The organism is Dermatophilus sp. B7861-1 (assembly GCF_058996045.1).
In genome coordinates this window covers 287,925-403,267 of the sequence record NZ_CM180082.1, presented here as the reverse complement: position 1 = coordinate 403,267, position 115,343 = coordinate 287,925, and the positions used below count along the sequence as shown (strand labels likewise).

At 59.6% G+C, this 115,343-nt stretch carries 106 protein-coding genes, 1 tRNA gene and 3 pseudogenes (2 of these 110 cut by a window edge); 54 read left to right on the top strand and 56 right to left on the bottom strand.

Annotated features, from left to right (window positions below):
* Nucleotides 1-1,248, top strand: the 3' portion of a protein-coding gene (locus tag AC2T9U_RS01725; protein WP_493696438.1) for an MFS transporter. 282 nt of this gene lie to the left of the window's left edge; the window shows 1,248 of its 1,530 coding nt (coding positions 283-1,530); the start codon falls outside the window, past its left edge; it ends in the stop codon at nucleotides 1,246-1,248.
* A gap of 79 nt (nucleotides 1,249-1,327) precedes the next feature.
* On the top strand, nucleotides 1,328-1,825 hold the full coding sequence (locus tag AC2T9U_RS01720; RefSeq protein ID WP_493696437.1) for a DUF4112 domain-containing protein: 498 nt from the start codon (nucleotides 1,328-1,330) through the stop codon (nucleotides 1,823-1,825).
* A gap of 91 nt (nucleotides 1,826-1,916) precedes the next feature.
* Here the strand turns inward: AC2T9U_RS01720 and AC2T9U_RS01715 are convergent, their stop codons facing one another.
* The 5 genes from AC2T9U_RS01715 to AC2T9U_RS01695 all read right to left on the bottom strand — a co-directional run bounded on the left by AC2T9U_RS01715 (nucleotide 1,917) and on the right by AC2T9U_RS01695 (nucleotide 4,874).
* Nucleotides 1,917-2,090, bottom strand: coding sequence for a hypothetical protein (locus tag AC2T9U_RS01715; RefSeq protein WP_493696436.1), 174 nt, complete (start codon nucleotides 2,088-2,090; stop codon nucleotides 1,917-1,919).
* A gap of 31 nt (nucleotides 2,091-2,121) precedes the next feature.
* On the bottom strand, nucleotides 2,122-2,685 hold the full coding sequence (locus AC2T9U_RS01710; RefSeq protein ID WP_493696435.1) for a trypsin-like serine peptidase: 564 nt from the start codon (nucleotides 2,683-2,685) through the stop codon (nucleotides 2,122-2,124).
* Nucleotides 2,686-2,897: 212 nt separating this feature from the next.
* Nucleotides 2,898-3,119 (bottom strand): hypothetical protein, encoded by a 222-nt coding sequence (locus AC2T9U_RS01705; protein WP_493696434.1) that lies wholly within the window; start codon nucleotides 3,117-3,119, stop codon nucleotides 2,898-2,900.
* A gap of 332 nt (nucleotides 3,120-3,451) precedes the next feature.
* Nucleotides 3,452-4,285 (bottom strand): hypothetical protein, encoded by an 834-nt coding sequence (locus AC2T9U_RS01700; RefSeq protein WP_493696433.1) that lies wholly within the window; start codon nucleotides 4,283-4,285, stop codon nucleotides 3,452-3,454.
* Between the two features lies 1 nt (nucleotide 4,286).
* Nucleotides 4,287-4,874, bottom strand: coding sequence for a papain-like cysteine protease family protein (locus tag AC2T9U_RS01695; RefSeq protein ID WP_493696432.1), 588 nt, complete (start codon nucleotides 4,872-4,874; stop codon nucleotides 4,287-4,289).
* 616 nt (nucleotides 4,875-5,490) lie between these two features.
* Between AC2T9U_RS01695 and AC2T9U_RS01690 the strand changes: the two genes are divergently transcribed.
* Complete coding sequence (locus tag AC2T9U_RS01690) at nucleotides 5,491-5,940, top strand: hypothetical protein (protein ID WP_493696431.1); 450 nt, start codon at nucleotides 5,491-5,493, stop codon at nucleotides 5,938-5,940.
* Between the two features lie 24 nt (nucleotides 5,941-5,964).
* On the opposite strand, the gene AC2T9U_RS01685 is transcribed toward AC2T9U_RS01690, so the two are convergent.
* On the bottom strand, nucleotides 5,965-6,510 hold the full coding sequence (locus AC2T9U_RS01685) for a YceI family protein (protein WP_493696430.1): 546 nt from the start codon (nucleotides 6,508-6,510) through the stop codon (nucleotides 5,965-5,967).
* Between the two features lie 161 nt (nucleotides 6,511-6,671).
* Between AC2T9U_RS01685 and AC2T9U_RS01680 the strand changes: the two genes are divergently transcribed.
* Both AC2T9U_RS01680 and AC2T9U_RS01675 read left to right on the top strand, forming a co-directional pair.
* Entirely contained in the window at nucleotides 6,672-7,340 is a 669-nt protein-coding gene (locus tag AC2T9U_RS01680; RefSeq protein WP_493696429.1) for a 5-formyltetrahydrofolate cyclo-ligase, read from the top strand.
* A gap of 72 nt (nucleotides 7,341-7,412) precedes the next feature.
* On the top strand, nucleotides 7,413-8,357 hold the full coding sequence (locus AC2T9U_RS01675) for an NUDIX domain-containing protein (protein ID WP_493696428.1): 945 nt from the start codon (nucleotides 7,413-7,415) through the stop codon (nucleotides 8,355-8,357).
* A 105-nt stretch (nucleotides 8,358-8,462) separates the two neighbouring features.
* Here AC2T9U_RS01675 and AC2T9U_RS01670 read toward each other — a convergent pair whose 3' ends face one another.
* Nucleotides 8,463-9,419, bottom strand: a complete 957-nt coding sequence (locus AC2T9U_RS01670) for a 1-phosphofructokinase family hexose kinase (protein WP_493696427.1) — start codon at nucleotides 9,417-9,419, stop codon at nucleotides 8,463-8,465.
* Nucleotides 9,420-9,576: 157 nt separating this feature from the next.
* On the opposite strand from AC2T9U_RS01670, the gene AC2T9U_RS01665 reads away from it, so the two are divergent.
* A complete protein-coding gene (locus AC2T9U_RS01665) occupies nucleotides 9,577-10,509 on the top strand; it encodes a patatin-like phospholipase family protein (protein WP_493696426.1) in 933 nt (310 codons plus the stop codon).
* Between the two features lie 333 nt (nucleotides 10,510-10,842).
* A complete protein-coding gene (locus AC2T9U_RS01660) occupies nucleotides 10,843-11,454 on the top strand; it encodes a superoxide dismutase (RefSeq protein ID WP_115031425.1) in 612 nt (203 codons plus the stop codon).
* An 81-nt stretch (nucleotides 11,455-11,535) separates the two neighbouring features.
* On the opposite strand, the gene manA is transcribed toward AC2T9U_RS01660, so the two are convergent.
* Nucleotides 11,536-12,831: a mannose-6-phosphate isomerase, class I gene (gene manA, locus AC2T9U_RS01655; protein ID WP_493696425.1), complete on the bottom strand. Its 1,296-nt coding sequence runs from the start codon at nucleotides 12,829-12,831 to the stop codon at nucleotides 11,536-11,538.
* A 236-nt stretch (nucleotides 12,832-13,067) separates the two neighbouring features.
* Complete coding sequence (locus AC2T9U_RS01650; RefSeq protein ID WP_493696424.1) at nucleotides 13,068-13,961, bottom strand: oxidoreductase; 894 nt, start codon at nucleotides 13,959-13,961, stop codon at nucleotides 13,068-13,070.
* A 98-nt stretch (nucleotides 13,962-14,059) separates the two neighbouring features.
* Here AC2T9U_RS01650 and AC2T9U_RS01645 point away from each other — a divergent pair, with 98 nt between their 5' ends.
* Complete coding sequence (locus AC2T9U_RS01645) at nucleotides 14,060-15,433, top strand: serine hydrolase (protein ID WP_493696423.1); 1,374 nt, start codon at nucleotides 14,060-14,062, stop codon at nucleotides 15,431-15,433.
* 79 nt (nucleotides 15,434-15,512) lie between these two features.
* Here the strand turns inward: AC2T9U_RS01645 and AC2T9U_RS01640 are convergent, their stop codons facing one another.
* The 3 genes from AC2T9U_RS01640 to AC2T9U_RS01630 form a co-directional block, all read right to left on the bottom strand.
* Entirely contained in the window at nucleotides 15,513-15,911 is a 399-nt protein-coding gene (locus AC2T9U_RS01640) for a hypothetical protein (protein ID WP_028326853.1), read from the bottom strand.
* A gap of 177 nt (nucleotides 15,912-16,088) precedes the next feature.
* Nucleotides 16,089-17,204, bottom strand: coding sequence for a MinD/ParA family ATP-binding protein (locus tag AC2T9U_RS01635; protein ID WP_493696422.1), 1,116 nt, complete (start codon nucleotides 17,202-17,204; stop codon nucleotides 16,089-16,091).
* Nucleotides 17,205-17,218: 14 nt separating this feature from the next.
* Nucleotides 17,219-17,677 (bottom strand): WhiB family transcriptional regulator, encoded by a 459-nt coding sequence (locus tag AC2T9U_RS01630; RefSeq protein ID WP_157728059.1) that lies wholly within the window; start codon nucleotides 17,675-17,677, stop codon nucleotides 17,219-17,221.
* A 554-nt stretch (nucleotides 17,678-18,231) separates the two neighbouring features.
* Between AC2T9U_RS01630 and AC2T9U_RS01625 the strand changes: the two genes are divergently transcribed.
* Nucleotides 18,232-18,723: a hypothetical protein gene (locus AC2T9U_RS01625; protein WP_115031429.1), complete on the top strand. Its 492-nt coding sequence runs from the start codon at nucleotides 18,232-18,234 to the stop codon at nucleotides 18,721-18,723.
* Between the two features lie 750 nt (nucleotides 18,724-19,473).
* Here AC2T9U_RS01625 and AC2T9U_RS01620 read toward each other — a convergent pair.
* The gene (locus AC2T9U_RS01620; RefSeq protein ID WP_493696421.1) at nucleotides 19,474-19,617 is read right to left on the bottom strand and encodes a hypothetical protein; all 144 of its coding nucleotides are present in this window, start codon (nucleotides 19,615-19,617) and stop codon (nucleotides 19,474-19,476) included.
* Nucleotides 19,618-19,771: 154 nt separating this feature from the next.
* Here AC2T9U_RS01620 and AC2T9U_RS01615 point away from each other — a divergent pair, with 154 nt between their 5' ends.
* Together AC2T9U_RS01615 and AC2T9U_RS01610 are read left to right on the top strand one after the other, a co-directional pair.
* Complete coding sequence (locus AC2T9U_RS01615) at nucleotides 19,772-21,265, top strand: hypothetical protein (protein ID WP_493696420.1); 1,494 nt, start codon at nucleotides 19,772-19,774, stop codon at nucleotides 21,263-21,265.
* Nucleotides 21,262-23,247 carry a hypothetical protein gene (locus AC2T9U_RS01610; RefSeq protein WP_493696419.1) on the top strand — a complete coding sequence of 662 codons (1,986 nt, stop codon included), beginning with the start codon at nucleotides 21,262-21,264 and terminating at the stop codon, nucleotides 23,245-23,247. The genes AC2T9U_RS01615 and AC2T9U_RS01610 overlap by 4 nt, the downstream gene beginning before the upstream one ends.
* Here AC2T9U_RS01610 and AC2T9U_RS01605 read toward each other — a convergent pair.
* Nucleotides 23,244-24,446 (bottom strand): MFS transporter, encoded by a 1,203-nt coding sequence (locus tag AC2T9U_RS01605; RefSeq protein WP_493696418.1) that lies wholly within the window; start codon nucleotides 24,444-24,446, stop codon nucleotides 23,244-23,246. The two genes, AC2T9U_RS01610 and AC2T9U_RS01605, sit on opposite strands and share 4 nt — an antisense overlap.
* 193 nt (nucleotides 24,447-24,639) lie before the next feature.
* On the opposite strand from AC2T9U_RS01605, the gene AC2T9U_RS01600 reads away from it, so the two are divergent.
* From AC2T9U_RS01600 to AC2T9U_RS01585, 4 genes and pseudogenes are all read left to right on the top strand, one after another.
* A complete protein-coding gene (locus AC2T9U_RS01600; protein ID WP_028326859.1) occupies nucleotides 24,640-25,032 on the top strand; it encodes a hypothetical protein in 393 nt (130 codons plus the stop codon).
* Between the two features lie 59 nt (nucleotides 25,033-25,091).
* Nucleotides 25,092-25,636, top strand: a pseudogene (locus AC2T9U_RS01595) (DUF4921 family protein).
* Nucleotides 25,566-25,829 (top strand): annotated as a pseudogene (locus tag AC2T9U_RS01590) (DUF4921 family protein); the annotation flags it as partial. The pseudogenes AC2T9U_RS01595 and AC2T9U_RS01590, both read left to right, overlap by 71 nt.
* Nucleotides 25,830-25,902: 73 nt before the next feature.
* A complete protein-coding gene (locus AC2T9U_RS01585) occupies nucleotides 25,903-26,037 on the top strand; it encodes a DUF4921 family protein (RefSeq protein ID WP_493696417.1) in 135 nt (44 codons plus the stop codon).
* Nucleotides 26,038-26,042: 5 nt separating this feature from the next.
* Here AC2T9U_RS01585 and AC2T9U_RS01580 read toward each other — a convergent pair whose 3' ends face one another.
* Nucleotides 26,043-26,912 (bottom strand): CPBP family intramembrane glutamic endopeptidase, encoded by an 870-nt coding sequence (locus AC2T9U_RS01580; protein ID WP_493696416.1) that lies wholly within the window; start codon nucleotides 26,910-26,912, stop codon nucleotides 26,043-26,045.
* On the opposite strand from AC2T9U_RS01580, the gene AC2T9U_RS01575 reads away from it, so the two are divergent.
* The 6 genes from AC2T9U_RS01575 (at nucleotide 26,913) to AC2T9U_RS01550 (ending at nucleotide 32,463) form a co-directional block, all read left to right on the top strand.
* On the top strand, nucleotides 26,913-27,737 hold the full coding sequence (locus AC2T9U_RS01575) for a CPBP family glutamic-type intramembrane protease (RefSeq protein WP_493696415.1): 825 nt from the start codon (nucleotides 26,913-26,915) through the stop codon (nucleotides 27,735-27,737).
* A gap of 299 nt (nucleotides 27,738-28,036) precedes the next feature.
* The gene (locus tag AC2T9U_RS01570) at nucleotides 28,037-28,900 is read left to right on the top strand and encodes a PhzF family phenazine biosynthesis protein (protein WP_115031438.1); all 864 of its coding nucleotides are present in this window, start codon (nucleotides 28,037-28,039) and stop codon (nucleotides 28,898-28,900) included.
* Between the two features lie 70 nt (nucleotides 28,901-28,970).
* Nucleotides 28,971-29,246 (top strand): DUF4235 domain-containing protein, encoded by a 276-nt coding sequence (locus tag AC2T9U_RS01565; RefSeq protein ID WP_051277295.1) that lies wholly within the window; start codon nucleotides 28,971-28,973, stop codon nucleotides 29,244-29,246.
* A gap of 112 nt (nucleotides 29,247-29,358) precedes the next feature.
* A complete protein-coding gene (locus tag AC2T9U_RS01560; protein WP_493696414.1) occupies nucleotides 29,359-30,075 on the top strand; it encodes a Type 1 glutamine amidotransferase-like domain-containing protein in 717 nt (238 codons plus the stop codon).
* A 100-nt stretch (nucleotides 30,076-30,175) separates the two neighbouring features.
* Nucleotides 30,176-30,958: a polysaccharide deacetylase family protein gene (locus AC2T9U_RS01555; RefSeq protein ID WP_493696413.1), complete on the top strand. Its 783-nt coding sequence runs from the start codon at nucleotides 30,176-30,178 to the stop codon at nucleotides 30,956-30,958.
* Nucleotides 30,959-31,200: 242 nt separating this feature from the next.
* Entirely contained in the window at nucleotides 31,201-32,463 is a 1,263-nt protein-coding gene (locus tag AC2T9U_RS01550) for an AI-2E family transporter (protein ID WP_493696412.1), read from the top strand.
* Nucleotides 32,464-32,487: 24 nt separating this feature from the next.
* On the opposite strand, the gene AC2T9U_RS01545 is transcribed toward AC2T9U_RS01550, so the two are convergent.
* On the bottom strand, nucleotides 32,488-33,498 hold the full coding sequence (locus AC2T9U_RS01545; RefSeq protein WP_493696411.1) for an NAD-dependent epimerase/dehydratase family protein: 1,011 nt from the start codon (nucleotides 33,496-33,498) through the stop codon (nucleotides 32,488-32,490).
* A gap of 188 nt (nucleotides 33,499-33,686) precedes the next feature.
* Here AC2T9U_RS01545 and AC2T9U_RS01540 point away from each other — a divergent pair, with 188 nt between their 5' ends.
* Nucleotides 33,687-33,908, top strand: a complete 222-nt coding sequence (locus AC2T9U_RS01540; RefSeq protein WP_493696410.1) for a hypothetical protein — start codon at nucleotides 33,687-33,689, stop codon at nucleotides 33,906-33,908.
* A 29-nt stretch (nucleotides 33,909-33,937) separates the two neighbouring features.
* On the opposite strand, the gene AC2T9U_RS01535 is transcribed toward AC2T9U_RS01540, so the two are convergent.
* A complete protein-coding gene (locus tag AC2T9U_RS01535; RefSeq protein ID WP_493696409.1) occupies nucleotides 33,938-35,185 on the bottom strand; it encodes a TIGR04053 family radical SAM/SPASM domain-containing protein in 1,248 nt (415 codons plus the stop codon).
* A gap of 252 nt (nucleotides 35,186-35,437) precedes the next feature.
* On the opposite strand from AC2T9U_RS01535, the gene AC2T9U_RS01530 reads away from it, so the two are divergent.
* From AC2T9U_RS01530 to AC2T9U_RS01520, 3 genes are read left to right on the top strand one after another with little or no spacing between them, the layout of a single operon-like run.
* The gene (locus AC2T9U_RS01530) at nucleotides 35,438-35,995 is read left to right on the top strand and encodes a hypothetical protein (protein ID WP_493696408.1); all 558 of its coding nucleotides are present in this window, start codon (nucleotides 35,438-35,440) and stop codon (nucleotides 35,993-35,995) included.
* Nucleotides 35,992-36,624 (top strand): molybdenum cofactor guanylyltransferase, encoded by a 633-nt coding sequence (gene mobA / locus AC2T9U_RS01525; RefSeq protein ID WP_493696407.1) that lies wholly within the window; start codon nucleotides 35,992-35,994, stop codon nucleotides 36,622-36,624. Before AC2T9U_RS01530 ends, mobA begins: the two co-directional genes overlap by 4 nt.
* Before the next feature lie 49 nt (nucleotides 36,625-36,673).
* Nucleotides 36,674-37,666, top strand: coding sequence for an NAD(P)H-quinone oxidoreductase (locus AC2T9U_RS01520; protein WP_493696406.1), 993 nt, complete (start codon nucleotides 36,674-36,676; stop codon nucleotides 37,664-37,666).
* 110 nt (nucleotides 37,667-37,776) lie between these two features.
* Here AC2T9U_RS01520 and AC2T9U_RS01515 read toward each other — a convergent pair whose 3' ends face one another.
* The 9 genes from AC2T9U_RS01515 to AC2T9U_RS01475 form a co-directional block, all read right to left on the bottom strand.
* Nucleotides 37,777-37,995, bottom strand: a complete 219-nt coding sequence (locus AC2T9U_RS01515; protein WP_493696405.1) for a hypothetical protein — start codon at nucleotides 37,993-37,995, stop codon at nucleotides 37,777-37,779.
* 120 nt (nucleotides 37,996-38,115) lie between these two features.
* A complete protein-coding gene (locus tag AC2T9U_RS01510) occupies nucleotides 38,116-38,820 on the bottom strand; it encodes an ABC transporter permease (RefSeq protein WP_493696404.1) in 705 nt (234 codons plus the stop codon).
* Nucleotides 38,817-39,731 carry an ABC transporter ATP-binding protein gene (locus AC2T9U_RS01505; protein WP_493696403.1) on the bottom strand — a complete coding sequence of 305 codons (915 nt, stop codon included), beginning with the start codon at nucleotides 39,729-39,731 and terminating at the stop codon, nucleotides 38,817-38,819. Before AC2T9U_RS01505 ends, AC2T9U_RS01510 begins: the two co-directional genes overlap by 4 nt.
* Entirely contained in the window at nucleotides 39,728-40,618 is an 891-nt protein-coding gene (locus tag AC2T9U_RS01500) for a hypothetical protein (RefSeq protein ID WP_493696402.1), read from the bottom strand. The genes AC2T9U_RS01505 and AC2T9U_RS01500 overlap by 4 nt, the downstream gene beginning before the upstream one ends.
* Nucleotides 40,615-41,604, bottom strand: coding sequence for an ABC transporter ATP-binding protein (locus tag AC2T9U_RS01495; RefSeq protein WP_493696401.1), 990 nt, complete (start codon nucleotides 41,602-41,604; stop codon nucleotides 40,615-40,617). Before AC2T9U_RS01495 ends, AC2T9U_RS01500 begins: the two co-directional genes overlap by 4 nt.
* 185 nt (nucleotides 41,605-41,789) lie before the next feature.
* Nucleotides 41,790-44,477 (bottom strand): pyruvate, phosphate dikinase, encoded by a 2,688-nt coding sequence (ppdK, locus tag AC2T9U_RS01490; RefSeq protein ID WP_115031456.1) that lies wholly within the window; start codon nucleotides 44,475-44,477, stop codon nucleotides 41,790-41,792.
* Between the two features lie 250 nt (nucleotides 44,478-44,727).
* A complete protein-coding gene (locus AC2T9U_RS01485; protein ID WP_493696400.1) occupies nucleotides 44,728-46,116 on the bottom strand; it encodes a M18 family aminopeptidase in 1,389 nt (462 codons plus the stop codon).
* A 43-nt stretch (nucleotides 46,117-46,159) separates the two neighbouring features.
* Nucleotides 46,160-47,110, bottom strand: a complete 951-nt coding sequence (locus tag AC2T9U_RS01480; protein ID WP_243888775.1) for a hypothetical protein — start codon at nucleotides 47,108-47,110, stop codon at nucleotides 46,160-46,162.
* Between the two features lie 164 nt (nucleotides 47,111-47,274).
* Nucleotides 47,275-47,655, bottom strand: a complete 381-nt coding sequence (locus AC2T9U_RS01475; protein ID WP_493696399.1) for a DUF2249 domain-containing protein — start codon at nucleotides 47,653-47,655, stop codon at nucleotides 47,275-47,277.
* Nucleotides 47,656-48,286: 631 nt separating this feature from the next.
* Here AC2T9U_RS01475 and AC2T9U_RS01470 point away from each other — a divergent pair.
* The gene (locus AC2T9U_RS01470; protein WP_115031465.1) at nucleotides 48,287-48,895 is read left to right on the top strand and encodes a CBS domain-containing protein; all 609 of its coding nucleotides are present in this window, start codon (nucleotides 48,287-48,289) and stop codon (nucleotides 48,893-48,895) included.
* Nucleotides 48,896-48,927: 32 nt separating this feature from the next.
* Here AC2T9U_RS01470 and AC2T9U_RS01465 read toward each other — a convergent pair whose 3' ends face one another.
* The 4 genes from AC2T9U_RS01465 to AC2T9U_RS01450 all read right to left on the bottom strand — a co-directional run bounded on the left by AC2T9U_RS01465 (nucleotide 48,928) and on the right by AC2T9U_RS01450 (nucleotide 53,304).
* The gene (locus AC2T9U_RS01465) at nucleotides 48,928-50,148 is read right to left on the bottom strand and encodes an AI-2E family transporter (RefSeq protein WP_493696398.1); all 1,221 of its coding nucleotides are present in this window, start codon (nucleotides 50,146-50,148) and stop codon (nucleotides 48,928-48,930) included.
* A 290-nt stretch (nucleotides 50,149-50,438) separates the two neighbouring features.
* Nucleotides 50,439-50,999, bottom strand: coding sequence for a NifU family protein (locus tag AC2T9U_RS01460; protein ID WP_115031469.1), 561 nt, complete (start codon nucleotides 50,997-50,999; stop codon nucleotides 50,439-50,441).
* Nucleotides 50,996-52,957, bottom strand: coding sequence for a ferrous iron transporter B (gene feoB, locus AC2T9U_RS01455; protein WP_493696397.1), 1,962 nt, complete (start codon nucleotides 52,955-52,957; stop codon nucleotides 50,996-50,998). Before feoB ends, AC2T9U_RS01460 begins: the two co-directional genes overlap by 4 nt.
* Nucleotides 52,954-53,304, bottom strand: coding sequence for a FeoA family protein (locus AC2T9U_RS01450; protein ID WP_493696396.1), 351 nt, complete (start codon nucleotides 53,302-53,304; stop codon nucleotides 52,954-52,956). Before AC2T9U_RS01450 ends, feoB begins: the two co-directional genes overlap by 4 nt.
* Nucleotides 53,305-53,573: 269 nt before the next feature.
* On the opposite strand from AC2T9U_RS01450, the gene argE reads away from it, so the two are divergent.
* Nucleotides 53,574-54,800 (top strand): acetylornithine deacetylase, encoded by a 1,227-nt coding sequence (gene argE, locus AC2T9U_RS01445; RefSeq protein WP_115031472.1) that lies wholly within the window; start codon nucleotides 53,574-53,576, stop codon nucleotides 54,798-54,800.
* A 7-nt stretch (nucleotides 54,801-54,807) separates the two neighbouring features.
* Here argE and AC2T9U_RS01440 read toward each other — a convergent pair whose 3' ends face one another.
* From AC2T9U_RS01440 to AC2T9U_RS01410, 7 genes are all read right to left on the bottom strand, one after another.
* Nucleotides 54,808-55,935, bottom strand: coding sequence for an ABC transporter ATP-binding protein (locus tag AC2T9U_RS01440; protein ID WP_208303952.1), 1,128 nt, complete (start codon nucleotides 55,933-55,935; stop codon nucleotides 54,808-54,810).
* Nucleotides 55,932-57,491, bottom strand: coding sequence for a hypothetical protein (locus AC2T9U_RS01435; protein WP_493696395.1), 1,560 nt, complete (start codon nucleotides 57,489-57,491; stop codon nucleotides 55,932-55,934). The genes AC2T9U_RS01440 and AC2T9U_RS01435 overlap by 4 nt, the downstream gene beginning before the upstream one ends.
* Nucleotides 57,488-58,585 carry an extracellular solute-binding protein gene (locus tag AC2T9U_RS01430; protein WP_493696394.1) on the bottom strand — a complete coding sequence of 366 codons (1,098 nt, stop codon included), beginning with the start codon at nucleotides 58,583-58,585 and terminating at the stop codon, nucleotides 57,488-57,490. Before AC2T9U_RS01430 ends, AC2T9U_RS01435 begins: the two co-directional genes overlap by 4 nt.
* 25 nt (nucleotides 58,586-58,610) lie before the next feature.
* Nucleotides 58,611-59,984, bottom strand: a complete 1,374-nt coding sequence (locus AC2T9U_RS01425) for an MFS transporter (protein ID WP_493696393.1) — start codon at nucleotides 59,982-59,984, stop codon at nucleotides 58,611-58,613.
* A 97-nt stretch (nucleotides 59,985-60,081) separates the two neighbouring features.
* Complete coding sequence (locus AC2T9U_RS01420) at nucleotides 60,082-60,810, bottom strand: response regulator transcription factor (RefSeq protein WP_493696392.1); 729 nt, start codon at nucleotides 60,808-60,810, stop codon at nucleotides 60,082-60,084.
* Nucleotides 60,807-61,574, bottom strand: coding sequence for a sensor histidine kinase (locus AC2T9U_RS01415; protein ID WP_493696391.1), 768 nt, complete (start codon nucleotides 61,572-61,574; stop codon nucleotides 60,807-60,809). The genes AC2T9U_RS01420 and AC2T9U_RS01415 overlap by 4 nt, the downstream gene beginning before the upstream one ends.
* 220 nt (nucleotides 61,575-61,794) lie before the next feature.
* On the bottom strand, nucleotides 61,795-62,208 hold the full coding sequence (locus AC2T9U_RS01410) for a hypothetical protein (RefSeq protein ID WP_493696390.1): 414 nt from the start codon (nucleotides 62,206-62,208) through the stop codon (nucleotides 61,795-61,797).
* Between the two features lie 387 nt (nucleotides 62,209-62,595).
* Here AC2T9U_RS01410 and AC2T9U_RS01405 point away from each other — a divergent pair, with 387 nt between their 5' ends.
* The 13 genes from AC2T9U_RS01405 (at nucleotide 62,596) to cydC (ending at nucleotide 79,596) form a co-directional block, all read left to right on the top strand.
* Nucleotides 62,596-63,810: a toxic anion resistance protein gene (locus tag AC2T9U_RS01405; RefSeq protein ID WP_115031507.1), complete on the top strand. Its 1,215-nt coding sequence runs from the start codon at nucleotides 62,596-62,598 to the stop codon at nucleotides 63,808-63,810.
* A gap of 56 nt (nucleotides 63,811-63,866) precedes the next feature.
* Nucleotides 63,867-64,433, top strand: coding sequence for a hypothetical protein (locus AC2T9U_RS01400; RefSeq protein ID WP_493696389.1), 567 nt, complete (start codon nucleotides 63,867-63,869; stop codon nucleotides 64,431-64,433).
* A 3-nt stretch (nucleotides 64,434-64,436) separates the two neighbouring features.
* On the top strand, nucleotides 64,437-65,849 hold the full coding sequence (locus AC2T9U_RS01395) for an AAA family ATPase (protein WP_493696388.1): 1,413 nt from the start codon (nucleotides 64,437-64,439) through the stop codon (nucleotides 65,847-65,849).
* The gene (locus AC2T9U_RS01390) at nucleotides 65,846-66,685 is read left to right on the top strand and encodes a hypothetical protein (RefSeq protein WP_493696387.1); all 840 of its coding nucleotides are present in this window, start codon (nucleotides 65,846-65,848) and stop codon (nucleotides 66,683-66,685) included. The genes AC2T9U_RS01395 and AC2T9U_RS01390 overlap by 4 nt, the downstream gene beginning before the upstream one ends.
* On the top strand, nucleotides 66,682-67,824 hold the full coding sequence (locus AC2T9U_RS01385; RefSeq protein WP_493696386.1) for a hypothetical protein: 1,143 nt from the start codon (nucleotides 66,682-66,684) through the stop codon (nucleotides 67,822-67,824). The genes AC2T9U_RS01390 and AC2T9U_RS01385 overlap by 4 nt, the downstream gene beginning before the upstream one ends.
* The gene (locus AC2T9U_RS01380) at nucleotides 67,821-70,004 is read left to right on the top strand and encodes a serine/threonine-protein kinase (protein ID WP_493696385.1); all 2,184 of its coding nucleotides are present in this window, start codon (nucleotides 67,821-67,823) and stop codon (nucleotides 70,002-70,004) included. Before AC2T9U_RS01385 ends, AC2T9U_RS01380 begins: the two co-directional genes overlap by 4 nt.
* Nucleotides 69,989-71,038 carry a PP2C family protein-serine/threonine phosphatase gene (locus AC2T9U_RS01375; protein ID WP_493696384.1) on the top strand — a complete coding sequence of 350 codons (1,050 nt, stop codon included), beginning with the start codon at nucleotides 69,989-69,991 and terminating at the stop codon, nucleotides 71,036-71,038. The genes AC2T9U_RS01380 and AC2T9U_RS01375 overlap by 16 nt, the downstream gene beginning before the upstream one ends.
* Nucleotides 71,039-71,108: 70 nt before the next feature.
* The gene (locus AC2T9U_RS01370; RefSeq protein ID WP_493696383.1) at nucleotides 71,109-72,386 is read left to right on the top strand and encodes a VWA domain-containing protein; all 1,278 of its coding nucleotides are present in this window, start codon (nucleotides 71,109-71,111) and stop codon (nucleotides 72,384-72,386) included.
* A gap of 590 nt (nucleotides 72,387-72,976) precedes the next feature.
* The gene (locus tag AC2T9U_RS01365; RefSeq protein ID WP_493696382.1) at nucleotides 72,977-73,270 is read left to right on the top strand and encodes an FHA domain-containing protein; all 294 of its coding nucleotides are present in this window, start codon (nucleotides 72,977-72,979) and stop codon (nucleotides 73,268-73,270) included.
* A 417-nt stretch (nucleotides 73,271-73,687) separates the two neighbouring features.
* Nucleotides 73,688-75,142: a cytochrome ubiquinol oxidase subunit I gene (locus AC2T9U_RS01360; RefSeq protein WP_493696381.1), complete on the top strand. Its 1,455-nt coding sequence runs from the start codon at nucleotides 73,688-73,690 to the stop codon at nucleotides 75,140-75,142.
* 19 nt (nucleotides 75,143-75,161) lie between these two features.
* Nucleotides 75,162-76,190: a cytochrome d ubiquinol oxidase subunit II gene (cydB, locus tag AC2T9U_RS01355; RefSeq protein ID WP_115031519.1), complete on the top strand. Its 1,029-nt coding sequence runs from the start codon at nucleotides 75,162-75,164 to the stop codon at nucleotides 76,188-76,190.
* Nucleotides 76,191-76,330: 140 nt separating this feature from the next.
* Entirely contained in the window at nucleotides 76,331-77,926 is a 1,596-nt protein-coding gene (gene cydD / locus AC2T9U_RS01350) for a thiol reductant ABC exporter subunit CydD (protein ID WP_493696380.1), read from the top strand.
* The gene (cydC, locus tag AC2T9U_RS01345; protein ID WP_493696379.1) at nucleotides 77,923-79,596 is read left to right on the top strand and encodes a thiol reductant ABC exporter subunit CydC; all 1,674 of its coding nucleotides are present in this window, start codon (nucleotides 77,923-77,925) and stop codon (nucleotides 79,594-79,596) included. The genes cydD and cydC overlap by 4 nt, the downstream gene beginning before the upstream one ends.
* A gap of 145 nt (nucleotides 79,597-79,741) precedes the next feature.
* Here cydC and AC2T9U_RS01340 read toward each other — a convergent pair.
* A pseudogene (locus AC2T9U_RS01340) lies at nucleotides 79,742-81,241 on the bottom strand (alpha/beta fold hydrolase); the annotation flags it as partial.
* A gap of 164 nt (nucleotides 81,242-81,405) precedes the next feature.
* On the opposite strand from AC2T9U_RS01340, the gene AC2T9U_RS01335 reads away from it, so the two are divergent.
* The 4 genes from AC2T9U_RS01335 to AC2T9U_RS01320 all read left to right on the top strand — a co-directional run bounded on the left by AC2T9U_RS01335 (nucleotide 81,406) and on the right by AC2T9U_RS01320 (nucleotide 86,361).
* Nucleotides 81,406-82,122, top strand: a complete 717-nt coding sequence (locus AC2T9U_RS01335; protein ID WP_493696378.1) for a DUF4282 domain-containing protein — start codon at nucleotides 81,406-81,408, stop codon at nucleotides 82,120-82,122.
* 59 nt (nucleotides 82,123-82,181) lie between these two features.
* Nucleotides 82,182-83,603 carry an adenylosuccinate lyase gene (purB, locus tag AC2T9U_RS01330; RefSeq protein WP_493696377.1) on the top strand — a complete coding sequence of 474 codons (1,422 nt, stop codon included), beginning with the start codon at nucleotides 82,182-82,184 and terminating at the stop codon, nucleotides 83,601-83,603.
* 160 nt (nucleotides 83,604-83,763) lie between these two features.
* Nucleotides 83,764-83,982 (top strand): heavy-metal-associated domain-containing protein, encoded by a 219-nt coding sequence (locus AC2T9U_RS01325; protein ID WP_115031531.1) that lies wholly within the window; start codon nucleotides 83,764-83,766, stop codon nucleotides 83,980-83,982.
* Nucleotides 83,983-84,081: 99 nt separating this feature from the next.
* Nucleotides 84,082-86,361, top strand: coding sequence for a heavy metal translocating P-type ATPase (locus tag AC2T9U_RS01320; RefSeq protein ID WP_493696376.1), 2,280 nt, complete (start codon nucleotides 84,082-84,084; stop codon nucleotides 86,359-86,361).
* Between the two features lie 21 nt (nucleotides 86,362-86,382).
* On the opposite strand, the gene AC2T9U_RS01315 is transcribed toward AC2T9U_RS01320, so the two are convergent.
* From AC2T9U_RS01315 to AC2T9U_RS01275, 9 genes are all read right to left on the bottom strand, one after another.
* A complete protein-coding gene (locus AC2T9U_RS01315; protein WP_115031533.1) occupies nucleotides 86,383-86,700 on the bottom strand; it encodes a hypothetical protein in 318 nt (105 codons plus the stop codon).
* Between the two features lie 116 nt (nucleotides 86,701-86,816).
* Nucleotides 86,817-87,623: a TrmH family RNA methyltransferase gene (locus AC2T9U_RS01310; RefSeq protein ID WP_208303968.1), complete on the bottom strand. Its 807-nt coding sequence runs from the start codon at nucleotides 87,621-87,623 to the stop codon at nucleotides 86,817-86,819.
* Nucleotides 87,624-87,682: 59 nt separating this feature from the next.
* Nucleotides 87,683-87,934 carry a hypothetical protein gene (locus tag AC2T9U_RS01305; RefSeq protein WP_493696375.1) on the bottom strand — a complete coding sequence of 84 codons (252 nt, stop codon included), beginning with the start codon at nucleotides 87,932-87,934 and terminating at the stop codon, nucleotides 87,683-87,685.
* Nucleotides 87,935-88,200: 266 nt separating this feature from the next.
* Nucleotides 88,201-89,061, bottom strand: coding sequence for a Cof-type HAD-IIB family hydrolase (locus AC2T9U_RS01300; protein WP_493696374.1), 861 nt, complete (start codon nucleotides 89,059-89,061; stop codon nucleotides 88,201-88,203).
* A 255-nt stretch (nucleotides 89,062-89,316) separates the two neighbouring features.
* Nucleotides 89,317-90,507: an ABC transporter permease gene (locus AC2T9U_RS01295; protein WP_493696373.1), complete on the bottom strand. Its 1,191-nt coding sequence runs from the start codon at nucleotides 90,505-90,507 to the stop codon at nucleotides 89,317-89,319.
* Nucleotides 90,504-91,421 carry an ABC transporter ATP-binding protein gene (locus AC2T9U_RS01290; protein ID WP_493696372.1) on the bottom strand — a complete coding sequence of 306 codons (918 nt, stop codon included), beginning with the start codon at nucleotides 91,419-91,421 and terminating at the stop codon, nucleotides 90,504-90,506. Before AC2T9U_RS01290 ends, AC2T9U_RS01295 begins: the two co-directional genes overlap by 4 nt.
* 231 nt (nucleotides 91,422-91,652) lie before the next feature.
* Nucleotides 91,653-92,117: an NUDIX hydrolase gene (locus tag AC2T9U_RS01285; protein ID WP_493696371.1), complete on the bottom strand. Its 465-nt coding sequence runs from the start codon at nucleotides 92,115-92,117 to the stop codon at nucleotides 91,653-91,655.
* Nucleotides 92,118-92,153: 36 nt separating this feature from the next.
* Nucleotides 92,154-92,909 (bottom strand): response regulator, encoded by a 756-nt coding sequence (locus tag AC2T9U_RS01280; RefSeq protein ID WP_493696370.1) that lies wholly within the window; start codon nucleotides 92,907-92,909, stop codon nucleotides 92,154-92,156.
* A 33-nt stretch (nucleotides 92,910-92,942) separates the two neighbouring features.
* The gene (locus AC2T9U_RS01275) at nucleotides 92,943-94,427 is read right to left on the bottom strand and encodes a sensor histidine kinase (protein WP_493696369.1); all 1,485 of its coding nucleotides are present in this window, start codon (nucleotides 94,425-94,427) and stop codon (nucleotides 92,943-92,945) included.
* Nucleotides 94,428-94,482: 55 nt separating this feature from the next.
* Between AC2T9U_RS01275 and AC2T9U_RS01270 the strand changes: the two genes are divergently transcribed.
* Entirely contained in the window at nucleotides 94,483-95,241 is a 759-nt protein-coding gene (locus AC2T9U_RS01270; protein WP_208303974.1) for an AzlC family ABC transporter permease, read from the top strand.
* Entirely contained in the window at nucleotides 95,238-95,546 is a 309-nt protein-coding gene (locus AC2T9U_RS01265) for an AzlD domain-containing protein (protein WP_493696368.1), read from the top strand. Before AC2T9U_RS01270 ends, AC2T9U_RS01265 begins: the two co-directional genes overlap by 4 nt.
* 103 nt (nucleotides 95,547-95,649) lie before the next feature.
* Here the strand turns inward: AC2T9U_RS01265 and serS are convergent, their stop codons facing one another.
* The 5 genes from serS to AC2T9U_RS01240 all read right to left on the bottom strand — a co-directional run bounded on the left by serS (nucleotide 95,650) and on the right by AC2T9U_RS01240 (nucleotide 101,184).
* Complete coding sequence (serS, locus tag AC2T9U_RS01260) at nucleotides 95,650-96,972, bottom strand: serine--tRNA ligase (RefSeq protein ID WP_493696367.1); 1,323 nt, start codon at nucleotides 96,970-96,972, stop codon at nucleotides 95,650-95,652.
* A 106-nt stretch (nucleotides 96,973-97,078) separates the two neighbouring features.
* Entirely contained in the window at nucleotides 97,079-97,921 is an 843-nt protein-coding gene (gene fdhD / locus AC2T9U_RS01255) for a formate dehydrogenase accessory sulfurtransferase FdhD (protein ID WP_493696366.1), read from the bottom strand.
* Entirely contained in the window at nucleotides 97,918-99,720 is a 1,803-nt protein-coding gene (selB, locus tag AC2T9U_RS01250; RefSeq protein WP_493696365.1) for a selenocysteine-specific translation elongation factor, read from the bottom strand. The genes fdhD and selB overlap by 4 nt, the downstream gene beginning before the upstream one ends.
* The gene (gene selA / locus AC2T9U_RS01245) at nucleotides 99,711-101,063 is read right to left on the bottom strand and encodes an L-seryl-tRNA(Sec) selenium transferase (RefSeq protein WP_493696364.1); all 1,353 of its coding nucleotides are present in this window, start codon (nucleotides 101,061-101,063) and stop codon (nucleotides 99,711-99,713) included. Before selA ends, selB begins: the two co-directional genes overlap by 10 nt.
* 25 nt (nucleotides 101,064-101,088) lie before the next feature.
* Nucleotides 101,089-101,184: transfer RNA gene (locus AC2T9U_RS01240), tRNA-Sec, on the bottom strand.
* 204 nt (nucleotides 101,185-101,388) lie between these two features.
* On the opposite strand from AC2T9U_RS01240, the gene AC2T9U_RS01235 reads away from it, so the two are divergent.
* Nucleotides 101,389-103,050, top strand: a complete 1,662-nt coding sequence (locus tag AC2T9U_RS01235) for a methyl-accepting chemotaxis protein (protein WP_493696363.1) — start codon at nucleotides 101,389-101,391, stop codon at nucleotides 103,048-103,050.
* Between the two features lie 77 nt (nucleotides 103,051-103,127).
* Here AC2T9U_RS01235 and AC2T9U_RS01230 read toward each other — a convergent pair whose 3' ends face one another.
* Entirely contained in the window at nucleotides 103,128-104,078 is a 951-nt protein-coding gene (locus tag AC2T9U_RS01230) for a pseudouridine synthase (RefSeq protein WP_493696362.1), read from the bottom strand.
* A gap of 130 nt (nucleotides 104,079-104,208) precedes the next feature.
* Here AC2T9U_RS01230 and AC2T9U_RS01225 point away from each other — a divergent pair, with 130 nt between their 5' ends.
* The 5 genes from AC2T9U_RS01225 (at nucleotide 104,209) to AC2T9U_RS01205 (ending at nucleotide 109,018) form a co-directional block, all read left to right on the top strand.
* Entirely contained in the window at nucleotides 104,209-104,856 is a 648-nt protein-coding gene (locus tag AC2T9U_RS01225; RefSeq protein ID WP_493696361.1) for a VOC family protein, read from the top strand.
* Between the two features lie 131 nt (nucleotides 104,857-104,987).
* Entirely contained in the window at nucleotides 104,988-105,914 is a 927-nt protein-coding gene (locus tag AC2T9U_RS01220; protein WP_493696360.1) for an ABC transporter ATP-binding protein, read from the top strand.
* A gap of 154 nt (nucleotides 105,915-106,068) precedes the next feature.
* On the top strand, nucleotides 106,069-106,917 hold the full coding sequence (locus AC2T9U_RS01215) for an ABC transporter permease (RefSeq protein WP_493696359.1): 849 nt from the start codon (nucleotides 106,069-106,071) through the stop codon (nucleotides 106,915-106,917).
* A gap of 249 nt (nucleotides 106,918-107,166) precedes the next feature.
* The gene (locus AC2T9U_RS01210) at nucleotides 107,167-108,303 is read left to right on the top strand and encodes a sensor histidine kinase (RefSeq protein ID WP_493696358.1); all 1,137 of its coding nucleotides are present in this window, start codon (nucleotides 107,167-107,169) and stop codon (nucleotides 108,301-108,303) included.
* A gap of 109 nt (nucleotides 108,304-108,412) precedes the next feature.
* Nucleotides 108,413-109,018: a response regulator transcription factor gene (locus AC2T9U_RS01205; protein ID WP_208303984.1), complete on the top strand. Its 606-nt coding sequence runs from the start codon at nucleotides 108,413-108,415 to the stop codon at nucleotides 109,016-109,018.
* Between the two features lie 21 nt (nucleotides 109,019-109,039).
* Here the strand turns inward: AC2T9U_RS01205 and AC2T9U_RS01200 are convergent, their stop codons facing one another.
* The 3 genes from AC2T9U_RS01200 to AC2T9U_RS01190 all read right to left on the bottom strand — a co-directional run bounded on the left by AC2T9U_RS01200 (nucleotide 109,040) and on the right by AC2T9U_RS01190 (nucleotide 113,873).
* Nucleotides 109,040-110,803 carry an ABC transporter ATP-binding protein gene (locus tag AC2T9U_RS01200; RefSeq protein ID WP_493696357.1) on the bottom strand — a complete coding sequence of 588 codons (1,764 nt, stop codon included), beginning with the start codon at nucleotides 110,801-110,803 and terminating at the stop codon, nucleotides 109,040-109,042.
* Between the two features lie 200 nt (nucleotides 110,804-111,003).
* Complete coding sequence (locus tag AC2T9U_RS01195; RefSeq protein WP_493696356.1) at nucleotides 111,004-112,206, bottom strand: NnrS family protein; 1,203 nt, start codon at nucleotides 112,204-112,206, stop codon at nucleotides 111,004-111,006.
* Nucleotides 112,207-112,331: 125 nt separating this feature from the next.
* Entirely contained in the window at nucleotides 112,332-113,873 is a 1,542-nt protein-coding gene (locus tag AC2T9U_RS01190) for an ATP-dependent DNA ligase (protein WP_493696966.1), read from the bottom strand.
* A 187-nt stretch (nucleotides 113,874-114,060) separates the two neighbouring features.
* On the opposite strand from AC2T9U_RS01190, the gene selD reads away from it, so the two are divergent.
* Complete coding sequence (gene selD, locus AC2T9U_RS01185; protein WP_493696355.1) at nucleotides 114,061-115,053, top strand: selenide, water dikinase SelD; 993 nt, start codon at nucleotides 114,061-114,063, stop codon at nucleotides 115,051-115,053.
* A 97-nt stretch (nucleotides 115,054-115,150) separates the two neighbouring features.
* Nucleotides 115,151-115,343 carry the 5' portion of a hypothetical protein gene (locus tag AC2T9U_RS01180; protein WP_115031576.1) on the top strand. 218 nt of this gene lie beyond the right edge of the window, so only the first 193 of its 411 coding nucleotides appear in the window; its start codon is at nucleotides 115,151-115,153; its stop codon lies off the right edge, out of view.

The window sequence follows — 115,343 nt, the reverse complement described above, 5'->3', positions numbered from 1 at the left end:
GCCGCGTTCAGTGACAGTGCCCTTGAGCTAATTTTCGCTCGTGCGTTAGTTGGTGTTTTTGGCGCAACTTTACTTCCTTCCACTTTGTCGCTCATGCGAAATATCTTCCACGATGAAGGCCAGCGACGTTTGGCTATCGCAATTTGGAGCGCTAGTTTCGCCGGGGGTGGCGCTCTGGGCCCCATTGTTGGAGGGTGGCTTTTAGGGCATTTTTGGTGGGGAGCTATCTTCCTTCTCCCTGTCCCTTTAAACATATTGATGCTTGCAACAATGTTTTTCTTGGTTCCCGAATCTCGTAATGAAAACTCTGAAAGCATTGACGCACTATCGGTTTTACTTTCAATTGGGGCTATGGTTCCAACGGCGTATGGGTTGAAGCATGCTGCAGCAACGGGGTTGGATGCTTTTTCTATCTTGCCGCTGGTATTTGGTATTGCCTGCGGTTTTTTCTTTACGCGCCGCCAGCTTGGGATGGAGCATCCTCTTTTGGATGTGCGGTTGTTTAAAAACCGTGTGCTCACAACTGCCGCCATCGGTAACTTTTCTTCGGTTTTTGTTTTCGCAGGTGTCCAGTTTTATGTTTCGCAACACATTCAGCTAATCCAGGGGCTTGATCCGGTGACAGCGGGGTGGTGGCTTCTTCCTGGGGCGGCAGCTTCTGTGGCCGTGGGAGTGTTGATTGTCTATCTGACTCGGACTTTTCCTCGTTGGTTGCTTATCGGTGCCGGAACTCTTCTTATGGCTGCGGGCGCAGGGTTGAGTGTTTTTATTGATGTGAAAACGGGCATCTGGCTGCCGGTTCTTATGTATGTAGCTCTTGGGGTTGGGGCCTCTGCGGCTCAGGCTTTGAATACTGATGCGTTGATTTCGGCAGCACCACCGGAGCGGGCTGGAGCTGCGTCAGGCTTGTCGGAAACAGCTTTTGAACTGGGTACTTCTCTTGGTGTGGCGGTGTTGGGGAGTGTGCTTACCACTTTTTACGGTCGCGCTCTTTCTCTTCCCGAGGGTTTATCTGCAAGCGACTACCACGCCGTGGTTTCTACATTGGGGGCTGCGGAAGAAGTCGCCGCTAAACTTTCCCCGGAGGCTGGTTATCTTCTCCACACCGCTGCACAGCAGGCTTTTATTCACGCTGAGCGGGTAACAGGTTTTACCGCGTGTCTAGGGCTTGCTGCGGCAGGAATTCTCATTGCTCGGTCGCTTCGCAAAGGCGGGCTGGGTCGCGTTTCTTCTCCTTCGAATTCCTAGTTTTCCAGGGACGGAAGCAACTACCGAGTGATCTACGTGCGGTCATACATCCGCGTGGCCACTGATTTTTGAGGACTTTATGACTTCTATGCCGAAACGTCCTTCCGATAGCAGCTCGACCCCTGAGCTTGATTTATTGGCTTGGCTGCTTGATGACCTTATCCGTATCCCTGGTATTCGGATGAGGATTGGTGCAGATGCTCTCATTGGCCTTATACCTGGGGTCGGAGATGTTCTAGGAACAGCTCTTGGTGGGGCTGTTCTTATTGGCGCAGTTCGGCAACGCGTTCCCATGTCTACCCTTCTCCGTATGGGATGGAACCTTTTCATTGACCAAATACTTGGCCTTATCCCTGGCGTTGGTGACATCGCAGACTTTGCTCATCGCGCTAATTCGAAGAATGTTCAGCTGTTGCGCCGTGATATCACTGAAGGGCGCACTGTGAGCACTGATACTCGGGGCTACTTGATCCGTGCTGCGTTTTTAGTTGGCGTGATTTTGTGTGTGCTGATTGTGTTCACTGGGGTTGCTTTGTGGTTCTTGTGGCGGTTGGTTTCTACCCTGTTGGGCTTGTAAGGCTGCCGCGTTTTTATGATGCCTTCGCAAGGCATAGCATCGGGCCCCACCGGTAATTACCGGTGGGGCCCGATGCTGAGAGGAATTCTGCTCAGGAGGGCGGCAGTTCCGAAGTGTCTTCAGGTTTTTCTTTGATCGGTTTCTCAGAAGAGTCCAAGATCATCCGTCGTGGTGCAGCTGCTGTCATCTTTTCCGGTGAGAAGTAGGTGAGAGCCTCTTCTGGGTCCGGGAAAGTATGCTCATCGACGATGTGATCTTCACTCATTTTCTGCCGCTTTCCTGTCAAGAGTGATGTGTTAGCGACCGCTGGCGCTGGAAGCCTTGTTGTACGTCTTCTGTACAACGCTTCCCCAGTATGGGCCAAACATGTAGTCCGGGATCTCATCGCGCCCATAGGAGTTAACCGAGTTCTGCACGGATGAAGTGCCGGTGTATTTACCTCCCATAAACCAGGGGCCGCCGGAGGATCCGCCGGTCATGTCACAGGGGATGCCCTGTGCCTGACTTTCAGGCTCGAGCTTGTCGGGGACTGCCGTTCCGGTACATGACCAGAGAGTTTCACCATCGTACGGTTCGCCGGCAGGGTAGCCGAATGCTTTGTATTTCAAACCACGCTGCTGGTTGAAGGCGACGCCCGTTGCTCCGACAGTATCGGAGAGGGTTTGACCTTTGTTTTTACCGACGACAACGAAAGCAGTGTCAACTTCCATGTCTTCGGACCTGATCCAGTCCGAAGGCGCGAAAGCGTTGACTGCCGTCCATTTGCCATAGGGCGCATCGCCGTTTTCATACGCTGGAACAAAGATGAAACGGCTGGCGTACCGTCCTCTTTCATTGACGCAGTGAGCAGCGGTGGACACCGTGGAACCATTTTGGGAATTCACAGAGTTAGCGGAGCAGACATAGTCTTTTCCATTAACCGTGAAGAAGACTTTCCCAATGGTCGGCTGAGGCTTTTCCCGTACTGCTTTTGCAGAAGCTTTGGTGAGTGGAGAAGTGGATTTTGCGGCAGCTTTGAGCGGTTGCTTTCCAGGAATAACCTCGGGCGGTAACTTTTCTTGCTGCTTCTTGCTTACAACTTTTCCACTTTTCTTTTTGTGAGGTCTTGAGCTTTTTGCATGCGTTCTTTGGTCCAGTAAGAGGGCGCTTCTTGCTGGCCTTCGAATTGATGCATCACGACCTTGTCCTCGCCGGGTTCAGCCGGAGTGGCCTGGGCCGTGACGGGGAGCAAAGAGCCGGTCAGTGCCACCAGGGAGACGACGGCGAATACGGAACGCCTGTTGACTGTGCTCATAGGATGCCTTTCGATTTCAGTGAATCAAGTTTCCTTCATTCACTTATTTCAGGATTCCAGCATCGATTCAGATACGAAGCTGCATCCATCGCGACTGTTTCTCAATCGCGTACCGGCGAGTACACAGGAAAATTTGACGCCTCACCATGTCTACGAGGTAAGGGTTTTCCATGTATTTAGTCAAATTTCAGTAAAATATATTTAACAATTAAACCTAAATGGGTCACGAAATTGACCGTTTGAGTGTTTCCAGCTGTGGTACGTATATGGTCGACGATCGCCGACCATATACGTGTTAAGTGTTTCCGCAGATCAGGGTTCTACAGAAGCACTCAGTGGGTGGTGTGGCGGCGAGCGATCAACGTACCCACGATCGCCATAACTCCCAACGCACCTACACCCCCCAATGCCAACGTCGTGGCCGAAATCCCCACGCCACTGCTCGCACTGGTTGCGGCAGCAGCCGGAGCTGCACTGGTCTCGAAACCACCAGCCGCACCACTCTTGTCATAGTCACTACCAGGCAACTTGTTCGCGTACTTACCGTGCACAATCTCCTGGTAACGCTTCAACGACACACCCTCACCAACATTGGCGCGGGCCTCATCATTCAGCGGCAATACCCGATCTCCTTTAACCGAGTACCACGCGTTAACCTGCGGCTCATGCAACACCTGACCACCCTGGGCACGGCTGTTGTACTGCGCCTCTAAATCACCAGAAGCGGCATTCACAGCCTTCCAGCCCGAGCCACCCTTGTCCTTAACGCTCCACACACTGGTGACCTGATCCCCCACACGCACCGTGTTCGCCACATAACCCAACGCACCCACCGGGCCACGTCCAGAAGTAACGAACTCAGGCTGCAACACATTCACCTGCGTCGTCGTACCCGACACCAACGACGGCCCCGGTTCATCTGCAGCAGCGCCGCCAGCAGCATTGGAACGCCCCTGCGCGGAGGAGTCTTGCCCCTTATTTTTTTCTGCCACACGGGCAGCGAGTTCAAGACCGGATTCACTGGCGGCAGCTTGCGTGGCGGCAACCCGTTCCGCGCCGGTCAATGGCGGTGGGGCGATCGCGTCGGCGGCGTTACCGATTCCAGGGTTGGCACACAGCAACATTCCTGCACCAGCCACTGCGGCGAGCATGCGCTTAGTAGTCATGTCAGCCTCCGATCTGAGATAGGGAGTGCGTCCAGGCGAACTCGTGGTTGTTGACGTAGAAGTCGTATTTACCGACGTTCATTCGCTTATTGGAGGGCCAGGGGTCGTACCATTCGATGCTTTGATCACTGGCGCTGAAGCCACTGATCACCATCATGTGACCACCACCGGCCTTCCAACCGATGCGGGTGAGGATGGGGCGGTCAGCGTTGATGTCTTTCTGCACTCCCGTGTAGCTAACCGGCCTGGAACTTACTTGCCCAGGGGGAACGCCAAGTGCCCTAAAAGCCTTTTGGTCGTTTTCCAGGGTGGCTTGCTGGTTAGGGCATTCTGAGGTCCTCGGGCGCCCAAATGCGAGGTTACAGAATTCGTTTTGAGATACGTTGACGCCTTTGTAGTTGGCAATGGTTGTACCGGTTGCTGACCAGCACCATTGATCGCGTTCTTGGGCTTGAGCCCTGATCGGAAGACGAACTTCATCATCGGCGCGATGGATAGGGGCAGCCATAGCTGAAGGCGCAGTGAGCATCACTGCCGCAAAGAGGCCCGAAACCCCGGCCGCCTTGCGAATTGTGTTGTTTCGGAACAAAACTCCTCCTCATCGAGGAATGTCGGTGCGGACAACACGAAAGTAGGACTACCCCAAGCACCTTTCTTGTTTTGACGCCCCCAGCGCGTCACATCGTGAATAGTCTTCACAGCCGCTACGACCGTTTTCACGGATCGACGTCCCTTTTCTCGTGAACGTTCACACACAGGATTAGCGGGGAGAAAACATGTTGACGAGCCCGCACACCTCTTTCGGTGAAGCTTTACATGAGGCTGTCCGCCGGCGCGGGTTGCCGCTTGCACGTGTGCAAGCCCACCTAGAACAGGCAGGTTTCCATGTGGCACTCAGCACAATCAGTCAGTGGCAGCACGGACACCGTCTACCGCGTTCTCCGCGCTCACTGGCCGTTGTCGATGAGCTAGAGCGAATCTTGGGAACTCCACCTGGAGCTTTACGAACTGCAGCTATTGGCACGCCTCAGTCCCATAGAAGTGACCTGCATATTGTCGACTATGCCGAGCGCCTTGAGGCTCTGACCGCCGACCTAGGCGCGTTGCCCAGCGCTGCATTTGCAACGCTGGGCAACCATGATCAAGTCACCATCGGCCCGCGAGGAGGTTTGATCCGACGGCGCTCACTCACTGTCATGCGAGTTATGGAATCCACGGATCGCCTTGTTGTTACTCATGTCGGAGAAAACAACAGTGACATCAGCCAGGCGAGCATTCGCCCCGTTCGCGGCACCCGTCTTGGCCGGGTGCTACGCGACACGGAGACAAATCTGATTGCCGCTCAGCTTCTTTTCGATCGCACTCTCGACCGTGGGGAACTCATTGTTCATGAGGTTGAGTTCGACTTACCTGGGGATACTTTGGCTCGGGACTATTTTCATTGGGTGACCCATGAAGTCACTCTTTTAACCGTGGAAGTGACGTTCGATCGGACATATCGCCCGAGCACAACTACTTCCTTTTTCCGTCCACGCTCTCAAGCTCCCGACACCTGTTGCCACGAGCTGCGCCTTGATCACGGTGACCGTGCAGTTTTAGTGCAGCAACCAGCATCTGCAGGCATTCACGGGATTCGCTGGGAGTGGCCAGGATGATCTTCGCGGAGAAGATTGGGCCGATCAGGCCTGCTTCACAGCGGAGATGTCGAAGGAAAGGGTGACTTCTTCAGAAACAAGCAGGCCACCTGCTTCGAGGACAGCATTCCAGGTTAGGCCGAAGTCTTTACGGTTCACCTTGATTGAGCCTTCGAATCCAGCGCGCTCAGCTCCAGTGTGATCGTTTGCGGTGCCTGCGAAAAGGAAGTCGATGGTGATGGTGCGAGTGATGTCACGAATAGTGAGGTCACCAGTGACGCGCAGAATGTCGGCGCCACCAGAAGCGACATGCGTGGATCGGAATGTGATGTGGGGGTACTTTTCGACGTCGAAGAATTCAGCCGAGCGCAGGTGGTTGTCCCGGTCACCGTTTCGAGTGTCAATGCTGCTGGCATCGATGGTTAGCTCAATAGCCCCATTAGTGAGGTTGGGTTCAATGCTGGCCGTACCTTCGAAGGCATCAAAGGAACCCCGCACCTTAGTGACCATGGCGTGACGAGCAACGAAGCCAATCTCACTGTGAGCCGGGTCGATCGAGTAGGTGCCGTGAAGCGATTCGAGCGTAGTCATGATGCCTCCTTGAGTGATGCGCCCCTGGGTGGTGTCGTTGTACTGACGAGAACAGGTAGGTGCGTAGGGTCCTGTATATATCCAACCAATATGGTTGAAGGTTCATCTTCACCATAGATTCACTTACTTGACACGTCAACGCGAAAAGAATGGAAGATGCCATGACCTCAACCCCACGCCCCACTCCTCTCACCGCAGCCGCGGATGCCTTGGACGCCGCCAAAAAACGAGAACGCCGCCTACGACTAGCCATCCGACGCCAAAATCACGGCCCAGATAGCTCCGGCCGCACTCAAGAAGCAGAAGCTCTCGCCACAGCAGCTCTAGCCCTGGCTCGCAACTATGCCCCCGAGGCAGGACGCATTGCCTCCTTTATCTCCACCGACGATGAGCCCCCCACTCACACCCTCAACGCCACCCTGGCTGCAGCCGGATATGACGTCATCATTCCCGTCACCAATGACGACATGACCCTCAACTGGCTCCCTTATGACCCCAGCACCCCCCCAGCTGTACACACCCGTGACCTCACCGACACCCAACGCGCAGCACTTTTAGGCCAGGAGGCGATTACAAGCGCTCCTCTCCTACTCATCCCCGGCATCGCAGTGGACATCAAAGGCAACCGACTCGGACACGGCGGTGGCTGCTACGACCGCGCCCTGACCACAAAACACCCAGAGGCAACCACCATCGTCATCCTCCACGAAGGCGAAATAAGCACTACCCCACTACCCCACGGCCGCTTCGACCAGCCCGTCAACGGCATCCTTACCGCATCCGGGCACCAATTTGTCCCCCTCACCGCAGAAGAACCCCCCTTGCCCTGAAACGAGGACACCCCACCCACACTTCTGTATTTACAGTCGCGCGCAGGCGGGAAGCGATGAAACTATATTGACGTGGCCAACGAAACCGGAAGTGTCTCCAACCCACGCCGCCCAAACGGACCCCGCAACCCCGCCGACCAATGGGCTGAAGGCCCAGCCGGACGATTCTGGGGCACCAACGGCGCCGCCGGGCTCCTTGCACATGACCCACCCCGCGGGGTCCTCCTCCAACACCGTGCCGCATGGAGCGACCACGGCAGCACATGGGGTCTGCCCGGCGGAGCCCGCCACAGCAACGAAAAACCCATACCCGGCGCACTACGTGAAGCAACCGAAGAAGCAGGCGTTCCCCACGAAAACCTCCTTATCGCCAGTACCTACACATACGACGTCAATTACTGGAGCTACACCACTGTCATCGCCCAAGTAACCACCCCATTCGAAGCTGTCATCAACGACACCGAAAGCGAAGAACTGCGCTGGGTTCCCATCGATGATGTCGATTCCCTGCCCCTACACCCCGGCTTGGCCGCCTTATGGCCCCAACTGCGTTACGCCCTCACTGCCCAGCCGCACCTTCTCATCGACATTGCAAACGTCATGGGGTCCCGCCCCGACGGCTGGTGGAAAGACCGTGTTGGAGCTGCCCAGCGACTCCTGTCACAACTCGAAACACTCACCTACCACGGCATCCCCGGCCCTTTTCTCGGACATCCCAAAGAGTGGCACTTCTGGCCAGAAATCGAGGCTGTCGTCGAAGGACAAGTAGCCCGCACAGACAACCTCTTCACCACCGCGCCGCCCCCTGAACAAACCACGCCAAGCACAGGCGAACTCCTCATCACCCGAGCAAGCGCCGACGGCGACAGCACCATCCTCGAACGCCTTGCTACCTTCCCCGCCAGTACCGACGTAACCGTCGTCACCTCAGACCGACCACTACGCACCAGCGCCGAAAACCTCGGCGCACGCGTCGTCGGCTCCGGCTCGCTTCTCTCCTTACTCCCCCACACTTAATCCAGCCCAGCACGCCAGACACCCCTGAAAGCACGCGCATGGACGCCACCACTCCTGGCGTCCATAGCCGAACTATTCCCACCTACCTCACAACACCCCTCAACATCACAACGCTACAACCTCAACATCCTCAGGACGAGCCTGGTCAGGAGTGGGCACCCCCGAGCCTTCCAAACCCACCGCAGCACTCCCATACGCCACTGCATGCCGCAAACATCCCACCTGATCCTGCCCCTGCATCTGGGCCAATAAATACCCGGCAATCGTTGAATCCCCCGCAGCAACCTGACTACGCACCGTCACTTCCCGCGCCTGCGCCAACCACGCCCCCTGCGCATCAACAAGCACCCCACCAGCACTACCCATTGTTGCCAACACCGTGTCAATCCCCCGCTCCACCAGTAAACGACCAGCCTGCGCAATCACTTCCCAATCCCCAGCGGCCACAGCCTCACGCAACACCCGCACCTTAAAACCACTTGCCTGCGCAAGCTCAGAAGCATTCGGCTTGAAAAAATTCGGCGCAGCCAGCTGCAACGCACGCGCCACCGCAGCCAATGGCGCATCCGAAGCATCCAGCGTGACCTTCACCTGCATCTGCCGCAACGTGCGAATGAGATCCACATAAAAATCATGCGGAACGCCTGGCTGAAGCGATCCCGACAACACCACCCAGTCCGCCCGCTCAGCTGCGATAAGTAACGCACTGCGCAAAGCGTTCACCTCCTGCGGAGAAATCTCCCCACCAGGCTCATTAAATTTCGTTGTCGTTCCGTCAGCCTCTGTCAGCGTCAAATTGGTCCGCACTCCCGCAGCGACATCAATCGCAGAAAAAGGAACACCCCTCATCTCCAATAACGTCAACAACTGCTCCCGCGGCGAGGCAGGCAGAACAGCAACTACAGGCTTACCTGCCAACTGCAACGCACGCGCCACGTTCACGCCCTTGCCACCAGGCTCAATCACCACATCACCTAAACGGTGCATCAACCCCCGCTCCAACCCACTTCGCAGGTGCGCAGACCGATCAACACTGGGATTCGTGGTCAGGGTGACAATCATGGCGCTGACTCATCCGTTCTGTCGGGGAACACCTCTGCCCCCATCATCTCTCACCAACGAAAACAGCAATCAAGACACCCGCACATAGCACCCAACGCACCAGCAACGAAGCGTGGCTCCACAGAAGTACTCAGAACCCGGTAGTAGCGTGAAAGGCGTGCAGCTCACATCGAATATCACTGACACGGCCCTCGTCTTTGAAGGAGGTGGACTCCGAGCGAGCTACACCTCTGGCCTCGTCGTCTCCCTGCTTGAAGCTGGTTTGTACTTCAACTGGGTAGGCGGAATTTCAGCCGGATCGAGCCATACAGCCAACTACCTCTCGCGCGATGTGTGGCGAGCCCGAGCCTCCTTTACCGACTTCGCCGACGACCCCCAGTTCGGCGGCTGGTCCACTTTTGTACGCGGCCAAGGTCTCTTCAACGCGAAATACATCTACCAAGAAGCAGGTCAGCCCGGCGCCAACCTCCCCTTCGACGACGAAACATTCCAAGCCAACCCGGCCCAGATGAGCGTGGGGGCCTTCAACGCATCCACAGGCGAGTCCACCTACTGGGGCCGCTCCGATATCGATACCGTCGGCGACCTGATGATCCGAGTCCAAGCCAGTTCGACAATGCCGATCGTCATGCCCCGCGTCATCATCAACGACCACGTGTTCCTCGATGGCGCCCTAGGAGAAACCGCAGGAATCCCCCTCCTGCCAGCACAACGCGCCGGATACGAACGTTTCCTCATTGTTCTTTCTCGCCCCCGCGACTACATCAAAGAACCTTTCCGGCACACGCGTCTGGTCAACCGCTGGTTCCACGGGCTACCCGCTGTATCTGAAGCACTCGCCTCGCGGCCAAAGCGATACAACGCTCTGCGCGAAGAGATTTTCTCTCTCGCCGAGGAGGGAAAGGCCTACGTCTTCGTCCCTGAAACCATGCCGATCTCTACTAACCGATCCACAACAGCCCAGCTCAACGCCTCCTACGAGGCTGGATACGCCCAAGCCCAGAAAGAACTCCCAGCCATTATCGAATTCCTTGGCGATCCCCAAGGCACAAGCAAAAACACCGATACGCAAGCACAGACGCTTACCTAAGATTCCTGAGACGACACCCACCATGTATCGTTCGGCTGGAAAAACCTACCGCGGTAATGAAGACCGAGAGCTGCACCTTATGTGCCCACAGGGCACTCTTGGCCACAGCAGGAGCGGCAATCCAGTGACATGCGTCACCGCCACGCCTAGGATGACCGTTGATCAGGAAAGCCCCGCCAATGCACCCGGCGGTGCGGCGCATCGTCCCTGAGCGTGGACAAGCGCCCGGCAAGAATCCGTGACACGCCCAGCATCCGCTCGCGGCACCATTCCACGGAGGACCTGGGCCGGATACCCCCAACCGGCATCACAGCGAATGAGGAGCAAAACACCATGAGCAAGTACGTCCTGCCAGACCTTTCTTACGACTACGCAGCCCTCGAACCGCATATCAGCGGCGAAATCATGGAGCTCCACCACTCCAAGCACCACGCCACGTACGTTAAAGGCGCAAACGACGCTGTCGAGCAGCTGCAGGAAGCCAGCGCCGCAGGCGACACCAGCAAGATCAACCAGATCACCAAAAACCTCGCCTTCAACCTCGGCGGGCACATCAACCACTCGATCTTCTGGCAGAATCTTTCCCCCGAAGGCGGCGACAAGCCTGTCGGCGAAACCGCTGAAATGCTCGACCAGTTCTTCGGTGGCTTCGACAAGTTCCACACCATCTGGTCGGCTGCCGCTGCTGGCATCCAGGGAGCAGGATGGACGATCCTGGCCTACGACACCCTCGGCCAGCGCCCCATCATTGCCCAGCTGAAAGACCAGGAAAGCCAGCTTCCCGCCACGCAGGTGCCGCTGCTCATGCTCGACATGTGGGAGCACGCTTACTACCTGCAGTACAAGAACGTGAAGGTTGACTACGTCAAGGCTTGGTGGAACGTCATCAACTGGAGCGACGTCGAACAGCGCCTCGTGACTGCCAAAGGCCTCAAGCTGGTCTGATCTGCAAACCGCTGCAGAACCCCACTGAATTGTGTGTGGCCCCCACCCTGACCAGGGTGGGGGCCACACACAATTCACACATCAGTGAGGGCACACAACACCAACAGGATGTGGGCCAGTTCCTGAGCGAGCATGCCCTGACTCACTCAGCAATGCCGACGACATCTCATCAGCGTGATTACGGGCAGCGGCTGTAGTGTCCGCTCCGGCAGTTGCCACGAAGATCCGAGCACCCTGTGCAGACCAAGCTCGTGCTCCCTGCGTCGCAGCAGACAGATACGCCGACTCACCACGACGAACCTGCAAAACCTCACCCGTCTCATCCTGTAAGCACACGTCACCTTCCACGGCAAGCAAGATCCGTGGACCGGACCCAGGAAGGTCAATCTCTTGCTCAACCACATCAACGGCATATAGAGCAAACTCAGGAACGGGAACGATATACGCCCAGACCCCATACTCATCAGGTTGCGGACGCAACACCGGTACTGAGACATCTGGATCCAAAGTTCGCATAACTTCAGGGATATCAATGTGCTTAAGCGTCAACCCTGCTCGTAGAACATTGTCTGAGTTACCCATCACTTCCACACCCGCACCGTGCAAATAAGCATGCGGACCGGCTGCGGCCATGAACAGTCCCTCCCCCGGAGCGAGAACAAGGTGCTGGAGCAACAACGATGCGATGACACCGTGGTCACCTGGGTGCTCTTTCTCCATTCGAGCCACTGCAGCGAATGCAGCAGCGTCATCTCCACCAGAGGCAGCTAGCTGTTCAGCCGCTGCAGCAACTTGGGCTGCAAGCACCTCAGTCTGCTCTTGTGGCATCTCTAACAACGCACCAAAAGCACGCAGTCGCGCTTCATCTCCGCTTTGCTCCAAATCGGCGGCGATAGGCTCCAACGCAGCGGCACCCGTCATACGCAGCAACCGCGCAGAGTCACAGGCCGGGCGAAAACCCGCCAATACTTCAAAATCTGTCAGTGCAACGAGAACCTCGGGCTTAGGCCACGTGTCTACGTAATTACGTGCCGGATCCTCCAACGGGATGCCCGCTTCCTCTTCAGCAGCAAATCCACGCTCAGCTTGCGCTCGGTCAGGGTGCACCTGGATGGATAGTGCTTGGTCAGCAGCTAAAACCTTCAACATGAAAGGCAACCGGTCGCCATAACGAGCCACGATATCTGCACCCAACTCAGTGACTGGGTCCTGGGAAATAATGCTGTCAAGACCGCGCATCGCCCCCTCACGAACGCAGCCTGCAGGTCCGGCAGGGTGTGCCCCCATCCAGAGTTCAGCCTCGGGGCCTTCTGTCGGGACAGGCCGTCCCTGCAGTTCCGCGATGACGTGACGCGACCCCCATGCGTACGTCTTCACACACGGCGAAATTATTTCCATAACACTGCCCAGGCTAGGTCACCCATCACAGAGCTGATAGGCCGTGGGACCAACCTAAGTGTCTATATAGACTCCTGACCTTTGATTTTACTAAGCAACCGAGATGGAACAGGCACGCTAAACACCCAAACAGGCCCCGATCTCCAACACTCAGCCCACACCTGCCCCCAACAACAACGACCCCATAACAACCACGCACATGCAGCGCACAACCATCAACGCGTAGTCAGCGACTCACACACCTGCCACAACTGCCGCCCAGCAGCCACGTCATAACTACGCCTAATTGACCTCTCTACCCTAGGAGCCCCCACTACACCAGCAAACCCACCTGGACCTACATAACTCCCACCCGCCAAATGCGGAACCGTCGCAGCAAACAACTCCGGCAGTGCTCCTTCCTCAGGACTTTGACTGCACCGCAACGTCGACAACACCGCACCCATCAACCAGTTCGCATCACGTTTACCCACATGCGAACGAAACAAATCTGTCGAAGCTATCCCCGGATGAGCTGCCATCGCACGCCGAGAATCCCCCACCTGCAATAAACGACGCTGCTGCTCATAGGCCAACAACACACACGCCATCTTGCTGTCCGCATACGCCTGCCACGACGAATACCGACGCGAACGCCAATCCACGTCCGTCAGGTCCGGACGCCCCATCCGATGCGCAATCGATCCCAACCACACAGTCCGATCCGTCACCAGACCCCATAACCGCTGCATCAACGCAAAATGCCCAAGAACATTCGTACCAAACTGCAGCTCATGCCCCTGCGCCGTCCGGCGCAGCGGCGTATTCATCACGCCAGCATTGTTAATCACCACCGAAATAGGCCGGTCCCCCCACCCATCTGCAAACCGATGCACCGACTCCAAATCAGCTAAATCTAAATGACGCACCTGGCTACGTTCATCACCCCCCGGCATCACTTCAGCACGAACTCTCTGCCCCTTCTCCACATCTCGGCACGCCATCACAACGAAAGCACCCTTAGCCGCCAACTCACGCGAAGCCACCAAACCCAAACCTGAATTCGCACCAGTCACAACAAACACCCGACCTGACTGATCCGGAATATCACTACTGCTCCAACTAGTCATGCCACCTATCCTCACGCCATAAACCATCGACGTCACTTCGAATCAGCCAGACGCGACATCCGTTTGCACACACCCCACCAGCCCGATAAGCATGAATAATGCGCGCTTTACTCGCCCCCGCTGCTGGTCTCCTCGCCCTTACCCTCGCTGCTTGCACCACCGGAAGCGACCCCACACCCCAAAACACTCCCACTGCCACGCCCACCGCCACTGCCACCTACCCCAACGACACCATCGGCCAGGCAATGCAATGGTTCGTCGGCCAAATGAGCACGGACAAAACTGATTCCAACCTCGCCCAGCGTCTCTCCTCCGAATTCACAAAACACATCACCCCTCAACAACTGCTTGTCTTCTTCGGTGAACTGCGCCCCCAAGGCCCCTGGATCACCGAAAACACCACCACCAATGGCAATAACGGCACTGCAACGCTCATGAACAAATACGGGCAGCGCTTCACCCTCACCATGCACGTTGACGACAATGGCAAAATTGCTGGCGCGCTTGTGGATTCAGCCCCTAAAGGAAGCACTGCCACCACCTGGAACGACGTCACCAAACGCGCCCAACTGGGAATCAAAGACGTCTCCATCCTTGCCGCCAACATCGATGACAATGACAAACTCACCGATGTCCACGCCCACGATGCTGACACCCCACACCCCGTCGCTTCCGCCTCCAAGCTCTACATCCTCGCTGCCATCGCCGAAAAAATCGCTGACGAGGAACTCAGCTGGGACCAAGAACTCACCCTCACCGAAGAAGACAAAACCCTCCCCTCCGGAACACTCCAAAACAGCGCCGCCGGAACCCGAGTCAGCGTCCTCGACGCTGCCACCGCCATGATCTCCACCAGCGACAACACCGCAACCGACCTTCTACACCGTACTGTCGGCGAAGAAGCCATCCTTACTGCCGCTAAAAATGCCGGTAACGATCACCTCGAAGGAATCACCCCGTTCCTAACACCCAAACAAATGTTCTGGCTCGCCTACGGCCCTTCCGAAGAGGCCCAAAAAGCCCGCTCCTCATGGAAGAGCTCCTCCCCTCAGCAGCGCAGAGAACTGCTCAAAAACCTCCCCATGCCTGGCCCTGGGCCACAAATCCCCAACAATGCAACCACCGCACAATGGCCCAAAGAGATCGAATGGTTCGTCTCCGCACGCGACCTCGCCGACGTCCATCTGCACCTGCAGAAACTTGCTGACTCTCCCACTGGAAAACCCTTAACCCATATCCTCACTAAAAACGCAGGCATCAAAACCCCCGCCTGGGCTTCCACTGCCTTCAAAGGAGGAAGCAACACTGGCGTGCTCTCTTTTTCTTTCGCCGCAACCACCGCGAAAAAGAGCCGACAAATCCTCATCGTCACAGGCCGTAGCACCGAACCTGTTGATCAAAACACTGTCATCGCAGCCACTACCGACGCCGCCAACCTCCTTGCCACCAAACACGACCCTGCTAAGGAGTAACCCCTCCCCCAAATAAAAGGGGCTCCGTCGACTTATCAAAAGTCAACAGAGCCCCAGAAGAGTCAGTTCAGCTATACCGTCACCGGCGCTGCCACTTGATGTCTTTACGAGTCAAACGCGCTTCCACATCCTGCGGCGACTGCGGAGCTGATGTCGCATAGTCACGCAGCATCTCCTCGATCACCGTTGTCAGCGGCACACGCTCCAACTCTGCGCGGGCATGCGCGAACGCCATAGTGCGCTCAGGAAGACGAAATACCGATGCTTTCTTTGGGCCTACTGCCGGAGGCAACTCTTCAGGAACCCCCGCGCGCTTCCCACGCGACTTCGGTACCCCAGCCAGCTCAACCCTACGTCGACGCCGCAGTACACCGAGCGCCTCGCCATCCGTAATGGGCCCACGCCCCTCATACCAATCGAGCGGCTTCAACTCTCCGGGCAACGCCTCATCCCTGCGCGGCTCGCGCACGTTCGACATGTTTCCTCCCGATCCCCTGTATGGGCACACCGCCCCTACTGACACCCGACTGGTCGAGTGTCCAACTTTCTGTCGCTGACTCTAAGGGAAAGGCCATGACCACTGCATTCACAGTCACTGCCCCCATGCCCCATCACCAACGAAGAAACTAAGCAAAAACGCTGGCAGACAAGACAATCAAGCCATAAATCGGCTGGTTATAGCCGCTGCAATATCCAGATAGGCTTCTTGCGTAGGACGCTGCAATTTTTCCCACGACATCTGCGCACCATCTGCCACATGCGGATCAGCTGGAACCACAATCAAATCAGCCGCCTTGCGCAGGTGATGCAACACAGCTCCACGATCAACCTGCCCGCTTACCAAGTCTTTGGCCGTCAAGACCACGATGCTCGAACCAGCTAGACGAGTGAATCCATTGGCCCGCAACCAAGCGATCGTTTCCGCTGCTCGCCTGGCACCAGTAATCGACCATGCCGCCGGGATAACTGCCGTATCGGTGTGTTCAAGAATCCCACTCATTAGCGGGTGAGTAACCCCCGTACCGCAGTCAACCTGCACTAACGAGTAATAAGTCCCCACCACATCAAGAATGCGCTTGAAGTCCTGCGCCCGCAGCGAATCCCCTAATACCGGGTTGGGCTCACCTGGCAACATAGTCAACCGACCAGTTGTCACTGTGTATTTCGACAGCGCTTCCAAACTATGGATGGAATCGATATCGCGAGCTAACGCCGAAATTCCAGCATGAGACTCACCAACAAGACGCTCAGCCAGATCACCCGCATCTGGATTCGCATCGATGGCAAACACTGGATCAGGACGCAGATCCGACAAAGCCAACGATGTGGCCGCCGTAGTTGACGTTTTACTGATGCCTCCCTTGAGACAAAAAAACGCTGTTACGTGACGTCGGTCCAGACGCCGGGCAATGAGCGACTCACGCTCACGCACTTTTAATTCATGCACCGACGGCCCTGGGTTCCATCTACCTGATGTGATGTCATACGCCAAGGCACGCCACCCCGCACGAGGACGAGGCGAGGCCTGCGAAAGCATTGGACGTTCCACCGCAGCCGCGGCCGAATCTGGTGGACCAGCAGGTGCAGTACCCGCAGCCGAGCTCAAGCTCTGGTCAGTCGGCGTTATTTCTTCAACTGGGAGCAGATCATTTTTTGCTGGAGGCACCGTCACTAACGACGGTGCACCCTCGACCTCGGCCGCAGGAATCAATGGATTGGGCCGCCCCCGCGCAAGCTGCGCGGCAGGGTCCCATGACTCAGCAGCACTCACATTAATCACTCCGCTCAGGAGGCGGCAGCGCGTGCGCGCTCACGACGACGAGCGGCGGCATTGTGCCCCCGGCACTCGTCACACCGGCACCCACGCCGGTACGTGTTAAGTGAACCAGCACCCTTGGCATGGGTGGGAGTGCGATCACGGTCAGATCCACCGCGACGAATTGGCACAGATACTGAACGTGCACTGGGACGAGCCGCAGCAATCAACTCAGGGAAGCGCTCCCTACGCTGACGCGTGGTCATCGAAGCGCGATATCCGATGTCATCCATGCGCAGCGCTGCAACCAGGCAGGCTTCCCATAACGGACATGAATCACAAATGGCCCGAAGGTGCCGAGGCATGCGGTCTTCCTCGTACTCCGGAGTCCAGTCATTGGCGGAAATACCTGTCGCCGTAGAGCGGCAAGCGGCAGATCCATCCAAACGGAGCTCATCGGCTTCTACTTTGACCCTCAAAGACGCCATGGAGAGACCACTCCCGGCAGTCGAATCGGCCATAGGTGCCGTTCGTACGTCTGTCATCGTGCGCATTTGTCCCCCGTGAACATGCGTCTGTGGTGCGGCGTGAACGATTTAGAGTTTGGAGATCTTGCGCTGCTGTCGTCAATACGCGTTTCCATACAACCGTCCAGGTTTCGTGTACTCGTGAAGGCTTATTTGCCTTCGCGTGCCGTCCGACACTGCGCAACCGAACCCCCGAGAGGCAATTTCGACAAACAGTGAAGAGTGGCCGTCAAGCCGACCGAATCATCTTGTTGGACAGTTGATCAAGACGATAGTTTGGTTTGCGGTTCTTGTGTTGACACTTTGGACGAGATCAACCACTCGGGATGTATGGACACTTGCGTTTCATGGGGAGATGACACATATCGCCCCCCGGCGATGTGATTTAAATCACATAGAAATTCTCGCATCGTGGACATCTCCCCCACCTCCCGAAGGCCCTCTCGACCATCCCCGAACCCGAACCACACCTCGAAGACGAGAAACCCCCGGAACCGAAAGCGAGATACGCGGGCATGACCACGACCCCCACTCCCCCCCACATCAGCAACGGGTCGACCTCCACAAATCCCCAGGCCAACAAACTCCCTGACGGCTACATGACCGCCGAGATGATCGCCGAGTCACTCGCCCGCATCACCGGCAAAAAGTCCATTCCCGCCTCCACTATCCGCGGAATGGCTAGCCGCGATCAGATGCCTGCCCCTACCGGCCTCAAATGGGGTCGTCGAATTCTGTGGGACGCCGATGAGGTCAGCGAGTGGCTCAAAAAACGAGAGGCTCGCCACGTTCCCCGCGCACTCGTTCGACAGATCCAACGCAACCTTGCCGCCCTCGATGAACAAGCTCGCGCCACTGGAAACGACGCGCGACTTAAACAGGGCGTCCGAAACGCCTATCGCCGAGGCCTATCCTTCCAACAAATCGCGGACGCCATCCTCGTTAAAAACGGCGACCATCACCCCACCCGAGAAGCCGTCCGCAGCCGATTTGGTCCCTACATCTGATCACCTGTCACAGTCGGAAAATAAACAAACGATCAATGTGATTGTTCGTTTACATCACCAGACATCGACACAGTGGCGCCCCTCAGGGCGCCACTGGCGCATCCCGACAGGCCCCATGTGGGTAATAAATTTTTATTTACCCAACCAACCCCAGTTTCCTCGAAAATCAATATCATTGAATGCATACATGCAGGTCAAAGGCCTTGAAACTTTGGGGTGAGTGACACGCACCACCCCGAAATCAAACTAATTTGCGTTGGAAACACCCGTCCATCACAGATGAGGTAATGACGTGTCACCGACGCCTTCCCAGAACCGCCGCCCCTACATACTGACCGCAGGGGCAGCACTAGCCCTCTGGCTCTGCGCTGACCCCAGTGCGTACGCGCAAAGCGACTCCCCCACCGTCGAAGGCACCCAGCGCTCCGATATCACCACTGCAACTCCACGACGGGTAACACCGGCAGCAACACAGACACGACAGCAAGCGCTCCGCAAGACACACACATCACAACCCGCAACAACTTCAACGCCCCAGCACAAAGCTGCAGCCTCCGCCCCAGCTACAACCCAGCCCCAGAAAAACACAACCTCTCCAGCCCCTCAGGAACCAGCCAGCACTACCCCAAGTCCTAGCAGCGCCACAGCCACAGCCACAAAAGCACCTCAACGCACAACAGCGACAGCGCAAACCACCTCTAAAGCCACGCCTACCCCTACCCAACGAAAAGCCCCTAGTAGGAACGCCACTCAGAGCAGCACCCCCAAACCAGCACCAGCACCAGCACCAGCACCAGCAGAAAAGAAACCGACGAAGCCCGCGCAGGGCAACACCACCCCGTCTGCACCTTCCTCACGGACGTCTACGTCTTCACCACGCACGCAAACTTCCACCGAAAGCACGGTTCGCAGAACTGCTGAACCGACAAACAACCGTGCAAACACCTTTACCGGCAAAACAGATGACAGCGCACAAAAATCTTCTGCCGCTACTGAGCAATCTCACCAGGCCGCTGTTATCTCTCCTTCTGAGAACCACCCCACGAATGTGGCCCCAGCACCGCAGATAGAAACGCCGACCAACTCGGCGTCGCCAACGTCGCCGACGCTGAGTGAATCAGAAGATCAGCAAGACGAAGTCACCAGTCGTCAAAAGCAGCGCGAAGCCCAGCGCGAGCAAATCATTCGCGACACGGAACAGGCTGCAGCGGATCGTCAAGCACGCCGTGAAGCACGTCGTGCAGAACGTGAAGCACGCCGAGCAGAACGTCAGGCCCAGATCAACCTATGGCGTGAACAGCGACATGAACGCCAAGAAGCACGGCGCCAGCAACACGAAGCCGCACGCCAAGCCATCCGTGAACAGATCTCTGAAGCCGTAGAGAAGGTTTCTGAGCCTGCAATGTCTCGGCCTTTCTGGAAGAGTGCTGAAGCCGCAGCACAGGAGCAAGAAGGGCAGCAGACTGAAGAACCTTTCACCCCGGCAGAAGAAGAAACCCACGTACCTGCTGAGCAGGTCACTTCCACCGACACTGCCAGCCCTGCACCATTGATGGCGGTTGCCCCAGCCGCAGGACCCTCAGGTCATCGCCACGAAAACAACAGCGGCAGCCAAGAGATGGCGGGACCATTCCGCGCTGCAGGGAGCACTCCAACACCCTCACCTCAACGCTCTGCCGCCTCGGCAACTACTCAACAAAAATCTGCGACCACAACGACAAATGCATATCCCATCATCGCTTCTAGTACTTCGCGTCCTTCATGGGCGCGGGGAGTTGCTCCCATCGCGGACAACCCTGAAGAGGTAGCCCACGCTGCCACAGTGGCCAAACAGAGCGCGATGGCCCCTGACGTAGCTAGCATGAGTATCTCTTTTGGTAAGTGGAGCGACCTGCCCCAGGCTGCGGCTGCAGCACCTCGTGGCGCGAAACACACCGTGCTTTCTTTACCGGCGTTGCCTGATAGTCACGGTTCTTTAACCGCTTGCGGCAAAGGTGAGTACCGCAAAATGTGGGAATCTTTCGCGCAGGCACTACAGAAAGCGCATATCGATAACCCCATTCTTGATATCAGCGCACCTACAAAAGAAATGAATCCGCAGGCGTACGCATCGTGTTATCGCCAGGTGGCAGAAGCAGTTAAAGGTGTACTTCCCCGCGCCACTATGCAGTGGACGGTAACGCACGGCACCGATGGTCCTTACGACGCGGTTGCTGCGTGGCCAGGTGACGGAGTGGTCGACATTGTGGCCCTGGATGCTCTGGATACCGGTGGCAACTGGTCCAAGGCTGTAAACGGGGATCGCGGACTCAACTGGTGGGTGACTTTCGCGCAGCGCCGTGGAGCGAAAATTGCTGTGTCTGCGTGGGGGCCAGTGCCAGGATCAGATGCCTCATCAAATAACGCTCCATACGTGCAAAACATGCACGATTGGCTGTGGCGAGTAGCCCAGAAGAATGCTTTGGTCTACGACCTATACACCGAAGGCAGCAAGGCGACCGGTGGTCGTGCTGCACAGGCTTACCGGGCATTGTTTCGATGAGGAGCGATGAATTCGCCAGGCGGCATCCGGAAGTCGCGCCTGAACCGATCGTGCAGGTGACTTTCGATGTGGACAGTGATGGCACTGAGGTTGCGCTCGTCGATGGTCACGTTGTCGTGCCTCACAACGGTGAAGATGTTTTAGATGCGGCAGTTAGACAGATCGCTGCAATGGTGCCGGTTTTCGCTGGTATTGATGACGATGGTCACCCATATACGGGGCTGAAAGCGACCCTGGTCGGGGATGATTTGTCTCGCTTTGTTGTGGTGTATCGCGATGGCAGGTTGTTTGTTCCGGCACAGTCGGATGCTGGGCAGGAGCAGGCGCTTCCCGATGGCGTGATTCCGTTTCCGGGTGGAGTAGGTGCATCCGTAGCGGAATTGGATCTGCAGGACTCTTCTGGGGATTCCTCTTTGCAGCGTCAATTAGAAGATGAGTTCGCAGCTCATTTAATTGCCCCCTCTGTTGTGGTTTCGATGGACGGTGTGGAAATTGGTGGCGCTGAAGCCGAGGCTGAGGAGCTGTTGGTAGAAGATGAGGGTTCTTGGTCGCAGGAACCTGAGTCTGAGATTAAGGTCGCGAGGCTGATACCACCTGGCACACCGACTGGGGGTTCTTTTTCGGCTGGTCTTGCTACTGCAGCTGACTCGTTACTTGTGACGGGTCAGACAGTTTCGGCTGCGGGTGAAGAAACTGCGGCGATATCGGCGCCGAAATCCTCGGTAGGTGTGCTGGATCACGATGAGATAGATGCAGACATTGAGCGCCCGATGTACATCGAGGATGTTAAAGCTGTTGGGTTACGTCGCTGGTCATGGGGGCGTGTCAGTCATCGGTTGGCATTAGGTGCTGCTGGTGGTGTGTGCGCGCTGGCGGTAGCTGGGGTTTTGGTGAGTCCGGTTGTGCGGGGGGCTGGCGATGGGAGCAGCTCACCGGCGCCGGTGGTTTCGGCGCCTCCTGGAAGCACAGTTGAAGGTTCGTGGTCGACGGGGCCTTTGACTTCAGCAGCGGGGCCGGTGGTTTCTGTAGGGGATTCTCTGGGGTACGTGAAGTCTGATGGCACGGTGGCGTTGGTCGATGCTGCCACGGGGCGTTCTCGTTGGGAACAAAAGATTGTCCCAGCTCAAGTGCGTGGTCATTTGTCGAGGACACGGATCCGGTCAGTGGATTCATTGGCGATTCATGTAGGGAATCGGTTAGTGGCGTGGTCGTTGGCGGATGGTTCTGCAGTAGCTGCGGTGGATTTGCCGGAGGGCGCGCAGGTTTCCTATTTGGGCGCTTCTCCTTTGGTGGGAACGGGCAGTTCGACGGTTTCGGTGCTTGGGGAGGAGGGGTTGTTGCAGGTGGCGGTTCCTGCGGGTGCATATGCGCTGGCAGCGCGGGATGACCGGAGTGTGACTGCGGTGTCGTCGCAAGGCTGGTGGCGTTTGCGTTCAGGAGTTCCTGCAGGTGCGGTGCGTCCGTTTGAAAGTGCTACGCCAGATGCGTTGCCTAAGGATGTTCGGCCGCGGGTGGTGGGCTATGTGGGTGAGTCGGTTGTGTTGGAGTATCCGGCTTTTGGGAATCGTCGTGCGGAGTTGGTTGTGCATAGCGATACGGGGCCGCAGTTGCAGGTGGCTTTTCGGGGAGTTGCTCCGCCGAAGACGGGTAAGGAGGAGAGGCTGATTGGTTCTCCAGCACGGACGTGGGGCGTGTATGGGCGTGCGCTTGTGGATGCTGCGGGGGGTTCGGTCTCTGATTTGGGGCAGTGGCGTTCTAGTCATGTGACGGATAGGCATGTGTATGGGGTGAGTGCGGGGCGTGCTTCAGTTGCTGGTCCTGGGCAGGGTGTTACGGCGTTGCCTTCTGGGGCTGATGTGCCGGAGGCGGAGTCAGATTCGGTGTTGGCGGTGCGTGTGGCTGGTCCAGCGCGTTCGCGTGATGGGGGTCAAGCTTTGGCAGAGGGGCAGCAGGGGGTGGTGGTGTTGCTGCGCAAGGGTTAGTGCTGTGGTGTGCGGGTTTCTTTGACGGGTAGCCAGGCCAGGGCGGCCAGGCTGGTGAGGATGCCAGTAATGGTGAAAGCCAGGCAGTAGCCCTGTTGGGGGCTGGTGGTGAGCGTGACGGTCCATCCTGTGATGACTGGCCCCAGGATTGTTCCTGCGTCCATCATCATCTGGAAGCTGGAGAGAACTTTTCCGCCGTTGCGGTTGGGGCCGATGATGTCGGCTATGGCTGCTTGTTGGGCTGGGTGGATGAGGCCTGCTCCTAGGCCTGCGATGAATGAGGCGGTTAGGAAGAGGGGTAGGGCTTCGGAGAGGGCGAGTGCTGCAGTGGCAGCACCGTTTGTGATGAGTCCGATGATGATGAAAGGGCGTCGTCCGTAGCGATCGGTTGCGTTACCTGCGGTGGTCAAGGCGAGGGCGTTGCCGATGGCGAAGGTGGTCAGCGCGATGCCTGCCCAGCGGATTCCGAGGGTGGGCATGGCTGCTGCGTAGAGGGGGATGAGTGCGACGCGTACGCCGAAGTTGGCCCAGCCATGGCTGAAGGCGGTCAGGAGAACTGCGCGGTAGGCGGGGTGGTGGAGGGCTTGGCCGGTGGTGATAGTGGGGCGATTGGTGTGGGGGCCGGTGGTGGTTGGTGCTGGTTCGGTGAGGAAAGTAGCGACGACGGCGGTGGCGGTGAGGAGCATTGTTGCGTACACGATGAAGGGGATGCGGTATCCGGCTTCAGCGGTGAGGCCACCGACGATGGGGCCGGCTATGTTTCCGATGAGGAAGGCTGCGCCGAGGGCAGAGGAGCAGCGTCCGCGGATGTTGGCTGGGGATAGGCGCACCATGAGGGCGGAGGAGGATACGACGAACATGGCTGAGCCGATTCCGCCGAGGGTGCGGTAGGTCAGCAGTTGGGTGTAGTTGGTGGCTAGGGCGCATGCTCCGGTGGATAGAGCGACGATGAGTAGGCCACTCATGTAGATGCGTCGTTCGCCGAGTTTGTCGACGAGGGCGCCGCTGGCTGGGGCGGCTGCGAAGCGGGCGAAAGCGAATGCGCTGATGATGGCGCTGGCTGCTTGGACGCCGACGTTGAAGCTGGCGGCGTATTGGGGCAGTACGGGCGCGACGAGTCCAAAGCCGATGGAAACGCAGAAGGCTGCGCTGACGAGGATCCAGATTTCGCGGGGTATGGGGGTGCGGGTTGTGGGCATCGTGGCAAGTATGACGTGGGGCGGGTGGTTGGGTTGGGTGGTTGGGGCGTGTTGGTGGGTGAGTATGCGTTGTGGGTAAAAGGTTTCACTTTTGGGTGGTGGTGGCCGATGTGGGGTGAAGGACAGGAAGTCCGTACTGATATTCCCCTCTCGGTGTTTGCGCCGAACCGTCCGTACAGACCGGAGCCTTACTATGCGCACCACGTATTCGTCCACTGCTCGTTCGACTAAGCATCAGCCGCGTCGGGCTGAAACTGATGCGAGGTTGGCGCGGCCTACGCGCCGTTATTCAGTGTTGAATGATTTTCGGTATTTGACTGCTGATGATGTGGAGTTATTGCGAGCGGCTACGGGTGAGGCTGCTGATCGTGAGGATCCGAAAAGTCAGTTTGCTCAGCAGTTGGCGTTGGATCGGCGTCGTGGTGATTTGGAGCGGGATGCGCCAGTGACGGCGACGTATTTGCGGGACGCGTCGGTGCGTATTGAGCGTGAGAACGCTGGTCGAGTGGCGTTTCGTAATCCGTATGCGGGTAAGGCGTATGAGCGTGCGGTGAATTGGTTGGTTAAGCGCGGTTTGGTGGGGTGAGGGGTGTGGGGTGGGTGCCCTTTTAGTCTGAGTTGATAGGTGCCTCTTCGTTATCGCGGATGGATGGTCCTGTTGAGCCTGTGCGTTGTTTGGCGGATGGGACTGTGAAGCAGGTGAATCCGTTTAGTGGGACGCAGGTGTGGACGGTTACGGGCAGGGCGTTGCGTCCGGTGGGTTCGGGGGCGGCGTCGGTGGGGGTAGTTTCGGCTTCTCAGGCACGGTCATTGTGTGCGTTTTGTGAGGGGCAGCGGTTGTCGACTCCGCCGGAGCGGGAGCGGGTGGTGTGGGAAGGGGACAGTGGGTTTTTCGTGAGGGGCTGAGTGCTGGTGAGGTGGCTGAGCAGAGTGCGGAGTTTCGGCGGGTGCCGAATTTGTTTGTGATTTTGGATTGGCTGTATTGGCGGGACAACCATGGGTTAGATGCTTCGGGTGAGGTATTGGCTCGGCGGGATGCGTATTTAGCGGATTCGGCGGGGCGGGAGCATGTGGTGGCGGTGTTGCGGGCTAAGGCTGCGGCGATGGGGTGTTTGGTAGATGGGGTTCCTGCTGAGGGTGAGCGGGAGGTTTTTGCGCAGGCGGCTACGGGTTTTTGTTGGTGGCTATGAGGTGGTGATTGGGCGGCGTCATGTGACGAGTGCTGGTAAGGGTGTGCTGGCTGGGTCTGGGACGTTGTCTGCACAGGAGCATGCGGCTTTTATGGAGTTGACGGTGCATGGGGTGTGGGGTATGCGGTCAGGCGGGGTGGATGTGCCGGTGAATGAGGAGTGGCATTATCGTCTGCCGGGGTTGGGGGTGCCGATGCCGTGGCGGGTGGTGGTGAAGTGGCGTATTAGCAATGTGGCTGGGTTTGAGGGGTGGGACGAAAATTTATGTGAACACGATCGATCCGTGGGGTGTGCGCGATCGGGTAGTTGCGGGGTTGGTTCAGTTGCGTGCTTCAGGTGGGTTGGCTGATGGGGTGGCGGTGGGGCAGGAGTGTTGGGCGGGGGCGTTGCGGTATGTGTGAGGTGCTTATATCCAGGCGATATGGCCGGCGAGAAGCGTGTATCCGATGAAGGCCACGATGTCGATGAGGGCGTGGGCGATGACGATGGGTAGGACGCGGTGGGTGCGTGCGTAGACGGTGCCGAGAATCAGTCCCATACAGATATTGCCGATGAATCCGCCGAATCCTTGGTAGAGGTGGTAGGTACCGCGCAGGAGTGCGGACAGGAGGAGGATAGGCAGGACCGCGCGGGTGGCGGGGATCCACTCGTTGGATGGGGTGGGTGGGATTTTTCCTTTGGCGAGGCGGTCGGCGTTGCGGGCTTGTTCCCATCGGGTGAAGAGGTATCCGATGAGGATAATCTCTTCGCAGATGGCGTTGGCGAGAGAGGCGAGAATGAGAATGGGGATGCTCCACCAGTGGTCGCCGAGGCTGGCGGCGGAGACGGTGGTGTTGATGTTGAGTGCTTTAGCGCCGAGGTAGAGGCCGAGGCCGGGGATGCCAATGCAGGTGGCCAGGACTGTTCCGAGTGCGAGGTCATTTGCTGGGGTGTGCAGGTGCCATCCGATGCGGTGGTCGGTGGTGGTGTCGTCGCGGCGCATGAGGTGCAGGGCTAGGAGTGCGGGAATGATGAGCAGGATGATGCGCAGCAGCTGGTAGGCGAGGTCGAGCCAGGGGCGGTCGGGGGTGATGGGGGTGTTGAGTGTGCTGGTTTGGGCGGAGAGGGCGATGTCACGGGTGAGTCGGTCGGTGATAGCAAGGATGGCGCGTAGGGCGGAGGCGCCGATGCTGACTCCGAGGACGAGACACATTTCGGTGCGGAGGGTTTTACTGGGTAGGTGTGATGCGGGTAGTCCGATGTAGGGTCGTTCAGGCAGAGGGTTGGGGGTGTGCACTTGTCTAGGCTAGTTGCTGCTGGGCGTGCGGTTTTGAGGCGGTGGCGCCGGTTTTCGCAGCGACGTGTTTCTGGTGAGGTTAGGTCGCTGCGGTGGTGGGATGTAGCTGTGGTGGGGGTGGTGTTGTTTGGGTTACCTGTGTATTCGTCGACGGTTGCGTTTGTTGCGTCTCGGCGTGAATCGGCTGATAGCGGGGTTTCTGTCTTTGATGATGGGGTGGATTTTGGGCCGCAAGAGAACATTGCAGCGCTTGTGCAGCAGGCTGCTCTTTTGGTGGCGGGGGCGGGGTATCTGGGGGTTCGTGGGGTTGGTTCTGGGGGGTGGAGTTTGCGCCCGACGGTGCGGGGGTCTGCGCTTGGTGTAGGGATGTTTGTGGCTGTTGGGCTTGTTTATGACGTGCTGTCTTGGCTTTACTCAGGTGTGTTTGCGCAGGAGGAGAGCATTTCGGAAGACGCTGTGGTGGGTGCGCAGGGCGATGAGGTGTCTTGGTGGCGGGCCCAGTTCGGTCATATCGATGGGTCTTTGTTGCTGTATTCGGTGCTGAATGGTTTTTATGAGGAGTTCTTTTTCCTCGGTATGTGCGCGGCGGTGGAGCCGGAGTTCCGGCGTCCTGTGTTTTTTTCTTCGCTAGCACTGCGGGGGTCTATCCACACATATCAAGGTTTTTTTGTTTCTGCTTTTTTCAGCATGGTATTAGGGCCAGCTTTCTATGGCATATATACCCGAGAAGATAAACGTGATTTGTACCCTCTTATGTTTGCTCATGTGTTAGCTGATATTTTTGGGGTAAGCGCTTTATGTCTATTTTTTCCGGAATCTGACTAGGAATGCTTTTTGGGGAGGTTCTTGGAGTAAGAGATTTCTCTTTGAACTTTGAAGATGTGCTCATATCCGGTTCTATCGATCCGATTGAGGCACTTGTTCCCTGTGAGCATCGATTCGGTCCTGGAAGTTGCGTCCGGAAACTTTGCATGTGTGTGATGATCTAAACCCTCAGCAAGTCAATGGAACCCCAAGCCACCGGATGCCTTCCTCCTCTAGCAGATGAGGCGACACGCCGAACGTTTCCAACAAGTCCTGGCAGGTCGCCTCACCTCAACCCACGTGACGGCTACGCTGACGGAATGGAGATCACCTACCGCCTCGTCAACGTCTTTACGGACGGTGACGATCCTTTTTCGGGCAATGCTGTAGCCATCTTCGAGGATGGTTCTGAACTCTCGACCTATCAGATGCAGGCGCTCTCGCAAGAGCTGAACCAAGAAGCGGTGTTCATCTTTCCCAACGATGATCCCGCAAACGCACAAGTACGTTTCTTCTCTCCTCACCAGAAGAAGGGTTTCGCTGGTAGCGCATCGCTGGCCACGGCTCACGTGGTGCGGGACATGATGGGCAGCACCGGAGACGTGACGCTGCACGAGGCACAGTACGGCAACTACCACGTCCAGCACGTCGCCGACAGCGAAAACAAATGGATGTTCCAAGGCAGCCAGCGCCAAACCCGCGAGCTGAAAGCCTCACCGCAGATCCTTGCTTCTCTGGTTGGTTTATCGCTAGATGCCATCGCGGCGGCCCCGGCCACCGTCTCCTCAACCAGCGGTACCGGCGGAATCATTTTGCCTGTTCGCACGATTGACGATGTTCGGGAAACTCGCCTGGACGCACGACTACTGCACTCGTACGCGATGCTGCTCAACACGGTCCCGTCGGTGTACGTATGGGCTGAGAGCGACGAAGACGAGGTCATCCACTCACGTATGTTCTACGGCCCTCGTGGCGGTGTCTTGGAGGTAGCCGCAACCGGCTCCGGTGCAGCTAACCTCGGCGCCTGGTTCGCTTCTCAGGGGCGCGGCCCAATCAGTCGACACATTCGCCAAGGCCGCCCATTGGGTCGTGGCAGCCACGTCGACCTTACGGTTGATGAATCTGGCGATATCTTCGTGGGTGGACGCACTCTCGAGGTGTCGCGCGGAACGTTCCACATCTGACCGATCACGTCCTGCCGCAATGTAATTGCTGACGGAAAGTCGTCGGTTCGGTGTCATCCTGAGGAGAGGTATGAACGAGAAAATCTTCGACCTAGTCGGTACGGGCGTTGCGCTCGCTGCTGGCGCCGTCGCGAACAAGCTGGTGGGTTTGGTGTGGCGCGGTGTCGTCGGCGAACCACCGGAAAATCCTGATGACCCGGAAGAAACTTCCTTCGCGGAGGCGATGGGTTTTGCGATTTTGTCGGCTGTGTTTATGGCGACATTCAAGCTCGTAGCGAGCCGTAAGTTGCACGCTTACTACAACGACTCGAAGAAGCCACTCGGCGCGCCTGCGGAAAATAGCTAAACCGTTACCGGCCCCGATGTGGTGTGGCCCACCCCCAATATTGGGGGTGGGCCACACCACATCGGGGCTCATCTTCGCCGAAACAGCCAGATAGCGCAGCTACGGTGCTGATATGAGCACTCACATCGTCGTGACAGGTGGCGGAGGCTTCTCCATGTCTGCAGACCACCGCGCCAGCGCAGCAGACCGGTTCATCCTGTCCCTGACTGACAGACCCAACCCGCTCGTGTGCTTTGTCCCCACCGCCTCAGGCGACAATGGGCTGTATATCTCACAGTTTTTCAACGCCTACAGTGGGCTGGGCGTACGAACTTGCGTATTAACGCTGTGGACAGGCGCAGCGGACTCTATCGCGCGCATGGACGAAGCAGACGTGTTCATCATCGGTGGCGGAAACACCGTGAATCTATTGGCACTCTGGTCCGCGCACGGAGTAAGCGACAAACTACGCAGCTACACCCAAGATCAGGGACGCGACATCGTCATTGCGGGCAACGCCGCTGGCGCAGCCGCACTCTACGAAGCTTGCGCCACAGACGGATTCGGTAACGGCATCTCCGCCCTGCCTTTCGGGCTGGGGCTGCTACCTGGAAGCTTCTGCCCGCACTACAACTCAGAACCCGACCGCGCACCGCGATACCAACAGCTCGTGGACACCTCCGCCCTACCGGCTGGATACGCCGTCGACGATGCTGCAGGCATTCACTACTTAGACGGCCAAGTCCAGTCGTTCTGGGCTGAGCGCACCGGCGCCGGAGTGTATCGAGTAGAGCCAGCAGAGAACGGCGCTCGCATTAGTGCCGAAACAATGCATCCCCTCCCTTCCTAAAAGGAGGGGAAAAACTTACGGAGACAACACTTTTTCGGAAAAAGAATCTTCTTAAGTGGCTCCTACGATGTGCCGATGAGCGCATCGAGGAGGTGGCCACATGTCACATTCACGGCTTTCCCTGCTGGTTATGTCATCGGCAGCGGTGGCTTTATTGACGATCCCTGCGCTGGATCGGGCGTTTTCCGAAGGCAACAGCACACTCTTCGGCCACCCCACGGCCACCCCCTCCCCCACCGTCACTGTGACAGTGCCACCTACCTCAACCCCCACACCAAGTCGGCCCCACCCAACTCCAGCACATACCCCCGTCACAAAATCACCTGAGGGAAAACGCAAAATCGTCTACCTCACCCTCGATGACGGCCCGAGCCCCTACACCACGAAAGCACTGGAAATTCTTTCTCGTCACAATGTGCCTGCCACCTTTTTCATGATCGGCGAAGAAGCCGCACAATACCCAGAGACTGTGGCTAAAGTTCGCGCAGCTGGACATGCCATCGGAAATCACACCTACACGCACCCATGGCTCACACATCTCAGCACACCCGAAATACGTAAACAACTACAGAAAACCGACGACATTCTCGGAAAAACTACGTGCATGCGACCTCCAGGCGGTCTCATCAACAAAACCGTCATCGCGCAAGCAAACAAACTAGATAAAAGTGTCATCAACTGGGATGTTGATACTCGCGACTGGCAGCGCCCCGGAACAGTAAATATACGCTCTACTGCACTGCGACTCACCACCCCAGGATCGATCATCCTCATGCATGACGGAGGCGGAAACCGCACCCAATCCATCGGAGCACTTGATGGAATCATCAGCACTCTCAAGAGCCGCGGATACACTTTCGCAACTCTTCCACAGTGCCGCTGAACCCGCGCAATTTTATTTACTCAGATAGATCAGGGGTTTCTCTTACTTCAAGTAAGAGAAACCCCTGATCTATCTGAGTATCCAGAGATTCAACCGAAACGCCCTATCACTGAGCAGACCCGAATTCGGCCATCCCCTATGCCACACTCAAAGTTCATGCGCTGCCCTCCCACATTCTTGACGGAGAGCCCATTCAACACATCACAATTCACACACCAACGCGTACCCTGCGAGGTCTTCTGATGCCTTTCTTCCGCCCCTCTCCCACCGAAAACCCTCCGGAAGAACCACCCGTAGTACACGTGGTCAACGCCGACAAAAACATTTCCCAAGAACTGCGCATTGCAGGAGAAATCGCGTGGCGATTCATCGCCATCATCGCTGCGCTCTACCTCGTCGGTCGCGGAGTGCAGATCACCTCCTCCGTCACCCTCCCGGTAGCCGTGGCGCTGCTGTTCACCGCCCTGGGACAGCCCCTAGTCAACCGCCTGCACCGCCATGCCCACATCCCCACCTACGGCGGGGCAGCCATCGCCATCATCCTTGGCATCATCCTCATCACCGGCACACTGGCCATTGCAGGCGGCCAACTCATCACCGGCGTCGCCCAACTTATCGATCGCGTCTCCGGCGCCATGACTCAAATCCAAACCTGGCTAGCCACCGGACCTCTACAAATCGGTGGCGACCAAATCAACGAAGCCATCACTCACTCCCGTGAATGGCTCTCAGCCAACGCCAGCACCCTCACCAGCGGCGCAGTAACCGTGGGCAGCCAAGCCACCAGCCTGGTCGCAGGACTGGTCATCGCCCTCATCGTTACTTTCTTTTTCCTCGGCGATGGCCCCAACATTTGGGGATGGTTGGTGCGCCTCATGCCGCGCGGCGTACGCACTGACGTCCACAACGCCGCCCGCCGAGGCTGGACCACTGTCGGAGCCTACGTACGCACCCAAATCCTCGTCGCAGCTATCGATGCTGTCGGTATCTGCATCGGGGCGTTCTTCCTCAACCTGCCACTGGTTGTCCCCCTAGGACTCATCGTCTTCCTTTCCTCCTTCATCCCCATGGTTGGAGCTTTCGCATCCGGAGCTCTTGCCGTACTTCTGGCCCTGGTCACTCAGGGTCCGGTACCGGCGCTCATCATGATGCTGGTCGTCTTGGCGGTGCAGCAGCTCGAAGGAAACGTGCTCCAGCCCGTACTCATGAGCCGATCCGTGTCAATCCACCCTCTAGCCACCTTGCTCGGCGTTGCAGTCGGCTCATTCCTTTTCGGCATCGTTGGTGCGGTATTCGCCGTGCCAGCCATGGCCTTCACAAACGTGGTTGTGCTGTACCTCAAGGGTTACGACAAATTCCCCGAACTCGGAGTACAAAGCGTTCCCGGAGGCACTTTCACCGGCGAACGCATAGCCCGCGCAGCAACCAACGGAGATGAAGAAGCCGAGAACACCCAGCGCTCCACACACCACCGGGACACCCCAGATAGCCCAACACAGGCCTAACCCAACCGCCCCTTGCAGATCTCGCTAACGCCGGCGCCCCGCAAACTGGGGCACCGGCCGCGGCGACTCAATCGGCAACCCATAGGCATCCAACGATTCATCCCTAATCGCTTGAGGCACCCCTCCAGGGCGGTAACGCAACAACTCTCGACTCCACGTCGCGTCAACATAAATGTGACTACACAGAAAATCGTCGAGCACATGCTCAGCACTCAGCCCCCGCAGCTGGCCATGCCGCTGCAATCGACGAATCACTCGCACACAGATTGGCTGCGCAACCCACCGCGGCACTCCCATAATGGGGCTGCGCTGGCCCAGCGCATCCATCACTACAGAAATCATTTCCCGCCACGTTAAATCCATATCAGTGAGCGGATAGCGCGCCGCATGTTCCCCCCGCTGGAGCGCACTCATCACTGCATCAACCAACTGCTGCGTTGTGATCACCGATGTGCCGCCAGTGGGAAACAACACCACTGGCCCCCGCAGCCGATCTAACAAAATCTCCCGCCAGTGATGCCTCTCCCCCGAACCAGCACCAAATACATACGGAATCTCCAGCACACACACCCGCATACCTAGCTCAGTACCTACCTCGATGGCGAAATCCGCCTCAGCGATCCGAGCACGCACATACGGGTGACGATCCGCAATCCCCAGACCGGGGTTCGCTCGCTCCCATGCAGCCAAATACGACCCGATTACCACTACCTGCTCTACCCCAGCTGCGGCAGCCGCTCGAAACGTGCGTCCGACCACTTCACGCACCCATTCAACGGCATCCCCACCTTCAACCGGCCCCACGTCGGAAACGCCCACGCCGTAAACAAGTGCATCCACGCCGTGCAAAACCTGCGTGATCACAGCCTCGTCATCGGTGACATCGACTGCCGAATATGTCACTCCTCGATACGGTGAAGCCACACTGCCCTGCCTGCGAGGACGCACCGAGACAACCTCATGCCCGGCTGCGACCAAAGATTCGCACAACCGGTGGCCAAACAGCCCTTTCCCTCCGAGAACGGCAGTTTTCACGATCAAATCGTGACACACAGACCCCTCTCAACCGAGGACCCTGCTTTAGCTACCGATCCATGTCGCCATAAGAACGACTACTTAAACACAGCCGTCAAACTTACTACGCATCTGAAGTTTTCTACCCATAGCCTTATTAGACTCTGCTAAAAAGCAACCAACACGCAACCACGAAGAAAGGTAGGAAAATGACACCAAAAGACCTTAAAAAGAAATATGAATATTTTTCATTCATTATTTCTGGACTATGCATTATGATTTCAAGCAAATACATGATTCAGGCACAAGAAGGCGAAATTATTCACCTCATTGGGTACGCTGCGATCATCCTTGGTGCCACTTCTTTCACAGCAGGCGCATTCTTAACCTACAAACTACATAGGAATAAAACTAACCAACAGCACTTGTAAAATACGTCAAACACCTGGGGATGGGCGACCTACTTATCCCCAACCATCTTCTCCCACCGTGGGGGCACATAAGCACAAAACGGCTCAGACTCAAACGGATCACCTGTCACCGCGAACGCACGGGCACGAGAGCCGCCACACATTCCTTTGTAATTACACACTCCACACTTGCCCTTAAGCTTGCTCCGATCACGCAACCCCCGAAACAGCTCCGAACGCTGATAAATATCAATGACATCCGCGTCACGAATATTCCCGGCCTTCACCGGGAGAAAGCCACTAGGAAACACATCCCCTGTGTGACTGATAAATAAAAATCCATCCCCATCATTCACGTTACGCGCTCGGCCGATACCATCCGAATCCGAATGATGCTTCCCTGAAGTCAACACATCAATCTGAATAGGTCCCGCATTCGCCACCCGTGGGACTGCCGCATTCTCCGCACGCTTATGCTGAACCACTACCCGACTGTATTGAGGAGCCGCTGTCGCTTTGATGTCATACGGCACCTCCTTACTCATCTCGTACATAAGGTCAAAAACCCGCTCGAACTCGGCTGCGCTTGCTACATCCTCAGGCCTGGCCCTACCCATCGGCACCAGAAAAAACACTTCCCAAAACACGATTCCCAGCTGGGCGTTCAACTCCGCCATCGCCCGCATGTCATTAATGTTGTCGCGCCGCACAACCGTATTCACCTGCGTCGACATCCCCACCTCACGAGCCTGCCGCAAAATACGCAACCCGTGATCAAAAGAGCCCTCAACCCGGCGGAATGTGTCATGAATCCCGGCATTCGACCCATCCAAACTCACCGCCAGACGGACCAAACCCGCTTCCTTCAACTCACGCAGCTTCTCTTTGGACGTCAACGGAGTCGTTGCCGGAGTAGCCGCCATCCTCATTCCCAGATCTGCGCCGTACTTCACCAACTCCACAATGTCCGGGCGCTTCATACAGTCCCCACCAGAAAACACAAACACCACCGGCCCAAACTCACGCAGCCGTTTCATCATCGTCTTAGCCTCACCCGTGGTGAGCTCATCCGGATGACGTAACGGCTGCGCTTGAGCACGACAGTGTTTACACGCAAGATCACACGATTGCGTTGTCTCCCAAATCACCACAAAAGGGGCCTTATCGAAGTCCATCGGGGCATGCCCCCCACGCATCCGCCGATGCCCGGCCCCCGCTCCACCGGCAACGCCACGACCATGCCCACCCTTGTGCTGAGAACAGCCCGACGAGTAAACACCTGCAGATGCATCAACCATGCGACCACGCTAAAACCACCCCTACTCCGCCGCTGCCGGTCACACATATGAGATACACAACATCGCCGCTGTTCACAGGGCTTTTCGACTACTCCCGCATCCCCATCACTGACGAAAAACCATTCACAGACGATTCCCAGCAACACAACCGGAACAACACAGGCCCCCGATGCTGTCCTAATGAATGAGGCACCCGCGTAAAGGCGCCACAACCGCCCCTACACGCACGCGCCCCTCTCTCACATGCCCGTGATGTATCGAAAGGCCCTGATGTCCACCCCCAACAACCCATTCAGCAACCCCAACAACCCACGTTCAGCTGCATCAGAGGAAGTGCTCTGCGGCGAAGTCATCTCAGAGAGCAATACCAGCAGCCAGGCCCCCTCGGGAGGCCCAACCTCCAGCGAAGGCCCCCGCTACATCAAGTCCGAACCACTGAGCAACAACCCCTTCTCACGCGGCTTCTTCAACCCACCAGGAGCCTCCAGCGCCTACCAAGCCGCCAGTTCAGAACTGGGCGTAGACACCTCCAAACTCAAAATGAAAAACCCTGTCATCGCCGCAGCACTGGGACTCTTCTTCGGCCCCATCGGCCTGATTTACTCAAACCTGCTCTGGGCCATCTTCCTGGGCATACTTGTCGCTGCCCTCCTCAAAGCACACGTCATCCTGTGGATCTTTGTCCCCCCGATCTTCATCCTCTGCGCCCTCATCGGCTTCGCCTCAGCAATGCGCACCAACTGGAAACGCATCGTCGCCCTGGTCAACGAAATCGACAACTCCGACCTGACCATCCAGAAAAACCCGTGAGCACCTACCTCGGCACAATCGTGCTGTGCGGTGGCACATCTACCCGTATGTGTGTTCCCGACAAAACAGCACTGCCTTTTGGGACAGCCACGCTCCTGGACTCCGCGCTCCTTGGGCTCCCATCAGGTCCCGTGGTGTGTGTAGGCCCCCCACGCCCACTGCTGCGTGATGGCGTGACCTGGACACGTGAAACCCCACCCGGAGGTGGCCCGCTAGACGGTATCCGCGCTGGACTTAACCAGCTCACGAATATGGCAGCCACCCCTGAGTACGATGCAGGCATACTCGCTGTCATTGCCGGTGACCAACCTTTCGCTGGGCGCGCAATCCCCCACCTGCTCAAAGCACTCGAAGCCGCAGCCGCATCCACACACGCAGTCGCTGCAAGCTCTGACAACAGCGATCCCTCTGCAAGACCTGCACTTCTTTTAGCTGCCTACCGCGTGCATACCCTCGCCCACGCTGTTCGCGGTGACACCCGCAACCAAGGCGTCTATCGCGCTTTGAAAGATCTACACGTCAAGACTGTGCCACTACCCCTTGAACACATCTCAGCGGCATTGGATGTCGACACTCCAGAAGACCTTGACCTGGCACAACAGCACATCAACCGGACACGCACCAATTAACCTTCGCCCCGCCCTGTGCCAGCAGCGGCCACATCGCTAGGGTGATTCCATGAAGGCCGTCACGATTCCCGAATTCGGCGACGCGGACGCTCTCGTCCTCAACGATGTAGAACCCCCCACCGCTGGCCCTGGAGAAGTACTCATCGACGTCGTGGCCGCAGGCGTGAACCGTGCCGACGTCATGCAACGCCTGGGGTACTACCCGCCCCCAACGGGCATCACCGACATTCCCGGACTAGAAGTCGCCGGTCGCATAGCGGCTTTTGGTGAAGGGGTCGACCCAGATTCCAGCGGATACCACATCGGTGAGGAGGTGGTAGCACTACTCTCCGGCGGTGGGTACGCAGAGCAAGTGGCAGTGCCCATCGGACAACTCATACCCCGACCGAGCAAGCTATCACTCACCGAAGCTGCCGGCTTCATCGAAACCGCGGCAACAGTATGGTCAAACCTTTTCATGACCGCCCATCTCGTCAAAGGCGAAACAGTTCTATTACACGGCGGTTCCAGCGGTATCGGCACCACAGGCATCCAGATCGCTAAAGCCAAAGGTGCGAAGGTGGCAGTGACAGCAGGATCTGAAGCCAAACTTGAAGCCTGTGCGCAGCTGGGCGCAGACATCCTCATCAACTATCGCGAGCAGGACTTCGTAGAAGAAGTAAAGAAAGCGACCAACTCCCATGGCGCTGACGTAATCCTCGATGTCATCGGAGCGAAATATCTCAAACGCAACGTAGATGCACTAGCCACAGATGGGCGCATCGTCACGATTGGTCTGCTCGGCGGCCGCAAAGGCGAGCTCGATCTGGGGAAACTACTGAATAAGCGGGGCACTCTAGCGGCCACATCACTGCGATCACGATCTGTAGAAGGCAAATCTGACATCGTGCGCCAGGTGCGAGAGAACGTGGTCCCGTTGGTGGAAACCGGACACATAAAACCTGTCCTACACGCGACTTTCCCGCTAGCTCAGGCACCCGCTGCACACCGAGTTCTCGAAGAGTCCAGTCACATCGGCAAGGTTGTATTGGAGGTGCAGTGATGAACCGGATCCGCTTGGTGGTGCGGGTCTTACCCCGTGACAGCGGTTCAAAAACAGAAAAAGAACCGGTGGAAACAGTCGATGCTGTGTTCATGCGGTCAGGGCTTTTCTCAGTTGTGGCACCTCGTGTCGGTGAGTTTCTTGAATGTCGCGCATTCGGCGAGCACGTAGCGAAATATTTTCCTCGCGCGGTTCCCGTCGTCGCCCTTGAACACCGGATCACAGACATGCGAGAAGACGATCCGCGCGTCTACGTAGTTGTAGACCTGCACGGTGTAGAGGTGAGCCCCTCCATGGTTACGGACTTCAAAGCAGATGGTTTCCAGCACGCCAACCCTTCAGTGAAGTGCAGCAGATAAACACCCACTCCCCCGCCTATGTAGTGGTGCCCTCTCCCGATCGGGAGAGGGCACCACTACATAGGCATCAGCACATGAGCGCAGTCAGACTCACTCACCTTTCAAAGTGAAAGAACGCAACCGGTCACCGGCGAACCACAATCCCACTACGACCACGACAATCGCAGCACCGATCGCATAGGCCATGGAAATGTTCGGCTCGGTAATAGCACCATCAAAATGCGACCCGACCCGCTCACCCCACTTACGAATAGATACCCAGCTGACTCCCTGCAAGAAACCACCAAGAGTGCCTTCCCACATCAGCACGTAGAGCACACCTGCACTTACTGCATGCCGTGTATACGCAGACGCGGCAATGAACAGTGCAGTGTAAGCGGTGCCCGCCAGCACACCTGCAACGGCCCAACCCACCGCAATGTCTTTAAAGTCCAAGCTGAGCGTGATGGCCGCCAATGGCAGCGGCAGCACACCGACAATCATCGTGACTATCCACGCGACAAAAAACTTGCTCACCACCACGCCATGCCGGTTCACCGGCTTAGACAGCAAGTAGACAACCGAGCCGTCTTCTACCTCCGGACCAATCGTGGAGTTCGCGGCAAGCAACGCAACCAAAGGCAACATCAACGGGTACGCGATATTCGACAGCAAGGAAAGGCTCGTGTCACCGCTGCCCACAAGGCGAATAATCCCGGCAATAGCGAACAACACCAGCGGAAAAGCCACTAAAGCCCAGATACGTTTCTGACCGACGATAGACGCGGCCGCAAGCCGAATAATTGTGCGATTCATGAGGCCACCAAGTAGGAGAAGACGGATTCAAGAGACTCATCAGTGGGCGTGAGTTGACGCAAAGTAATACCTAGTTCACGCGCCCAGCCCGGCAAACCTGCAGCGAAAGCACCCAGATCACAGACACGTACGTCCAGACCGCCCTCGGGGGCAATCGCAACACCGACAACACTGGGACGGTCAATGAGCGCCGACGCCAATGCTCGATCATCACTGCTGGTGATGTAGTAGTGAACGGGCCGGTCGGTCATCAGACGCCGGATCGCTCCGAAATCTCCAGAAGCGGCGTGACGCCCCGCAACCATGACTTCGATATGACGGGCCAGTGCCTCTACTTCTTCGAGGATGTGCGAGCTGAACACAACAGTGCGGCCTTCTGCTCCCCGCTCGCGTAAAAGACGCATAAGTTGTGCGCGCTGGCGGGGGTCAACGCCGTTAAAAGGCTCATCAAGCAGAATGATTTCAGGATCGTGGACGAGCCCGGCAGCGAGTTTGATGCGTTGACGCATCCCTTTGGAATAGGTGCCGATTTTACGGTCGGCTGCATCAGTGAGATCCACCGTAGCCAGAACGCGTTCGGTTGCTGCACCGGGATCAGTTAGGCCATGCAGGTCCGCACAAGCGCGAACGAAAGCTCTGCCGGTGAGGTACCCGAAGGACAATTCGCGTTCAGGTACTAAGCCGATGTGGCGGTAAAGGTCAGTGTTCCTCCAGGCAGGCTTACCAGCGACAGTGACCGTTCCGGATGAGGGTTGAAGGAATCCACTGATCATGCCGATGAGTGTGGTTTTTCCGGCGCCGTTGGGGCCTAGAAGCCCGGTGACACCAGGGGCGAAAGTGAGGGTGACGTCGTTGACTGCCACGACATGGCCATACCAACGGGATACGTCTCGTAACTCGATGGTGCTCATCGGTTTCCTCCTCGGGTGATGCGGTTTCCGATGAGCCAGACGCCCAGAGCAGGTCCGATGATGCACACGACCCAGTAGAGAGCGTGTACGGCAGCGCTGCTGGGGGCAAGGATCATGGCGGTGGTGGGTTCGAATGCGTGGATGGCGCCGTTAGCGGCTGCGTACGGAGAGAAAATGCCGAGCATCTCAGCGGCCATGCTTGCTTTGCCCGTGACCTGAAGAATCGCTTGAAGCATGGCGACGATTCCGTTGCCTAGCACGAACACGGCAAGAGAAAAGACGATGGCTAGGCCAGGACGCAGGGTCCAGCTACTAATAATCCCGGCGATGCTGCTGGTGCCCAGGGAGATGAGGAAACACACACCTAATGCAGGGGCTACCTGTCGGGTCAGTTCAGCGGCGTTGAGATTAGCTAGCAAGCCCCCGAGGAACAACAGAACAAGAGGTGCCAGCAGGAACAAGAAAACAGCCACGGTCATGGATGCCCAGCGTGTAAGGGCGTAGATACGCGCTGACAAAGGCCTGGCCATGTACAGAACGATGGAGCGGTGCCGCAGGTCGCGTCCAAAAATGGCGGGTGCCTGGGTTGCGACAAAGATGCTGGGCAGGATGGCGCTACTGGATGGGTAGTTGTAGAGCTTGGTGGGTAGTTCGTTGAGCAAGCCGAAACTGAGAACACCAACCGTGATGAACGCCGGGAGGATGTACATGATGAGCAAGACAAAAGGGATCCATTTTGCGCGGCCAGTGCGGCCGATTCCGTAGGCGCCACCAAGCCCGTTGAAGAAAAGAGCACGAGCGATAGCCGCGTCGGTGTGGCGGGGTCCGTCGTAATGGCGGTAGCCGAGGTCGTGGATCACTCCCGCCGAAGGTGAAGTGTTGCTCATGCGGGCTTCTCCTCGAAGATGTCCTGTAGGTGGCGTTGGTCATTGTCGATGCGCACCAGGCCCAGGCCAAGCTGGTCTGCGGTGTCGCGGACGAGATCGTGGGTGCTGAAGTCGGTAGCGGCGTCGTCGATGCGCACGCATCGGCCTTCGGGGTAGGCGGTGAGGCCAGCTGCGGCCAGAGCTTCGCCCATTTGGTCGCGTTCAGTGGTTCCGCCGAGCACTTCGATCAGTAGGGCTCCGGTAGCTTGGGTGAAGTCGGCGGTGGATGATGCCTTCAACAAGGTGCCGCCGTCGAGGATGACTGCATGGTCGCTGACTCGTTCGAGTTCGCCTAGAAGGTGGCTGGTGACGATGACGGAGATGCCGAATTCGGTACCGATGCGGCGGATGAGGCGGAGCATGTCGGTGCGTCCGGCGGGATCAAGGCCGTTGGTAGGTTCGTCGAGGAACACCAGTTTCGGGTCATGGACAAGGGCTTGAGCGAGTTTGACGCGTTGTTTCATGCCGGTGGAGTAGTTGCCCATGGGGCGGTATCGCTCTTCAGCAAGGCCGACGTGGCGCAAGATGTCGGCGGCGCGTTCACGTGCTGTGGCTTTGGGTAGGCCCGACATGATGCCCATGTGGACGACGAAGGAGCTAGCGCTGACGTCAGGTGGTAGACAGTCGTGTTCGGGCATGTACCCGACTGTGCGGCGGATCTGGGCGCTGTCGGTGGCGGTGTCCAGGCCAAGAACAGCGGCGGTTCCGCTGGTGGGGCGCAGTAGTCCGAGCAGGATTTTGATGAGGGTGGATTTTCCGGCGCCGTTGGCTCCGACGAGACCGGTGACGCCAGCGGGGATGGCGAGGTCTACGTGGTCCAGGGCGATCACTCTGCCGAAGTCCATCGTGATGCCCGTGGTGGTGACGACCGGAGTTGGTGTGGATGTGGCGGTGGGGTGGGGGCTATGTCTGCTGTGTGCAGTGTCTCGTTGAGGGTTGGTACTCACTGGGCCCACGTTAGGGAAGGGGCTAACGGATAGCTACCTCATGCCGAGATTGTGTCTGGTTCGCATAGAGCTGGTGGTCATGGGTATTGACGCAGAACAGGCAGTGGATGAACACAGCGATCTGCCGTGTTCATCCACTGCCTGTTCTGTCCTTAGCCGGTATTACGGCTGGTCTGGCTTAGTGATCACCAACCGCGCCATGCTGCCCGGCCAGCTTCGAGTCGAGAAACCGGTACCCGGAATGGGGAACAAGAGACGTAGTCCAAACCGATCTTGTGGAAGAAGTGCACCGACTCCGGATCGCCGCCGTGCTCACCACAGACACCTAGGTGCAGGTCTGGGTTCGCAGCGCGGCCAGTGTCAGCTGCGAGCTTCACCAATGCGCCAACGCCTTGCTGGTCCAGAGTTTCGAAGGGGGAGACACCGAAGATGCCGCGCTCGAGGTAGTTCTTGAAGAAGGTGCCTTCGACGTCATCTCGGGAGAATCCCCACGTGGTCTGGGTGAGGTCATTCGTTCCGAAGGAGAAGAATTCGGCGCATTGACCGATTTCTCCGGCAGTCATTGCTGCACGCGGCAACTCGATCATCGTGCCGATCGGGGTCTTGGTTAGGTCAATCCCGGTCTCTTCGCTGACATCTGCGGCGACCTGCTGAATCGCTTCCTTCATGATTTCAAGCTCTTGCACCGCCGAGACCAGCGGAATCATGATCTCTGGGCGTGGATCTTTGCCCGCTTTACGCAGCTCAGCTGTGGCTTCGAGGATCGCGCGTGCCTGCATCTCAAACAAGCCTGGGATGACAATCCCCAACCGGACACCACGCAGACCAAGCATTGGGTTCTGCTCGTGCATTCGTTCCACGGCAGCCATGATCTTTTTCTGGTCTTCTTCAAGGTCATATCCCTTGACCTTGGCGATAGCGCGCTGTGCGATGAGTTCTGCCTGGGCTGGGAGGAACTCGTGCAGCGGCGGGTCAAGCAAACGGACGGTGACCTCGTAGCCATCCATCGCTTCGAGGATTTCCAAAAAGTCACCCTTTTGTAGTGGCGCCAGGGCAGCAAGGGCGCTTTCTCGCTCGTCGTCTGTTTCGGCGACGATGAGTTTCTCTACTAGCGGGCGGCGGTCACCGAGGAACATGTGCTCGGTGCGGCACAGGCCGATACCTTGTGCACCGAACCGGCGGGCACGGGCAGCGTCTTCGCCGGTGTCAGCGTTGGCGCGTACCTTCATCCGGCGCCGAGCGTCAGCGATGCCCATGATGTAGTCCACGGCGTGCACGAGCTCGTCTGCGGCGATTTCTTCCTCGGAAAGCTGGCCTTCGAAGTACTTCACCACTGGCGGATCTACGACTGGGACTTCACCGACGAAAACGTCACCGGTGGTGCCGTCGATCGAAACCACGTCGCCTTCACGAAGGATGGTGCCATCTGGCAGGGTCAGCGTGCCAGCGTTGACATCAATCTTCAGCTCTTCGGCGCCACAAACGCAGGTCTTGCCCATGCCGCGCGCCACGACAGCCGCGTGCGAGGTTTTTCCGCCCCGGCTGGTCAAAATACCCCGGGCAGCGATCATGCCGACCAGGTCGTCGGGGTTAGTTTCCCGGCGAGCCAAGATCACATTCTTGCCTGCGTCAGCCAGCTCAGCTGCGCGCTCGGAAGAGAACACCAACCCACCCACTGCTGCGCCCGGCGAGGCGGCCATGCCTTTGCCGACCTTGGTGCGGGGTGCGTTTTCATCGAATCGGGGGAACATCAGCTGCACCAGTTGTTCACCGTTGACGCGTTGCAGCGCATCGCCTCGCTCGATGAGACCCTCATCGACTAGCTGGACTGCAACTTTGAACGCTGCTGCCGCGGTGCGCTTACCCACTCGGGTCTGCAGCATCCACAGCTTGCCCTTTTCGACCGTGAACTCGATGTCACACAAGTCTTTGTAGTGGTTTTCGAGCTTGGCCATGATATCCATCAGCTCGTCGTAGGACTTTTTGTCCACCTTTTCCATGTCAGCCAGGCACATGGTGTTGCGGATACCGGCTACGACATCCTCACCCTGAGCATTGACGAGGTAGTCACCGTAAACACCTTGGTGTCCCGAGGCGGGGTCTCGGGTGAATGCCACACCAGTACCAGAAGTCTCCCCCATGTTTCCGAACACCATGGAGCACACATTTACTGCGGTGCCCAGGTCACCGGGGATGCGCTCACGGCGGCGGTACAACACAGCGCGTGGAGAGTTCCAAGAACGGAACACAGCCCGCATCGCTTCAAGCAGCTGTTCCTTTGGTTCTTGCGGGAACGGCGAGCCAGTCTGATCCGCGATGATCTTTTTAAACTCCTCGACGATGCGTTTGAAATCTTGTGCATCGAGGTCGAGGTCGTTCTTGGTGCCCTTAGCGTCTTTTTCTCGATCGAGGACGTCTTCGAATAGCTCACCATCGAGGTCAAGAACAGTCTTACCGAACATCTGCAGCAGGCGCCGGTAGGAATCCCAGGCGAATCGTTCGTTGCCGGATACCTTCGCCAATCCCAACACGGAGGAGTCGTTTAACCCCACGTTGAGGACGGTCTCCATCATTCCCGGCATCGAGAACTTCGCACCGGATCGCACAGACACCAGCAAGGGGTCCTCAGGGTCGCCGAGCTTCTTACCCATCTCGGACTCGATAGCGCAAAGATGCTCGTCGATCTGTTCGGACAACTCCACTGGCTCGGAACCATGAGCCAGGTATGCCTTGCACGCCTCGGTGGTGATGGTGAAGCTCGGCGGGACAGGCAGACCCATGTTGTACATCTCGGCAAGGTTGGCTCCCTTGCCACCAAGGAGGTCCTTGGCGTCCTTGTTCCCTTCGGACAAGGCGTACACGTACTTCGGCATGAAAATCGTCTCCCGGAACTTCGTCGTAGCGGTACACAACCTCGCCCCCGGCGAGGCGTGGGGCCATCGCATCTCTTGCGCACAACTTGTCACAAATTTTGCGAAAAGACTCGTTCCGAGGACGTGTCACGTATGTTTGCAGGCCGAACGGTCCCACAGCATTGATTTCTCAAAACCAGATAAGAATCGCAATGACCACAGAACGAACACATCTGTGGTCATTGCGACCCACAAACAGATCGAAAATCCCTCAGGCCACCAGACCCGGGGCGCTCACCTCAGCCCCTAAAACCGCCGCCAACGCACGTGTATATGGCTCCACATCACGCGCAGCCATCACCTCACGCACTGAATGCATCGACAGCATCGCTGCACCTACATCAACAGTGGTCATCCCCAAGTTCGCTGCACTGGCCGGCCCCACCGTTGACCCGCACGGCAAATCCGTGCGGTGCACATACACCTGCGGCGTAATCCCGCCGCGCTCACACGCCACACCGAACGCAGCCGCGCCCCCCGTATCGGTGGCGTACCGCCCCTGCGCGTTCACCTTCAGGACCGGACCACCACCAATCACCGGGTAGTTGTGTGGCTCAGAACGATCTGCGTAATTCGGGTGGATCGCATGCGCCATATCCCCCGACACATGCAAACCACTAGAAAACGCAGCCAGCACATCGGCCCGATCACCGCCACAAGACAAAACAATCCGTTCCAGCACACTGGCCAACAACTGCGAGCGCGCACCCGATGAGGTCTCCGAGCCAATCTCCTCGTGGTCGAACAGCACCAACACCGGTATCCGGGGCCCCTGCCCTGCCCCAGCCACCCGCGCAGGTCCTTCCTCACTAGGGTTCAGCACTGCCTGCTTCATCGCTTCTGTCGCGGCGAATGTCGTGCACAAGTTATCCAAACGCGGTGAAGCCAGCAGCTCACGCGAATGCCCCAGCAGCGAAGCTGGGAGCAGGTCATAAGCCATTGCCTCAAACGACAACACATCTTCCGGGATGCAATCCACCTGCTCGGATACCCATCGTGGAAACGACATCCCACCTGAGAAGCCCCACAAAGGAGCCAGATGGCTCTGACGATTCAGCTCCGCACCACCAGCCCCAGAGGAACGGTCAAGGTGGATCGCCAAATTAGCCACCCGCAGCAACGGTTCATCACAGCGGAACAAACGCACCGCATAGCCGCCCGGCACAGACGCATCACGCACCGCCACCCGGCCAGCTAATCCCAAATCTCGATCGAGCCACGTGGTCAACAACGGCCCGCCATACACCTCCACGCCCAGCATGTCCCACCCCGCTGAACAGTAATCAGCCTTCGGTTTTAGCCGTAGGTTTGGTGAGTCCGTGTGCGCGCCCACTACCGAGAACGATGCCTGCGCAGGCCACTGCTGGACTGCGCCGCTATCTGACAGGTGCTCGGTTGACCAGGCCACCAGTGACCCACCGCGCGTCATCACATACCGGCCTGGTTTCGAAGGCCAGCGCTGCCCCTCAATGACCTCAACGAACCCTGCATCACGCAGCAGCCCCAGCGCCGAATCCACAGCGTGGTAAGGCGTCGGAGCCCCATCCACGAACTGGCCCAGCGCCACCGCTGCCGAAGCAGCATCTTTCGAGACCGTCACAGCCACAACCTCACTCTTTTAGAACGTCAAACTCTGTACGACATCATTCGTACAGGACGTAGAACGGTGAGGGAGTCAGTCCCAAAACCGCCTCCGGCTTCATGATTGGCCCGAACGTAGCGTCTTCTTGGTAAAACAACTTGAACCCCGGGTACACATGCTTGGGCTTCATACGCATGATGGAATTCCATGTCGCGATCTTCATATCCGGAGAACCAATACCGTCAACCGAAACCATTTGCACGACACCATCACGAGGCTTCATTGGCCCAGTTTCGCGGACAATATCTGCACGCAACTGGTGATACAGCATCACCTTTTCCGGAAGATTGTTATCTTTCACCAGTTTCTCAAGATAAGCGGCCGTATCATCCAATTCCTGACCGCTCACATGGCCAAAAGTTTTCATCGGGATTTCCCCAGGGCCCATCCGCCATTCCGGGTCTAAAGCCACCCCGACATCAGGTTCCTTCAAAAACTTTTCGTAATATTTAGTTTCCGTCACAAAATCCGAACGGCCCGGCTGAATAGCCAACAAAAGAATGCCATTCACCTTCCGCACAGCATCCAAATGCTTCTGCACCTGCTGCTCCGACGCGCGCCCTCGATACATGCCGTCTTCCCCGGGCTTACCGTGCACAATCGTCGCAATAAACTCACCCACCGGAAGAACTTTTTTCACGTTCTTCTGATAACTCTTCGTAATATCGACGACCTCTTTCATGCGGTCATCCATATTCCCCACACCCAACTTCCCCAACACTGGACCAGTCCCCTCCGACCCAGCAAAACCCACAATCCGATAATCCGGGAACAACTTTGTCCCACCCATCGGTAACTCTTTCTTCTTCCCACCATCAGCAGCCTGCGCCGCATCATTCCCACCCGACTTACCAGATATAGCCGCATCACCAGCACCAGAACACGCAGCTATCACCAACAACGCTGCCGCTACACCAGCAACTCCTACTCGTCGCATCCGGGGAAACTGCATAACAACCTCGCTGATCGACCGACATAGGCAAACGCCCGCCAGAGATCGCCACCACTCACAACCAAATAAGGCAATACCCCCGACGGGACAATAAAACCCACTCTAGGCCGCCTAACTCAACGTATGCATCGGAACACGCCCCCATACGCCACTAGCCGACACACTCACACAATCCGCGCAAAAACCGTCCGACACTGCCCATCAGAGTCCACCGACTCAATCTCGTACTGCCCCGGCACCTGCTGCTCAATCAACATGAGAATCAACTCAGGACGCTCATCAGTCACCACCGCTACCTTCGATCCCAACGCCAACCCCATCACCACACCCAAAATCGCTGCCTGCCGAATCGCCGCATCAATAGGACGCGCATCCAACTCCGGAACCCGGCCGCCTTCACCACACCCACCCGAACCACACGCACACGCCCCACCACACCCACCAACAGACTGCTCCGAAGACACCACAACCACATCCTCACCACGACACAACATCACGACGCCCGAGACACTCGCCCCGAACCTGACGCGCCCATCATCACCCACCACCACCGCCCAACCACACCCACCAACCACCTAATGACCAAAACACCACATCTCAACCAACCCTCCTGGATGAGCACCCTGGTCGCTAAAACGGTCTCACATCCATCCTTCTGCGCGGCGTCCTCATTCCGATGGTGTTGTCCTTTGCCGGTGCACTATTCAAGGTGTTCGAGCCAGCTCCGATCCGGCCCGACACCACAGGTGATCCCCCCGTCTTCCTCTTCATCGACTGCCTGCTCCTGGGCCAAGTGGTGGTGATGACGCTGCTTCCGGTCATCATCAGTCATGCAATTTCAGGCATACAGTGCGCAGGCGCAGCGCGTTCTCGTGGCCGCCGCCGACGAGACGAATTCACGGCCCAGGGGAATAGAGCTCAGCCTGAACAACCTCCAAGAGCAAGCTGCGCGGCTCAACGGGACCTTCTACGCAGCGCTCCAGGAGTATCAAGTGGGTCTCCGAACTGCCCCTCCCGCTACACCCCAACTCGGCAGAAGCCGTCCGCAACCTTCCCACCCGGCCCGGCATGACTGGTCGCCCCTGCCAAATCACCCTCAACCCACCAAACACACACAACCCCACCACGACATGATGAAAAACTAGACACAACAAAACGATTCACCGAGGAGACACCATGCGCGTTCGCGAGATCATGTCCGCCCCCGCTATCACCGTGCAACGCGGCGCCAGCCTCCAAGACGCACTGGAGCTGCTCGCCACCCACCACGTCACCGCCCTACCCGTCATCGACGAAACAGGCGCACTATGCGGCATCATCAGCGAGCTAGACCTACTACGCGCAATCATGCCCAACCGCGCCGAAGACATGGGCGAGCAACCCCACGAAAAACTCGCCGAAATCTCCGACATCACCCAAACCGAAATCATCGACCCCCTCATGACCACCGACGTCCTCACCACCTACGAAGACGAAGACGTCGCCCACATCGCCGCCCACGTCTCCACCCGCAACATCCGCTCCGTACCCGTACTACGCAACGAGCGCATCATCGGCATCGTCAGCCGCAGCGACGTCATCGAAGCCCTCTTCCGCCCCGACGAAGAACTCCTCAACGACCTCACCGCCGACCTCGCCGACGAAGGCCTCTACGACTGGCACCCCACCGTCCAGCGCGGCATCGTCACCCTCACCGGCAACGGCAACGCCGAAGAAGCACAACAAGCCCTCGCCGTCGCCCGCGCCGCCGCCGGCGTCCGCAAAGTCTCCATCACCACCGCCTAAACCAACCACGCCCCACCCCCAACGGCCCACCCTCAGGACCCCTCTCCTGCAGGAGTGGGCCGTTCAGCTACACCCCCAGCTTCACCAACCAAACCAGCCTCATCCGAACGCGTCTGCGCCAACGCCCGCATCGTCACATTCGCAAACGCCACCAACGGCACAGCAAACAACGCCCCAGCAATCCCACCCAAACTCGTCCCCGCCAACACAGCCATCGCCACCGCCAACGGATGCACCTCCACGTGATGGGCCATGATCAACGGCTGCAACAAATGCGCCTCCAACTGCACCAACACCACAATGACCAGCGCCAAAACAACAGCAGCCCCCACACCACCCTCAACCAACCCCACCAGCACACACAAAACCCCGGCCACCGTCATGCCCACCAACGGCACATACGACCCCAAAAAAATCAACACCGACAACGCCAACGCCATCGGCACATCCAACAGAATCAACACAATAAAAAGCGTGCTCGCGTGCAGGAACGCAATAATCGTCTGCCCCCGCATAAACCCACCTACCGTATGCCACCCCATACGCCCCACCACATCAGCCCGACGCCGCGCCCGCGCCGGCAACAACGACAACACCCAACCCCACAACAACTCACCGTCACGCAACATAAAAAACGTCGACAGCAGCAACAACAAACCACCAGCAACCAAATGCCCCACCGTCGACAACGTCGCCAACGCCCCACTCAACAACACCTCTTGATTACGCGAAAGCAACGCCACAAGCTCAGCCGACAACCGATCAACCTGAGCCCTATCCACCTTCAACGGCCCATGCTGCGCCCACCACGCCGCATCATTAACGAACGTAATAAACCCATCCGCCAACACCGGCGCATTGCTACGAATCTGCCCCACCACGAACGTGAAAACCACGCCAATCGACGTCACCCCAATAAGCACCGCCAAAAAAGCTGCCAACGTATGTGGCACCCGCAACGACTCATGCAACCACCGCTGCACCGGCGTCAACACCGCCGCCAGCAACAAGGCACACACAAACGGAATCGTCACCAGCGGAACCAATGACAACGTCTTAACAACAAGAAATACCAACGCACCAATAAGCAGCAACCGCCACGACCACGCCGCGGCAATCTTCAACCCCCTCGGCACCGGCCCACCATGCATCCCCTCCCGAGGAATCTCACGCAACGCATCCACCCACGCAGGCGCAGCACCAGAGCGTGCCCGACCGGCACGTAACTTACGACCCAACGTCTCATCCGCCATCCTGGCGCCTTTCCCTCTAGAGCCTGCGCGGGCTCATCCCCACAACTCGAAAGCGTAGGCCCACCCCACCGACGAACGCAGAGCCTGAGCCGACCAGTGTGTCGAGAATGCTGCGCACATCACGCCACACTCACGTGCTCGGCACGCCACCCCACCTACAACAGGGCCACACACCAAACAACCCATCACCACGACAGGCACGGAATAACTACGCACAACGACGCCGCGTTGTTTCACACCCCATCGGCAACACCAACCAAAACCCCTAAACCCACCCCCAAAAAAACTCCTCACAACACCTGACGCACCCGCACTACCCCCGGCGCCACCGCCCTCAACTCAGCCTCAAAATGTCGCTGCAAAGTGAACGTCGAAGCAGCACACTGACCACACGCTCCACTCAACCGCAACAACACCTCTCCCCCAACGACATCGACGAGCTCCACCTGGCCACCATGAGAACGCACATACTCACCAGCCCGCCCCGCAATCGCCTCACGCACAGCATGAGCAAGCTCATCATCAAGAACAGCGCTCGGGCTACTCGACACCCCACCTGACTCCTGCGCCATCACCCACCCAGAAGGGTCATGTAACGCCGCAGCAAGCTCTGAACGCACCGCAGCACCCTCACTACGCCAGGAGGCCGGGGGCACAAGACGCACCACCATCGCAGTAGGACGCAACTCAATCTCTACTTGCCCGCGAGCCACACGCTCTTGCAAGAGCCCCGGAGCTGCAGCCACTAACCCCACGAACGGAAGCACACCCACAGGGACTATCCAGCGCAACACATCCGGATCTGCAGTCGCCTCTGGATGCATCGGAACCAGCTTGACCTGCCCCGTCACACGAACACCCCCACCACAGACCGTGTGATGAACGCCGCCACCCACGCGAGCACAAACATGTACCCAAACGCAATCACTGGCCACTTCCAGGTGTTGGATTCACGACGCATCACCACCACCGTGGACATGCATTGCAACGCGTACACAAAAAACACCAGGAGAGCTGCTGTTGTCGGAGCATCGAACAACCGGCGTTCCACCGTTTTCCCCGTGGCTCTGTCCACCTGCGAAACAGTCATCCGCTCCAAAGCAGTCGCGGGTTCTTCCGGATCTGAAGCAGCAGCGATCTGCCCCAACGTCGCCACGAACACTTCCCGCGCAGCCAAAGAAGCCACCACACCCACATTGATCCGCCAGTCAAAGCCCAGCGGTGCGAAAACAGGCTCAATTGCCTTACCAACCGTGGCCGCAGCAGAGTGATCCAACGTGTACTGCGACACTGCAGCCTCATCGCTGATGTCAACACCAGCGGACTGCATCTCCAGCAAGCCACGAACCGGAAGATTAAGCAGCAACCACAGCACGATCGTGACCGCCAAAATCACTGTGGTCACTTTCCGCACGAATGCCGCGCACGCCTCCCACACCGCCAACGCAACCGTGCTCAGCTTCGGAACCCGATACGGCGGAATCTCCATATAGAACGGCAAGACAGGCTCATCACGGCCGGTGAGCTTTTGAATGACGAACGCGGCAAGCATCGCTGAAACTGCACCCAACACATACAAAGCAAACATGACCAGGCCCTGCATGCCGAAAGGACCCACTCTGCTGTCATCAGGAACGAGCATTCCGATCAGCAACACATAAACCGGAAGCCGTGCTGAACACGTCATAAGCGGGGCCACCATCATGGTCGCGATGCGATCTCGCGCACTGGGCAGCGTACGGGTGGCCATCATTCCGGGGATCGCGCAGGCAAAAGAACTCAACAGAGCTACAAAAGCTCGCCCTTCTAGGCCAGTACGAGCCATGAGACGGTCCATGAGGAACGCGGCCCGAGATAAGTATCCAACCGATTCAAGGATCGACACCATAAGAAAGAGCAGAGCAATTTGTGGCAAGAAAACTGCCACACCACCAACCCCACCGATCAAAGCGTCTTTGACAAACGAGGCAAACCATGGTGATGAGATATGGGTTCCAGCCCACTCCCCCATCACGCCGAAGGCCTCTTCAACTATGTCTTGCAAAGGTGTAGCCACAGAAAAAATGACCTGGAAGAAGGAGAACATCACCGTGGCGAACACGAGTGTTCCCAAGATGGGGTGCAGCAGCAGTGCATCGATGCGGCGGGTTCGTACATCTTGTTCCGGGGCGTGGTAGCCGCAGGCATTTAGGACTGACTCTGCCCAGGAAGCACCTTCGGAAGGCTCCAACGGCGGCGGTAAGGACGGGAGAACCCAAGCAGTGGGATTTTCTAAGTGCGTGCGCAGCTTTTTAATGCCGTTACCACCAGCAACGACAGCTACCGCCGGAATCCCCAGGGCGCGTTGTAAGTCGTCGATGTTGAGGTTTCCGTTGCGACGCTGGACCTCGTCAGTAAAGGTCACCACAGCTGTAACTGGTAGGCCAGTAGCCATTGCTTGTGCGAGCAGTCCAAGAGAACGGCGCAGCGTCGTGGCATCCAGAATGACTAGTAGTGCATCGGGGGTAGCAATCGTGGTGTCTGCTGGGTCCAGAACCTGAGAGACAATTTGTTCATCTGGGCTGATCGGATCGAGCGAGTACGTGCCAGGAAGGTCTTCGATAACGACGGTGCGTCCAAGGCCTCGGACAGTGCCTTCGTATTTAGCAACGGTGACGCCTGGATAGTTACCTGTTTTGGCGTGTAGTCCTGTAAGTGCGTTAAATAGGGTGGTTTTTCCCGAGTTGGGAGCGCCGATAAGGGCGATGCGGGTCGCGTTTGCTTCAGCGGCGGGTGTGTTGTGTGGGGTTTTTTCGCAGTGGCTTTTCATGCCTGGGCCGCCGTGCTGGAAGCGGTGTCGATCAGAATGGCGACTGATTCACGAGCGCGCAGCGCTATCTCTATTCCCCCAACTCGGTAGATGACAGGGTCATGCAGGGGGGCGCAGCGAACAGGGGTGATGTCTAGGCCGGGGGTAAATCCGAGGTCGAGGAGACGGCGGGCTACTTGGGGTGCCAGTGAGTTGCTGAATCCTGTGATGTGGGCGGTGGCTCCTAGGGGCAACCCACGGAGCGGCTGCACTGTTGTGGGTGCTGAACCCACTTCTCTTTCAGCGGATTTCGCGGATTTTGGGATAGATAAAGTACGCCGGGACAGCTGTTCAGCAACTGCAGACACGGGATTCCTCCGACACAACACAGGCCGGAACATGTAGCCCGGCATTAAGTGAGCCTCACCTTATTTGCTGGTCAGGGGCGGTGCAACAGATGTGTATCTGTTTCTCTGAATAAACTCAGGTGATTTTTTTCAACAGATATACGCGATGCATAAAACTGATTCACGTCAGGAAATTACGAAAATCGTTAAGCTTCAAACAAATACATCTACTAATGTCCGTGTGGCGCGCATTTCAAACTTGCTGACACGCATCGGGTATACACGTGTGCATGAGCGAATCACCTTCCTTCGCAGAGCAACCGGGTCATCGGCAACTCACCGACTCCTTCGCCGAACCAAAGCTGCGCTGCCTGGACTGGATTCGCCGCCTCGTCTCCTACGACACCACTAGCCGAAACAGCAACCTCGAACTCATCACCGCTGTCGTCACTGAATGCGAACGCCTAGGCCTAACTCCGCGTATTTTCCCTGCTCCCGCGCAGGAGAAAGCCAACGTGGTGGTGACGGTGCCGGACCGATACGGCCGCACCGATGGTGGAGTGATGGTTTCTGGACACACAGATACGGTGCCTGTGGACGGGCAAGCGTGGAGTTGTGATCCGTTCACGGTGCGGGTGGCTGATGGGCGTTTGTATGGGCGTGGCGTGTGCGACATGAAGGGCTATATCGGTGTGGTGTTAGAGGCGCTTCCTCGGTTCGCGGCGGCGTCGCTGAATGAGCCTTTCCATGTGGCGTTGACTTATGACGAGGAGTTGGCGTGTTTGGGGGCTGAGCATTTAGTTACTCAGCTGCCTGGGGCGGGGTTGGTGCCTAGGGTGGTGTTTGTCGGTGAGCCCACACGTATGCAGGTGGTGACGGCGCATAAGTCGATGAGTGTGGTGCAGGTGCGCTTTCGTGGAGTGCCAGCGCATTCGTCGTTGCCTTCTGCGGGGGTGAACGCTATCGAGCATGCTGCTGAGCTTGTGCTGTATTTGCGGGGTTTGGCTGATGCTTGGGTGCGTAACGGTCCGTTTGATGATGCGTATGTGGTTCCGCACACGACGTTGTCGGTGAACATGTTGGCTGGTGGTACTGCGCGCAACATTGTTCCGGGTGAGTGCCTCATCACTTTCGAGTTTCGTAGTTTGCCGGAGATTTCCCCGGAAGTGGTGATCAGTGAGGTGAAGGCGGAGGCAGCGCGTATCGGGGCGCGAATGAATCATGAGCATCCGGATGCGGATGTGGAGGTGGAGGTTCTTGCGATGGTGCCGGCTTTGGATAGTGATCCACGTGGGGTTGCTGCTGAGTATGCGCGGGGGTGTGGTGGTGTTGTTCCTGGCCCCAAGGTCACGTATGGCACTGAGGCAGGGTTGTTTGCTGGGTTGGGTGCTGATGCGGTTGTGTGTGGTCCGGGGGATATTGCGCAGGCGCACACGCCTGATGAGTGGATTGAGGTTTCTCAGCTTGCTGCGTGTGAGGAGTTTTTTGATGCGCTTTTGCATCGTATGACGCAGTGAAGTGGGGTTAGCTGGATGGGAGTCGTGGGGCGGCGGTTTCGGCTGGTAAGGCCCACAGTCGGGTGGCGTCGAGGTTGATTTCGACTTCGTCGCCGGCTGCTGTCATGGCGGCGTCGGAGTCGGGTTGGGTGTGGACGGTGATGCGTCCGGCGATGGTTTCGACGTCTACGTGGTGGAAGGCGCCCATGTAGATGTTGTCTGTTACTTGTCCTAGTGCGCCAAGGAGTTGGCGTGCTCGGCGACCGGTGGGTTCGGCGGTTGCGCTGTCTGGGTATCCGATGACGACGAGGTCGTGGGCGCCGGGGGTGAGGGTGTCGCAGGCGGGGACGTTGAGGTGTTGGCCTAGTAGGCATACGTGTGCGGTGGCGGCGCCGAATCGGTCGTGGGTGATGGTGCCGTGTGCAGGTAAGAAGATGCTTGCTCGCAGGTGTCGGGCGACTTCGAGTGTGGAGGGACGTTCGCGTAGGTCTGCGGGGGTTCCTATTTGCATGATGCGTCCGCCGCTGAGGTAGACCATTTGGTCTGCGACGGAGAAGGCTTCGTCGAGGTCGTGGGTGACGTAGAAGGTTGTGCATCCGAGGCGTCGGTGTGTGTGGATGATTTCGGCTTTGAGTTGTCCGGATGCGTAGGTGTCGACGTGGGCGAGTGGTTCGTCGAGGCATAGGACAGTGGGCACGCGTACGAGTGCGCGGGCGAGGGCGACTTTTTGTTGTTGGCCGGTGGATAGGCGGTGTGGGTGCCGGTTGGCTAGGTGGTCGATGCCGAGGGAGAGCATGGCTACGTCGACGCTGTGTTCAGTGCGTAGGCGTCGGCTGCGAGAGAGGCGGATGTTGTCGCGGACGGTCATGTGGGTGAACAGAGAGGGGGTGTCGAGCATCATGGCGATGGGGCGGCGGTGTGGTGGTAGTGCGTTGACTTCGCGGCCGTCGATTCGTACGGAGCCGGTGGCGGGGGTCAGGCCGCTGAGGGCGCGTAGGAGTGTTGATTTTCCGGCGCCGGAGCGTCCGAGGATGACGACGATTTCGCCGGGTTCGGCGTCGAGGTTGATGTCGTGCAGTAGTGGTGTTGTTCCGGTGTGGACGTTGAGCCCGCGGATGGAGACACCGGCGTGGACGTCGTGGTTGGGGTGAGTCATCGGCGTCCTTTGGGGCGGGTTGGGGTGTGGGGTTGGATTGTGGCGCGCATTGCTGCTGCGAGGGTGGCTACGAGTATGGAGACGGTGGCTGAGATGCGGAAGGCGTCGGGGTAGTCGGCGGCGTCGAGGAGTTTGAACAGGCGCAGCATGACTAGGGGGGTGTCTGGTGGGCTTACCCACAGCAGGGGGGCTGCGAGTGCGGCGCATTGGGAGAAGACGACGAGGAAGCCGCAGATGACGATGTTGGTTGATCTGGGGAGGACGACTTCGATGAATGCAGCCAGTGGTCGTACGCCTTGTAGGAGTGCGATTTCGTAGTCGTCTCGGGAGAGTACGGGGCCGATGATGACGGTGAGGAGGTATGTCAGGGCAAGGGCTGCGGGTAGGCAGGCTAGGAGGAGTCCGGCCAAGCGGGTGTCGGTGTAGTTGCCGAGGGTTGGGTTGGGGGTGTGGATGCTTAGGCGTAGGCCGGTGCCGATTGTTGCGCCGGGCAGGGTGAGCAGGGTGAGGAAGAAGGCGTCGATGGTGCGGCGTGCGTGCCTTCCCCAGGCGCGGCCGAGGTGTTTTCGGATGTGGAGAGCAAGTGAGGCGAGGGCGAGGGCGAGGGCGAGGACGAGGAAGGCCAGTCCCATTGTGTTGATGACGACTTCGGTGATGGCTGGGCCGCCGCGGGATTGGCTACCGATGAGGATCATGATGGTGATGAGGGTGGCGCTGGTTGTTGCGGCGATAGTGACGATGGTGGTGGGGATCCAGGTGTGTGATCCCACGGGGCGGGACCAGTCGGCGGTGGTGGTGTGTAGGCGGAATGATTCGGGGAGTTCTGGGTTGCGTAGGAGTAGGTGGCGGCAGGTGCATAGCGCTGCGGCCAGGACGCAGATGTGTGGGATGACCAGGAGGAGGGCTTGGCCTGCTTCGAGGTGTGCTTGGTCGAAGGCGTGGGCGCGGAACCAGATTTCACTGGCGGCGAAGGGTAGGCGTGGGGCGACGAGGGTGGGGGTGACGGGGTCGGACATGGCGATGGAGAACAGGAAGGCGATGAGGCATGGGGTGGCTAGGGCAAGGCGGTGCCCGAGAACGATTTTGAGTAGGTGTGGTCCGTAGAGGCCAGCGACGCGGGCGGCGTCGATGTGTGAGGCGGTGATGCCGCGTAGGGCTACGCGAATGCCGAAGTGTGCTGGTGGGGTTAGGGCGATGGCGTAGGTGAGGATGAGGGCTGTGGGGCCAGTGAATTCGGTGGTGGGTAACAGGTGCGTTAGGGGGCTGGTGCGGCCGAGGATCAGTTTGAGGAGGGATCCGATGATGAATGGGGGGACGGTGAGTTGGAAGAGGAAGAGGGCGTCTAGGAGGGTTTGGGCGCGGCTGGAGAGCATGGTTGCGCAGATGGCAGTGGTAGCGCCGATGGCGCAGGCTGCGATGGAGGCTGCTGCGCATACGAGCAGGGCGGTGAGGATGGGCCACCAGGTGGGGCGTGTTGGTGAGGTGGTGGCGGTGATAGTGAGGATGATGGCGGTCAGGGCGGTGAGGGTCAGGGCAGTGTAGGTGGTTCGTGTCATGGCCAGACTTGTTTGGCGATCCAGTCCATCCAGGCTGATCGAGTGGTTTCGGCGCGTTTGGGGTCCAGGGTGAGTAGGGGTAGGTGGGATGTTGTTAGGCGTTGTCCGATGTGACCGGGGGCTACTTGGCTGACGGGGGCTTGGTCGAGTCCAGCTTGGCGTGCGGCTTGTTGGCCGGTGGGTGACAGGAGCCAGTTCATGGCGGCGGTGGCGTGGGTCTTGTGGGTGGTTCCGGTCAGGACGCCGCCGGAGGCGATTTCGTAGCTGGTTCCTTCGCGGGGGTGGGTGATGGTCAGGGGGCGGCCGGTGCGGGTGGTTTTGCCGTGGCAGTAGGGCTCGTAGGAGATGGCGACGGCGGCTTCACCGCGGGCGACGATGTCGCTGGGTGCATTGCCTGCTCGGGTGAAGCGTTCGACGTTGCCGAGTAGGTGGGTGATGTCGGTGCGGGAGAGTCCTGCGGCGTCGAGGGTGAGCAGTGTTGCGTACCCGGTGCCGGAGGAAAGTGGTGAAGGCATGGATATCCAGCCTGGTCGGCGCGGTGCGGTGAGTTCTTTCCAGGAGTGCGGGGTGGGGGCATGGAGTTTGGTGAGGGCGTCGGGGTCGGAGCAGAAGGCTAGGACGGAGGCGTATACGCCGAACCAGCGGCCGTGTTGGTCGCGGAATTGTGGGGGTAGGTCGCTGGCGTGTGGGGGTGTGCTGGGTAGGAGGAGGCCTTGGGCGGCTGCGTATCGGTAGTTTTCGGAAGGACCGCCTACCCAGAGGTCGAATTCGGGGTGTGTGTGGCTGGTTTGGAGGCGTTTGAGGGCTTCTTGGGTGGGTAGGGCGACGTATCGAACGTCGAGGCCGAGGTCGCGTTTGAGGCCGGTTTGCCATTGCTCGCATACGCGGGTGTCGTTTGAGCACATGAGGATCAGGTCGGCGCGGGGCGGGAAGAGGGTGTGCCCCATGGAGATGATTGATACGGCCGCCACTGCGCACAGGGTGGCCAGGCGCAGCCATTTGGCGAGCACTGTTGTCCTTCCGGCCCAGTGAGTTGGATCGGTCAATTTAGCAATCACGGCGTGCAGGGGAGCCTTGTGGGCTGTTCCCTGCACGCCGTGATTGGTGTGGCCGATGAGGCTAAGCGGTGGTGGCGGCGGTGTGTTCGGCCATGAGGCGTTTTTCTTCGCGCCAGATCACTTGGAAGATGGCTAGGACCAGGACGTTGAAGGCCAGGAATGTCATGAAGGTAACGTCCCATCCTGCGTATTTGACGAGGAATCCAACGCCGGTGGAGGCCAGGGTTGCGCCGAGGAGGTAGCCGAATAGTCCGGTGAATCCGGCGGCGGTTCCGGCGATGTTGCGTGGGGATAAGTCTAGGGCTTGGAGGCCGATAAGGGCGACGGGGCCATAGATGAACCCACCGATGAGGGAGATGAAGAGTAGGAGTACCCAGGCTGGGGTGCCGACTGGGGCTAGCCAGTAGGCGGCGGTGGAGGCTGCGGCGCCGAGCATGAAGAGTGAGACGGTGGCGGATCGGTTGGTGCCGAGGAGTTTGTCTGAGACCCAGCCGCACAGGATGGTGCCGAGCAGTCCGGCTAGTTCGAAGGCTGCGAAGCCGACGAGTCCTGATCCGATGCTCATGTGGTGGTGTTCGGATAGGTAGGTGGTGATCCAGTGCAGGACGCCGTAGCGCAGGGCGTAGACGAAAACGTTAGCGATGGCGAGCAGCATGATGATGCGGCTGCGAAGGATGTGGGTGACGACGAGCTCTTTGGTGGAGATGCGTTCGGTGCCTTCGGCGGTGGTGTCTGAGACTTTTGCCGGGTCGTTGCGGTATTCGTCGATGGGGGGTAGGCCGACTGCCGGTGGGTTGTCGTGGATGAGGAAGAAGGCCACGGCAGCGACGGCCAGGGCGACGAGGGCTGGTAGCCAGTAGGCGCCTTGCCAGTTTTTGCCGCTGGCTCCTAGGCCAATGCCAACGAGTACGGGTAGGACGCCTGCGCCGAGGTTGTGTGAGGTGTTCCAGAGTGAGCCTTTCCAGCCGCGTTCGCTGGTGCTGAACCATTGGACGATGATGCGTCCGCAGGGTGGGTAGCCCATGCCTTGGAACCAGCCGTTGAGGAACATGACGGTGGCGAAGAGGCCGACGCTGGCGGTGACCCAGGGCACGAACGCGACGACGAGGTTCATGAGTGCTGATAGGGCCAGCCCGAGGGGTAGGAAGTATCGGGCGTTTGATCTGTCGGAGATCATGGCGCTGAAGAATTTGCTCAGGCCGTAGCTGACGAGTACTGCGTTGCCGATGATGCCGATGGCGGGTTTGTCGATGGCGCCGCCTTCGTCGAGCAGGAGGGGCGCGATGGTGGAGATGTTGTTACGGATGAGGTAGAACCCGGCGTAGCCGAGGAAAATCCCCATGAACACCTGGAACCGGTAGCGGCGGTACGTGGAGGCAACCGCCTCCGTGGGGAGTGGGGCGGCCGGCGGCGGTGCCTGCAGCCAGGTGAACATGGGGACTCCTTTGTGCGGGTCGTGGGTGACGTCACGATTCTTCGCTTGTGGGAGTAACGGCGGCAGTGGGCGTTGGTAACTGTTGGTGCCAGTTTTGTTACCGAGTTTGGGTTGGGTTAGGGGTGAGTGGTTCGAGGGTGAAGACGTATCCGGCTCCGCGTACGGCGGTGATGATTTCGGCGGGTAGTCCAGCTGCTTCGAGTTTGCGGCGGAGTCGGTAGGCGGTGGATTTAACCATGTTGCGTCCGCCTTGGGTTGCGCTTGTTTCCCATACTTCGTTGAGCAGGGCTCGTAGGGGGACGATTTCTTCTGGGCGGGTGATGAGTGCTTGGAGTAGGCGGCTTTCGGTGGTGGTGACGTCCAGGCGGGTGCCGTTGACGTGGACGGCGTGGCTGGCGGGGGCCAGGGTGATGGGGCCGCAGCAGATGGTGGTGGCGGTGTGGGTGGTGGCTAGTCCGTAGCGGCGCATGATGGCTCGCACGCGCAGGATGAGTTCTTTGGGTGAGAAGGGTTTGGCGAGGTGGTCATCGGCGCCTGCTTCGAGGCCGGTGACGCGGTCGTCGGTGTCGCCTAGGGCGGTGAGCATGATGACGGGGATGTCTTTGGTGCTGCGGATGCGGCGGCAGAGGTCGTATCCGTTGGAGTCCGGGAGCATGACGTCGAGAATGACTAGGCAGCAGTCGTGGCGTTCGAATAGTGACCAGCCGTCGTGGGCGGTGTGGGCGGTGAGTACTTCGAGGTTTTCGTTTTCGAGGGCGAACGAGATGATTTGGGCGACTTGGGGTTCGTCGTCGATAGCGAGTACGTACCGGGGTGTTGGTGTCATGCACGGCTCCGGGGCAGGGTCAGAAGCACGGATGTGCCGTGGTGAGCGATGGAGTCGACGAGGAGGCGTCCGCCGTGGACGTTCACGATGTCGCGGGTGATGGACATGCCTAGGCCAGCTCCGCTGAGCAGTCCGGCGCGTGGTTCGTATTGCTCAAAGGGTACGAAGACTGAGCGGCAGCGTTGGCGGCTCATACCGGGGCCGAGATCGGCGACGGTGATGACGACGTTGTTTTCGCCGGCGCGGGCGTGGACACGGATGTCGCTAGTTTCAGCGGCGTAGCGGGCGGCGTTGTTGATGACGTTCCAGAACGCGTGGCGTAAAAGTACGGGGTCTGCGTGGACGTGCAGTGGGTCGCCTTGGTCGTCGACGACGATGGGAATGGCGCTGGTTTCGCGCAGTTCTTGAGCGGTTTCGCGTAGTAGGAGGCGTACATCGCAGGGTTGCAGGTCTGGACGGAAGTCGTCGCTGTGCATGCGGGCGGAGACGAGGAAGGTGGCGGCTACTCCGATAGCACGGACGCTGTTGGTGCGGATGGTGTCCAAAAGTTTGCGTTGTTGGGGGGTGAGTTGTTCTGTGTCGAGAGTTTCGGCGAGCAGTTCGGTGGCGCCTTCGACCAGGGAGAGGGGGGTGCGGATTTCGTGGGCGAGCACTTGGTGTTCTGGCAGTTCGGGGTGCAGGTGGCGGCGGGGTTTCCAAAGTCGGCCGACGGCGACGCCAACGATGAGCGCTGCGCCTGCTATGACGGCTCCGACGACATCCACCTGCTCACGCTAGCGGGCGTGTGGGCAGGTGGATGTCGTCGATACCGCCGCGGACTGCACTAGTCCGGAATTTTTGTCCGCGCGCAGGTGAAGTCGCTTGGTGATGACTCGATACAAACCTGCGGGAGCAGCACGAGGCGCGGTGAGCGCATCACTCGCTCACCGCGCCTCGGCCGCCGCGGCAGCCAGGCGCCCCCTCAGGCACCCGGCCTCGCGGCCGTCAGACGTTCATGTGGTCCGGACCGAGTCGCCCCAACTCGCGGCCCACTAAGAACGCTAACGTCATATCGAGAAGATCCCCCGAGAACGGATTTCCGTCCGGGCATCCTTCTTCGTACATCGTGTGAATGTGCTCGGCGTATTCGACGCTGATGTCTTCGCCGTTTTTTAAAGGACCGGCCAGGCGATCCATCGCAATTTGCAGCACATAGAAGCTGACCCGCAAGCCTTCTTCAGGAATGTCATCAGGAATACTCTCACTTGTTGCCACATAGATGAGCTCTTTGTCGGTTTCAGTCAATCCGCGCAACTCTGCTGGGCTGGCATCGAACCATCGCACGTCACCTGTCACCGGGGCACCGACCTGCACCGCTGCGGCCCGTATCAGAGGGGAAAGCCCGAAGCTGCCCATCATGTCAACCTCTTCCCGACCCGTCCGGGGACCCGACGTCCCGCGTGAATACGCGCACCTATCGGCACCCGACCGAAGTCTCTGAGTCAGCAAACCCCCTCGATTTATTTACCGCTTCCTGCGAGATCAACTGCCTAACAACCACACTGCACCCGAACCCTAGCTGTGTGTGAGATGTTCACAGTTACCGGGCCTCGGCGTGTCGGCCCAGCAGTACGTGGTATTTCCACCCCCACCAGCATCAGCACAACACGGGAACGATATGGAACAGTTGTACGTGAACCCGGTGGGTCACCGGAGCCGCTGAACTACTGGCACAACCAGCCACATGGCTAGGCCCACCTACCACGCCATCACGCACGGGCCACCGGCCCGGAACAGGGGAGGACCATGACGACGCCGTTGCAGCCACCGGAGCCCGTCCTCAAACTGGAAGCCCCTGCGCCGCCACAACCCGTTGCCGCCACCTCCGCTCCCAAAATGGCCCCCGCAGTCCCCGAGAGCGCTATCCCCGCCCTGGACGACAAAGTCAACGAGTTCATGCGCGGGTTGGACGCCGCAGCAACTAAATCACCCGAATTCGAATCCCGCGCTGCCGAAGTACGAGGCATGGGCGACGCCGACATCCGCCGCGCCGCCGAATCCAGCAACCGTCTACTCCAAACCCCCGTCAAAGCACTCAACGACGGCGAAATCAGCAAAGAATCCAAAGTCTCCAACACCCTGTTTGAGCTACGCCGCACCGTTGAAGACCTCGACCCCGGCAAAGCCTCCGTCGGTAAAAAACTTCTCGGATTCATTCCGATGGGCGGGAAAATCACCGATTACTTCCGCCGCTACGAATCCGCCCAGAAACACATCGACGGCATCCTGCACTCCCTACGCAGCGGCCAAGACGAACTACTCAAAGACAACGCCGCCCTCAACGTCGAAAAAAACCAGCTCTGGGAATCCATGGGCAAGCTTAACCAGTACGTTTACGTCGCAGAACAACTCGACGCACGAGTCTCAGCTCAAATCACCGAACTAGATGTCAGCGACCCCGAACGCGCCAAAGCGATGCGTGAAGACGTTCTCTTCTATATCCGGCAGAAACACCAAGACCTACTCACCCAGCTGGCCGTGTCAATCCAGAACTACCTGGCCATCGACATCGTCATCAAAAACAATCTCGAACTCATCAAAGGTGTCGACCGGGCCAGCACCACCACCGTCTCAGCCCTGCGCACCGCGATCATCGTCGCCCAAGCCCTTAACAACCAAAAGCTCGTCCTAGAACAAATCACCGCGCTCAACACCACCACCTCCAACCTCATCCAATCAACGTCCGAGATGCTGCGCGACAACTCCGTCACCATCCAGCAACAAGCAGCCAGCTCCACCATCGGCCTACCCCAGCTACAGGCCGCGTTCGCGAACATCTACCAAACCATGGACGCCATCGACCAGTTCAAACTGGAAGCGCTCGACAACATGGCTACCACCATCGGCACCCTCGAAGGTGAAGTCAGCAAATCCCGCGCTTACCTCGACCGCGCCAAAAAAGTCGACGAACGCCACAACAACGGCACACTGAACATCGGCGGCCCCAACCCCCGCCCCTGAAACCCCAGGCACACCACAGGCATCCGCACAAACCCGTCCCAAGGAGGTGACCACCTGTGTTCGCTGACCTATTCGGCCGCAAAGACACTCCCACCCCAGAAGAAACACACCCCGGCCCGCCCAGCAACGACCGGCTCCGGGAAGCTCTAGAAGCCACCGAAGCACTCGTGAACACGGGTGAAGTCCCCTCCCCCGTCACCGCGCGTGTACTGCGAGTAACCACTGCCGTACGCGACACCCTCCCCCGTCTCGATGCCCTCGGGGCTGGATCAGCCACCGTGTACAACGTTATGGCTACCGCCACCGACTACCTCCCCGACGCCGTCAACGGCTACCTGCGCCTGCCCCGCCGATTCGCAGACACCCGCCCCGTCGACAACGGCCGCACCTCCCTCATGGTGCTCATCGACCAACTCGACCTGCTCGGCGCCACCATGGACAACATCTTCGACGCCGTCTACCGCGAAGACGCCAACGCACTCATCGCGCACGGGCAATTCCTCGCCGACAAATTCGGGCACAGCACCACACCTGCCCTCAACCTCAGCGAAAACACCCCCGCGCCGCCCCCAACCACCGGCGACCCCGACCGCCTACAACCCCCACCCGAAAACCCGAGGTAACCCGTGGACACACCACACACCAGCCCCCACGACCTCACCCGGGCCCTCACCAACCTCACCGACCTGGCCCAACGAGCCGGAATCAACCCCGACACCGCCCGCAACGAAGGCATCACCATCGCTGCAGCCACCCTGGCCACCAGCCGCCCCAGCAGCGCCCACAACGCCTGGCAAGACGCCACCGGCGCCACCTTGACAGACTTCTTCACCGCCGCGACCCACGGGCGCCGTCACGAACACACCCCCACCCCCCTACTGACCCACCTCATCCACACCGGCTCCCCACACGCCAGCGCTTACGCCCAGGCCCTAGCCCACATCGCCACCACCTGCGCAGCCCTACCCGAAGCACCCGTCACCGCCGCCGGAAAAGCAACCCGAACCGCCATCACCCAAACCAGCGCAACCGGCGCACCCAGCACCAACGGAACAGCCACTTGGCCCACCTCTCACGCCCTCGACCTAAGCAACCTCACCCCTCACCAGCCCACTACCCCTGTCCCGCCCCCACCCGAAAACACCACCCCGCCCCTACCAAACACCCCCACCGCAACACCCACCAAAACCGTCGAAGAACTCCTGGCCGAACTCGACCAGCTCATCGGACTAACCAGCGTCAAAACCGAAATCCGCCGCCAAAGCGCCATCCTCGAAATAGAAGCCAAACGCCGCGCCGCCGGACTCAAAACCGCAACCCTTTCCCGCCACCTCGTCTTCGTCGGCAACCCCGGAACCGGGAAAACCACCGTCGCCCGCCTCGTCGCCAGCATCTACCACGCCTTGGGACTACTCTCCCAAGGCCAGCTCATCGAAGTTGACCGCTCCGAACTCGTCGCCGGATACCTAGGCCAAACCGCTGCCAAAACCGCCGAAATCGCCCAATCTGCCTACGGAGGAGTGCTCTTCATCGATGAGGCATACACCCTCGCCGGAGACCAATACGGGCAAGAAGCCATCGACACCCTCGTCAAAGAAATGGAAGACCACCGCGACGAACTCGTCGTCATCGCCGCTGGATATCCCCGCCCCATGCAGGAATTCATCGACACCAACCCCGGCCTAGCCAGCAGATTCCGCACCACCATCACCTTCGAGGACTACAGCGACGACGAAATCGTCTCCATCCTGACCACCCAAGCAACTCACTGGGACTACGACCTCACCCCCCAAGCTCAACAACGCTTCCGCGAAATCCTCGCCGCCACCCCACGCGACCACACCTTCGGTAACGGACGATTCGCCCGCAACATCCTCGAAAACGCCATCAGCCACCATGCACTACGCCTGGCCAACATCACCGACCCCACCACCGAAGAGCTACGCACCCTCGAACGCAGCGACATCGAAAACCGCGACCACAACCCAGAAACCACCGCCCCCACCACCACACCCCAGGAGGGCGAAAACCCGCAATGAGCACCAGCCTTCACGCCACAGCAACACCCCCCGCCACCTCCACGCCAGCAACAACAACCCCAGCCACACACACCATCACCAGCAGCCCAACAACGCCCACACCACGACGACGCAACACCCGCGCCCGGCTACGCACCTGGTCAGCGGCAGCCATCGCCACCGGCACCCTCACCGGAATCGTCGGCATGGGCGCACTCGGCCTAGCCTCCCCACGCACCTCCACTTACAACAAAGCCCTCAACAACGCCACCACCATCGCCCAAACCCTGCCCACTGCCGCCCAACAAGTACGCATCTCCCCCGACACCCACTCCGCACGCAACCACTTCACCGCCGCCGCCACCGACCTCGCCTCCCGCATCCCCCATCTAGCCGCCAGCGCCCCCACCACCGATACCCCCACCACCGATACCCCCACCTACCAAACCATCGCCCACAAACTCGCCACCTACATCGCCACCGTCAACGCTGGCACATCCACCACCGATACCGACACCACCTTCACCAATGACGTCACCACCCCCCTAGTTGCCATGAGCGACAACACCACCCCCCTCATCGCCACCAGCCTCTACGCCCTCACCGCCCTCACCGCCCTCACCGCCCTCACCGGCGCCGGCATCACCCTGGCACGCATCACCAAACGTCTCATCAGCCTGCCCGTCCTCACCGGCATCGTGCTCCTGAGTACCTGCACCGGCATCACCGCCACCAACCTCCTAGGCACCGGCACCCTACCCACTTTCGCCGCAGGCGCCCTCACCCTCACCGGCAGCGTCCTAGCTGGAATCCTCACCGCCAGAGGCATCAACAAACGCGCCCAGGAGTACCGATGACCACCACCGCCCCAACCCCACCAGGCACCCCAGGCACCAACACACCCGCCACCGAATTACTCACCTACCTCAACGACCTCGGCCACTGGTGCCAAACCCGCCGCACCGAACTAGACGAACTCGACGCCACCGCACTCAAAACCCCCGGCAGCGACCACCTCACCAGCGACATCGTCCTGTCCATGACCCTGTGGCAAGCCATCCACACCCGCTACACCACCATCACCACCCTCTGGGACAACGGCCGCGCCACCGAACCCCAACGCACTCACATCACCAGCCTCATCTGGGGAACCCTCGAGGACAACCACACCAACAACAGCCTGGCCATATCCCTACCCGAAGCCTGCCGGCTCTCCGACACCCTCGCCTCATCCCTACGCGCCAACCTCGGACTCCACGGCCCCAACCCCGCACACCACAACCGCGTCCACGCACTACGCACCTGCATTGAACGCATCCGCGACCAAGTCCACCTCATTCCCGCCCAGCACCGCAGCGACGCCCAAAACACCCTTATCAACCTCGACCGCCGCGTCGTCGACATCACCAACCGATACAGCCGCGGAGCCGACGTCGGCGGCCTGCTACCCGCCCTCGAAACCGACCTCGCCCTGACCGAACGCAACCTCATCGTCGCCGCAGGCACCCGCGCCAACACCAAACACGCCCACAACGCCGCCCTGGCCCGCCGCGAGGAACTCAACACCACCGCCAACGAAATCCGCGCCCTAGCCAGTCAGGCCGCCCACACCCTAAACACCCCACCGCGCCTTGGCATCCCCGACCCTAACGCGCTCGGCGAACCCCCAACCGAACCAAATGAACTCGCTAACTACACCGCGAAACTCGACCGTGTAGCCCAAGCACTCGAACACGCCCGCAACACCTTCACCACCGCACTAAGCCACCACCAAAACACCCTCACCCACGCCACCTCCACCGCACACACAGCCCAAACCCTCACCACCCCCCACGCCACCGAAGACCTCACCCCCCTTCTCACTGCACTCGAAACCGCCACCACCACACACCCCGCCGACACCACTCGCATCGCCGCACTCACCGCCGCCATCGACGCCTACACCACCACCTACACAACCCAGGACAGCACCACCCAGCAAGGAAGCTCCCGATGACGGACACCTACCCCTGCACCAACACCAGCTGCCCCGGCCACTACACCGACGGCTACTGCGACTACTGCGGCACCCCCAACACACCCACCACACCAGCCCCACCAGAAAACACCACCAACACTGCCCTGCCCGACGAACGCGCCGCCATCGTCACCCTCGGCTCAGCACGTCACAACGCCACCCGCCGCCGCGTCCGCCCCCAACACACCCGCACCACCGGACTCGGCGCTGGCCTGACCGTCGTACCCACAACACCACCAACCCCACCCGAAGACAACATCCTCACCAACCCCACCGTCCCCGAAAACAAACGCCACTGCTCCACCTGCCAAACCCCCGTGGGACGCAGCCACGACAACACGCCCGGCAACCCCGAAGGCACCTGCCCCAACTGCGGCACCCCCTACTCCTTCACCCCCAAACTCACCCCCGGCGAAATCGTCGCCGGACAATACGAAATCACCGGCCCCCTGGCCCACGGCGGCCTCGGCTGGATCTACCTCGCCCGCGACCGCAACGTCTCCAACCGCCCCGTCGTCCTCAAAGGCCTCCTCAACGCCGAAGACGCCGACGCCGCAGCAGCCGCCGAAGCCGAACAAGCCTTCCTCGCCCGCGTCGAACACCCCCACATCGTCGAGGTCTACAACGTCGTCACCCACAACGACGCCGGATACACCGTCATGGAACACGTCCCCGGCACCAGCCTCAAAGACATCCTCAAACAACGCCTACGCGACGCAGGCGGCACATACAACCCACTACCCGTAGAACACGCCCTCGCCTACATCCACGGCATCCTGCCCGCATTCACCTACCTCCACGACGCAGGAATGCTCTACTGCGACTTCAAACCCGACAACCTCATCCACATCGGCGACCAAGTAAAACTCATCGACCTCGGCGGCATGCGCGCCATCGATGACCTCGACTCCCCCATCTACGGCACCATCGGTTACCAAGCCCCCGAAGTCCCCGACGTAGGCCCCTCCATCGCCTCAGACATCTACACCATCGGACGAACCCTCGCCGTGCTCACCAACGAATTCCGCGGCTACCAAACCACCTACGCAACAACTCTCCCACCACAAGACCAACTACCCGCCTTCAACAACAACGACCCTTTCTACCGCCTCGTCGCCAAAGCCTGCGCCCCCGACCCTGCTGACCGCTTCCAAAGCATCGACGAACTACGCACCCAACTCCTAGGCGTACTACGACTGACCGTCCTCGACTGCGACAACCCCACCACCGCACCCCAATCCGCCCCCTCGCACCTCTTCCACTCCCCACTGGTCACCAACGAATCCCTCGCCTGGTGGGAACTACCAGCCCTACGCCCCGACGAAACCGACCCCTCCCGCGCCGCCGTCGCCTCTATCACCGACACCGACTCCTGGAACCGTCTCAACGCCCTACGCACCATCCCCCGCCGCACCCCCGCAGTCATGCTCGCCGAAGGCTGGGAACACCTCCGCCTCCACGACCACACCAAAATCACCACCACCGTCGAAGAAATCCTCGCCGCGGACCCCTGGGAATGGCGTGCACTATGGCTCCACGCCCTCTCCGCCCTCCACCGAGGCGCCCTCCAAGAAGCCATCAACAGCTTCACCAGCGTCTACCACCAACACCCCGGCGAAATCGCCCCACACCTGGGCCTAGCCCTGGCCCACGAACTCAACAGCGACACCACCAATGCCCGGCGCGAATACCTCACCTGCCTGCGCACCGACACCAGCTACACCACCGCAGCCGCATTCGGTATCGCACGCACCCACATCCGCGATGGCAACCCCGACCACGCCATCGCCGCACTCAACCTCATCCCACCAGGCACCACAGCCCACGGACGCGCTCAATGGCTACGAGCCGAACTATCGACACACACACCCGGATACGACGCGCTCGACCACGCGTGGCGCAGCACCGAAAACCTGCCCGTCACCCCCATCGAACGCGCCCGATTCCGCGTACACCTCTTCGACACAGCTCTCCAACGCATCACCAGCACAGGAGAAAAACCCAAAGAAACCCTCGACGGAATCCGCATAACCAAACGAGCAGTCCGCCTCGCTTTATCGGATGCCTACCGTAGGCTGGCGACCCTCACACCTGACGAGCGCGAACGCGCCGCACTCATTGACACCGCTAACGAGGTACGTCCATGGACCCTAATCTGAACAAACGAGACGACAACACCACCGAAAACGAAAACACCGAAATGCCCATCCTCGACGGATGCGCGCCCACTGAACCCCTACCTGTCCTCGATCAAGAAGACTGTGACGAATGCGACGGCGCATACGAGGACGAATACTGCAACACCTGCGGAACCGCGCGACCCGACGACCGCATGCACTACACCATCGACGCAGGTAACGGCGTCGCAGCAGCCTGCGACCGCGGTATTCGACACCTCACCAACGAAGACGCAGTCGCCGCCTGGAGCCACATCGACGACGAAGGTAACCGCCGCATCGCTATGGTCGTTGCCGACGGCGTATCCACCGCACGCAGATCCGAACGAGCCAGCGAAGCAGCCGTCAACGCGGCCATCAACGTACTCCGCAACTCCAGCTCTCTTGGAGTCGACGGACTCGACGCCGCATTCACTGACACACTCGAACACCGACTCACCAATGCTGCCCAAGCCGCATCCGACGCCGTGGCCACCATCAGTCACAACATTGATGACTCCCCTGAACTATCCAACATTCCCAAAGTCGGCGAACCCGCCTGCACCTTGGTCACCGTCGTCGTCGAAGGCAACCACGTCGCAGCCAGCTCCATTGGCGACAGCCGCGCCTACTGGCTTCCCGACATCAACGACGACAACGAAGAAGAAGCAACCCTGCTCACCACCGACGACTCCTTCGCCAACGAACAAATTCGCCGAGGCATGTCCCCCCAAGAAGCCATGCGCGGCCCCCAAGCCCACACCATCACCGCCTGGCTCGGACTCGACGCACCCGACATCGAACTCGCCGTCACCCACTTCACCCTCGAATCCTCCGGCTGGCTCATCGTGTGCAGCGACGGACTATGGAACTACGCGGCCGAACCTCGCCACATCCACGCAGCCCTACGCCACGCCATCAACACACTCTCCGACGACGCCTCACCCGTGCAGATCGCTGAAGCACTCGTGGCATGGGCAAACGCACACGGCGGACACGACAACATCACTGTTGCCCTCGCCCGCATCGACTGCTGAAACCCACCCATCCCGGCGCTAGCACCCTGCCGGGACTCGCCCCACCTCACCCGCCCAGGAAGGAACCACCGTGGCTGAATTTACTTGCACCGTCTACCAAAACGAATTCCTTCCCGAGCACGGCACCGATGTCCACGCCATCGTCACCGTCAACTGCGCCAACGCAGGAGCAGCCGGACAAACCGGCAGCGGCGATGCCGGCGAAGTCATCGTCGTTGACACCTCCGGCTCCATGGAAGAAACCGGCGTGGCCGCCGCACGCATCGCCGCAGCAGCTGCCATCGACCAAATCCTCGACGGCGTCTGGTTCGCCATCGTCGCAGGCAACCACCAAGCCCGCCTGTGCTACCCCGACGGCCACAGCGCTGCCATGGTGCAAATGACCCCCACCACCCGCGCCGCAGCCAAACAATCACTCACCCGTCTCTACGCCGACGGCGGCACCGCCATGGGAACCTGGCTCCTAGCCGCCGCGCAGCTGTTCGATACTGTGCCAGCCCTGACCCAACGCCACGTGCTTCTACTCACCGACGGCGAAAACCAGCACGAAACCCCCGAACAACTCACCCATGCCATCGACCTAGTACGCGGACGTTTCCAAGTCGATGCCCGAGGACTCGGCGCAGCCTGGGTCGTTGACGAACTACGACGTATAGCTAGCGCACTCATGGGCACCGTCGATCTCATTCCCCACCACGACGACATGGCAACCGAATTCGAACAGCTCATGCGCACCTCCATGAACCGCGGAGTCGCCGACGCCCGTCTACGCCTCTGGGCCCCGCAAGGAGCAGAAGTCCTGTTCGTACGCCAAGTCGCCCCAACCCTAGAAGAACTGACCAACCGACGCGAAAGCATCAACCCTCTCACCGGCGAATACCCCACCGGTGCCTGGGGAGATGAAAACCGCGACTACCACGTCGCCATCCGTCTGCCTGCCAAAGCCATCGGTGCCGAACAACTCGCCGCCCGCGTCCAGATCGCCATCGGTGGCGCCATCGCCGCCCAAGGACTGGTCAAAGCTCGCTGGTCTGCCGACAACACCCTCACCACTCACATCAACCCCGAAGTCGCTCACTACACCGGCCAAACCGAGATGGCCACCGCCATTCAGCAAGGCTTGGCAGCCAAATCCATCGGAGATGACCACACTGCAGTCACCCGCCTAGGCCGCGCAGTGCAGCTCGCCGAACAGTCCGGCGACGCCGCAGCAGCCGAACGCCTTTCCCGCGTGGTCGATATCGACGATGCGGCTACCGGCCGAGTCCGTCTCAAACGCAGCATCAACAAGCTCGACGAAATGGCACTAGACACCGCCTCCACCCGCACCGTCAGGGTCAGAAAATGACCTCCTGCCCAGCTGGCCATCAGTCAGCCTCCACCGACTACTGCGACACTTGCGGCTGCCCTATGCGAGTCGTGCATCAATCAGCAACAGCTGCTGCGCCACCTACTGCCCCCGCCACGTGCAGCGCACCGCAGGCCGTCACATGTCCCCATTGCAAAACCAGCAACCATGCCGCCGATTTCTTCTGCAAACACTGCGGCTACGACTTCACTACAGGCTCATTACCAACTACGCTCCCCCAGGCAGAAAACACACCAGCAGCACCCTCGTCTGTTTCTGTTGCACAACCACCGGGGGCTTGCGAGGCCGCATCAGAACCAACACTTCCCTCGCCAACAGCGCCGCAACCACCATCAGCACCTGGACAGCTCACGCCCCAGTCTCCCTGGCCATCACCGCCTGACCCCGAACCCACCACGCATGCCCGCCGCCCAGCCTTCCGCCCCCCGAACACCCAACCTGCACCACGCCGCAGCGACTGGGTTGCCGAGATTTGGGTTGACCCGGCCTGGTTTGCTCTGCAAGAAGGCGAAGGAGTAGCCCCATCCCCGGGGCCGCCAACAATCGTCCCGCTGCGCAACACCACCGCGATGATCGGACGCACCTCCGCCTCACGTGGAATCCACCCAGAGATTGACTGCGGCGTCGACACAGCCGTCAGTCGCTCTCACGCCAGACTCACCACTGATGGCAGACGATGGTGGCTTGAAGACCTCGACTCAGCCAACGGTACTTTCGTTGGCGACGCCACCAGCCCCCCCTCGCAAAGCCCCATCCCCACGGGCCAGAAAATCGAGATCGATGCTGACGATCGTGTGTGGCTGGGAGCGTGGACCCGGATTGTCGTGCGCCCTGCTACGTCCACGGAGCGAGATCTGCCCTGAGGATCAGAACGCTTCACGATGCCCACAACCCCTCATAAATATGCGCTGCAACTGTCAAGTGATGCGTTTCACATTCTGTGTTTTTGGAGACAACAGACCCTCGCGTGCCCTATGGACATTCACCCCGCCAGCGCTACCCCACCCTCTAAAACGCTCTCTTAAATGCTTGTAGGACAGGCGTTTTAGACGTTGGTTTCAATGTGGTAACAACCCAACGAGCTGAACGCTGTCCATACGTAGATTCACCTGCGTATCAACACAAACCCCATATGTGTCATGACACTTGTCCAGTACACCCCAATGAGGCTCACCCACGTCAGGCGATTGCCGAACAATACGCAAGAACACGCGTCAAGCGCCGCCGAACTCCGGCCCGCGCGATGTCGCCGTTCAGGCACCCGAAGAGAAAGAGCCGGCATGGACGTACTCGACCTCGCGAGATGGCAGTTCGCGATCACCACCGTCTACCACTTCCTATTCGTACCGATCACGATCGGCATGTCCGGAATCGTGGCCGCGTTCCACACTGCCTGGGTACGCACGCACAACCCCCAGTGGTACAAACTCACTAAGTTCTTCGGGAAACTCTTCCTGATCAACTTCGGCCTGGGCCTAGTCACTGGCATCGTGCAGGAATTCCAATTCGGCATGAACTGGTCGGACTACTCCCGATTCGTCGGTGACATCTTTGGTGCGCCCCTTGCATTCGAGGCACTCCTGACCTTCTTCCTCGAATCCACCTTCATCGGGCTATGGATCTTCGGCTGGGGCCGCATCCCCGAAAAGATCCACGCCCTATCCATGTGGCTCGTCCACATCGGCACAATGATGTCCGCATTCTTCATCCTCGCCGCCAACTCGTTCATGCAGCACCCCGTCGGCTACCGCTTCAACCCCGAAACACACCGGGCTGAACTCACCGACTTCCTGGCAGTCCTCCTCAACAAAGTCCAACTCGTCACCTTCCCCCACGTCATCTTCGCCGCCTACATGACCGGCGGAGCCGTCGTCATGGGCGTATGCATCTACCACCTGCACCGCCACACAGTCGAAGCCAACAGCAACCGCGACGCAGGCCTCTACCGCCGCGCAGCCCGCATCGGCGCCGTCATCACCCTCGTAGCCTCCCTGGGCGTCATGATCACCGGCGACCTGCAAGGCAAAGTTATGACCGACGTCCAGCCCATGAAAATGGCCGCGGCCGAAGCCCTCTACGAAACCGAATCCCATGCCCCCTTCTCCGTGTTCAGCACCGGCGACCTGTCCGGCATGAACGCCACACACTGGATCCAGGTCCCCGGACTGCTGTCTTACCTCGGCAAAGGCGACTTCAACGCCCAAATCCAAGGCATCCACAACCTCCAAGCAGAGATGGAGAACAAGTACAGCGGCAACAAAATCACCACACCGCCCAACGGCAGCTACTCGCCCTACGTCCCCGTCACCTACTGGACCTTCCGCCTCATGATGGGGCTGGGCTTCGTCGGCACCTTCTTCTCCCTCGTCGTGCTCTGGGCAACCCGAAACAAAGCCAAGCCGAACACCTTCGCGCACAGCCTGTGGGTCTGGGCCGCGGTTCTGATGCCCCTATCTCCCCTATTCGCTAACTCCTTCGGCTGGCTCTTCACCGAAATCGGCCGCCAACCATGGGCCGTCTACGGACTCATGACCACCGGGTCCGCCGTATCCCCCAGCGTCACCACCACATCCGTTCTCATCTCGATGACCGTCTTCACACTCCTCTATGGAGCCCTCGCGGTCATTGAGGTCAAGCTGTTCCTCAAATACACAAAACTCGGCGCCGAAGCAGCCGGAGAACCCGCCGCCATCACCGACCGCAACGACGACGACCAGCTCGTCTTCGCCTACTAAAAGGCACGGAGAAAGCGCCATGGAACTCTCGACACTCTGGTTCATCCTCATCGCCGTCCTATGGATCGGCTACTTCGTCCTCGAAGGCTTCGACTTCGGCGTCGGCATGCTCCTTCCCTTCCTCAGCAAAGGCGAAGACGAAGCCGACACCGAACGTCGCAAACGCGTCCTCCTGACCACCATCGGCCCCCACTGGGACGGCAATGAGGTATGGCTCCTCACCGCCGGAGGCGCCACCTTCGCCGCATTCCCCCACTGGTACGCCACCCTGTTCAGCGGCTTCTACCTTGCCCTGCTGCTCATCCTCGTAGCCCTGATCATCCGTAACCTCGGCTTCGAATACCGCGGTAAAGGCTCCACCGACACCTGGCGCCGCAACTGGGATCTAGGCATCACCATCGGTTCCTTCGTCCCGGCATTCCTGTGGGGCGTCGCCTTCGCCAACATCGTCAACGGCACCCCCATCGACGAAAACATGGAGTACACAGGCAACCTATTCACCCTGCTCAACCCACTAGGAATCATCGGCGGCCTCACCACCCTGGCCCTGTTCCTCACCCACGGAGCGATCTTCGTCTCCCTCAAAACCGACGGACAGATCCGCCACGATGCCCGCGCACTAGCAACCAAAACCGGCATCGCCACCGCAGTCCTAGCAGTCATCTTCCTGTCCTGGACCAACCTCAACACCGGCAACGCCGCCTCCTGGGCTCTGACCGTGGTCGCCGCACTCGCCCTTGTCGCCGCACTCGCCTGCAACTTCAAAGGTCGCGAAGGCTGGGCATTCATCGGCACCACCATCACCACCCTCACGGCCGTTGCCAGCCTGTTCGTCGCGCTGTTCCCCGACGTGATGCCCTCAACCCTCAACCCAGAGTGGTCCATCACAGCTGCCAAAGCCGCCAGCTCCCACTACACCCTGGTCATCATGACCGGAGCAGCGGTACTCTTCGTGCCCATCGTCTTGGCCTACCAAGCCTGGACATACTGGGTGTTCCGTAAGCGCATCACCACCGCGCACATACCCGAACACGCAGCAACCTACTGAGCACCATCTAGCCCTGAGGCCCGCTCCACCTGTCCTACACAGGCGAAGCGGGCCTCAGACACATCAACCAACCGCCGATTCCACACATACTCCCCCCCCCAACAACCCAGTCCACCACCACGCCGGAGAAGGAACTGCGGATGCGCCCCCTCGACCCACGCCTGCTACGACTGGCACCCGCCGTCCGTGGCCCCATCCTCGGCCTCATCCTCCTCGGCCTCATCAACGGCCTCGCCGCCATCGCCCAAGCACTCACCGTCGCCGGGCTCATCCTCGCCGTCGTCCGCGACCACAACAGCTGGAGCGATATCGGCACCGCCTCACTATGGGTAGCCCTAGCCTTCGCCACCCGTGGCCTAGCCACCGGCGCCACCGAACTACTCGCAACACACGCCGGATCCACCGCCTCCACCCACCTACGCGACCGTCTCCTGACCACACTGCTCGCTCAACCCGCCGACGACCGGCCCGATCCAGCCACCGCGCTCCTACACTCCACCAATGGCGTCACCGCTATCGAACCCTACGTAGCGCGTTACCTACCCGCACTGGTCAACGCCACAATCCTGCCCGTAGCCACCATCGCTGCCATGCTCTGGCTCGACTGGCAAACCGCCCTCATACCGATCCTCACCCTCCCCCTCCTGCCCCTCTTCGCCGCCCTCATCGGCGCCGCCACCGCCGAAGCCACCAACGCACGCCTGACCACTCTCTCCCGCCTCTCAGGACACTTCCTCGACGTCATGCGAGGGCTGCCCACCCTGGTCACCTACGGCCGCGCCCACCGCCAAGCCGACGTCATCTCAACCGTCAGCCACAACAATCGCCGCGCCACCATCGCGACCCTCAAAATTGCCTTCCTCTCCTCCGCCGCCCTTGAACTACTTGCCACCCTCTCCGTGGCCATCGTCGCCGTCTGGACCGGCATCGCCCTGGCCGACGGACGCATGGAGCTAGCCGTCGCTCTTCCACTCATCCAACTCGCCCCTGAGGCTTACTGGCCCATCCGCCGCGTCGGAACCGAATTCCACAACGCCGCTGATGGCGCCAAAGCCCTCGAGACCATCGCTCACCTCATCGACAACACCACCGACACTCCCACCACCAACACCCCCACCGCTGCCCACACCGACACCCTCACCTACCGGTACGCTCCACACCTACCCCCCGCTGTCAGCAACATTTCCGCCACTTTCCCCACCGGCCTGACCGTCATCACCGGCCCCAGCGGCGCAGGAAAAACCACCCTGCTCGAACTGCTCGCAGGACTGCGCCGTCCCACCAGCGGCACCGTAACCGCCCCACCAGCGCATCTAGTCACCCAACGCCCTTTCCTCATCAACGCAACCCTGCGCGACAACCTGCTTCTTGGCACCCCACCGATCACCAGCGACAATGACCTAGACACAGCTCTACACACTGTCGGACTCGCAGACCTACTCAGCTCACTCCCCTGCGGCCTGGACACCACTATCGGTGATGACGGCTTCGGGCTGTCCGCCGGACAACGCGCCCGAATTGCCCTAGCCCGAGCTCTGCTATCCACCGCGCCGCTAATCCTGCTTGACGAACCCACCGCCCATCTCGACGCGACCGCCGAAAAACACGCCCACGACGCCATCCTCAGCCTCGCCGCAGATCGCATCGTTATCGCTGTCACTCACCGTGATGGGCTCGTAAACCTGGCCCAGCACACTCTCGACATCACCCCGGCCACCACGGAGAAAACACCATGAACCGCCGTATTGTCCCCGGTATCACCGGAGCAGCATTCACTGGTGGTCTCGCCCTCAGCAGCGGGCTCGCGCTGTCTGCCGCTTCTGGGTGGCTCATCGTGGCTGCGTCTTTTAAGCCTCCCATCCTCACTCTCCTGGCCGTCATCGTGCTTGTGCGTGCATTCGGTATCGCCCGTCCGCTCTTGCGATACGTCGAACGCATCCGTAGTCATGACGCCGCTTTGGCTCAGCTTGCCGAAGAACGCACCCGCGCGTATCGAGCTCTCATACCACTGACCCCCGCGCGCCTAGGACGACGTGGCCGAGGCGACATCCTCGCCAGCATCGTTGAGGATCTTGATGACGTCGTGATGGCGCAGATCCGCGTCGTGGTGCCCATTGTGTCGTTATTCGTCACTGGAGCTGTCGCTGCGCTGGTGGGCGCTGTGTTTCTTTTTTCCGCTGCTGCTGTGGTCGTGGGAACTGTGGTTGCGTGTGCCCTCGTCGGCTTCCTAGATCACCTCATCGAAAAACGCACCCAAGGTTCTGTTGTCGCAGCTCGCGCCCGCGTCTATGAGCTAGCTACCACCATCACCACCCACGCCGATCAGCTCACCGCCATCGGCGGTACCGGCGCGATGCTCGCCCGCTTACGGCAAGCCGAAGACCGCCTCACATTCGCACTGCAGGCCCAGGCAGCTGGTCGTGCAGTGGGGGCTTGTTTTGCCCCCGTCATCACGGTCGCTGGGGCTATCGCTATGGCGCAGGTGGTTACGCCTTACATCGATCGGGGCCTGCCTACACCTGTAGCGGCGCTGTTGGTATTGATCCCTATCGCTTTGGGTGAAGCGGTGGGGGCCATTCCCGATGCGATGGGTGCTCTTGCCCGAGCACAAGCCGCCCGAGCTCGCCTCGGGGTGATTTTGAACCAAACCCCGGCTGTTGCCGCAGAAGAAACTGCGTTGGCAGCTGAGAAGGCAGGAATCAGCCACGAGGATCCTGCGGCGCCTGTACGTGATGTGGCAGGTATTTCGTTGGCAGTCCGTGATCTCACCGCGAGTTGGGATGGCAAGCGCACGGCATTGCCTGCGCTGACGACTTCTATTTCTCCGGGTACTTTTCTTGCTATCACCGGTCCAAATGGCTCTGGTAAATCTACTTTTTTAGCGGTTCTGGCTCGTCATTTGGATCCTTCGTCTGGTGTGTATTTGCAAGACGGTGCGGATGTTCTTGGGCTGCCTTTGGCGACAACGCGTGCGGCTATCGCTGTTGTTGACGATGAGACCCATATTTTGGCTAGCACTTTGCGTGAGAACCTTCGTTTCACGTGCCCGGGTGCTGATGATGTGGTGCTTGTTGATGCGTTGCGTCGGGCTGGGCTTGGTGGGTGGTTTGAGGGGCTTCCTGAGGGACTTGATACGCGTCTTGGCGCTGGTGGTCAGGGTGTTTCTGGTGGGGAGCGTACTCGTTTAGGTATTGCTCGCGCGTTGGCTTCAGGGCGTGCGTTGTTGCTGCTTGATGAGCCGACGGCTCATCTTGATCATCCGACTGCGGTGGCTGTTCTTGCTGATGTTCGTGCTGCTCAGAAAGATCAGACCGTGGTTCTTGTTTCGCATAGGAGTGAGGGTGTTGCTGAGGCTGATGCACAGTTGGAGTTGGGGTCGGTGCCGGTGCAGGGTTCTGGGGTGTAGCTCCGGGGGTTAAGGGGGTGAGGTCGTTGTGGAGGTCGCCACGGACGGGATAGAGGCGGTTTTCGTTGGGTAGGGGGGTTCCTGGACAAACGATGTCGGCCTCGGGGAGTTTGCCGGTGGTGAGATAGGTGTTGATGAGGGGTGTGGCGCAGGGGTTGCCTTGTAGGTAGGTTCCGTGGCTTCCTTCGTCTTCGATGCCGATCATGCGGGTGGCTGGTTCGGCGCGGTGGGCGGCGAGGGCTCCTTCGAGGGGGGTGGCTGGGTCGAGTTCGGCTTGGATCATGAGTAGGGGTGGTAGGGGTGTGTTTGGGGTGGGGTTGGGGTTGGTTGGCCAGTAGGCGCAGGGGTTAGTGAGCCATTCCCAGCCGATGAGGGGGTAGGCGCGGCCGAGGGTCTGTCCTTCGTGTGCGTAGGAGTTTTCGTTGTCGTGGTGGGGTGTGTCGTTGCATTGGATGGCGTTGTAGAGGGTGTCTTCGGGGGTGGCTGGTCGTTGGGTGGGGTGTGGGGGTGGGCTAGGGATGGGGGTGGGGGGTGTTTTTTGTGTGTGTTGTTTGAGTTTGGTGAGTTGTTGGGCGAGGTTGAGGAAGCCTTCGTTGGAGTAGAGGTTGGTGATGGTTTGTTGGTCGAAGGCGCGGGCGGTGGTGTTGGGGATGTGTCCGTTGGCGATGGCTGTGCGGATGGTTGTGTAGGTGGTTTTGGTGGCGTGGGGGGTGTTGCCGAGGTGGTAGGTGGTGTGGTGGCGGGCGAGCCAGGGGAGGAATTGTTGTTCGAGGCGGCGTTGGAAGCCGTGGGGTTGTTGGGCGAAGCTGTTGCGCCAGGTGGTGGTGAATTGGGTGTTGCCATCGAGGATGAATCGGCCGGTGGTGAGGGGGTGTAGGCGTGCGTAGGTGGCGCCGAGCCAGGTTCCGGCGGAGATGCCGTAGAAGTCGATGGTGGGTGTGTTGAGGATACGTCGGGTGAGGTCGATGTCGTGTGCGGTGGCGGTGGTGGATAGGTGTGGGAGGAGGTGGCCTTGTTGTTGGTTGCAGAGGTGGACGGTGGTGCGGACGGCTTTTTGCATGTTGGTGATTTGGGTGGGTGTTGCGTTGCGTAGTTCGGTGTAGCCGTCGTCGATGGTGGGGCAGTGGATGGGGGTGCTGTTGTCGCTGCCGCGGGGGTCGATGGCGATGATGTCGTGGGTGGTGAGGAGGTTGGGGTGTTTTGCGGCTAGGGCTGGGGCGAGCCATGCGGCGGGTGCGCCGGGGCCTCCGGGGTTGACGATGAGGGTGCGTTTGGGGGGTGTGGGGTGGTTGAGCAGTTCGGTGGGAGTGCGGGTGTGGTTAGGGGGTGGCGGGGATTGGGTGCTGCGGACGCGGGTGAGGTGGATGGTGATGGGACCTTTGGCGAGGTTGGTGTGGTCGAGGGGGGTGTGGATGTTGGCGCATTCGATGTGGAGGTTGTTGGTGGTGGGTTGGGTGGTGGTGGGTGTGCAGTTGTTGGGGTTCCAGTTGGGTTGTTGGGTGGTGTAGTGGTTCCAGGTGGTGGGGTGGGCGGTGGTGGGTGTGTAGTGGTTTGGGGGTGAGTTGGGTGCGAGGATGGGGGTGGTGAGTGTGGTGGCGATGAGTGCGGCGGTGAGTGTGGTGTGGTTTTTGGGTGGGGTGGGCATGTCACCTCCTTGGGGTGTGCGTTGTTGTTTTGGGTTGTGTACGGCTCGTAGCTTTGTATATACCCACTGTTTTTGGGGGTTTAGTTGCTGACGTTTTGGTTGTTGGCTGTTGTTGGTAGTTGCGTTGGGTTGTTGGGTTTGTCGTTGTGTGTTGGGAGGTCCTGATGGCTGTTTCGTCTGAGGGTGAGAAGGCTCGTTCGCAGCGTGGTGTGTCGTTGGGTTCGGTTTCAGATGTTTCGGGGGCAAGTAAGGGTGTGTCGGCTTCGTCTTCGGTGTCTGAGGGTGGTGTTGAGGCTTCGGGTTGGGCTGCCCCTGGTGGTGTGGAGGTGTCGGGTTCTGCTCCTGGTGGGGAGGGTGATGTGGTGGTTGAGCCTAGTGGAGCTGAGGGTCGGGGGGTCTCTGATGGGGCGACGTTGTGGCATTTGAGTGGTGCGCCGTTGCCTTCTGGTGGTGATGGGTGGGGCGTGAATGCGTCGTCGGGGTGGTTGCGTCCGCGGGCTGATCCGTTTGTGTATGGGAAGGGTGTTGGTGGTCAGCGTTCTGGTGTGTCGGTTCCGGTTGAGGAGTCGGTGCCGGCGGGTGATGAGGCTGGTGTGTGGGCGTTGGCGGATTTGTCTTTTCAGGTGCGTTCGACGCGTGCTTTGGCGCCGGTGGTGTATGTGGCGGCGTTGGTGGTGTTGGTGAGTGTTTTTGTAGTGAGTGTGTATGTGTCTGCGATGGATGCTGCGGCTTCGGGGAGTGGTCTTTTGGGTACGGGTGTGACGGTTGTGGTGGGGTTGGCGATGGTGGTTTTAGGTGGGGCGTTGATGAGGTTGGTGTTGGAGTTTTTCTGCAATGTGGCTGACGTCGCGGCGTGGGTGGCTTCGAGGAAGGAGCGGTAGTGGGGGTGTGAGGGTGGTTGGCATCGGTTGGGGGTGCGTGTACATGGCAGGATGTGCGTATGCAGTCGTTGGCCTCGATCACCCCGCCCATTGCTCTTGGAGCTCTTGACGGTCGTTACCGTCCTGCCGTTGCGCCTTTGGTTGACTACCTGTCGGAGGCGGCGTTGAACCGCACGCGGGTGCAGGTTGAGGTGGAGTGGTTTATTCATTTACTTGCTGATCGTGTTGTTCCGGGTACTCGTGAGTTGAGTGCGGGAGAACGTGATGGTTTGCGCGCTCTGGTTGATGAGTTCTCTGCGGTGGATATTGCGGAGTTGGGTGAGATTGAGCGTGAGACTGTTCATGATGTGAAGGCGGTGGAGTATTTCATTAAGCGTCGGCTTCCGGAGATTTTGGAAGGTGGCGCTGATGAGGCGGCCCGGTTGGGTGAGCTTGTGCATTTCTGTTGCACGAGTGAAGACATCAATAACTTGTGTTATGCGTTGATGGTTCGTGGTGCCATGTCGAATGTGTGGTTGCCGAAGGCTAATGAGTTGGTGGACTTGTTGGCTTCTCTTGCTGATGGGTTGTCGGATCAGCCGTTGTTGGCGCATACGCATGGTCAGCCGGCTACGCCGACGACGATGGGTAAGGAGATCGCGGTTACTGCGCATCGTCTTCGTCGTCAGTTGCGTCGTATTGAGGCGGCGGAGTATTTGGGTAAGTTGAATGGCGCTACGGGTACGTATGGGGCGCATGTGGCTGCGGTGCCGGGGGCTGATTGGCCGAAGGTTTCGCGTTCGTTTGTTGAGGGTGTTTTAGGGTTGACCTGGAATCCGTTGACGACGCAGATCGAGTCGCATGATTGGCAGTCTGAGCTGTATGACGATGTGGCGCGTTTTAACACGATTCTGCATGCGGCGTGTGTGGATGTGTGGACGTACATTTCGAAGGGGTATTTCGCGCAGGTGCGTGGTCAGGGGACGGTGGGTTCTTCGACGATGCCTCATAAGGTGAATCCGATTCGTTTTGAGAATGCTGAGGCGAATCTTGAGGTGTCGAATTCTCTTCTTAATGTGTTGAGTTCAACGTTGATTGAGTCGCGTTTGCAGCGGGATCTGACGGATTCGTCGATGCAGCGCAATATTGGTTCTGCGTTGGGGCACAGTGTTTTGGCTTTGGATAATGTGCTTCGCGGTTTGAATGGTTTGGATGCGGTTCCGGAAGCGATGTTGGCTGATCTTGACGCTAACTGGGAGGTTCTGGCTGAGCCGATTCAGACGGTGATGCGGGCGTTGGCTGCTGCGGGTACTGCGGGTATGGAGAATCCGTATGAGCGGTTGAAGGAGTTGACGCGTGGGCATCGGGTGGGTGCGCAGGAGATCGCGGTTTTTGTGAAGGGGTTGGGGTTGCCTGCTGAGGTGGAGGCACAGTTGTTGGAGTTGACTCCGGAGAAGTATGTGGGGTTGGCGCCGCAGCTGGTTGGTGACTATTTGCCCTGAGCGGCATAGGTTTTGGTGAGTGGGGTAGGTCTCGCTCGTAGATTGCTTGAGGCGGGCTTTGCGTTGTGCGGGCCCGCTTCTGGCGTATATGCAGGCTCCTAGACTGATACCCCCTTGGGGTATACGGTGTCGTTGTAGTCGACCTGTGAATGGAGTTTTGATGAACAGCACTGACATCACGATTTCGGGTATGACGTGTGGCCATTGCACGTCGGCAGTGACGAGTGAGTTGCTGGAGGTGGAGAACATCAGCGGGGTAGATATTGTTTTGGTTGCTGGTGGTGATTCGTCGGTGAAGATCACGCATGAGGGCCCTCTTGATGAGAGTGCAGTGCGCGCGGCGGTGGCTGAGGCCGGGGATTATTCGGTGTCGTTCTGACGTGCTGCTCTCCACGCGGGCGCCGCGGCAGGGCATGGGTGTCTCTGGCCGTGTGTGTTCTGTAAACGCAACCCCTGAACAGTGAGAAAGGAATCGCCCGTGTCTGTCGAGACCACTCCCAGGGAGGCGGAGTTCGCCATCGCAGGGATGACATGCGCGTCGTGTAGCTCTCGCGTGGAGCGCAAACTGAACAAGCTTGATGGGGTTGAGGCTTCGGTAAACCTCGCTACGGAGAGGGCTCATGTCACGTTTGGTGAGGGCGTGACGGTGGAGGAGCTGATTGAGGTAGTGGAGAAGACTGGTTATTCAGCGACTTTGCTTTCTGGGGATGCTGATGGCCAGGTGGGTGATTTTTCTGGTGTGGGCCAGGGCGCGCCCGTTGATATTTCGGCGGGCATGTTGATTGCCCCCGGTGGCAGTGTGTGGAAGCGGTTGTTTGTGGAGCCGTCGATGCAGACGCGTGCGGTGGTTGCGTTGGTGTTGGCGATTCCGGTGGTGGTGATTGCGATGGTGCCGCCGGTGATGGCGGCGTTGGGTGGGGTGCGCCCGTGGGTGGAGTTGTTGTTGACGGTGCCGGTGTATTTCTGGGCGGCGTTCCCGTTCCATCGTTCGGCGGTGGTTAATGCCCGTCATGGTGGGACGACGATGGACACGTTGGTGTCGATTGGTATTAGTGCGGCGTTTTGGTGGTCGTTTGTGGCGACGCTCTCGGGCGGAACGCAGCATATGTATTTTGAGACTGCTGCGGTGGTGACGGCGTTTCTGTTGGTGGGTAGGTCGGTGGAGCAGAAGGCCAAGCATCGTGGCCAGTCTGCGCTGCGGTCGTTGTTGGAGTTGGGTGCGTGTGAGGTTTCGCTGTTGGTTCCTGATGGGGCGGGCAGTTATGCCGAGCGGCGTGCGGGGGTGGCTGAGTTGAAGCCGGGGATGTTGTTCCGGGTGCGTCCGGGTGAGAAGGTCGCCACCGATGGTGTGGTGGTTGATGGACGTAGTGCGGTGGATGCCTCGTTGGTGACGGGTGAGTCGATGCCGGTTGATGTGGCTGGTGGTGATGAGGTGACGGGTGGGACGTTGAATACCTCGGGTACGTTGGTTGTGCGGGCTACGCGGGTGGGGTCGGAGACAACGTTGGCGGCGATTACGCGTTTGGTGGAGCGGGCTCAGACGGGTAAGGCTCCGGTTCAGCGTCTTGCTGATCGGGTGTCGTCAGTGTTTGTGCCGGCAGTGTTGGTGATTGCGGTTGTGACGTTGTTGGGGTGGCTTGGTACGGGGCACCTGTTTACGGAGGCGTTGCAGGCTGCGGTGTCGGTGTTGGTGATTGCGTGTCCGTGTGCGTTGGGTTTGGCGACACCGACGGCGTTGTTGGTGGGTACGGGGCGTGGCGCGGAGATGGGGGTGTTGATTAAGGGGCCAGAGATTCTGGAGAGCACGCGTGCGGTGGATACGGTCGTGTTGGATAAGACCGGGACGGTGACGTCTGGGTCGATGCATGTGACGGCTGTGGAGACTGCAGGGAAGTTGACGAAGACGGCTGCGTTGCAGGCTGCGGCGTCGGTGGAGGCTGGTAGTGAGCATCCGGTTGCGGTGGCGATTGTGGAGGCGGCTAAGGAGCGTGGGGTTTCTCCGGTGGCGGCTTGTGATTTCACGGCATTGCCGGGTGCGGGTGCGCGGGCGGTTATCAAGGGCACGGAGGTGCTGGTTGGTAAGCCTGATTTGTTTGATGTGGTGCCAGATGAGTTAGCTGATGTGGGGGCTGGGGTGGCTGGCACGACAGTGTTTGTGGGGTGGGGTGGTAAGGCTCGTGCGACGGTGACGGTCACTGATGAGATGCGGGTGAGTACGCCTGCGGGTGTGGATCGGTTGCATGAGTTGGGTTTGGAGACGTATCTGCTGACTGGTGATAACGAGTTCACGGCGAAGTCGGTTGCGGCTGAGGCGGGGATTGCCTCAAGTAATGTGATTGCGGGGGTGCGTCCGGAGCAGAAGCATGCGGTGGTGCAGCGGTTGCAGCGGCAGGGCAAGGTTGTCGCGATGGTGGGTGATGGTGTTAATGATGCGGCGGCGTTGGCGCAGGCTGATTTGGGTTTGGCGATGGGGTCGGGCACTGATGTTGCGCGGGAGTCGGCCGATATTGTGCTGATGCGCACAGAGGTTGCTGCGGTGGCTGATGCGATTGGTTTGTCGCGGCGAACGTTGATGATTATTAAGCAGAATTTGTTTTGGGCGTTCGCGTATAACGTGGTGGGTATTCCGTTGGCTGCGTTTGGTGAGTTGGACCCGATGTTTGCTGGTGGGGCGATGGCTGCGTCGAGTGTGATTGTGGTGATGAATTCGCTGCGGTTGCGTGCTTATGCGCGTGAGCGGGAGGCGGTTGTGGCGTAGTTCTGGTGTGGGGTGGGGTGTTTATTTGGCGTTTTTTGCGTTTTGTTGATCAATTTCTTTATTGAGGGCTTCGCGTTGCTCTTTTGAGAGTTGTGAGATGAGTTGGGCGTTTTCTTCAACGGAGCGGGAGAGATATTCCTCGACAGTTCCTAGGGAGGGCGCGGAGGTGAATGCGGGTTTTTGAGGGAGGGGTGTTTTTTCGTTGGGGTGGGGTGGGGTGTTTTCAGTTGTTGTGGTGGGGGTTTCTGCGGGGGTGTGGGGTGTGGGGGCGGTCATGGTGATTGTTGTTGCCAGGGCGGCTGCGGTGAGGCATCCGGCGACGATGGGGAGAACTTTCATGTCGTTTTCCTTCACTTTTCTGCCCCGGGGAGCAGGTGCGGTGGTTATGGGAAAACGATGAAGGTTTTGGGTGTTGTTGTCGGATATATGCGTGCTGTGGGCGCGTCGTTGTGTGGTTAGTGGGTGGCGGTGCGTTGGCGAACTGCTTCGTAGATGACGATGGCGGCGGAGGTGGAGACGTTTAAGGAGTTGGCGTGGCCGTGCATGGGGATGCGTACGCGGTGGGTGGCGGCGGCGAGCATGCGTTGGTCGAGGCCGGTTTTTTCGGTGCCGACGGCGATGGCGATGGGGCCGGTGTAGTCGATGTCAGTGTGGAGGGTGTCGGTGTCGGGGGTGGTGGCGATGAGGGTGATGTTGTTCTCGGTGATCCATTGGAGGGTGGCTTCAGTGGGGTCGGCGGCCACGGGGACGGAGAACACGGTGCCTTTGGAGGAGCGGATCAGGTTGGGGTTGCCCCAGTCGGTGACGGGGTCGGCGGCGATGAATGCGTCTATTCCGGCTGCGTCGCAGGTGCGGAGCATTGCGCCGAGGTTGCCGGGTTTTTCGACTGCTTGGGCGATGAGGGTGAATGTGGTGTTGGTGGGGTGTAGGTCGGTGAGGTTTCGGTGCAGGCCAGGGACGATGGCGAGTACTCCGTCGGGGCCTTCACGGTAGGCGATTTTTTCGAATGCGTTGCGGCTGAGGCGGATTGTTTCTGCGCCGGTTGCGCGTGCGTCGGAGACGATGCTGGTTGCGTCAGGGGCCATGAGTTCGGGGCACCAGAACAGGGTGCGGGGGTGTACGCCGGCGTGGATGGCTAGGGAGAGTTCTTCGAATCCGTCGATGAGGGTCAGTCCGCTGTTGTCGCGTTCGCGGCGTCGTCGTAGGGCGTTGACGTGTTTGAGGCGAGGGTTTGAGGGGCTGGTAATGGTTAGTTCTGGCACGGCACTCTCCGAGGGGGACGTGGGGTTTGCCCCATCGTAGGTGCAGGAGGGTGGTGGTGTTAGGCCACGGGTACGGCTAGTGGCCCACCGGGTAGAGCGTCGCCGTCGGCGAGGTGGGAGGCGAGGTCTCGTAGTGCACGTTGGTAGCCGAGCATGAAGTCCGTTTCGCTGCGAGGTTCGCGCCGGTCTGTGATGTCGTTGATGAGGGCGTTGGCCCAGCTTTCAAGGTATGTGGCGATGAGGCGGTGGTTTTTGGCCAGGTCGGGGGCGTTGTTATTGCCGAGGTGGTGTTCGGCGTGTGCTGCAGTCATGGGGGTTGGAGTCCTTTCCTGTCTGTGTGCTGTCGTGGGAGCGGCAGCCCGCTCAGTCCTCGAGCGCGACATCAGGTGAATCGGCTGGGTTGTGGCGGGAAGTATGAAGCTGGACAGGTGAAATGTGGCGGGCTGTGTGGGTTGGACGCCCGGCCCTGGAGGGTTTTTGTTGATGTGCAGCGTTGTGGTGGCGGGGTTTTCGGTTTAGTTGACGGTTTGTGTGTCAGACGTCCATGAATGGGCTGGTTGTATGCATGTGGGTGGGTTTATGCGCTGGGTAGGAGGTCAAGTACGTCAGCGAGGCCGTCGTTGTCGACGTGTGCGGTGATGTAGTCGGCGATTGCGGCGACTTCGTCGGGGGCGTTGCCCATCGCGATTCCGCATGCTGCCCAGGTGAGCATTTCAATGTCGTTGCGTTGATCGCCAACGGCCAGGGTGTGGGTGGGGTTGATGCCTAGGTGGGTGCGGATGTTTTCTAGGGCGGATGCTTTGGAGACTCCGGTGGCGGTGATGTCGAGCCATGCGGTGAATCCGATGGCGTAGTTGACTCCGTGGAGCCCCATTTTGCCGATCCGGTCGGTGAAGTGTTCGACGTCGGCTTCGGGATCGTTGAAGGTGACGCGGGTGGTGGGGTGGGCGGAGAGGTCTTCCCAGGCAACGGTGTGGATTTGTCCATCGAGTTCGCTGCGGGGGAAGTCGCCGTGAATGTCGAATCCGACTCCGACTCGTTCGACAGCCAGTGCGCCAGTCGGGAATTCGCGGCGCAGGGTGTGCAGGATAGGGGCAGGGTCGAAGGTGCGTTGGTCGATGATTTCCCAGCCGTGGGGTAGGTCGGGGTCGAGCCGGAGGGTGACGGCTCCGTTGGAGGTGACGGCGTATCCGCGTTCGAGGCCGAGCGTGGTGATGATGGGGGCTGCGGACAGGATGGATCGTCCGGTGGCGATGATGATGTGGTGGCCGTTGGTGTTGCTGCGTTGGATGGCTTCGCGGACGCGGTTGGTGAGGGTTCCGTCGTGGCCGATGGTGGTGCCGTCGATGTCTAGGGCGATGAGGTGGCTGCCTGTGGGCAGGGGAAGCTGGGCGGGCAAGGTGAAGGGTTGATGGTGGGTGGGTTGGTGAGTGTTCACGTGTGTTTCTCCCTTGTGTGCCCGTCTTCTGGTGCGGCGTGACTGTGTTTTGTGTGTGGTGGCCGCGGGGGCATGTGTTCTTTTCTTTGCGTTTTTTCAACCCTGGGTGAAGGGGGTGTGGTTCCGCAAGATTGGATGCGTCAAGCGCGTGTTTTTTGGGTGTCGGGGTGGTGAATTTACGGCGCATCGCCCTCGTGCACAGCGCAGCCAGGGCGAGGCGCTCTGTGCACGAGGGCGATGGACGGTTGGGGTTGTTTAGTTAGTGGTTTTGAGTGCTTGCCGGTAGGTCAGGCGCCCTGAGGTGACTAGGAGTGAGTTGCGGTAGAGCCGGGCAGCGAGTCGTATAAGGAGCAATGCCGCGATTATTGTCAAAGCGATCGATAGGAGCGGCTCCCACCAAGCTGCGGTTCCTGTGATAACCCGCATCGGCATAGCCACTGAGGAAAGAATGGGCACGTATGAGACTGCGGTGAGCCAGGCGCCCTTGGCGAAGAAAGGAACCATGAAGGCGCAGAGCATGATCATGCTCATAGGGGAGGATGTGTGGCCAAGGTCTTCTTGTCGGCTAGCCAGTGACCCGGCTACTGCCCACATGGATGCTGTGGCACCGAAACCGGTGAGGAAGAACGCAAGGAACCACCAGATTCCGCTGGGAAGTGAGGGCAGGAAAGCTGCCAAGTCGGTGACTGACAGACCGACAAGAGCAATGATTACGTGAAGAAGAATCTGCATGAATGCCAGAACCGAGTTACCGATTGCTTTGCCCATCAACAGAGATTGCATGGGTATAGCGGTGACGATGATTTCGGCTAGGCGGGACTGTTTTTCTTCTAGGACCGATTGGGCGATGGTCAGGCCGAATACCAGTGAAGTCATGTAGAAGAGACCCGCAATGACGAGGCCGGCGATGTTGGCGATACTTTTGTTGCCGCCGCTGCCTTCCAATGCTTCGGTGCGTAGCTGGGTGTTGCGGTTGAGGTCTTCGGTGGTGGTTCCTGCCGCGCGGGCGTTTTCAGCCAGTACGGTGTTTTTGACAGCTTGGCTGATAGCAATCGCGGAGATTCCGGCAGTATCGGTGCTGACCAGTCGCCAGGGGCCATCTGCGTCGCGGGTGAGATAGAGGTCGGCGTCTGCGTTGGTGAGGGCTTGGCGGGCGGCTGTGTCGTTGGGGTAGGTGGCTTTGGTGTAGGTGGTGCTCAAGCCAGGCAGGGTGCTGCCCGAGCTGGCGGCGGTGTCGACCAGGGCGGCTGCTTGTGGGGTGGTGACTGCCACGACGGTGGCATCGTCATCGGAGGTAAAGAAGGCGGTGGCCGCGAAGATCCCTACCGTCAACAATGCGCTGAGCAGGGTAGATATAACCCATGCTTTGTCTGTGAGTTTGACGAGGATCTCGTGTTCGGCGACGAGCAACCATTTGTTTCTTTGTTTCTGGTTGGTGCTGTTCATGCCGTCACCTCACGGTAGATCTCGGACAGGGTAGGGACGATGGGCGCGAATTCTTCGATTCCGCCGCGGTTGAGTGCTTCGCTGAGAAGGTGCTGACGGGCCTGGTCCTCGATGACGTTGAGGATTGCGGTGTTTCCTTCAAGGTCGATGACGCTCACCCCGGGCATGCCGCGGACCCAGCCGGCATCGTTAGTCAGGACGAGGCGGTGATGTTTGGTGGCGGCGGCGCGCAATTGGTTGGACGTGCCGGAGCCGACAAGGCGGCCGTTAGCGAGGATGACCAGCCTGTGGCAAAGCCGGTCGATGAGGTCGAGTTGGTGGCTGGAGAAAAGGATAGGAACTCCACGTTTGCTTTGCTCAACCAAGACTGCAGACATGGCGTCAATGGCGGTGGGGTCCAAGCCAGAGAAGGGTTCGTCGAGGATGAGGCATTGGGGGTTGTTCATGAGCGCCGCGGTGATTTGTACCCGCTGCTGGTTACCGAGGCTGAGTTTTTCCAAGGGTTCCTCGGCACGGTCACCGAGCCCGAATCGTTCAAGGTACTCGCTGGCAGATCTTTTGGCTTCGGTTTTGCCCATGCCGTGAATGCGGCCGAGGTAGATGAGCTGGTCGAGGACTTTTTGTTTCTGGTATAGGCCTCGTTCTTCGGGCATGTAACCGAATGAGTAACGATCGTTGTCGTTGATGGGCCGGTTGTTCCAGTACACGTGACCGCTGGTGGGGGCGAGCACTCCCATGATCATTCGCATCGTGGTGGTTTTTCCGGCTCCGTTGGCGCCGACGAATCCGGTGATTGTTCCAGGCGCAACAGTGAAGGAGAGGTTATCGACGACGAGGCGCTCTGAGAACCTGCGGGTGAGGTTTTCGATGACCAGCCCAGACGAAGTTGGGCGTGAAGGTTCGGTGTCGGGCATAGGTGCTCCTCGCATTATGTGGGGGGTGCTTTGTGGGCGCCTTTTCACGATATGGCGAGGTGACCTGCCTGGGATCCCTCTGGCGGTGGAATCGCGGGGAGGATTGTGGGGCTGTCGAGAAGCTAGCTCAGGTGTGTACTCCCCCGCACGGATGAGCGCAATCCGGGCGGGACCCGGCGGAGCGATACAGCTGAAAGTTAGGCCCTAGTCATTGAGTGGGTGTGCGGGTGTCTAGTTGCGTGGGATCCGGTCAAGGAATTCTCGCTGCCCAGCTAAAAGCCGCGTTCGGGCCTGTTCACATGTCATCCATTCGGCGCGGTCCACCTCAGGGACAGTAATGATGCGTCCTGAACCGCGCGGATGTTCGGTTTGGCAGGTGTTACTGGCAACAAACGCCAATGTGGAAGGTGCTTGGACAGCGTAGGCGCGAACAATTTTGGAAGGGTTCTGGCGCACTTGCCCCAGATCAATCCATGTTTCTGGGTTACCGGGGGCAGGCACCCCTGTTTCTTCGGTGAATTCACGTCCAGCGGCTGCGCGGGCATCCTCGCAGGCAGGGTCATATTCGCCTTTGATGATGGACCACACACCTTCATCTTTACGCGCCCAGAAAGGACCACCCGGATGGGCGATAAACACCCACAGCTGATCCTTATCGACACGGTAGGGCAGCAGCCCAGCGCTGTGCTTCGGCATACTTTCTACTCTGCCACCAGCAAGCCCGCAGGCTTTTCATCGCTGCACTCCGGCAGATTCAGGTGTCCACTCCCCCGGCCTGATGAGTCCGGACTCATACGCGAACACCACAGCCTGCACTCGATCTCGTACCTGCGCTTTGGCTAAGCAGTTAGATACGTGTGTTTTCACTGTCGCTTCACCGAGATATAGGCGAGCAGCGATCTCGGCATTACTTAATCCTTGTGCCAAGAGGATGAGCACCTCCCGCTCCCGCGGCGTCAACAGTTCCACACTGCGGTACCGCTGCGGCAGATCCGCCACCGCAGCCTGCAAGCCCACACCGTTGACCTTTGTCTGCCCCTGACCTGTCATCTGTTCAATCACTCGCCGCGTCACCTCTGGCGCTAACAACGCATCACCGTGCGCCACCCGACGGATCGCCTCCACCAAATGCTCAGCATCCGTGTTCTTCAGCAAAAATCCCGATGCCCCCGCACGCAAACCATCAAACACGTAGTTGTCATGATCGAACGTGGTGAGAATGATGACTTTGCTCTCCCCCATCGCCACTATCTGCTCAGTGGCAGCGATCCCGTCCATACCGGGCATCTGCACATCCATTAACACCACGTCCGGAGTTAACTCTCGCGCAGCACACACCGCGCCAGCCCCATCACTGGCCTCTGCCACAACCTCTAGATCAGGCTCTAGAGAACAAATCAACCGAAAACCTGAACGGATCAACTTTTGGTCATCAACAAGAAGCACACGGATAAGCTCTTCCTGCTGCTCTGATGTGACCTCAGGCACAGCATGCTTCTTAGCTAACATCTTCGACACGACTTATGCCTTTCCCGGCCCATCATCTTCGCTCACCGGCTGCAGCGGCAGCAGTGCACGCACCTGATATCCGCCTATCTTGCGCGGCCCCACCTCAAGCACCCCACCCACAGCTTTCACCCGCTCTCGCATCCCTATCTGTCCCAAACCACTACCCTGAGTACCGCAACGGGCTGGCCCCGAATCGGTTACTTCCAGCTCCAGCGATTCCACCCCCTGCACCACAACGAAACGTAACACCACCCGTGCCGTGGAAGCCGTCGAATGCCGCACCACGTTGTTTAGGGATTCTTGAACCAGCCGGAACACCGTCAACCCCGTGGATTGCAGCACTTCTGTTTTGCTCGATTCCTGTTCCACAACAGAGAAATCCACGTCTAATCCTGCATGTGTGAACGAGGCAATCAACGACGGTAGCTCCGCCATCGATGGCTCTCCTACACGCCTGCCCCACACCGGTTCCGAACCCGTGGCATCACCTGGAGAACGCAGCATCCCCAACAAAGCACGCATCTCCCCCACCGCCGTCCGAGAAGTCTGCTCGACAATCTCCAACGCCTTCTCCGCCAAATCAGGCTGTTTCTGCAAAGCGGCCCGCGCAGCAGCAGCCTGCACCCCCGTCACCGCCACATGATGAGCAACCACATCATGCAATTCGCGGGCAATGCGCAGCCGTTCAGCAACGATCGCTTGCTCCCGCAACACCACTGCCTGATCAGCAATCGTGCTTGCTTGCTCCCTGAGCCGGGCACTGTCCCGCGCTTTCCACCACTCAACGCGCCCCAACCACACTGCCAGCCCCATCACACCCATGTTCAGCGAGGCAACAAACAGCACCAACGCCACCGCAGGATCAAACACACCTATCCGCTCTTGGTGAGCAGCTTTTGCCCAGAATGCTGCACTTTTTCCCCTTGCTAAATCCCACCCGACCCACACGTTTACGTACACCACTAGCACCGCAACAAAACCTGCAGCCAACGTCCTCGACCGCGACCAGGCCACCGCGTTGTAAATACTCATAGCGAACACAAACTGGGTCACAAAATGCATACTTACCCTGGGCATATATGAGATCAGCACGAAGAAATACGCCTGTAACCACACCGCCACAAGAATTGGGAAGCGTCTGCGCCACACCAACGGCGCTAGACCTACCACCACCAGCAACTGCTGCTGCCACACCTGCCACCCGCTCTTCATCCCCAAAGAGCGAGCCAATTCCATAGACATCATCCCGGCAGCCACCATCACCACCATGAACAGCGCATCCCACCGCCGCTGCTTGACCGTTAACGCTGGCCGCTCCCACTCTTGGCCTTCCCCGAACCAGTGCAGCACACGCTCGACCGCATTGCGTGCCCTATGCTGCTGCGCTACTTCTTCAAAGGCATCCATACCCGCCACGCTACGGAACGCACCCCCACCACCGGCGAGTTTGACCACCTCACCATGAGCACTACTGACGCTTATACGGCAATTACACACACATCCCCATTACCCCGCGACGCCGACCGTCACACGGCCGTACAGTTGCACCGTCATGACGCAAGCACACCCACCCCACGCCAATACCGCCACCGCCGCAATCCGTGACTCCATCCCCATCGGGCTGGGCTACTTCACCGTATCCCTAGCCCTGGGTGTTTACGCCGACCAGGTCGGCATGGACACCGTGCTTTCGGGGTTCATGAGCGCTTTCACGCTCTCTTCCTCTGGAGAATTCGCGGGCCTGAACACTCTCGAAACCAACGGCACCTACCTGCAGTTAGCCATTGGTGTCATCCTCGTAAACCTGCGCTACGTCCTCATGGCTATCTCTTTGGGCCAGCGCCTGGGCCCCGAAGTGAAAATCCGACATCGCATTCTCATGGCGTGGGGAATCACTGACGAGATCTACGCCCTCGGCATGGCTCGACGTCACGTAGGTTTCGTTGACTATGTCGCTTCGATGGTGCTGCCGATTCTCGGCTGGACCTCTGGCACCATCGTGGGGTCCCTAGTTGGCGCGAGCCTTCCCCCACTGTTGACTTCAGCAGCGGGTGTGCTTCTCTACGCGATGTTCGTCGCGATCGTCATCCCTACCACCCATGGTTCCCGCCCCATGCTTGCTGTGGTTCTGGGCGCTTCGGCGCTGAGCGTGGCTCTTTCTTATCTTCCTGGTTTGGATGCCGGGTGGCGCACCATCATCGTGACCATCGTGGTTTCCGCCATCGCTGCGACTTTCGCGCCTTGCCCCGACCACCCTGATGAACCTGACCTGCCTACTGATCCTGGCTCCATCAAGGAGATCCACGCATGACCCCTCTGGGAGCTGTTGTCGCGATGGCCGGGGTGACATACCTTCTGCGTGCCATTCCGCTCATCACCGTCCGCCGCCGAATCACCAACATATGGGTGCTGAGCTTCTTGCACTACGTCCCTTCAGCTGTGCTCACTGCAATGACCATCCCTGCCGTGGTTACCGCTACCAGTACTCCCTTGTCTGGGATGACAGCTCTGGTTGTCGCTGTGGCTTTGGCTTTGGCGCGCCGCAGTCTCATGGGTGTGGCTTTGGGGGCGGCTTTGTCGGTACTCATTGTGGAGGGAGCCATGTCTCTCATATAAGAACCGCAGACAAAACGGGTTGGGCGTGGTTTTCGACACATCAGATCATGTGTCGAAAACCACGCCCAGCCCGTTCCATTAGCTGTGCGTTACCGCTTCGGGGTTAGCGTTGTCCTGGCGTGAGGACATCGGTGTGCATGTAGGGGCGTAGCGCTTCGGGCACTCGCACAGAGCCATCAGCTTGCTGGTGGTTCTCCAGAATCGCGACCAGCCAGCGGGTAGTGGCCAATGTTCCGTTCAGGGTAGCCACCACTTCGTTACCGTTTTCGCCTTTGCTACGGATGTTGAGGCGACGCGCCTGGTAGGTTGTGCAGTTCGAGGTGCTGGTCAGCTCGCGGTACCGGCCTTGGGTGGGCACCCATGCTTCGGAGTCGAACTTGCGTGCCGCGGGGCCACCTAAGTCACCTGCGGCGACGTCGATGACGCGGTAAGGCAGTTCCATCGCATCGAGCATTGCTTTTTCACAGTCCAAGAGCCGGGTGTGTTCGGCTTCTGCTTCCTCGGGGCGGCAGTAAACGAACATTTCGATCTTCTGGAACTGGTGCACGCGCAGGATGCCGCGGGTGTCTTTGCCATAGCTTCCTGCTTCACGTCGGTAGCAGGTGGATTGGGCGGTGTACCGCTTTGGCCCTGCGGACAGGTCGATTACTTCATCGGTGTGGAATCCGGCGAGCGCGACTTCTGAGGTACCGGTGAGGTAGAGGTCGTCGGCGGCGAGGCGGTATACCTCGTCGGCGTGGGCGTCGAGGAATCCGGCTCCGGCCATGGTGCGTGGGTTGACCAGGGTGGGCACTTGTAGCTGGGTGAATCCGAATTCGTAGGCTTTGTCTAGTGCCAGGTTCAGCATGGCTTGTTCTAGACGGGCGCCTTGTCCGACGAGGTAGTAGAACCGGGATTCGGCGACTTTGACGCCGCGTCCGGTGTCGATGGCGCCGAGGTTTTCGCCTAGGTCAAGATGGTCTTTGGGTTCGAATCCTTCGGCGGCGAAGTCGCGTGGTTGTGGGCCGCGGTGTTCTAGGACGGTGTAGTCGTCTTCGCCTCCGGCGGGGACACCGTCGATGATGACGTTGCCTACGCGGCGGAGGGTTTCGTCCAGTGTTGTTTGTGCGGTGTCGGCGGCGGTTTGGAGTTCCTTGACGCGTGAAGCGATTTCGGCGCCTTTGGCGCGGGCTGCGTCAGCTTGGTTTTGGAGTTCGGTGGTGTCTTCGCCGGCTTTTTTGGCTTTGTTGAGTTTGCCCATGAGGGGGCCGAGTTCTTTGCTGACACGGTTTTGTTCTGCGCGTGCCTGCTCGAAGGCTTGGAGTGACTCGCGGCGTGTCACGTCGGCGGCGAGGACCTGATCGACCAGGCTCTCGTCCTCGCCTCGGGCGTGCTGCGACCGCTTGACGGCGTCGGGGTTTTCGCGGAGGAACTTGATGTCGATCACCCTGTTACCCTAGCGCGCACGCTGAGGTGACAGCTGATCTGGAGTGTTTTCGAGTCCTACATGTGATGTGGGCATCTCAACGTGCGTGGGTGGTCTTGAGGGCTGGTTAGCTCAAGATGCGTTCTTTGCCTGCGTAGATGTTCATGCGGTCTTGGCGTACGAACCCGGCGAGGGTTAGACCTGTTGCTTCGGCGACGTCAACGGCTAGGGATGAAGGCGCGGAGACGCCCGCAAGGATGGGGATGCCGGCGAGTGCGGCTTTTTGTGCTAGTTCGAAACTTGTTCTTCCAGAAACCATGAGGATGTGGCCACGGGCTGGGCGGTTCCCGTTTTGCATGGCCCAGCCGATCACTTTGTCGGTGGCGTTGTGGCGGCCGATGTCTTCACGCGCGATGAGCAGCTTTCCTTCATTGGTGAAAAGGGCGGAGGCATGCAGCCCACCTGTGGCATCGAATGCGTGTTGGGTTTGGCGGAGTTTTTTGGGTAATTCCAGGATGCAGCTGGCCAGGACATTGGTGGTGTCGGTGCGCAGGTCGAATTGTTGTTCGGTGGTGAGTTGTTCGATGGATGCGGTTCCGCAGACTCCGCAGGCGGAGGTAGTGATGGAGGCGCGGATTTTGTTTTCGGGTAGGGCGTTGCCGGGGGCGAGGCGTACGTCGACGACGTTGTAGGTGTTGCGGGGGGTTTGGGTTTCTTCGTCGGTGATGGCTCCTGCGCAGTAGCGGATGGTGGTGATGTCGTTGTGGTTGCGGATGATGCCTTCGGCGGCTAGGAGTCCGTGGACAAGTTCGAAGTCGTGGCCGGGGGTGCGCATGGTGAGGGTGTATGCGGTGCCGTTGATGCGGATTTCGAGGGGTTCTTCTACGGCGAGGGTGTCGCGGCGGGTGATGCCTTTGGGGTGGGTGGGGTCGTAGGCAGTGATGGGGTGGCGGCGCGTGATGCGGTTCATCGGGTTCCCCCTCGAACAATTTCGCGGTGTCCGGCGTCGATGCGGCGGGTCCAGCCGCGGCGGTCGAGTTCTTCGAGTAGGGGGATGATGACGCGGCGGGTGGTGCCGAGTTTTTGGCGGGCTTGGCTGGTGGTGAAGGGTTGCGGGAGGGTGGCGAGTTCGCGCATGGCTAGGGCGGGTGCTCGGGGTGTCAGGACGATGTTGTCGCCGAGGTCGATAAGGCGCCCTAGGCGCACGGCGGCGGCGATCTGTTTGGGGCCGAGGTGGCTGGCGGTGAGTTCGTCACGTTCGGGTGCAGCGAAGGGGTGTGCGGCTAGGTGCTGTTCGATGTGGGTGAGTCCGGGTTCGGCGGGGCCGAGGTTGGGTCCGCGTCCGGGGATGTGGAGGTAGCCGTTGGTGAGTTCGAGGGTGTCGGTGTTGGTGATGAGGTGTGGGATGAGGTGTGGGGTGGGTAGGCCGGCGGCGCGGGCGGCGGCGGGTGCGGGGGTGCGGGCTTGGAGGGGGTCTGTGTCGATGGCGTGGTGGACAGTTTCGGTCAGGCGGGTGGTCCAGGTGTCCCATTGGGTGTGGGAGATGAGTAGACCGCAGGTGTGGATGATGTGGGGGTGGCTGGTGGTGATGTCGGTGTCGGTGGCTCCTAGTGCGCGGGCGTCGGTTTCGGTGAGGTAGCCGCGGCGGGTGATTTCGGTGGTGAGGTCGAATGTTGTGGTTGCGTGGTCTAGTTGGGTGGCGCGGGCGTGGGCGGCGCCGCGGCGGGTCAGTGGGGGTGGGTCGGTGTCGAGGATGGTGGCGCCGGCGATGATGGTGCGGCGGCCGGGGTCGCGTAGGACGAGTCGGTCACCGGTGGCTAGTGGGAGGGGGTGGGGCCAGGTGAGTCGGGCGGTGGTGGTGCTCAGTGGTCGGATGCGGACTTGGGCGGCGTGGGTTCCGATGTGGGCCATGAGGTATTCGGGTAGGTGGGGAATGTCGTGTAGGGGGGTGAGGCGGATGTCGGTGGTGGTGGTGGGGTGCCAGGTGTGGGGGGTGAGGAGGAGGTCGCCGCGGTGCAGGTCGGTGGTGTTCAGGCCGCGTAGGTTCAGGGCGATACGGGCGATGGCGGGGACGGTGTGGCGGTCGGTTTCGAGGGTTTGGATGCCGCGGATGGTGGTGGTGGCGTGGGTGTGGTGGCTGGTCGGGGTGTGGGCGGTGAGGGTGTCTCCGACGGTGATGGTGCCGGATTCGAGGGTTCCGGTGGCGATGGTGCCGGCGCCGCGGATGGTGAAGACGCGGTCGATCCATAGGCGGATGCGGCTGTCGGTGGTGGGGGTGGGGAGGCTGTCGCAGAGGGCGGCTAGGGCGGTGCGCAGGTGGTTGAGTCCGGCGCCGGTGCGTGCGGAGCAGGTGATGATGGGGGCGTTGGCTAGGCCGGTGTCGGTGAGGTGGGCGCGGGTGTCGGTGATGGTGGGGGTGAGGTCGGTGCGGGTAATGACGATGATGCCGTGGGTGATGCCCAGGGCGTTGATGGCGTCGAGGTGTTCGGTGGTTTGTTCGCGCCATCCTTCGTCGGCGGCGATGACGAGCATGACTGCGGGTGCGGGGCCGATGCCGGCAAGCATGTTGCCGATGAAGCGTTGGTGGCCGGGGACGTCGACGAAGCTGATGGTGTGGCCGGTGGGCAGGGTGGTCCAGGCGTAGCCCAGGTCGATGGTCAGGCCGCGGCGGTGTTCTTCTGCCCACCGGTCGGGGTCGTGTCCGGTCAGGGCTGCGACGAGGGTGGATTTTCCGTGGTCGACGTGTCCGGCGGTGGCGATCACCCGCATGTGTGTGGGTCCGTTTCGTGGAGGGCGGTGGTGATGGCGGTGGTGAGAGTGGTGTCGTCGGTGGGGTCGATGCAGCGCAGGTCGATGAGGACGCGGTTGTCGGCGATGCGGGCGAGGATGGCGGGTGTGCCAGTGCGGAGGGTGCGGGCGAGACTGTCGGGGGTGTGGTGGGGTGGGGTGGGTAGGGCGACGGCGAGGCTGGGTAGGGGGTGTTCGGGGGCTCCTCCGCCGCCGATGTGTCCGGTGGTGGTGATGATGTCGCTGCCGGTGGCGTGGGCGAGTTTGGTGGTGCGTTCGTGTAGGTCGGTGGGGGTGAGTTTGCGGGCGCGGGTGATGGGGGGTTCGGGTCCGCGCAGGGTGGCTTCGAGGGCGGCGAGGGCGAGTTTGTCGATGCGGAAGGCGCGGGCGAGGGGGTGGTTGCGCAGGTGGTTGATGAGGTCGGTGCGGCCGATGAGGATGCCTGCTTGGGGGCCGCCGAGGAGTTTGTCGCCGCTGGCCAGGGCGAGGTCGGCGCCGTCGCGCAGTGTGGTGGACAGGTCAGGTTCGTTGGGCAGGGTTGGGTCGTGGCGTAGGAGTCCGGACCCGACGTCGACGATGAGGGGGATGTGGGGGTGGGGGGTGAGGAGGTGGGCGAGGGTGGCGGTGTCGACGGTGCTGGTGAATCCGTGGATGCGGAAGTTGGAGGGGTGGATTTTCAGGACGCATCCGGTGGTGGGGGTGAGGGCGTTGCTGTAGTCGTGGGGGTGGGTGCGGTTGGTGGTGCCGATGTCGATGAGGTGGGCGCCGGTGGTGGTGATGAGGTCGGTGAGGCGGAATCCGGCACCGATTTCGACCATTTCGCCGCGGGAAATGATGATGTCGGGGGTGGTGGGGGTGGTGCAGGCGGTGGTGGCTAGGCAGAGCGCGGCGGCACCGTTGTTGAGGAGCAGGGCGGATAGGCCGGGGCGGATGTCGGGGTCGAGGGAGTCTAGGACGGCGTTTTCGGCTGCGGTGCCGCGGCGGGATCGGCGTCCGGTGTGGAGGGATAGTTCGAGGTCGATGGTGCCGGCGGCGGTGGTGAGGGCGTGGCGGGCAGCTGTGGAGAGGGGGGCGCGGCCGAGGTTGGTGTGGATGACGATGCCGGTGGCGTTGAGGACGGGGGTGAAGGAGCACAGGGGGGTGAGGTTGTTGGCTGCGGTGGTGATGACGTCTTCAGGGTGTATGTGGCCGGCGCGGGCGGCGTGTTGGGCGCGTTGGATGGCGGCTTTGACGTGGGCGCGCCCGTGGGTGGCGAGGGCGTCGGCGAGTTCTGGTGCGGCCAGGGCGGCGTCGGTGCTGGGGATGCGGCGCCGGGGGTCGCTCACGGGGTCTCCTCGTCGGTGAAAAGTGTGGCGGAGGGGGACGGGAATCGAACCCGCCAGGCCGAGGTGCTCGGCCTCACCGGTTTTGAAGACCGGGGAGCCCACCAGGATCTCTTACCCCTCCATCGCCAACCATAGGTGGTGGAGGTGATTCTCGTCTCAATTACGGCGGTGCGGGTGGTTTGCAAGGGGGTGGGTGGGGTGTTTTGCGGCCGTTGGGGAGGTGTCGTGTCATGGTCCGGGGTGGAGAGATTCAGTTTTGGTTCTTTAGCGCCGATGGGGGATCCGGTAAAGGCAACACAATTCGTTCCTTGGGACCGGAGGATCCATGACGTCCATGTTCACTTCTCACGCTGGCGGTACGGAGGCCAGCGCTTCGGCGGGGCCTGGCAGGCGGTTGGGTATCAGGCTCAAAATCATGTCGGTGGGCATGCTTGGCGTGATCGGTGCTCTCATTCTCGGTTTGAGTAATGTGTGGGCGCTGAACTCGGTTAGCAAGGCCACTGACGACATCAGTTCTAGTGCTGCGATGAGTGGTCTTGTTGGTCAGACTGAGAGTCTGATCAATGACTTGAATGGTCAGCAGAACGCCTATGTTTTGGAGGCTGGACGCCCTGGTGCGGGCAAGGTCGATGACAACAAAGGCTCACGTAAAACGTACTTGGAACGGTTGAACAGCTATAAGCAGGTTCTCGATCAGATGGAGGTTGGGGCTCGCACAGAGTCAGGTAAAGCAGCCATCGGCGAACTGAAAAACCTCACCCCTGGCTGGGAAGCGACAGATGCTAAGACTGTGGCTGCGCTGAACCGAGGCACAGTTGATGGCCGCACTGAGGCTTCCCGACTGGCCATCGAGGACGCTTCGGACATTATGGACAAGATGGGTGCCGCCACGAACAAGCTTAAGGATGCAGCTAAAGCTCGTGCCCAGGCAGCCCAGGACGATGTTGCTTCAGCTCGATCGAATGCGCTCCTGATCGCCACAGTGACGCTTATCATCATCATCGCCGCCGTTGTGCTCATCTCTATGAAGATCAGCAAGGGCATCTTGTCTTCCGTGCACGAAGTGTTGACCTCACTCACGGCGATGCAGAACGGTGACCTGCGCGTGCCGACCACTGCGCGCACCAATGATGAGATCGGTGACATGGCTCTCGCTGTTGAGGCCACCCGGATTTCGATGCGGGATGTTATCGGTGAGGTTGGGAATGCGTCCTCCTCGGTAGCGGCAGCCAGTGAAGAGCTCAACGCGACGGCCACACAGGTGGGCAGTTCTGCTCAGCTATCGGCAAATCGGGCAGATGCCGCCTCTCAGTCGGCCAACGAGGTTTCACAGAACGTGCAGACGGTCGCTGCCGGTACCGAGGAAATGACTGCTTCGATCCGTGAGATTTCTAAGAGCGCTAACGATGCTGCTGGCATCGCTGCTCAGGCAGTTGAAGTCGCGGACCGCACCAACTCAACGGTGGCCAAGCTAGGCACTAGCTCGATGGAGATCGGTGAGGTCATTAAGGCCATCACGAGCATCGCTGAGCAAACGAACCTGCTGGCTTTGAACGCAACTATCGAGGCAGCCCGTGCCGGTGAGGCTGGTAAAGGCTTCGCGGTTGTTGCTAACGAGGTCAAGGATCTGGCTCAGGAAACTTCCAAGGCCACCGAGGACATCGGCCGCCGTGTCGAGGCTATTCAACTCGACACCGAAGCTGCTGTGGCTGCGATTGGTGAGATCTCCAGCATCATTGCTCAGATCAACGACACCCAGGCCACGATCGCTTCAGCGGTGGAGGAGCAGACTGCCACCACGAACGAGATGGGCCGCAGTGTCGGTGACGCCGCGGGCGGTGCTGTTGAGATCTCTCGTGGTGTGGCTGATGTGTCAGCAGCAGCTGCAGACACCAGCAACGCTGTTGAGGCCACAGTGCAAGCCGCGGGCGAGCTTTCTCAACGCGCCTCGGATCTACAGTCGCTGGTCAGCCGCTTCAACATCTGACGGTCTCTTATCAGCGCGGGAGCGCCGCACCCCAGTTGTGGGGTGCGGCGCTCCCTTGCATTACCGAACAGCCGACTTCAGAGATCGTTTGAAGGCAAGGGCAGCTGGATGCGGGAGGTGTAACTGCGCGGTGTGCCATCAACCGGGTCGATAAACCGCAGCGTGCGGGCCACCAGCCCCAACGGTTGATCGAACCTCTCCCCCTCTTCAGTGAGCAGTTCTTCTTGCACCACGGGATACAGCGGGTCATTGAGCAACGGGGCACCGAGGGAAGACATATGCACTCGTAGCTGATGAGTCTTGCCTGTCACTGGACATAGCTCATATCGCCCCACTTGCCCATCCGCTCCGGTACATGTCTGCACCAGACGGCCACGCGTGTGCGCGTTCGGCTCCCCCTCAACCTCGATCGCTTGCCACGACCCGCGCGGTTTGATGATTCTGCTACGCACCTCAAACCACTCCTGCGCCCCGGCAAGCGGCGCCGCGAGCGCTTCGTATGTTTTGGTGACGGCGCCGGTTTCGAAAAGGGTTTGGTAGGGGCGGCGCCAGCGGGGTTCGGTGGTGAACAGCAGGATGCCGCCAGTGAGTCGGTCGAGTCGGTGTGCGGGGGCGATATGGGGCAGTCCTAGGGTGAGGCGGGCGCGGATGAGTGCTGTTTCGCGGATGTGGCTGCCGCGTGGGGTGGTGGCGAGGAAGTGTGGTTTGTCCATGACGATGATGCGTTCATCCTGGTGAAGGATGGTCAGCTCGCCGGGGACGGGGCGTTCGGGTGGGGGCGGGTCTTTGTGGAACCAGATGAACCGTGCGGGTTGGCAGGGTTCGTTCCCGGTGAGGGTGTGGCCGGTCTCGTCGACGAAGCGGTGGTTTTTTAACCAGTCATCGGTGTTGACTGCTGGCAGGCGTTCTCTGAGGAATTCAGCGACTGTGGCCCATGGGAGTGGTTCGTTTCGCACGCGTGCCGGGGTGCGTACCCAGACTGGGTCCAGCCCGTCGCGTTGCGGCAGCGGTGACCGGCGCGCAGACATGGAGCAAAGCATTCCACAGGTGATTTTTCTCGAGAGAAGAGAGCACTGAAGCAGGCGTGGGTTATCTGTGGTGTTGGGGTGGGCGTCTATCGGATTCGGGGGTTTTTCGAGGGTGTGCCACGATGGGCGCATGCGAGTGGACCACGTGACTTATGCGGCCGAGCATGACGGTATGCAGGCTACGGCGGAGCGGCTGGCCGAGCAGCTGGGTGTTAAGGCTGTTAACGGGGGTGTCCACCCCAACTATGGGACCCGTAACATGATTGTCCCGCTGGGCAATGACCAATTTTTCCAGGTGGTTGAGGCCTTGGATCACCCGGCTTCGTTGAAAGAGCCGTACGGGCAGGCGGTGCGTACTTGCACTGAGCGTGGCGGTGGCTGGCTTGGGTGGGGTATCCGGGTTGATGACATGTTGCCTGTGGCGCAGCGTTTGGGACGTATCCCGGAACCTGCGCATCGTCGTTTCCCTGACGATCGTGAACTGCATTGGACTCAGATTGGCTACAACGGTCTGCTTAATGACCCGCAGCTGCCGTTCTTTATTTGTTTCCAAAACCCCGAGCTGCATCCTTCGGGCGCGATCCGTGATTTGGCTAACCCGAAGGTGAGTATCTCTAAGCTCACCATTGCGGGGGATCCGCAGCGGGTGCATGACTGGTTGGGGTTGCCCGCGGATCAAACATCCACGGTGATTGATTTTGAGTTCATCGCGCCTCACGGCAACGCTGGCTTGATGTCGGTGACTTTCCAGACCCCGGATGGGCCAGTCACTATCTGACTCGGGATGGCCGCAGGCCGGGGCATTTAGCAGTGAAGATGACAAATGTCATGGCTAAAGGGTGTAAGCCTCCGAGGTGTCGGTGCGCAGATTCATCGGTACGGCAGCGAAACTGAGCCTACGGTGAAGGCATGACAACGCCGCTGCTCACCGCCACCGGACTCCATCGCCGCTACGGCCATTCGACCAACGGTTTCGAGGCCGTCCGCGGTATCGATCTACACGTTGATCCGGGTGAAATCTTCGCTCTTCTGGGCACTAACGGCGCTGGAAAAACCTCGACGATGGAGCTCCTTGAAGGGATGGCGCGCCCTTCTGCTGGCACGGTGCGTATTGCCGGGCTGGATCCCTTCACTGAGCGCCGACGTTTGCGTCCGCACCTGGGGATCGTTCTACAGAACGCGGGATTCTCTGGTGACTTAACTGTGGCCGAGACCGCTCGCATGTGGGCTGGGACGATGGCAGCCCCACGGCCCATCGACGAGGCACTAGCCCTGGTTGACATGTTCGATCGCCGTGCCGTCCTAGTGCAGAGCTTGTCTGGTGGTGAACGGCGGCGTCTGGACCTAGCGCTGGCGATTATGGGGCGCCCGCGACTGTTGTTCCTAGACGAGCCAACTACTGGCCTGGACCCAGAGAGCCGCCACCGGGCCTGGGATGTTCTTGCCCGACTCGTCGACGGTGGAACCTCGGTGGTGCTGACCACCCATTATCTAGAAGAGGCCGAGCGGCTCGCGGACCGTATCGCGATCATGCATGCCGGGCAGATCGCTACGACTGGCACCCTCGCGCAGATCGTCGCCGACCAACCCGCCACCATCACGTTCCGCACCCCGGCGGTGTCGGTGCCGCAGTTTGCTGGCGTCCACATGTCTGTGGACGGGCCGCGCACGGTGCTGCATACCCACAACCTGCAGCCTGATCTTGCCCGCCTACTCGCGTGGGCCGGTGAGGACATCGTCCTGGAGGATCTGCGTGCTAATGCGGCATCGCTGGAGCAAACATTCCTCACCATCGCTGGTTCTACCTCTTCACCTCATCATGAGGCAGCCGCCTAGGCCCCACCGGGCACGCACTCACCGCCTTGGGTAGGTCGCATCGGTGTGCTGCTGCGACACCGATGCGGGGGCACAGCCATCGATCTCACGGCAAAACCTTGGGGTTTCAACACCGTATTCGTTTTACTCACGACTCGTTTCAGGAGACAAGATCATGACTTCCAGCACTTGCGGGGCTTCAAGTGGCTCGGCGCTGCCTTCGGAGCATTTTCGCCAAAGCACGTTGGCCTCGCCGTGGCGGCAGATGCTCGCCCTAGCCGGATCGGAATGGCGGCTGCTGTTGCGGAACAAGGTGGCGCTTATCAACACGATCGCGGCCCCTGGTCTGCTGGTTTTTATGTTCGCTTCGTTACCAGCATCACGGGAGCTGGGGCTGGCGCGCATGGCCCCAGTGGTCCTTCTGGGAATGGTGTTGACATTCGTCGTCTACTACACGCTGGTGACGTCACTGGTGGCACGGCGTGAGTCTTATGTGTTGCAGCGGTTGCGGACAGGCGAGGCCTCGGATGTGACGATCCTGGCTGGGTTGGCGCTGCCGTTTGCTCTGATCGCGGCGGCGCAGACATTACTGAGCGTGCTCGGCGTGGGTGTGTTCCTCGGTGTCGGGATACCTGCCAACGTGGGGTTGATCGCAGTTGCCATTGTTTTGGGCACGCTCGTGTGGGCGATGTTAGGTATTGCCTCGACGGGGATGACTCGCAGCGTTGAGCACGCCCAGATCACAACAATGCCGCTGATTCTCGTCGCGATATTGTTCTCCGGAATGTCATTTCCGCTGATGTTTCTGCCTGAGGCACTGCAGATACTGGCGAGCCTGACCCCGATGCATCCGGTGCTCGACCTCATGCGTCTGGGCATGGTTGGGGTTGATGCTCACGGAGCTCAGCTCGATCTCGTCGGCACGTTCGCTGCTGCGGTCAAGCCGTTGCTCATTCTGCTGGGGTGGGTTGTGCTCTCCGGGTGGGCAGCACGGCGCTATTTGCGGTGGCAGCCGCGCCGCTGACCGCACCCACCAGGCATGATCGATTCCATGAGCAGCGACAAGCCCCCGGCCGCCCGACCCTCCGATGCAAGGGTGCGAGCGGCCGGGGCGGGCGAGGCGGCCCAAGCTGGAGGCGAGGCAGGCACGGTGCCGCGTGACGCGGACCTTGTCGGTCCCCGCAGCGAACGTGACCTGCGCCGTTTCGAGGCGTACTGCCGTTGGACATTTCACGTTCTAGTTTTCTTTTGTGCCGTACCCATAACCACCGGGATGCGGATGGTGCTCGTTGAGATGAGCGGTGACCCAGGGCCGCTGCTGGGCAATATTGCCCTGGCAGTGGTGGCCGCGTGGGGTGTCTCCTCGTCGTGGGTACTCGACCGGGCCTGTCGGGAACGGTCGGTGCGCAGGCCACTCCTATCGGTGTGGGTAGTGACGTCGCTACTGGTGACGGTGGGTGCTGCTGCGTTGGCGCCGCGCAGTGTCATCTACAGTGAGGGCGCGGGGATATTCATCGGGTTGGGGCCGTTGGGGTTGGCCGCGAATGTCGGCGTATTAGCAGTGCTCATCTCGTGGGAGTGGGCCGCGGTAGTGGCCGTCGCGGGGATGGGGGTACTCGGCGCGGTGTACGTGCTCGGGCCGCCGCAGTTGGGCGTGGCGGGGACTGTGGCGATGCTGCTAATGACGGTGTGGTTCTGTGTCGGCAGCATTCCCATGGCCATGTCGACGCGGTGGATGATCGAGGTGGTGCGGCGTCTGTGGCGGTCGCGACAGGTGGCAGCTGACTTAGCCGTCGCGCAGGAGCGCCTGCGATTCTCGCGTGACTTGCACGATGTGTTCGGGCGGACCCTGTCAACGGTGACCATCAAGAGTGAACTGGCGGCAGAACTCGCACGCCGCGGCGACGAGCGCGCCGTGGCCGAAATGGAGGCCGTCCGCGAGATCGCGCAAACCGCTCTCGCCGAGGTCCGTGGCCTGGTACGGGGGTATCGACGGATCGACCTCGAAAACGAACTCGCTGGCGCTAGAAGCATATTGCGGGCTGCAGGGCTGACACCGATCGTGTCGGGCACGGTCGAGGAGCTCACGGCGCAGCTCTCACCGGAGGCAGCCGAAGCCCTCGCGTGGGTGGTTCGGGAGGGTCTGACCAACGTCCTCCGACACGGTCGTGGTGGGTCGGTGCGCATCAACCTCTTCACCGACGAACACGGCTGCGGCGTCGCTATCGCAAATAACGTCTGCGGTGTCACAAGCAATGGCACCGGAGCTGGACTCCTCGGATTGCGTGAGCGGGTCGAGGCCGTCGGTGGGGCCCTCCACGTGGAGGCACAGGCCGGAGCGTTTCATCTCACCGCCCGCATCCCCCAGATGCTCAAAGCGGCGACCTCGTCATCGGCGATCTCGCCATGAGCAGGCGGAAACCGACGCGTCAAATGCGAGATGATCCTGGATGCTGCTGCTCAGATGTCGAGAAAGAGGGGCCACGATCGTGTGAGTGGTTCGGGCTGGGGAGGTCGGAATGATCCGGTTGTTGTTGGCCGATGACGAGAACATGTTCCGCGACGCGTTGGCGACACTGCTCGGCCTGCAAGAGGATTTGGTGGTGGTGGCGCAGGCGGCCTCAGGGCCAGAGGCGATCGCCATGGCTTGCAGTCACGAAGTCGATGTCGCTGTGCTGGACCTTCAGATGCCGGGCGCGGACGGTATCGCGGTTGCAGAGTCGCTGCTCGGTGGGGATCATCCGGTGGCGTGTCTCATCGTCACCAGCCACGGCCGCCCGGGATACCTCAAGCGGGCGTTGGAGTTGGGCGTACGGGGGTTTCTACCCAAGACCGCGTCGGCGAATGTGCTGGCTGAGGCCATCCGCGCTGTCCACCGCGGCGGGCGCTACGTTGATCCAGAACTCGCCGCGGATGCCATTGCTGCTGGCGCTAACCCCCTCTCACCGCGCGAGGCCGATGTTCTCGAACTCGCTGCTCAGGGCGCTCCTGTGGACGAGATCGCTGCCCGTGCCCACCTGTCACCCGGCACCGTGCGGAACTACCTGTCGGCAGCTGTGGCAAAAACTGGCGCCGCGAATCGTCACGAAGCCGTCCACCTCGCCCAAGAGCGAGGTTGGATCTGACCCGCTCAAGCAAAGGATGGGTCACTGAGCGGTTTGATAGGCGTTGAGGTAGGAGTCTTCGCCGCGGCGTTGCAGGGCGAGGAGCTCACCGTAAACACCGCCGGTTTGCGCGAGCTCTGTGGGGGTGCCGATCTCGTCAACGTGCCCCGATTTGAGAGTGACGATGCGGTCCACCCCCGCGATCGTTGAAAGACGGTGCGCGATCACCAAAGAGGTTCGCCCAGCCATCAGCTCTTCCAATCCAGCCTGAACAGCCCGTTCAGAGCGGGTATCCAAGGCGCTGGTGGCCTCGTCCAACACAAGCACCGAGGCTTCTTTGAGCATGGCTCGCGCTACCGCGATGCGTTGTTTCTGCCCACCAGAAAGTTTCAGGCCTCGTTCGCCGATCATTGCGTCGAATTTTCCGTCAAGTTTTTCTACAAACTCGGCAGCGTTAGCGCGAGCCGTGGCCTGGGTCAGGTCGGTGTGGCTGGCGTTGGGTAGGCCGTAGCGAATGTTTTCACCGACAGTGTCTGAGAACAACGATGGGTCTTGGAACACGATCGATATGCGTTTGCGTAGTTCGTCGTGCGGCATAGAGGCGATGTCGATGCCTTGCAGTCGGATGTGCCCTGAACGTAGTGGATAAAGCCCAAGCAGCAGGTTGACCAGTGTTGTTTTACCGCCACCGGATTCGCTGACGAGTGCGACTTTCTCTCCTGGTTTGATGTCGAATGTGACGTCGGTGAGTACGTCAGGGCCATCGCCGTACCCGAAGTGCACGTGGTCGAACTCCAAAACCGGCGCATCGCTAGAGCGTTCAGGCACCACTGGGAGAGCCGCGGGAGAGGACACTTCAGTGGAGTTCATCACCCGGAAGTAGTCCTCGGAGCCAGCGACAGCGCGCTGGGCGGTGTCCAGGACCCAGCTCAACATTTCTACCGGTGTGCGGGCCATCGTGATCAGTTGGATGAGCAGCACCATGTCACCGACGGTGAAATGACCTTGCAGGGTGCGCCAAAAAATCAGCAGGTACATGAGGGAGAACACCAGGTTCAGTACTGCGCGGCGGAGCAGGTCCATGCAGTGCCAGTGTTTGGACTGTGCCTGCGTGGTGGCGTGTGTGGCGTCGAAGTGCCCGGTGAAGGTGTCTAGCTCGTGTTTTTCCCGCACGAAGGAGCGCACTACCCGGATTTGTCCGACAATTTCGGCGAACCGGCCACCGGCAATATCGACGTGTGTATTTTTCTCGCCTTCAAGTTTCTGCCATTTTTTGGACGTTAATCCGGTCAGCCATACATACACCGGGAACACGATCGCCAGCAGCACAGCCAGGGGCCAGTAGTAGATCGCGCTGATCACGAACACTGCCGCGGTTTGCAGCAGCATCGCGAAGAACGTGTTGGCCATTGCTTTCATGAAGTTGGAGATCTCGGTGATGGAGCGGTTCAGGCGCGAGACGATGGTTCCGGTCATCTCCGAGTCAAACCACGACTGGGGAAGCCGCAGCAGCTTGTCGAGGTACCGCGTCGACATGAGTGCACGGATCGAGTTTGATAGCAGGTCACCGGAGTAGCCGCCGATGTTTGAGGCGACGGTGGCGATTAGTTGCGTGCCTAGGATCCCGGCTACGAGCCACCCGACGGTCGGCATGACTTCGTTACCTGAACTGTCTTTGACTGCGTTAACGATGACGTCCGTGGCGCGCCCCACGAGGAATGGTGTGGCGATCCCGGCTGCTGCGGTCAGCAATGCTGTTACAACAACGACGACGTAGTACCGCCGCAGTGACGATGTGAACCGCACGATCGCTCGCAGTGACGCGAAGGTTCCTGTCGGGGTAGGTACTGGTTCTGTGGGTCGAGCAGCAGGCATGAATATCCTCACCAGACAGAAAAAAAAGGGGGGATTGATTGGTGCCCCACAACGTAAAAAGGGGCGAGGCACACGAACTATACGGAAAGTCTGGGAGCATGCCACTGAACTCCCAAACGCCAATAGATTCGTTACAGGGTGCGGCGAGCGCTGAACACAGGACGTTGGAGGGGGCCGATGAGGTGAGGTAGGTGCCCTAGGAGCACAACTGCCCACCCAAAGGACCAGATCATCCCGGAGGTGGGTGTGAATCCGGCGAGCCGGACAGGCACCGCGGCCATGAGGATGGCGAATCCGATCACGGATGCGGCGCGGGGGTGTAGGCGGCGGTCACCCCGGCGGGCTGAGGTGCGAGCCATGACGGTGACGATCAGTCCGGTCAGGGCCCCCATGGTTAGGGTGTGGGAGGCGGTGATGGACCATACCGGTGGTGGTGGGAGTGGCCAGTTGGTTGGTAGTCGTGTCCATCCCCACAGGATGAGGCCGATGGGTAGCCAGGCGTAGGCGATGAGGGTGAGCGCGGCGAGGCAGTCGTAGCGGGCGTATTGCAGGCGCCAGGTTGTCATGTGTGCTGCCAGTAGCACTCCTGCCAGGCACGTCAAGGCTGCTGAAAGAGCGGTACCGGTGATCAGGACAGCTATCCCTAACGGTATGAGGATCGGCAGCCTGGCCCATGCTGGTAGTGGTGTGGTTGGTAATCCGAGGCGTTGGCCTGCGGAGTTGAGGAATGCGGGAACCATGCGCCCGCCTACTCCGGTCAGGAGCAGCGCGAACATGCTCACGGCGATTTCGGGCATGATTCCAGGTTTTTCGCCGGTCATGATGGCTGATCCGAACCATCCGCTGACTGCTCCGGCAGCAGCGCAAAAAGCCAAGACTGCGCATGGGTATGGGCCGATGCGGCGTGGTCCGCGTCGTGAGCGGTGTAGGTCGCGCACCACGAGGGCCACGGTCCACCATAGGGGCGCGGCCAAAAACACAGCGTAGAGCAGACGCGGCAGTGTTCCTGGGGGCGCGAGCATCACTGCTCGCGCGGTGACCCATAGTGTGGCAAGTACTGCTACGGGCCAGCCGCGGCTAGGGGCTAGGCCTGTCCAGCTTGATTGGGCGGTTGGTACGTAGGAGGCGAGCGCTCCTGATCCCATAGCGAAGATCATTTCGTGGTCGTGCCATCCGTATGGCAGCCATGATGCGTTCTGTATCCATAGCGGTATGACTATTGCTGCCCACAGGCATAGCAGTAGATAGGGGATGCGGCTGGATGCTGCCCATGGGCCGGTGTTGGGCCATGTGGTTGGTTTGGGGGTCAAGGGGGCGGGGCCCGTGACGTTCACAGTTGTGATTGTTGCAGTTTTTGTTTTGTGCGTTGGGGTGCCGGTTGTGGGTTTGTGCTGGTGGGGTGTGTTTTTACCCACCATTGTGGCTGTGCGGTCAGGTCGTGGATGTGGTGTCGGTGAGGTCACTGACCATGTGTGAGGCCAGCGAGTGCGCGGACGGTGTCGATGGTGTCGATGTGGTCAGCGGTTTTGTCGTGGCGGTAGCGCAGTACTCGCGCGAATCGTAGGGCCAGCCCTGCGGGGTAGCGTGTTGACTGTTGGAGACCGTCAAATGCGATCTCCACTACTTGTTCTGGGCGTAGGTGAACTACGTAGCCTTCTCGGTGGGTTTCCAGTTCAAGGAACCGGGTGGTTTGCCAGTCCAGCATTTCGTCTGTCATGCCTTTGAATGTTTTACCGAGCATGACAAACCCGTCAGCTCCATCACTGGCGCCCAGGTGGATATTGGACAGTTTCCCGCTGCGACGTCCGCTGCCCCACTCCACAGCAAGAACAACAAGTTCGAGGGTGTGCCGGGGTTTGACTTTGATCCAGCCTGCGCCGCGGCGTCCGGCTGCATACGGGGCTTGTAGATTTTTCACCACTACGCCTTCGTGTCCGGCCTCGATCTGCGCAGCGAAGAACTCTGCGGCCTTTTCGGCGCGGTCGGTGATCACACGCGGAACCAGGTGTGCCTCATCGACGAGTGCAGTGAGTTGCTCGATACGTTCTTTGGCGGGTAGGTCGAGCAGGTCGTGCCCGTCGCGGTGCAGTACATCGAACACGAACGTCGACACAGGTGTATTGGCTGCCAGCGTTGCGGGGTCGTTACGGCTGGCGGTGCGGGCAGCGGTGACCTGAAACGGGTGTGGTCGCCCGTCAGGGCGCAGCGCGATAGCTTCGGCGTCGAATACTGCCTGCTGGGCTGGGATCGCAGCGATCACCTCAACGACCTCCGGTAGCCGGTCCGTGATGTCGTCGAGGGATCGCGTGAACAACCGCACCTCGTCACGGTTTTTGTGTGCCTGTAGCCGGATTCCATCAAGTTTGCGTTCTACCGTGACCTGTTTTCCCTCGCCTGCTTGCTGCACAGCTTCAGCAACATCTGGGGCTGAAGCTGCGAGCATCGGCATCAGTGGGCGCCCCACAACCAGGCCGACACGTTCTAATGCCTGCACCCCACCAGCGAGGGCGTCTTCGACCACCGCTGCTGAAGACCCTGCGAGCATCACGGCACGACGCACCGCCTCCACCGGCACGTCCGCGGCGGCAGCGATAGCTGTTTGCAGGACCCCATCCAGCGCTCCGTGCCGTACCTGACCGGTGAATAAGTCACGCAGCAGGCGTTGCTCGTCAGCTGTGGCGCGTGCGAACAGGTCGGTCAGCATTTCTTTACGGCGTGCGCCTGACCCGGATCCGCTAAGGGCAGCAATGTCGGCGATGAACGCGTCAACATCGGCCACTTGCAGTGTGTCTGTGGCTGCGGGGGCGGGCAGGTTACTCAGCGATCGAGCCCCCACTCCGGTGCGGCGCTGCGGTAACGACCCTGACAGGTAATGCGCCACGAGCCGTGCCTCTCCTGGCTTGGCTAGGTGCAGGGCGTGAGCAACCGCTTGGACTTTGGCGGTGCGTGACCGGGTGGCAGATATCTGCTGGCAGGTGGCCACGACCTGGGAGAACTTCATGCCTTTCAGCATGGCAGCGGCCATCACCAATACCTGACACTCTTAGATTCATCGAGTTGTGTTGCCGTTCAAGGATTCACGAACATATCTGCTGGCGGTCAGGTAGGTGGGGATGACAGTGGATCTACCTCGTTCCCTTTCCCAAAAACCATGCCAATCGCTCTGATCCAGCTCCTACAGTGAGCACGTGAACCCAACCACACCTGCACGCCTGACCCAATACGCTCACGGCGGCGGCTGCGCATGCAAAATCCCACCCAACGAACTCGAAACCATGGTTGCTGGGCTCACCGGAAAAACCGACCCAGCTCTGGTCGTGGGCCTGGACCACGGTGATGACGCCGCCGCCGTCCTGATCGACCCCTCTAGCCCTACTGTCGCGATCTCCACTACTGACTTTTTCACCCCCGTCGTCGATGACCCTTACGACTGGGGCCGCATCGCCGCAGCCAATGCTCTATCTGATATCTACGCCATGGGGGGCACCCCAATCCTGGCTATCAACCTGCTTGGCTGGCCGCGCGACATTCTTCCTACCGATATTGCTACTGAAGTACTCCGCGGAGGCTTTGCGGTGTGCAACCGCGCCGGCACTCCCCTAGCTGGTGGCCACTCCATCGATAACCCCGAACCTATCTACGGGCTGGCTGTCACTGGTATCGGGGACAGCAACCAACTCCTGCGCAATGATGCCGCCGAAGCAGGCCTTCCCATCTCGATCACCAAACCCCTTGGGGTTGGCATCCTCAATAACCGTCACAAAACCACCGGGGAGGTGTTTCCTCACGCCATCGACACCATGGTGCAGCTCAACGACGCAGCATCCAGGGCAGCTCTCACCGCTGGAATCACCGCAGCGACTGACATCACCGGGTTCGGGCTGCTGGGGCATCTGCACAAAATGGCTCGCGCCTCTGGCGTTTCTGCCCGGATCGACCCCAGCGCGGTCCCTTACCTCGAGGGTGCCCGTCAGTCTTTGGCTGATGGGTTTATTCCCGGTGGCAGTCGTCGCAATCTGGACTGGGTTCGCCCGCACCTGCGCACCGATTTACCTGAAGAAGAACTGCTGCTGTTGGCGGACGCCCAAACATCTGGAGGGCTGCTTTTAGCTGGAGAGATACCTGGCGCCACCGTCATCGGTGAATTCATCCCCCGCACTAGTAGCACCATTCACACTTAGTGACTTCGTGTGCAACATCCACCCATGCCATCGGACTGGGCCCTGTGCGGTTACGTATCGTGCCATAGCACAGGCTCAGCACGGCAGGAAGTCTTCTATGAACAACCGCAACTATCACGGCAACGCCGACTGGGAAACCGGCCCGCTGCCAACGCAACCAGTCGCTACGGATGCTTCACCGCCTACCCCTTACGTGTACCGCACTACAGGCAAAGATCGTTTTGTCCGGGTTCTTCTCGTGGTCAGTTTGCTGCTGCACGTGGTCACGCTGGCGATTATCGGTTTTGTTG

Coding starts and splice junctions, on each gene's coding strand:
- AC2T9U_RS01720 (WP_493696437.1), top strand. CDS start 1,328: ATGACTTCTATGCCGAAACGTCCTTCCGATAGCAGCTCGACCCCTGAG.
- AC2T9U_RS01715 (WP_493696436.1), bottom strand. CDS start 2,090: ATGAGTGAAGATCACATCGTCGATGAGCATACTTTCCCGGACCCAGAA.
- AC2T9U_RS01705 (WP_493696434.1), bottom strand. CDS start 3,119: ATGAGCACAGTCAACAGGCGTTCCGTATTCGCCGTCGTCTCCCTGGTG.
- AC2T9U_RS01700 (WP_493696433.1), bottom strand. CDS start 4,285: ATGACTACTAAGCGCATGCTCGCCGCAGTGGCTGGTGCAGGAATGTTG.
- AC2T9U_RS01690 (WP_493696431.1), top strand. CDS start 5,491: ATGGAATCCACGGATCGCCTTGTTGTTACTCATGTCGGAGAAAACAAC.
- AC2T9U_RS01685 (WP_493696430.1), bottom strand. CDS start 6,510: ATGACTACGCTCGAATCGCTTCACGGCACCTACTCGATCGACCCGGCT.
- AC2T9U_RS01680 (WP_493696429.1), top strand. CDS start 6,672: ATGACCTCAACCCCACGCCCCACTCCTCTCACCGCAGCCGCGGATGCC.
- AC2T9U_RS01670 (WP_493696427.1), bottom strand. CDS start 9,419: ATGATTGTCACCCTGACCACGAATCCCAGTGTTGATCGGTCTGCGCAC.
- AC2T9U_RS01660 (WP_115031425.1), top strand. CDS start 10,843: ATGAGCAAGTACGTCCTGCCAGACCTTTCTTACGACTACGCAGCCCTC.
- AC2T9U_RS01650 (WP_493696424.1), bottom strand. CDS start 13,961: ATGACTAGTTGGAGCAGTAGTGATATTCCGGATCAGTCAGGTCGGGTG.
- AC2T9U_RS01645 (WP_493696423.1), top strand. CDS start 14,060: ATGCGCGCTTTACTCGCCCCCGCTGCTGGTCTCCTCGCCCTTACCCTC.
- AC2T9U_RS01640 (WP_028326853.1), bottom strand. CDS start 15,911: ATGTCGAACGTGCGCGAGCCGCGCAGGGATGAGGCGTTGCCCGGAGAG.
- AC2T9U_RS01630 (WP_157728059.1), bottom strand. CDS start 17,677: ATGGCGTCTTTGAGGGTCAAAGTAGAAGCCGATGAGCTCCGTTTGGAT.
- AC2T9U_RS01625 (WP_115031429.1), top strand. CDS start 18,232: ATGACCACGACCCCCACTCCCCCCCACATCAGCAACGGGTCGACCTCC.
- AC2T9U_RS01610 (WP_493696419.1), top strand. CDS start 21,262: ATGAGGAGCGATGAATTCGCCAGGCGGCATCCGGAAGTCGCGCCTGAA.
- AC2T9U_RS01605 (WP_493696418.1), bottom strand. CDS start 24,446: ATGCCCACAACCCGCACCCCCATACCCCGCGAAATCTGGATCCTCGTC.
- AC2T9U_RS01600 (WP_028326859.1), top strand. CDS start 24,640: ATGCGCACCACGTATTCGTCCACTGCTCGTTCGACTAAGCATCAGCCG.
- AC2T9U_RS01570 (WP_115031438.1), top strand. CDS start 28,037: ATGGAGATCACCTACCGCCTCGTCAACGTCTTTACGGACGGTGACGAT.
- AC2T9U_RS01565 (WP_051277295.1), top strand. CDS start 28,971: ATGAACGAGAAAATCTTCGACCTAGTCGGTACGGGCGTTGCGCTCGCT.
- AC2T9U_RS01560 (WP_493696414.1), top strand. CDS start 29,359: ATGAGCACTCACATCGTCGTGACAGGTGGCGGAGGCTTCTCCATGTCT.
- AC2T9U_RS01555 (WP_493696413.1), top strand. CDS start 30,176: ATGTCACATTCACGGCTTTCCCTGCTGGTTATGTCATCGGCAGCGGTG.
- AC2T9U_RS01550 (WP_493696412.1), top strand. CDS start 31,201: ATGCCTTTCTTCCGCCCCTCTCCCACCGAAAACCCTCCGGAAGAACCA.
- AC2T9U_RS01540 (WP_493696410.1), top strand. CDS start 33,687: ATGACACCAAAAGACCTTAAAAAGAAATATGAATATTTTTCATTCATT.
- AC2T9U_RS01535 (WP_493696409.1), bottom strand. CDS start 35,185: ATGGTTGATGCATCTGCAGGTGTTTACTCGTCGGGCTGTTCTCAGCAC.
- AC2T9U_RS01530 (WP_493696408.1), top strand. CDS start 35,438: ATGTATCGAAAGGCCCTGATGTCCACCCCCAACAACCCATTCAGCAAC.
- AC2T9U_RS01520 (WP_493696406.1), top strand. CDS start 36,674: ATGAAGGCCGTCACGATTCCCGAATTCGGCGACGCGGACGCTCTCGTC.
- AC2T9U_RS01510 (WP_493696404.1), bottom strand. CDS start 38,820: ATGAATCGCACAATTATTCGGCTTGCGGCCGCGTCTATCGTCGGTCAG.
- AC2T9U_RS01505 (WP_493696403.1), bottom strand. CDS start 39,731: ATGAGCACCATCGAGTTACGAGACGTATCCCGTTGGTATGGCCATGTC.
- AC2T9U_RS01500 (WP_493696402.1), bottom strand. CDS start 40,618: ATGAGCAACACTTCACCTTCGGCGGGAGTGATCCACGACCTCGGCTAC.
- ppdK (WP_115031456.1), bottom strand. CDS start 44,477: ATGCCGAAGTACGTGTACGCCTTGTCCGAAGGGAACAAGGACGCCAAG.
- AC2T9U_RS01480 (WP_243888775.1), bottom strand. CDS start 47,110: ATGCAGTTTCCCCGGATGCGACGAGTAGGAGTTGCTGGTGTAGCGGCA.
- AC2T9U_RS01470 (WP_115031465.1), top strand. CDS start 48,287: ATGCGCGTTCGCGAGATCATGTCCGCCCCCGCTATCACCGTGCAACGC.
- AC2T9U_RS01465 (WP_493696398.1), bottom strand. CDS start 50,148: ATGGCGGATGAGACGTTGGGTCGTAAGTTACGTGCCGGTCGGGCACGC.
- feoB (WP_493696397.1), bottom strand. CDS start 52,957: ATGAAAAGCCACTGCGAAAAAACCCCACACAACACACCCGCCGCTGAA.
- argE (WP_115031472.1), top strand. CDS start 53,574: ATGAGCGAATCACCTTCCTTCGCAGAGCAACCGGGTCATCGGCAACTC.
- AC2T9U_RS01440 (WP_208303952.1), bottom strand. CDS start 55,935: ATGACTCACCCCAACCACGACGTCCACGCCGGTGTCTCCATCCGCGGG.
- AC2T9U_RS01435 (WP_493696395.1), bottom strand. CDS start 57,491: ATGACACGAACCACCTACACTGCCCTGACCCTCACCGCCCTGACCGCC.
- AC2T9U_RS01425 (WP_493696393.1), bottom strand. CDS start 59,984: ATGTTCACCTGGCTGCAGGCACCGCCGCCGGCCGCCCCACTCCCCACG.
- AC2T9U_RS01420 (WP_493696392.1), bottom strand. CDS start 60,810: ATGACACCAACACCCCGGTACGTACTCGCTATCGACGACGAACCCCAA.
- AC2T9U_RS01410 (WP_493696390.1), bottom strand. CDS start 62,208: ATGATGGGCAGCTTCGGGCTTTCCCCTCTGATACGGGCCGCAGCGGTG.
- AC2T9U_RS01405 (WP_115031507.1), top strand. CDS start 62,596: ATGACGACGCCGTTGCAGCCACCGGAGCCCGTCCTCAAACTGGAAGCC.
- AC2T9U_RS01390 (WP_493696387.1), top strand. CDS start 65,846: ATGAGCACCAGCCTTCACGCCACAGCAACACCCCCCGCCACCTCCACG.
- AC2T9U_RS01385 (WP_493696386.1), top strand. CDS start 66,682: ATGACCACCACCGCCCCAACCCCACCAGGCACCCCAGGCACCAACACA.
- AC2T9U_RS01380 (WP_493696385.1), top strand. CDS start 67,821: ATGACGGACACCTACCCCTGCACCAACACCAGCTGCCCCGGCCACTAC.
- AC2T9U_RS01375 (WP_493696384.1), top strand. CDS start 69,989: ATGGACCCTAATCTGAACAAACGAGACGACAACACCACCGAAAACGAA.
- AC2T9U_RS01365 (WP_493696382.1), top strand. CDS start 72,977: ATGATCGGACGCACCTCCGCCTCACGTGGAATCCACCCAGAGATTGAC.
- AC2T9U_RS01360 (WP_493696381.1), top strand. CDS start 73,688: ATGGACGTACTCGACCTCGCGAGATGGCAGTTCGCGATCACCACCGTC.
- cydB (WP_115031519.1), top strand. CDS start 75,162: ATGGAACTCTCGACACTCTGGTTCATCCTCATCGCCGTCCTATGGATC.
- cydD (WP_493696380.1), top strand. CDS start 76,331: ATGCGCCCCCTCGACCCACGCCTGCTACGACTGGCACCCGCCGTCCGT.
- cydC (WP_493696379.1), top strand. CDS start 77,923: ATGAACCGCCGTATTGTCCCCGGTATCACCGGAGCAGCATTCACTGGT.
- AC2T9U_RS01335 (WP_493696378.1), top strand. CDS start 81,406: ATGGCTGTTTCGTCTGAGGGTGAGAAGGCTCGTTCGCAGCGTGGTGTG.
- purB (WP_493696377.1), top strand. CDS start 82,182: ATGCAGTCGTTGGCCTCGATCACCCCGCCCATTGCTCTTGGAGCTCTT.
- AC2T9U_RS01325 (WP_115031531.1), top strand. CDS start 83,764: ATGAACAGCACTGACATCACGATTTCGGGTATGACGTGTGGCCATTGC.
- AC2T9U_RS01315 (WP_115031533.1), bottom strand. CDS start 86,700: ATGAAAGTTCTCCCCATCGTCGCCGGATGCCTCACCGCAGCCGCCCTG.
- AC2T9U_RS01305 (WP_493696375.1), bottom strand. CDS start 87,934: ATGACTGCAGCACACGCCGAACACCACCTCGGCAATAACAACGCCCCC.
- AC2T9U_RS01295 (WP_493696373.1), bottom strand. CDS start 90,507: ATGAACAGCACCAACCAGAAACAAAGAAACAAATGGTTGCTCGTCGCC.
- AC2T9U_RS01290 (WP_493696372.1), bottom strand. CDS start 91,421: ATGCCCGACACCGAACCTTCACGCCCAACTTCGTCTGGGCTGGTCATC.
- AC2T9U_RS01285 (WP_493696371.1), bottom strand. CDS start 92,117: ATGCCGAAGCACAGCGCTGGGCTGCTGCCCTACCGTGTCGATAAGGAT.
- AC2T9U_RS01270 (WP_208303974.1), top strand. CDS start 94,483: ATGACGCAAGCACACCCACCCCACGCCAATACCGCCACCGCCGCAATC.
- AC2T9U_RS01265 (WP_493696368.1), top strand. CDS start 95,238: ATGACCCCTCTGGGAGCTGTTGTCGCGATGGCCGGGGTGACATACCTT.
- fdhD (WP_493696366.1), bottom strand. CDS start 97,921: ATGAACCGCATCACGCGCCGCCACCCCATCACTGCCTACGACCCCACC.
- selB (WP_493696365.1), bottom strand. CDS start 99,720: ATGCGGGTGATCGCCACCGCCGGACACGTCGACCACGGAAAATCCACC.
- AC2T9U_RS01235 (WP_493696363.1), top strand. CDS start 101,389: ATGACGTCCATGTTCACTTCTCACGCTGGCGGTACGGAGGCCAGCGCT.
- AC2T9U_RS01230 (WP_493696362.1), bottom strand. CDS start 104,078: ATGTCTGCGCGCCGGTCACCGCTGCCGCAACGCGACGGGCTGGACCCA.
- AC2T9U_RS01225 (WP_493696361.1), top strand. CDS start 104,209: ATGCGAGTGGACCACGTGACTTATGCGGCCGAGCATGACGGTATGCAG.
- AC2T9U_RS01220 (WP_493696360.1), top strand. CDS start 104,988: ATGACAACGCCGCTGCTCACCGCCACCGGACTCCATCGCCGCTACGGC.
- AC2T9U_RS01215 (WP_493696359.1), top strand. CDS start 106,069: ATGACTTCCAGCACTTGCGGGGCTTCAAGTGGCTCGGCGCTGCCTTCG.
- AC2T9U_RS01210 (WP_493696358.1), top strand. CDS start 107,167: ATGCGGATGGTGCTCGTTGAGATGAGCGGTGACCCAGGGCCGCTGCTG.
- AC2T9U_RS01205 (WP_208303984.1), top strand. CDS start 108,413: ATGATCCGGTTGTTGTTGGCCGATGACGAGAACATGTTCCGCGACGCG.
- AC2T9U_RS01190 (WP_493696966.1), bottom strand. CDS start 113,873: ATGAAGTTCTCCCAGGTCGTGGCCACCTGCCAGCAGATATCTGCCACC.